Source organism: Desulfotomaculum sp. 1211_IL3151 (assembly GCF_036763075.1).
Classification (GTDB): domain Bacteria; phylum Bacillota; class Desulfotomaculia; order Desulfotomaculales; family Desulfotomaculaceae; genus Desulfotomaculum.
Map to the genome: position 1 here is coordinate 1 of NZ_JBAIYV010000025.1, position 115,343 is coordinate 115,343.

115 protein-coding genes, 1 tRNA gene, 1 other RNA gene, 2 pseudogenes, 1 riboswitch and 1 other annotated feature (1 of these 121 running past the window's edge) are annotated in these 115,343 nt (G+C 44.9%); of the genes and pseudogenes, 61 read left to right on the forward strand and 58 right to left on the reverse strand.

Annotated elements, in window-relative coordinates:
- Positions 1-446: 446 nt before the first annotated feature.
- Positions 447-572: a hypothetical protein gene (locus tag V6C11_RS04895; protein WP_333529970.1), complete on the forward strand. Its 126-nt coding sequence runs from the start codon at positions 447-449 to the stop codon at positions 570-572.
- A gap of 197 nt (positions 573-769) precedes the next feature.
- Here V6C11_RS04895 and V6C11_RS04900 read toward each other — a convergent pair whose 3' ends face one another.
- The 7 genes from V6C11_RS04900 to ispE all read right to left on the reverse strand — a co-directional run bounded on the left by V6C11_RS04900 (position 770) and on the right by ispE (position 7,312).
- Positions 770-1,720 carry a ribose-phosphate diphosphokinase gene (locus V6C11_RS04900; protein WP_333529971.1) on the reverse strand — a complete coding sequence of 317 codons (951 nt, stop codon included), beginning with the start codon at positions 1,718-1,720 and terminating at the stop codon, positions 770-772.
- Between the two features lie 26 nt (positions 1,721-1,746).
- On the reverse strand, positions 1,747-3,117 hold the full coding sequence (glmU, locus tag V6C11_RS04905; protein ID WP_333529972.1) for a bifunctional UDP-N-acetylglucosamine diphosphorylase/glucosamine-1-phosphate N-acetyltransferase GlmU: 1,371 nt from the start codon (positions 3,115-3,117) through the stop codon (positions 1,747-1,749).
- A 176-nt stretch (positions 3,118-3,293) separates the two neighbouring features.
- The gene (gene spoVG / locus V6C11_RS04910) at positions 3,294-3,548 is read right to left on the reverse strand and encodes a septation regulator SpoVG (protein WP_333529973.1); all 255 of its coding nucleotides are present in this window, start codon (positions 3,546-3,548) and stop codon (positions 3,294-3,296) included.
- 116 nt (positions 3,549-3,664) lie between these two features.
- Positions 3,665-4,882 carry a threonine ammonia-lyase gene (ilvA, locus tag V6C11_RS04915; RefSeq protein ID WP_333529974.1) on the reverse strand — a complete coding sequence of 406 codons (1,218 nt, stop codon included), beginning with the start codon at positions 4,880-4,882 and terminating at the stop codon, positions 3,665-3,667.
- 20 nt (positions 4,883-4,902) lie between these two features.
- Positions 4,903-5,661 (reverse strand): hypothetical protein, encoded by a 759-nt coding sequence (locus tag V6C11_RS04920; RefSeq protein WP_333529975.1) that lies wholly within the window; start codon positions 5,659-5,661, stop codon positions 4,903-4,905.
- Positions 5,654-6,346 (reverse strand): GntR family transcriptional regulator, encoded by a 693-nt coding sequence (locus tag V6C11_RS04925; RefSeq protein ID WP_333529976.1) that lies wholly within the window; start codon positions 6,344-6,346, stop codon positions 5,654-5,656. Before V6C11_RS04925 ends, V6C11_RS04920 begins: the two co-directional genes overlap by 8 nt.
- 117 nt (positions 6,347-6,463) lie before the next feature.
- Positions 6,464-7,312 (reverse strand): 4-(cytidine 5'-diphospho)-2-C-methyl-D-erythritol kinase, encoded by an 849-nt coding sequence (gene ispE / locus V6C11_RS04930; RefSeq protein ID WP_333529977.1) that lies wholly within the window; start codon positions 7,310-7,312, stop codon positions 6,464-6,466.
- Positions 7,313-7,532: 220 nt separating this feature from the next.
- On the opposite strand from ispE, the gene V6C11_RS04935 reads away from it, so the two are divergent.
- Complete coding sequence (locus V6C11_RS04935) at positions 7,533-8,093, forward strand: L,D-transpeptidase family protein (RefSeq protein ID WP_333529978.1); 561 nt, start codon at positions 7,533-7,535, stop codon at positions 8,091-8,093.
- A gap of 158 nt (positions 8,094-8,251) precedes the next feature.
- Here the strand turns inward: V6C11_RS04935 and V6C11_RS04940 are convergent, their stop codons facing one another.
- The 17 genes from V6C11_RS04940 to V6C11_RS05020 all read right to left on the reverse strand — a co-directional run bounded on the left by V6C11_RS04940 (position 8,252) and on the right by V6C11_RS05020 (position 23,060).
- On the reverse strand, positions 8,252-8,698 hold the full coding sequence (locus V6C11_RS04940; RefSeq protein ID WP_333529979.1) for a DMT family transporter: 447 nt from the start codon (positions 8,696-8,698) through the stop codon (positions 8,252-8,254).
- Positions 8,699-8,852: 154 nt separating this feature from the next.
- Positions 8,853-9,104 carry a heavy-metal-associated domain-containing protein gene (locus V6C11_RS04945; protein ID WP_333529980.1) on the reverse strand — a complete coding sequence of 84 codons (252 nt, stop codon included), beginning with the start codon at positions 9,102-9,104 and terminating at the stop codon, positions 8,853-8,855.
- Between the two features lie 109 nt (positions 9,105-9,213).
- Entirely contained in the window at positions 9,214-10,320 is a 1,107-nt protein-coding gene (locus V6C11_RS04950) for a S8 family peptidase (protein ID WP_333529981.1), read from the reverse strand.
- Between the two features lie 29 nt (positions 10,321-10,349).
- A complete protein-coding gene (locus V6C11_RS04955) occupies positions 10,350-10,898 on the reverse strand; it encodes a hypothetical protein (RefSeq protein WP_333529982.1) in 549 nt (182 codons plus the stop codon).
- Positions 10,899-11,013: 115 nt separating this feature from the next.
- Positions 11,014-11,214, reverse strand: a complete 201-nt coding sequence (locus V6C11_RS04960) for a hypothetical protein (protein WP_333529983.1) — start codon at positions 11,212-11,214, stop codon at positions 11,014-11,016.
- 185 nt (positions 11,215-11,399) lie between these two features.
- On the reverse strand, positions 11,400-11,699 hold the full coding sequence (locus V6C11_RS04965) for a YbaB/EbfC family nucleoid-associated protein (protein ID WP_333529984.1): 300 nt from the start codon (positions 11,697-11,699) through the stop codon (positions 11,400-11,402).
- A gap of 13 nt (positions 11,700-11,712) precedes the next feature.
- A complete protein-coding gene (locus tag V6C11_RS04970) occupies positions 11,713-12,015 on the reverse strand; it encodes a YbaB/EbfC family nucleoid-associated protein (protein ID WP_333529985.1) in 303 nt (100 codons plus the stop codon).
- A 14-nt stretch (positions 12,016-12,029) separates the two neighbouring features.
- Positions 12,030-12,701 carry a hypothetical protein gene (locus tag V6C11_RS04975; protein ID WP_333529986.1) on the reverse strand — a complete coding sequence of 224 codons (672 nt, stop codon included), beginning with the start codon at positions 12,699-12,701 and terminating at the stop codon, positions 12,030-12,032.
- A gap of 174 nt (positions 12,702-12,875) precedes the next feature.
- Positions 12,876-14,009, reverse strand: a complete 1,134-nt coding sequence (locus tag V6C11_RS04980; protein ID WP_333529987.1) for a DUF3794 domain-containing protein — start codon at positions 14,007-14,009, stop codon at positions 12,876-12,878.
- A gap of 35 nt (positions 14,010-14,044) precedes the next feature.
- On the reverse strand, positions 14,045-15,754 hold the full coding sequence (locus V6C11_RS04985; RefSeq protein ID WP_333529988.1) for a DUF3794 and LysM peptidoglycan-binding domain-containing protein: 1,710 nt from the start codon (positions 15,752-15,754) through the stop codon (positions 14,045-14,047).
- Between the two features lie 194 nt (positions 15,755-15,948).
- Positions 15,949-16,953 carry a CAP domain-containing protein gene (locus V6C11_RS04990; protein WP_333529989.1) on the reverse strand — a complete coding sequence of 335 codons (1,005 nt, stop codon included), beginning with the start codon at positions 16,951-16,953 and terminating at the stop codon, positions 15,949-15,951.
- A gap of 5 nt (positions 16,954-16,958) precedes the next feature.
- A riboswitch (cyclic di-AMP (ydaO/yuaA leader) is annotated at positions 16,959-17,084 on the reverse strand.
- A gap of 192 nt (positions 17,085-17,276) precedes the next feature.
- Positions 17,277-18,284 carry a hypothetical protein gene (locus tag V6C11_RS04995; RefSeq protein ID WP_333529991.1) on the reverse strand — a complete coding sequence of 336 codons (1,008 nt, stop codon included), beginning with the start codon at positions 18,282-18,284 and terminating at the stop codon, positions 17,277-17,279.
- A 67-nt stretch (positions 18,285-18,351) separates the two neighbouring features.
- Positions 18,352-19,263, reverse strand: coding sequence for a sporulation peptidase YabG (gene yabG / locus V6C11_RS05000; RefSeq protein WP_333529992.1), 912 nt, complete (start codon positions 19,261-19,263; stop codon positions 18,352-18,354).
- 201 nt (positions 19,264-19,464) lie between these two features.
- A complete protein-coding gene (locus tag V6C11_RS05005; protein ID WP_333529993.1) occupies positions 19,465-19,935 on the reverse strand; it encodes a ribonuclease H-like YkuK family protein in 471 nt (156 codons plus the stop codon).
- Positions 19,936-19,957: 22 nt separating this feature from the next.
- Positions 19,958-20,836, reverse strand: a complete 879-nt coding sequence (gene rsmA, locus V6C11_RS05010) for a 16S rRNA (adenine(1518)-N(6)/adenine(1519)-N(6))-dimethyltransferase RsmA (RefSeq protein ID WP_333529994.1) — start codon at positions 20,834-20,836, stop codon at positions 19,958-19,960.
- Positions 20,837-21,052: 216 nt separating this feature from the next.
- Positions 21,053-21,985, reverse strand: coding sequence for a 3D domain-containing protein (locus tag V6C11_RS05015; protein ID WP_333529995.1), 933 nt, complete (start codon positions 21,983-21,985; stop codon positions 21,053-21,055).
- Positions 21,986-22,166: 181 nt separating this feature from the next.
- A complete protein-coding gene (locus V6C11_RS05020; protein ID WP_333529997.1) occupies positions 22,167-23,060 on the reverse strand; it encodes a 3D domain-containing protein in 894 nt (297 codons plus the stop codon).
- Between the two features lie 209 nt (positions 23,061-23,269).
- On the opposite strand from V6C11_RS05020, the gene V6C11_RS05025 reads away from it, so the two are divergent.
- Complete coding sequence (locus V6C11_RS05025; protein WP_333529998.1) at positions 23,270-24,319, forward strand: hypothetical protein; 1,050 nt, start codon at positions 23,270-23,272, stop codon at positions 24,317-24,319.
- Between the two features lie 83 nt (positions 24,320-24,402).
- Here the strand turns inward: V6C11_RS05025 and V6C11_RS05030 are convergent, their stop codons facing one another.
- Together V6C11_RS05030 and metG are read right to left on the reverse strand one after the other, a co-directional pair.
- Positions 24,403-25,197 (reverse strand): TatD family hydrolase, encoded by a 795-nt coding sequence (locus tag V6C11_RS05030; RefSeq protein ID WP_333529999.1) that lies wholly within the window; start codon positions 25,195-25,197, stop codon positions 24,403-24,405.
- Between the two features lie 239 nt (positions 25,198-25,436).
- The gene (metG, locus tag V6C11_RS05035) at positions 25,437-26,981 is read right to left on the reverse strand and encodes a methionine--tRNA ligase (RefSeq protein WP_442886031.1); all 1,545 of its coding nucleotides are present in this window, start codon (positions 26,979-26,981) and stop codon (positions 25,437-25,439) included.
- Between the two features lie 49 nt (positions 26,982-27,030).
- Positions 27,031-27,271, reverse strand: a binding site (T-box leader).
- Positions 27,272-27,452: 181 nt separating this feature from the next.
- Between metG and V6C11_RS05040 the strand changes: the two genes are divergently transcribed.
- Entirely contained in the window at positions 27,453-27,713 is a 261-nt protein-coding gene (locus V6C11_RS05040; RefSeq protein WP_333530001.1) for an AbrB/MazE/SpoVT family DNA-binding domain-containing protein, read from the forward strand.
- Between the two features lie 58 nt (positions 27,714-27,771).
- Here V6C11_RS05040 and V6C11_RS05045 read toward each other — a convergent pair whose 3' ends face one another.
- The 7 genes from V6C11_RS05045 to V6C11_RS05075 all read right to left on the reverse strand — a co-directional run bounded on the left by V6C11_RS05045 (position 27,772) and on the right by V6C11_RS05075 (position 33,407).
- Positions 27,772-28,188 carry a hypothetical protein gene (locus V6C11_RS05045; protein ID WP_333530002.1) on the reverse strand — a complete coding sequence of 139 codons (417 nt, stop codon included), beginning with the start codon at positions 28,186-28,188 and terminating at the stop codon, positions 27,772-27,774.
- 143 nt (positions 28,189-28,331) lie between these two features.
- A complete protein-coding gene (gene rsmI / locus V6C11_RS05050) occupies positions 28,332-29,186 on the reverse strand; it encodes a 16S rRNA (cytidine(1402)-2'-O)-methyltransferase (protein WP_333530003.1) in 855 nt (284 codons plus the stop codon).
- On the reverse strand, positions 29,176-29,490 hold the full coding sequence (locus V6C11_RS05055; protein ID WP_333530005.1) for an initiation-control protein YabA: 315 nt from the start codon (positions 29,488-29,490) through the stop codon (positions 29,176-29,178). The genes rsmI and V6C11_RS05055 overlap by 11 nt, the downstream gene beginning before the upstream one ends.
- Positions 29,465-30,313, reverse strand: coding sequence for a PSP1 domain-containing protein (locus tag V6C11_RS05060; protein ID WP_333530006.1), 849 nt, complete (start codon positions 30,311-30,313; stop codon positions 29,465-29,467). The genes V6C11_RS05055 and V6C11_RS05060 overlap by 26 nt, the downstream gene beginning before the upstream one ends.
- Positions 30,303-31,310 (reverse strand): DNA polymerase III subunit delta', encoded by a 1,008-nt coding sequence (gene holB / locus V6C11_RS05065; RefSeq protein WP_333530007.1) that lies wholly within the window; start codon positions 31,308-31,310, stop codon positions 30,303-30,305. The genes V6C11_RS05060 and holB overlap by 11 nt, the downstream gene beginning before the upstream one ends.
- Positions 31,303-31,926 (reverse strand): dTMP kinase, encoded by a 624-nt coding sequence (tmk, locus tag V6C11_RS05070; RefSeq protein WP_333530008.1) that lies wholly within the window; start codon positions 31,924-31,926, stop codon positions 31,303-31,305. Before tmk ends, holB begins: the two co-directional genes overlap by 8 nt.
- Before the next feature lie 32 nt (positions 31,927-31,958).
- Positions 31,959-33,407 carry an aminotransferase class I/II-fold pyridoxal phosphate-dependent enzyme gene (locus V6C11_RS05075; protein WP_333530009.1) on the reverse strand — a complete coding sequence of 483 codons (1,449 nt, stop codon included), beginning with the start codon at positions 33,405-33,407 and terminating at the stop codon, positions 31,959-31,961.
- Between the two features lie 187 nt (positions 33,408-33,594).
- Here V6C11_RS05075 and V6C11_RS05080 point away from each other — a divergent pair, with 187 nt between their 5' ends.
- A complete protein-coding gene (locus V6C11_RS05080; RefSeq protein WP_333530010.1) occupies positions 33,595-33,864 on the forward strand; it encodes a hypothetical protein in 270 nt (89 codons plus the stop codon).
- Here the strand turns inward: V6C11_RS05080 and V6C11_RS05085 are convergent.
- Positions 33,819-34,007, reverse strand: coding sequence for a sigma factor G inhibitor Gin (locus V6C11_RS05085; RefSeq protein ID WP_333530011.1), 189 nt, complete (start codon positions 34,005-34,007; stop codon positions 33,819-33,821). The genes V6C11_RS05080 and V6C11_RS05085 overlap by 46 nt on opposite strands.
- A gap of 431 nt (positions 34,008-34,438) precedes the next feature.
- On the opposite strand from V6C11_RS05085, the gene V6C11_RS05090 reads away from it, so the two are divergent.
- From V6C11_RS05090 to V6C11_RS05110, 5 genes are read left to right on the forward strand one after another with little or no spacing between them, the layout of a single operon-like run.
- Positions 34,439-36,061, forward strand: coding sequence for a spore germination protein (locus tag V6C11_RS05090; protein ID WP_333530012.1), 1,623 nt, complete (start codon positions 34,439-34,441; stop codon positions 36,059-36,061).
- Between the two features lie 12 nt (positions 36,062-36,073).
- Positions 36,074-37,264 carry a Ger(x)C family spore germination protein gene (locus V6C11_RS05095; RefSeq protein WP_333530013.1) on the forward strand — a complete coding sequence of 397 codons (1,191 nt, stop codon included), beginning with the start codon at positions 36,074-36,076 and terminating at the stop codon, positions 37,262-37,264.
- Positions 37,265-37,280: 16 nt separating this feature from the next.
- Positions 37,281-37,526, forward strand: coding sequence for a hypothetical protein (locus tag V6C11_RS05100; RefSeq protein WP_333530015.1), 246 nt, complete (start codon positions 37,281-37,283; stop codon positions 37,524-37,526).
- A 16-nt stretch (positions 37,527-37,542) separates the two neighbouring features.
- Positions 37,543-38,622 carry a GerAB/ArcD/ProY family transporter gene (locus V6C11_RS05105; protein WP_333530016.1) on the forward strand — a complete coding sequence of 360 codons (1,080 nt, stop codon included), beginning with the start codon at positions 37,543-37,545 and terminating at the stop codon, positions 38,620-38,622.
- 46 nt (positions 38,623-38,668) lie between these two features.
- On the forward strand, positions 38,669-39,766 hold the full coding sequence (locus V6C11_RS05110) for a GerAB/ArcD/ProY family transporter (RefSeq protein ID WP_333530017.1): 1,098 nt from the start codon (positions 38,669-38,671) through the stop codon (positions 39,764-39,766).
- A 145-nt stretch (positions 39,767-39,911) separates the two neighbouring features.
- Here V6C11_RS05110 and V6C11_RS05115 read toward each other — a convergent pair whose 3' ends face one another.
- The 15 genes from V6C11_RS05115 to V6C11_RS05185 all read right to left on the reverse strand — a co-directional run bounded on the left by V6C11_RS05115 (position 39,912) and on the right by V6C11_RS05185 (position 52,275).
- Complete coding sequence (locus tag V6C11_RS05115) at positions 39,912-40,157, reverse strand: 4Fe-4S dicluster domain-containing protein (RefSeq protein WP_333530018.1); 246 nt, start codon at positions 40,155-40,157, stop codon at positions 39,912-39,914.
- 11 nt (positions 40,158-40,168) lie between these two features.
- Positions 40,169-40,732, reverse strand: a complete 564-nt coding sequence (locus tag V6C11_RS05120) for a 2-oxoacid:acceptor oxidoreductase family protein (protein ID WP_333530019.1) — start codon at positions 40,730-40,732, stop codon at positions 40,169-40,171.
- Positions 40,725-41,498 (reverse strand): thiamine pyrophosphate-dependent enzyme, encoded by a 774-nt coding sequence (locus V6C11_RS05125; RefSeq protein ID WP_333530020.1) that lies wholly within the window; start codon positions 41,496-41,498, stop codon positions 40,725-40,727. The genes V6C11_RS05120 and V6C11_RS05125 overlap by 8 nt, the downstream gene beginning before the upstream one ends.
- Positions 41,499-41,529: 31 nt before the next feature.
- Positions 41,530-42,615 (reverse strand): transketolase C-terminal domain-containing protein, encoded by a 1,086-nt coding sequence (locus tag V6C11_RS05130; protein ID WP_333530022.1) that lies wholly within the window; start codon positions 42,613-42,615, stop codon positions 41,530-41,532.
- Between the two features lie 71 nt (positions 42,616-42,686).
- Positions 42,687-43,397, reverse strand: a complete 711-nt coding sequence (locus V6C11_RS05135; protein ID WP_333530023.1) for a hypothetical protein — start codon at positions 43,395-43,397, stop codon at positions 42,687-42,689.
- A gap of 124 nt (positions 43,398-43,521) precedes the next feature.
- Positions 43,522-43,785: a pro-sigmaK processing inhibitor BofA family protein gene (locus V6C11_RS05140; RefSeq protein WP_333530024.1), complete on the reverse strand. Its 264-nt coding sequence runs from the start codon at positions 43,783-43,785 to the stop codon at positions 43,522-43,524.
- A gap of 142 nt (positions 43,786-43,927) precedes the next feature.
- Positions 43,928-44,530, reverse strand: coding sequence for a recombination mediator RecR (gene recR, locus V6C11_RS05145; protein ID WP_333530025.1), 603 nt, complete (start codon positions 44,528-44,530; stop codon positions 43,928-43,930).
- A gap of 22 nt (positions 44,531-44,552) precedes the next feature.
- Complete coding sequence (locus V6C11_RS05150; RefSeq protein ID WP_333530026.1) at positions 44,553-44,870, reverse strand: YbaB/EbfC family nucleoid-associated protein; 318 nt, start codon at positions 44,868-44,870, stop codon at positions 44,553-44,555.
- A gap of 39 nt (positions 44,871-44,909) precedes the next feature.
- The gene (gene dnaX, locus V6C11_RS05155) at positions 44,910-46,505 is read right to left on the reverse strand and encodes a DNA polymerase III subunit gamma/tau (protein WP_333530027.1); all 1,596 of its coding nucleotides are present in this window, start codon (positions 46,503-46,505) and stop codon (positions 44,910-44,912) included.
- Positions 46,506-46,639: 134 nt separating this feature from the next.
- The gene (locus tag V6C11_RS05160) at positions 46,640-48,313 is read right to left on the reverse strand and encodes a nucleoside kinase (protein WP_333530028.1); all 1,674 of its coding nucleotides are present in this window, start codon (positions 48,311-48,313) and stop codon (positions 46,640-46,642) included.
- Positions 48,314-48,546: 233 nt separating this feature from the next.
- An RNA gene (gene ffs, locus V6C11_RS05165) (signal recognition particle sRNA large type) lies at positions 48,547-48,810 on the reverse strand.
- A 19-nt stretch (positions 48,811-48,829) separates the two neighbouring features.
- Positions 48,830-48,921 (reverse strand) — tRNA-Ser (locus tag V6C11_RS05170).
- A gap of 272 nt (positions 48,922-49,193) precedes the next feature.
- Positions 49,194-50,285 carry a zf-HC2 domain-containing protein gene (locus tag V6C11_RS05175; RefSeq protein WP_333530029.1) on the reverse strand — a complete coding sequence of 364 codons (1,092 nt, stop codon included), beginning with the start codon at positions 50,283-50,285 and terminating at the stop codon, positions 49,194-49,196.
- A gap of 257 nt (positions 50,286-50,542) precedes the next feature.
- Entirely contained in the window at positions 50,543-50,743 is a 201-nt protein-coding gene (locus V6C11_RS05180) for a cold-shock protein (RefSeq protein ID WP_333530030.1), read from the reverse strand.
- A gap of 125 nt (positions 50,744-50,868) precedes the next feature.
- Positions 50,869-52,275, reverse strand: coding sequence for a DEAD/DEAH box helicase (locus V6C11_RS05185; RefSeq protein ID WP_333530031.1), 1,407 nt, complete (start codon positions 52,273-52,275; stop codon positions 50,869-50,871).
- Between the two features lie 193 nt (positions 52,276-52,468).
- Between V6C11_RS05185 and V6C11_RS05190 the strand changes: the two genes are divergently transcribed.
- Positions 52,469-53,548, forward strand: a complete 1,080-nt coding sequence (locus V6C11_RS05190) for an NAD(P)/FAD-dependent oxidoreductase (RefSeq protein WP_333530032.1) — start codon at positions 52,469-52,471, stop codon at positions 53,546-53,548.
- A gap of 131 nt (positions 53,549-53,679) precedes the next feature.
- Positions 53,680-54,741: an SIR2 family protein gene (locus V6C11_RS05195; RefSeq protein WP_333530127.1), complete on the forward strand. Its 1,062-nt coding sequence runs from the start codon at positions 53,680-53,682 to the stop codon at positions 54,739-54,741.
- Between the two features lie 210 nt (positions 54,742-54,951).
- Here V6C11_RS05195 and mutY read toward each other — a convergent pair whose 3' ends face one another.
- Both mutY and V6C11_RS05205 read right to left on the reverse strand, forming a co-directional pair.
- On the reverse strand, positions 54,952-56,049 hold the full coding sequence (gene mutY, locus V6C11_RS05200) for an A/G-specific adenine glycosylase (RefSeq protein ID WP_333530033.1): 1,098 nt from the start codon (positions 56,047-56,049) through the stop codon (positions 54,952-54,954).
- 386 nt (positions 56,050-56,435) lie between these two features.
- Positions 56,436-57,122, reverse strand: a complete 687-nt coding sequence (locus V6C11_RS05205) for a class I SAM-dependent methyltransferase (protein ID WP_333530034.1) — start codon at positions 57,120-57,122, stop codon at positions 56,436-56,438.
- Positions 57,123-57,235: 113 nt separating this feature from the next.
- Here V6C11_RS05205 and V6C11_RS05210 point away from each other — a divergent pair, with 113 nt between their 5' ends.
- Positions 57,236-57,379 carry a hypothetical protein gene (locus V6C11_RS05210; protein ID WP_333530035.1) on the forward strand — a complete coding sequence of 48 codons (144 nt, stop codon included), beginning with the start codon at positions 57,236-57,238 and terminating at the stop codon, positions 57,377-57,379.
- Positions 57,380-57,499: 120 nt separating this feature from the next.
- Here V6C11_RS05210 and V6C11_RS05215 read toward each other — a convergent pair whose 3' ends face one another.
- The 3 genes from V6C11_RS05215 to V6C11_RS05225 all read right to left on the reverse strand — a co-directional run bounded on the left by V6C11_RS05215 (position 57,500) and on the right by V6C11_RS05225 (position 62,905).
- The gene (locus V6C11_RS05215) at positions 57,500-59,062 is read right to left on the reverse strand and encodes a methyl-accepting chemotaxis protein (protein ID WP_333530036.1); all 1,563 of its coding nucleotides are present in this window, start codon (positions 59,060-59,062) and stop codon (positions 57,500-57,502) included.
- Positions 59,063-59,115: 53 nt separating this feature from the next.
- The gene (locus tag V6C11_RS05220) at positions 59,116-61,230 is read right to left on the reverse strand and encodes a putative bifunctional diguanylate cyclase/phosphodiesterase (RefSeq protein ID WP_333530037.1); all 2,115 of its coding nucleotides are present in this window, start codon (positions 61,228-61,230) and stop codon (positions 59,116-59,118) included.
- Between the two features lie 226 nt (positions 61,231-61,456).
- The gene (locus V6C11_RS05225) at positions 61,457-62,905 is read right to left on the reverse strand and encodes a sigma-54-dependent transcriptional regulator (RefSeq protein WP_333530038.1); all 1,449 of its coding nucleotides are present in this window, start codon (positions 62,903-62,905) and stop codon (positions 61,457-61,459) included.
- Positions 62,906-63,072: 167 nt separating this feature from the next.
- Here V6C11_RS05225 and V6C11_RS05230 point away from each other — a divergent pair.
- Positions 63,073-63,249, forward strand: a pseudogene (locus tag V6C11_RS05230) (helix-turn-helix domain-containing protein); the annotation flags it as partial.
- Here V6C11_RS05230 and V6C11_RS05235 read toward each other — a convergent pair.
- The gene (locus V6C11_RS05235; protein ID WP_333530040.1) at positions 63,188-63,613 is read right to left on the reverse strand and encodes a helix-turn-helix transcriptional regulator; all 426 of its coding nucleotides are present in this window, start codon (positions 63,611-63,613) and stop codon (positions 63,188-63,190) included. The pseudogene V6C11_RS05230 and the gene V6C11_RS05235 overlap by 62 nt on opposite strands.
- A gap of 379 nt (positions 63,614-63,992) precedes the next feature.
- Here V6C11_RS05235 and V6C11_RS18665 point away from each other — a divergent pair, with 379 nt between their 5' ends.
- The 3 genes and pseudogenes from V6C11_RS18665 (at position 63,993) to V6C11_RS05240 (ending at position 65,938) form a co-directional block, all read left to right on the forward strand.
- Positions 63,993-64,208 carry a hypothetical protein gene (locus tag V6C11_RS18665; RefSeq protein WP_442886039.1) on the forward strand — a complete coding sequence of 72 codons (216 nt, stop codon included), beginning with the start codon at positions 63,993-63,995 and terminating at the stop codon, positions 64,206-64,208.
- Positions 64,195-64,383 (forward strand): annotated as a pseudogene (locus V6C11_RS18670) (cytidylate kinase family protein); the annotation flags it as partial. The gene V6C11_RS18665 and the pseudogene V6C11_RS18670, both read left to right, overlap by 14 nt.
- A gap of 382 nt (positions 64,384-64,765) precedes the next feature.
- A complete protein-coding gene (locus tag V6C11_RS05240; protein ID WP_333530041.1) occupies positions 64,766-65,938 on the forward strand; it encodes a GGDEF domain-containing protein in 1,173 nt (390 codons plus the stop codon).
- A gap of 410 nt (positions 65,939-66,348) precedes the next feature.
- Here the strand turns inward: V6C11_RS05240 and V6C11_RS05245 are convergent, their stop codons facing one another.
- Positions 66,349-67,059, reverse strand: a complete 711-nt coding sequence (locus V6C11_RS05245) for an SDR family NAD(P)-dependent oxidoreductase (protein ID WP_333530042.1) — start codon at positions 67,057-67,059, stop codon at positions 66,349-66,351.
- Positions 67,060-67,086: 27 nt separating this feature from the next.
- On the opposite strand from V6C11_RS05245, the gene V6C11_RS05250 reads away from it, so the two are divergent.
- Entirely contained in the window at positions 67,087-67,356 is a 270-nt protein-coding gene (locus tag V6C11_RS05250; RefSeq protein ID WP_333530043.1) for a dihydrodipicolinate synthase family protein, read from the forward strand.
- Between the two features lie 739 nt (positions 67,357-68,095).
- On the opposite strand, the gene V6C11_RS05255 is transcribed toward V6C11_RS05250, so the two are convergent.
- Positions 68,096-68,608 carry a GNAT family N-acetyltransferase gene (locus V6C11_RS05255; RefSeq protein WP_333530044.1) on the reverse strand — a complete coding sequence of 171 codons (513 nt, stop codon included), beginning with the start codon at positions 68,606-68,608 and terminating at the stop codon, positions 68,096-68,098.
- Positions 68,609-69,108: 500 nt separating this feature from the next.
- Between V6C11_RS05255 and V6C11_RS05260 the strand changes: the two genes are divergently transcribed.
- From V6C11_RS05260 to V6C11_RS05455, 38 genes are all read left to right on the forward strand, one after another.
- A complete protein-coding gene (locus tag V6C11_RS05260; protein WP_333530045.1) occupies positions 69,109-69,699 on the forward strand; it encodes a hypothetical protein in 591 nt (196 codons plus the stop codon).
- Positions 69,686-70,234, forward strand: a complete 549-nt coding sequence (locus V6C11_RS05265) for a hypothetical protein (protein ID WP_333530046.1) — start codon at positions 69,686-69,688, stop codon at positions 70,232-70,234. The genes V6C11_RS05260 and V6C11_RS05265 overlap by 14 nt, the downstream gene beginning before the upstream one ends.
- 71 nt (positions 70,235-70,305) lie before the next feature.
- Complete coding sequence (locus tag V6C11_RS05270; protein WP_442886034.1) at positions 70,306-71,130, forward strand: ParA family protein; 825 nt, start codon at positions 70,306-70,308, stop codon at positions 71,128-71,130.
- A complete protein-coding gene (locus V6C11_RS05275) occupies positions 71,051-72,013 on the forward strand; it encodes a ParB/RepB/Spo0J family partition protein (RefSeq protein WP_333530048.1) in 963 nt (320 codons plus the stop codon). Before V6C11_RS05270 ends, V6C11_RS05275 begins: the two co-directional genes overlap by 80 nt.
- Before the next feature lie 73 nt (positions 72,014-72,086).
- Complete coding sequence (locus V6C11_RS05280; RefSeq protein ID WP_333530049.1) at positions 72,087-72,272, forward strand: hypothetical protein; 186 nt, start codon at positions 72,087-72,089, stop codon at positions 72,270-72,272.
- Positions 72,273-72,641: 369 nt separating this feature from the next.
- Positions 72,642-73,352, forward strand: coding sequence for a Flp pilus assembly protein CpaB (gene cpaB / locus V6C11_RS05285; RefSeq protein ID WP_333530050.1), 711 nt, complete (start codon positions 72,642-72,644; stop codon positions 73,350-73,352).
- Entirely contained in the window at positions 73,345-74,079 is a 735-nt protein-coding gene (locus V6C11_RS05290) for a cobalamin biosynthesis protein CobQ (protein ID WP_333530051.1), read from the forward strand. The genes cpaB and V6C11_RS05290 overlap by 8 nt, the downstream gene beginning before the upstream one ends.
- Complete coding sequence (locus V6C11_RS05295) at positions 74,076-75,464, forward strand: ATPase, T2SS/T4P/T4SS family (RefSeq protein WP_333530052.1); 1,389 nt, start codon at positions 74,076-74,078, stop codon at positions 75,462-75,464. The genes V6C11_RS05290 and V6C11_RS05295 overlap by 4 nt, the downstream gene beginning before the upstream one ends.
- Positions 75,461-76,375, forward strand: a complete 915-nt coding sequence (locus V6C11_RS05300; protein ID WP_333530053.1) for a hypothetical protein — start codon at positions 75,461-75,463, stop codon at positions 76,373-76,375. The genes V6C11_RS05295 and V6C11_RS05300 overlap by 4 nt, the downstream gene beginning before the upstream one ends.
- 15 nt (positions 76,376-76,390) lie before the next feature.
- Positions 76,391-77,296: a hypothetical protein gene (locus V6C11_RS05305; protein WP_333530054.1), complete on the forward strand. Its 906-nt coding sequence runs from the start codon at positions 76,391-76,393 to the stop codon at positions 77,294-77,296.
- A 54-nt stretch (positions 77,297-77,350) separates the two neighbouring features.
- Positions 77,351-77,605 (forward strand): hypothetical protein, encoded by a 255-nt coding sequence (locus tag V6C11_RS05310; protein WP_333530055.1) that lies wholly within the window; start codon positions 77,351-77,353, stop codon positions 77,603-77,605.
- Positions 77,606-77,677: 72 nt separating this feature from the next.
- Complete coding sequence (locus tag V6C11_RS05315; RefSeq protein WP_333530056.1) at positions 77,678-78,418, forward strand: DUF4320 family protein; 741 nt, start codon at positions 77,678-77,680, stop codon at positions 78,416-78,418.
- Positions 78,419-78,445: 27 nt separating this feature from the next.
- Positions 78,446-78,928, forward strand: coding sequence for a hypothetical protein (locus V6C11_RS05320; protein ID WP_333530058.1), 483 nt, complete (start codon positions 78,446-78,448; stop codon positions 78,926-78,928).
- The gene (locus V6C11_RS05325; protein WP_333530060.1) at positions 78,925-82,008 is read left to right on the forward strand and encodes a hypothetical protein; all 3,084 of its coding nucleotides are present in this window, start codon (positions 78,925-78,927) and stop codon (positions 82,006-82,008) included. The genes V6C11_RS05320 and V6C11_RS05325 overlap by 4 nt, the downstream gene beginning before the upstream one ends.
- Positions 82,008-82,421 (forward strand): A24 family peptidase, encoded by a 414-nt coding sequence (locus V6C11_RS05330; RefSeq protein ID WP_333530061.1) that lies wholly within the window; start codon positions 82,008-82,010, stop codon positions 82,419-82,421. Before V6C11_RS05325 ends, V6C11_RS05330 begins: the two co-directional genes overlap by 1 nt.
- A gap of 21 nt (positions 82,422-82,442) precedes the next feature.
- Positions 82,443-82,532 carry an LPXTG cell wall anchor domain-containing protein gene (locus V6C11_RS05335; protein WP_333530062.1) on the forward strand — a complete coding sequence of 30 codons (90 nt, stop codon included), beginning with the start codon at positions 82,443-82,445 and terminating at the stop codon, positions 82,530-82,532.
- Positions 82,533-82,601: 69 nt separating this feature from the next.
- Positions 82,602-83,210: a hypothetical protein gene (locus tag V6C11_RS05340; RefSeq protein WP_333530063.1), complete on the forward strand. Its 609-nt coding sequence runs from the start codon at positions 82,602-82,604 to the stop codon at positions 83,208-83,210.
- Positions 83,211-83,223: 13 nt separating this feature from the next.
- Positions 83,224-83,712 carry a hypothetical protein gene (locus tag V6C11_RS05345; protein WP_333530064.1) on the forward strand — a complete coding sequence of 163 codons (489 nt, stop codon included), beginning with the start codon at positions 83,224-83,226 and terminating at the stop codon, positions 83,710-83,712.
- Between the two features lie 23 nt (positions 83,713-83,735).
- Positions 83,736-84,002: a helix-turn-helix domain-containing protein gene (locus V6C11_RS05350; RefSeq protein WP_333530066.1), complete on the forward strand. Its 267-nt coding sequence runs from the start codon at positions 83,736-83,738 to the stop codon at positions 84,000-84,002.
- A 13-nt stretch (positions 84,003-84,015) separates the two neighbouring features.
- Entirely contained in the window at positions 84,016-91,428 is a 7,413-nt protein-coding gene (locus V6C11_RS05365) for a DEAD/DEAH box helicase family protein (RefSeq protein ID WP_442886035.1), read from the forward strand.
- A 65-nt stretch (positions 91,429-91,493) separates the two neighbouring features.
- The gene (locus V6C11_RS05370; protein WP_333530069.1) at positions 91,494-91,838 is read left to right on the forward strand and encodes a DUF6664 family protein; all 345 of its coding nucleotides are present in this window, start codon (positions 91,494-91,496) and stop codon (positions 91,836-91,838) included.
- A 74-nt stretch (positions 91,839-91,912) separates the two neighbouring features.
- Positions 91,913-92,875, forward strand: a complete 963-nt coding sequence (locus tag V6C11_RS05375) for a DUF3991 and TOPRIM domain-containing protein (protein ID WP_333530070.1) — start codon at positions 91,913-91,915, stop codon at positions 92,873-92,875.
- Between the two features lie 135 nt (positions 92,876-93,010).
- Positions 93,011-93,211 (forward strand): helix-turn-helix domain-containing protein, encoded by a 201-nt coding sequence (locus V6C11_RS05380; protein WP_333530071.1) that lies wholly within the window; start codon positions 93,011-93,013, stop codon positions 93,209-93,211.
- Positions 93,212-93,259: 48 nt separating this feature from the next.
- Positions 93,260-95,248, forward strand: a complete 1,989-nt coding sequence (locus tag V6C11_RS05385; protein ID WP_333530072.1) for a Druantia anti-phage system protein DruA — start codon at positions 93,260-93,262, stop codon at positions 95,246-95,248.
- Positions 95,249-95,252: 4 nt separating this feature from the next.
- Positions 95,253-96,818 (forward strand): hypothetical protein, encoded by a 1,566-nt coding sequence (locus V6C11_RS05390; protein ID WP_333530073.1) that lies wholly within the window; start codon positions 95,253-95,255, stop codon positions 96,816-96,818.
- Entirely contained in the window at positions 96,818-98,305 is a 1,488-nt protein-coding gene (locus tag V6C11_RS05395) for a hypothetical protein (protein WP_333530074.1), read from the forward strand. Before V6C11_RS05390 ends, V6C11_RS05395 begins: the two co-directional genes overlap by 1 nt.
- Position 98,306: 1 nt before the next feature.
- A complete protein-coding gene (locus V6C11_RS05400; protein WP_333530076.1) occupies positions 98,307-102,908 on the forward strand; it encodes an FtsK/SpoIIIE domain-containing protein in 4,602 nt (1,533 codons plus the stop codon).
- A gap of 14 nt (positions 102,909-102,922) precedes the next feature.
- Positions 102,923-103,603 carry a DNA/RNA nuclease SfsA gene (locus V6C11_RS05405; RefSeq protein WP_333530077.1) on the forward strand — a complete coding sequence of 227 codons (681 nt, stop codon included), beginning with the start codon at positions 102,923-102,925 and terminating at the stop codon, positions 103,601-103,603.
- Between the two features lie 296 nt (positions 103,604-103,899).
- Complete coding sequence (locus tag V6C11_RS05410; protein ID WP_333530078.1) at positions 103,900-104,238, forward strand: plasmid mobilization protein; 339 nt, start codon at positions 103,900-103,902, stop codon at positions 104,236-104,238.
- Positions 104,231-104,467 carry a hypothetical protein gene (locus tag V6C11_RS05415; protein WP_333530079.1) on the forward strand — a complete coding sequence of 79 codons (237 nt, stop codon included), beginning with the start codon at positions 104,231-104,233 and terminating at the stop codon, positions 104,465-104,467. Before V6C11_RS05410 ends, V6C11_RS05415 begins: the two co-directional genes overlap by 8 nt.
- 3 nt (positions 104,468-104,470) lie before the next feature.
- On the forward strand, positions 104,471-105,862 hold the full coding sequence (locus V6C11_RS05420) for a relaxase/mobilization nuclease domain-containing protein (protein WP_333530080.1): 1,392 nt from the start codon (positions 104,471-104,473) through the stop codon (positions 105,860-105,862).
- Positions 105,813-106,628: a DUF3801 domain-containing protein gene (locus tag V6C11_RS05425; RefSeq protein ID WP_333530081.1), complete on the forward strand. Its 816-nt coding sequence runs from the start codon at positions 105,813-105,815 to the stop codon at positions 106,626-106,628. Before V6C11_RS05420 ends, V6C11_RS05425 begins: the two co-directional genes overlap by 50 nt.
- A 5-nt stretch (positions 106,629-106,633) precedes the next feature.
- The gene (locus V6C11_RS05430) at positions 106,634-107,536 is read left to right on the forward strand and encodes an ArdC-like ssDNA-binding domain-containing protein (protein ID WP_333530082.1); all 903 of its coding nucleotides are present in this window, start codon (positions 106,634-106,636) and stop codon (positions 107,534-107,536) included.
- Positions 107,537-107,551: 15 nt separating this feature from the next.
- Complete coding sequence (locus V6C11_RS05435; protein ID WP_333530084.1) at positions 107,552-107,743, forward strand: hypothetical protein; 192 nt, start codon at positions 107,552-107,554, stop codon at positions 107,741-107,743.
- Positions 107,730-109,493, forward strand: a complete 1,764-nt coding sequence (locus V6C11_RS05440) for a VirD4-like conjugal transfer protein, CD1115 family (protein ID WP_333530085.1) — start codon at positions 107,730-107,732, stop codon at positions 109,491-109,493. The genes V6C11_RS05435 and V6C11_RS05440 overlap by 14 nt, the downstream gene beginning before the upstream one ends.
- A gap of 19 nt (positions 109,494-109,512) precedes the next feature.
- Positions 109,513-109,821, forward strand: a complete 309-nt coding sequence (locus tag V6C11_RS05445) for a TrbC/VirB2 family protein (RefSeq protein ID WP_442886037.1) — start codon at positions 109,513-109,515, stop codon at positions 109,819-109,821.
- Positions 109,822-109,856: 35 nt separating this feature from the next.
- Entirely contained in the window at positions 109,857-110,054 is a 198-nt protein-coding gene (locus V6C11_RS05450) for a hypothetical protein (protein WP_333530087.1), read from the forward strand.
- Between the two features lie 64 nt (positions 110,055-110,118).
- A complete protein-coding gene (locus tag V6C11_RS05455; protein WP_333530088.1) occupies positions 110,119-110,958 on the forward strand; it encodes a hypothetical protein in 840 nt (279 codons plus the stop codon).
- Positions 110,959-111,202: 244 nt separating this feature from the next.
- On the opposite strand, the gene V6C11_RS05460 is transcribed toward V6C11_RS05455, so the two are convergent.
- Entirely contained in the window at positions 111,203-111,619 is a 417-nt protein-coding gene (locus V6C11_RS05460) for a hypothetical protein (protein WP_333530089.1), read from the reverse strand.
- An 88-nt stretch (positions 111,620-111,707) separates the two neighbouring features.
- On the opposite strand from V6C11_RS05460, the gene V6C11_RS05465 reads away from it, so the two are divergent.
- From V6C11_RS05465 to V6C11_RS05485, 5 genes are all read left to right on the forward strand, one after another.
- Complete coding sequence (locus V6C11_RS05465) at positions 111,708-111,905, forward strand: hypothetical protein (RefSeq protein ID WP_333530091.1); 198 nt, start codon at positions 111,708-111,710, stop codon at positions 111,903-111,905.
- 61 nt (positions 111,906-111,966) lie between these two features.
- On the forward strand, positions 111,967-112,332 hold the full coding sequence (locus V6C11_RS05470) for a PrgI family protein (protein WP_333530092.1): 366 nt from the start codon (positions 111,967-111,969) through the stop codon (positions 112,330-112,332).
- Entirely contained in the window at positions 112,325-114,649 is a 2,325-nt protein-coding gene (locus V6C11_RS05475) for a VirB4-like conjugal transfer ATPase, CD1110 family (protein ID WP_333530093.1), read from the forward strand. The genes V6C11_RS05470 and V6C11_RS05475 overlap by 8 nt, the downstream gene beginning before the upstream one ends.
- An 87-nt stretch (positions 114,650-114,736) precedes the next feature.
- Entirely contained in the window at positions 114,737-115,144 is a 408-nt protein-coding gene (locus V6C11_RS05480; protein ID WP_333530094.1) for a DUF6075 family protein, read from the forward strand.
- Positions 115,145-115,177: 33 nt separating this feature from the next.
- On the forward strand, positions 115,178-115,343 hold the beginning of the coding sequence (locus tag V6C11_RS05485; RefSeq protein ID WP_333530095.1) for a peptidoglycan DD-metalloendopeptidase family protein. The gene runs 1,838 nt beyond the window's last position; only the first 166 of its 2,004 coding nucleotides appear in the window; it begins with the start codon at positions 115,178-115,180; the stop codon falls past the right edge of the window.

Consider the following 115,343-nt stretch of genomic DNA (forward strand, 5'->3'; position numbering starts at 1 on the left):
TGTTCCTGCTGAAGGTTATGTCCCAACATATACAAGAACTGATTTTACGGATACCTTACATGATGTATTTGGGTTTAGAACGGATTATCAAATTGTTAGTTTGAAAGAAATGAAAAATATTTTCAGGAACACGAAAAAGAACAAAACAGTACGCAGTTTTTAAACATTAAAAAAACTCTGGAATGCCCTATTTGCAAGGCTTCCCGGAGTTTTTCTTTGGTTTAAGTGTCAAATATAGGAGTAAGTATTAGTTTAGCAATGCCCGTTTACATTGTCAACAGATTTTTTGCCACCGGCCCCAGCTTTTTGCGTTTTTGGGGCTGCCTTGGGCCGTAAGCCATAGGCCTTTGTGCATGTTTTGCTTATGGGTCTTAAGCCTATGGTTCGTTTTGTATAGCCGCTGGCTAAGCAGCAAAGGATATTGATAAAACGAGGAGGTGAATCGTATGTATGACATGGATGACTCACGCCCAGACATGTTGGAAACGGGTATCCGCGGCTGGGTATCACCTGATGAATCAGAGGAAGAAATAGGCCTTGATTTTTACCAAAACTGGTCTGCACACTGGTAAAATTTATAAAAATGCGACAGGGAGAAGCGACCCCCTGTCGCATTTTTATAAGCACACCTCTAACCTACACAAACTACGGCTGAAAATACCGTGTACCATAAGCAAGGGACCCCTAAGCACAGCATACACAAAAAGCCCCAGACCCATGGCTCATGGCACACAACAAATCATCCTCTCCACCCTAAGCGGATGACTTATTATGAAAACAACTTGCTGACTGAAAGATCCTCATGAATACGAATAATTGCTTCACCCATCAGCGGTGCCACAGATAATACCTTGATTTTATCAATCATTTTTTCCGGAGGTAATGGAATCGTATTGGTAATAACAACTTCTTTAATCACAGATTCTTTTAAACGCTGAATAGATGGGCCGGAAAGCACTGCATGGGTGCAGCAGACATAAATTTCTTTAGCACCCCGATCCATTAAAGCAGCCGCTCCCTTTGTAATGGTGCCGGCGGTATCAATGATATCATCAATCATAATGACGGTCTTGCCCTTAATATTACCAATCACATTGGTAACCTCGGCCACATTGGGTTCGGGGCGGCGTTTGTCGATAATCGCTAAGGGGGATCCAATACGCTCAGCTAGATCCCTGGCCCGGGTCACCCCACCAATATCCGGGGAAACCACAACCACATTTTCCCTGTCCTGGGTTTGCTGAAAATATTCTGCCAGGATAGGTACCGCAGGCAGGTGATCCACAGGAATGTCAAAGAATCCTTGAATTTGTCCCGCATGCAAATCCATGGTTATTACCCGACGGCAGCCACTGGCCGTTAAAATATTGGCCACCAGCTTAGCGGTAATGGGGTCCCTGGCCCGGGTTTTACGATCCTGCCGTGCATAACCATAGTAAGGAATTACAGCGGTGATGCGCCGGGCAGAGGCCCGGCGCAGGGCATCGACCATAATCAGTAATTCCATTAGATTTTCATTTACCGGTGTCGATGTGGGTTGAATGATAAAGGCATCGGAACCCCTGACACTCTCATCCACCTTTACGCGGATTTCTCCATCACTAAAGTGAGTCACTTCGGATGACCCCTTGGTAACGCCAAGATACTGACAAATCTCCTGGGCTAATTCTGGGTTAGCGGTTCCCGCAAAAATCTTTAATCGTTTACTATTGGAAGACATCATTTACCTCCGAGAATTCGTATAATTTAACTTTTTTTCCTTTGTTTCTTAGCCCAATCCGTGTGATTGGTTTGGCGTCCCCTGGCCACTCCCAGTGCTTCTGTTGGTACATCTTTGGTAATGGTAGAACCAGCAGCAATGACAGCATCCCGACCTACCGTAACGGGTGCCACTAAATTTGTATTACTGCCTATAAAAGCTCCATCCTCGATCACCGTTTGATACTTGTTTTTTCCGTCATAGTTGCAAGTGATGGTCCCTGCACCTACGTTTACACTTTCCCCGATGGTTGAATCACCTACGTAACTTAAATGGGGAATCTTACTGCCGCGTCCGATATGCGACTTCTTAATTTCTACAAAATCCCCCACTTTAACTTTGTCTGCTAGAACCGTACCCGGTCTTACGTAAGCATAGGGTCCTATAACCGCATCATTTCCAATTTGGCTATCCAAAAGTACCGAATATTGAATTTCATTATTGTTTCCGATCATACAATTTGTTATTTTACAGCCTGGTCCAATAACACAATGATTACCTATTTCTGTGTCCCCCCTTAAAAACGTAAAGGGAAGAATAACGGTGTCTGCCCCAACCTTTACACCAAGCTCCACGTAAGTATTCCCTGGGTCCATAATGGTAACCCCTTGAACCATTAAACCTTCCAGAATCCTTTGACGCATAACAGCTTCGGCCTGAGCCAATTGAATTCGGTCATTGATACCCTGAACCTCTTGGGCATCCTCTAAGGTTACTGCCTTGACTTTCAGTCCCTTTTTTATAAAAATTTGTACTATATCCGTAAGATAAAACTCCCCTTGGGCGTTAGCCGGGGATATTTCCTTTAATGCGCTAAACAAACCCGGTACCTTAAAACAATACACCCCGGTATTGATTTCCTTCACCGTTAACTCTTCCGGAGATGCATCTTTCTGTTCCACAATACGGGATACGTCCCCCGTTTCGGTGCGTAGGACCCTGCCATAGCCAGTGGGATTGGCCATTTCGGTTGTCAACAAGGTCGCTGCGGCCCCAGATTCACTGTGCTCCTGGGCCAGTTTAGCTAAGGTTTCCCCCCTTAATAGCGGTGTATCCCCACAAACCACCAGTAAATTACCAGGGTACTCCCTTAATTCTTGTTCAGCCTGCAGTAAAGCATGGGCTGTTCCTAATTGTTCATTTTGTATGACTACCTTGGCCTCATTACCAACAAAATCAGCAACCTGGTCAGAGCCAAACCCGACCACTACCACCGTTTTGGTTACTCCGGCTTCCGCTACGGAACTTAACACGTGGCCCAGCATAGGCCTGCCGCATAATGGATGTATTACTTTAGGCAGATTTGATTTCATTCTCGTTCCTTTGCCAGCTGCCAAGATTACCGCTGCAGGTTCCATCCCGCAACCCCCTTTTTCTTTCTTCTATAGGATATCCTATTCAGGCATGTTTTTTTCTGCCAACCGTATTCTTTCAACAAAAAAATACATTTTCCTCTCCATCAATCTAATTACACAATAAAAAGAAGATTATGAAAATAAAAAGGGGGCCTTTGCCCCCTTGAATAATCATTAAACTATATCGCCTCTTGGTACGCTTGCAACACGGCGTTTTGAATAATTTCTCTGGCAGATGAATTGATCGGATGAGCAATATCTCTAAATTCACCATCCGGGGTTTTTCTACTTGGCATAGCTACAAACAATCCGTTTTGTCCTTCAACCACTTTTACATCATGGATAACAAAAGCGTCGTCCAGTGTAACTGAAACAATGGCCTTCATTTTGCCCTCCATGAGTACTTTGCGTACTCGCACGTCAGTCACATGCAAAATTCTTCACCACCTTCCGCTGCATCAACTGCTGTTGGGCTACTAAATTCTGCAGCGAAAGTCAAAATCCTTCTTTATTCATAACTTTATTCAATAATTTAGGTCATTTTTTTGTGTTATCTTAAAATATCTAGCTCATACCCCATTTTACCCAAGGATTCGACAATTTGCGATATATGACTGGCATTCCTCGTCTCCAGAGAAATCTCCACCTCAGCTTGTTTTAACGGTACATTGGGCTTTATTCGATCATGAACGATAGAGATTACGTTCGCTCCGAAGTTTGCCAGGGCAGATAGGAGTTTTTGTAAAGAACCAGGCTTATCGGTTAAGATGGTCTTAAATCTTAGGTAGCGCCCGGCCTTTACCAGACCTCTTTCAATGATGATGGAAATAACATTTACATCGATATTGCCACCACTAATGATTACAGCAACCTTTTTACCGCTAAGATCACACTTTTTATGGAGCAATGCAGCAATTCCCACTGCCCCCGCGCCCTCCACCATTAATTTTGAACTTTCTAAAAGCATCAAAATGGCCCAGGCAATTTCCTCATCATCCACTGTAACAATCTGATCCACATATTTGCGCGCCATGTTAAAGGTAAGGTCACCGGGACGACGCACGGCAATACCATCAGCAATGGTATTAGCGGATTTTAACTCATGGACTGCACCGCTTTTAAAGGCCTCCAGCATACAAGGAGCACCAGCGGCCTCGACCCCGATGACCTGTACCTCGGGCCGCTTTTCTTTAATTGCACAGGCTACCCCTGCGATCAAGCCGCCTCCACCAATGGGTACCACAACGGCATCTAAGTCTGGCAATTCCTCTAATATCTCCAGTCCGATGGTTCCCTGACCGGCAATAACCAGCGGGTCATCAAAGGCATGTACAAAAACTGCGCCATTTTCGTGTTGAATTTCCTGGGCTTTGCGGAAGGCATCATCATAACCCTGCCCCGAAAGAACCACATCGGCCCCAAGGGCCTTGGTACTCTCTATCTTGGTTATGGGTGCTCCCTCGGGCATCACAATGGTAGCTGAAATACCTACCTGACTGGAAGCAAAGGCTACCCCCTGGGCATGATTACCGGCAGAGGCTGCCACCACTCCTTGGGCTGCTTCCTGAGCCAAGACAGAAATTTTATTATAGGCACCCCTTAATTTAAAGGAACCGGTTTTTTGTAAGTTTTCCAGTTTAATAAAGACATGGGCTCCGGTTTTCTTACTAAGGATTTCAGAAGGTTCCAACGGTGTATAGCGACTAACCCCCTGAAGCCTTTCCTTTGCTTCCAAAATATTTTGCAAAGTAACAAAATCATTATCCATATCAATTGCTCCTTATTTTGCTATAAGCTTTGCCTTAAATCATACCCCATTGCCTGACAGATTATTTCCAAATCAGCGGGTTTATCAATATCCATGCCAACCTCCGGATAGGGACAAATAATTGCCCTGCCCTTGATGTTAAGCATCTGCGAAACCTTTTCCTGGGCTTCCTGCAAGGTAAGAAGCCGTAACAATAGCTTTATCAGAAGTGGTAACCCTACCCGTCGGGCCAGGGCAATGACCCTCTTGCGCAAGTCCACTAACTCCTGCCCTATGACAAGGCATTGTTCAACAACCTGAGGATTAACCAGGAAAAGGTTCCCTCCTGTAAAAACTCCTTCTCGAAAAGTAACGTAGGTCCTTTGGGCCCGGGGAAAAGTTTTTTCCACCACTTCCCTCGGAATTAGAGGAAAATAGACATCATCCTTTAGCTCCTTACAAAGTGCTAGGAACCCAGATACAGAACCAGCTGTTAAAAGGGGGATGTCGGACGAAGCCACTAAATAGTGGCTATCCATTAGGGCATTGCCCTTTTTTATATTTTCCATCATCGTCAGACCCGACTCCAGCCAAATTACATCGGCTGGCAATTCCCTTTTAATTCCGGGGGGCCCAACTACAACAATCCTACCCACCTCACGATTACTCCTTAGGGCACGGATAACGTACAGCACCATAGGAATTGAGCCAATTTTAATGAGGGCCTCATAGGGCTCTGGGCTGAGATTTTTTAATTGTCCATTATTCACACTGCCGGCCAAAACCAGCGCATCAATCATTTTTCCTTTGTGCCCCCTTAAGGGAATTAAGCATAATGTTTTCAGCACTGTAAATATGTTCCCTGGCCAAATTCTGTGCCAGTTCTACATTGCGGTCAGCAATGGCATCAACAATTTGGCGATGCTCCTCGATGGCATCTTTACTTCTGCCAGGCTGGGACAAAGACACCGTCCGTACCCTCTGAATGATTTCTCTCAAGTGAGTAATAATCGTTAGTAACCTTTCATTTCGGCCGGCCCTATACAATAATTCATGAAAATCAGTATCTGTTTCTACAATCTTGTTAATATCCTGTTTGTTCGTCTGCTCAGAGTAAGCCAATAAAGATCTTTCTAATTGCTCAATTTCTTCCTCACTGGCCCGCTCCGCAGCTAACCCTGCGGCCAGTGCTTCCAGCGATGCTCTCACCTCGAAGACATCGGTAATATCTTTGAGGGAAATCCCCGCCACATAAGCACCTTTACGGGGTATCATAACCACAAAGCCTTCCAATTCCAACTTGCGAATCGCTTCCCGCACAGGGGTCCGACTGACTCCCATCTCCTCAGCCAATTGAATCTCCATTAACCTTTCACCCGGCTCTAATTTGCCCGAGAGGATCGCTTCACGCAAGGTTTCAAATACAATTTCCCTTAATGGTTTATATGCATCAAGCTTTATCGGAGCTAATCTATTTTCACTCATTTCCCCTTCCCCCTTCTACAACCATACCCTAATCTAATATCGTGGTCATTCGTTTGAGCATAACCACTGTGTAGGCCTCGTTCGGATGGCTTTTAGCTATTAGCGATTGGCCTTTTTTCATCCCATACATGTAGCAATAACCGTACAGTCCGGCAAATGTACTTGGCCTGCAATCTCCTTCGCCTTGGCCAGGTTTTCTGTTAGACCAAAAACCGTAGGCCCGCTGCCAGACATTAATACCCCCTGGGAACCAGCTTCCCGCAGATAATTCTTAATCGTAATTAGTTCCGGGTGTAATTTTAACGTCATACTTTCTAAAACATTTGCTAACTCCCCAGCAACCTTTTCCAGGTTTCGCTCCTTGAGAGCCTCTAGCATCCTTGCCATATCCGGTCTTTTGCTCAGTTCATTCAAGCAAAGTCCTTGATATACTTCTGCTGTACTAACACCAAAGGCTGGCTTAACCAATACTACGCCAAAGGGCGGTGCCAAATCCAAGGGGGTAAGTTTTTCACCAATTCCCCGGGCAATAACCGTACCACCCATCAGGCAAAAGGGAACATCGGCACCCAACTGAGCAGCTAACTTCATTAGCTGCTCTTGACTTAGGCCCAAATCCCAAAGTGCATTAAGCCCCCTCAAGGCAGCCGCTGCATTGGTAGACCCACCAGCCAAACCAGCAGCCACTGGTATATTCTTATGCAGACGTATAATTGCCCCAGCCTCTGGGGGAGCCATTTGCTTTAGTAGATTTGCTGCCTTAAGCACCAGGTTATCTTCCTTGGTGGTTACGGAGATTCCCGACACAAAGAGGCTAATCTCTGAAGTTTGTTGCTCAATTTCTAAAACATCATGCAAAGCAATGCTTTGCATGATCATTTCAACCTCGTGATAACCATCGGGACGCCGGGCTAAAACATCCAATGTTAAATTTATTTTTCCATGTGCCTGTAGCCTTATGGCCATGTTATCTCCCCCCAAAGCAATTATACACTGCCATTCCCCAAATGAGGCGGAAATATTTTCTTCTGGCTTTGCTTTTTGGTCAGTAGACAGCCATTTTTTTATAGTATGATTTCTATTATTTGCTTTGATTAGATAAAAAATACTGAGGATATAACAGACCCTAAAACCAAAGGCCTCATATTATAGATTGATTAGAACATGAAAGGAGGTTATTAAGAAGATGTTTTATCGAGCCGGTATTGAATTGCAAATTGACCCTAAATCGCGGCGATTAAATGTCTACATTGGTGAAAAGTTATCAAACACCTACCCCGTTGGTGTGGGCAAGGCCGCCACCCCTACTCCAGCCGGAGATTATCAAGTCGTTAACAAAGTCACCAATCCTGGCGGTATATTGGGCACTCGCTGGATGGGTTTAAATATCCCCGGCGGCAATTACGGAATTCATGGTACCAGTATACCCTCTTCCATCGGTGGTTTTGTTTCTTTAGGCTGCATCCGAATGTATAATAAAAATGTAGAAGAGCTTTTTCCCTTGGTTCCCATCGGTACACCGGTTCGGATTGACGTTGTTCCAGGCTACAACCAAAAAACCCAGGCAACTACCTCATCTCCCGCCAGTGGCCCACCCCTGGATCATGCTGTCTATACCGTTCAACCAGGTGATACGCTATGGAAAATTGCTCAGCAATACCATACAACCTTAGCAGAACTAATGTCCATTAACACTATTCCTAACCCCAATATGCTGGAGATAGGACAAATAATCTTTATTCCATAAAATAGATGCTTTTGCGTTTGGGTTTTCAAGGAAGGACGAACGTAAAGGATTACGGGCATCATAAACAAAGAAGTGTCGCAAAACCACTTTCGTGGGCTAGCGACACTTCTTTGTTTTAAATTTTACATTAGGAAAGATTTTATTGACAATTGATCCGATTATTTTTTTAACAGCAAAAAGGCTCCTCCCGCCATTAAAAGGGTCCCCGCCAGGTGATACCAATTAAAGGGGATCCGCTCAAAACCAAAGATTCCTAGATGATCGATGGCTGCGGCAGTAAGAACCTGGCCAACAATAATCGCTGTGGTGGCAGAAGCAACCCCCACTACGGGCATGCTCCGGGCGACCATGTATATAATTAAGACACTCAATACTCCCCCCAGGTAGGTGTACCAGGGCGCACTTGCCCATTTACCTAAATCACAGTCCCCCAGGCGACAGACAAAAACCAAGATTCCTACAACTACCGTGCCAACGGCATGAACAATAAAGGTCGTTTCCCATAACCCCACAACCTTCCCTAAGGCCGAGTTCATCGTCCCTTGCAGGGCCATGGTAAGCCCTGATGTTGCAGCAATAATCAGTGCTATCAATTTTGCGTCCATTTGCACCTCCGGGTCGGATATTAATTAGAAAAGCTTGGCACGAGCCTTCGCTTCTCTTATACTATCATCCTTAAAATCGGATACTTTCGGATAGTATAACTGAAGCAGGCAAGTCGCCTGCTTCAGTTATTAATATACCCCCAGGGGGTTAAAATTACACTAAAATATCATGCCCTAAGGACCTTAGGGTTCCTCGCAAATAATCTGTATGAATTACCCCAGGATCAAAATCGACGGTTACGGAACCCTCCTCCAGGTTTACCTTAACTTGATCCACGCCATCAATCTGAGATAGATAGGTCTCAATCTCCTGTTTATCATGCTGGCCACCTTGTAAGCCTCCGATTTTAAAGGTTTTACTAGTATTCTGGTGATCACGAATATTTGGCCCGGTCAATGCTGTCACCTCCTGACTTATTCCTATTTTTTGCTGAAAATCGGGCCATTATTCAAAAAGTCAACCCCCGCCAGCATTTACACCGGACCGGGGGCGACAATTTAACCTTTTGCACTTTTTATGCCCCCGGGTAATAATTTATTGAAACATCAACCCTTACAACACCAGCACCGGTAGTTTTACTGCCCTTTCCTTTAAGCCCCTTGGCCCCAGCCAATAATCGTTGGGCAATCATTTGGATATTATCCTTAGGGTATTTCGCCTTTAGCAGAGCCATAGACCCGGTCACATGAGCTGCGGCCATGGAACTACCGCTTAGTCTTACATAGGTGCCCCAACGATACGTTGATAAAATGTTGCTGCCCGGGGCAAGCAAATCTACTTCCGGTCCACTGCTGCTAAAATCAGCTAATTTACCCTTCGTGTCCATGGCAGCAACACTAATGGTGTCCTTAAATGCCGCCGGATAATCAACCGTACCAGGACCCCCATCATTACCAGCCGCCGCCACAATTAAAAGACCCCGTCTACGGGCTTCCCGCGCCGCTTCCTCCAATGCCCGGCTGTACTTATCCGTACCAAAACTCATATTGGCAATATGAATATGATTCTTGATACACCAGTCAATGGCATTAATAGCATTCAGTATGGTACCGTCACCCAACTGATCCAGCACTTTCACTGCATATATTTCTGCCTCTGGTGCTACGCCGAGAATACCTTTCCCTATGTTTGATGCTGCTATGGTACCAGCCACATGCGTACCATGGCCATTATCATCATCGAAGGATGAACCGGGAGAAATAAGATTGATGCCCCCTCGGAGATTTTTTCTGAGGTTCGGATGGTTCGTATCAATCCCACTATCGATGACGGCAACCTTAACCCCTTGCCCTCTGGTCTCCTGCCAGCATACATCGGACCCAATATAATGAACGCCCCAGGGAATCACTTGCTCTGAAAATCCTTTAAAATTTATAGGTGCCCATGGTACTAAACTAATTTTAAAATTTTCTTCTACCGCCACCACTCCACCGGTGGAGAGAATTTCTTGATCCGTAACTTCTGATGGTAATGTACAAATCAGACCATTCACAGTCGGCAGAGTACGAACATTCTGTGCTCCCATCCAATTTATTAAACCCATATGGGGCTGGGTTAATTTCCCCCGGTGGAGGCGGTCTCTGAATAAGATGATTCTTACTCGGCTTGTTTTACCACCCATAACCTCATCCCCTCTTAACACCACACCCCTTACTCTTCTTTCTTCTCTTCTGGTTTGTTTTGTTTGTTGAGTCTGTTGTCTGCATTGCTCTCCGCCTGTTCAGTGCCTAGCAAGCCTTGCAGCAGACCCCCCAATGGTGCTAAAACACTGACCAAATCCACCTGATCCTTGGTAGATCTAGTAGCATTTTGACGTTCTGGTGTTTTTACGGTTGTTACGATGGAATCCAACATCACCCCAAGGCTGCCAGCAACAATATCCATTACTTTGCCTGTAACTTTAACACCTTTAATAATCTTTTTTACGGTATCCTCCACCGGCACTTCTCTTTTAGTAACCACTGGTTGGTCTGATAAACGTTCCAAAACCTGGCTCAATTTATCCAACTGATCATTTAGCTGTTGTTCAGCCTGTCGTTGCAATTCAACCCTAGAGAGAATACCGACCAGTTTATCCATGTTTCCCAGCACACCGGAAACCTGGTCCAGTTCACTGCTCCTCTGGAAATGAATATTTTCCATTCTAGAAACCAGTTCCTCTAGGTTATTAGTGAGCCGGTTGCTGGATCTTTCTCCCACTGTGATCAACTCCTTTATATACTCCCTTACGGTACCTTTATGCTGGGTGGAAAAGGGCTACACGAGGATGTAGCCCCTTCCCTCATAAAGGATACAAAACTTTTGATTTGGTAGTTTAGCACCAGCAAAAGCAGCAACAGAAGATAGCCAGAGCCAGAAACAGGTAGAGACCAAGCAAGTGGTAGGGCAAAATGCCGCAAAATACGAGTGCGATGCCAATAATGAACAGAGCCAGGAGCAGGCAGCAGCAAAGACCTAGATTTCCACCATAACCTCCACTTACCTTTTCCTTAATGCCTTCTAATACGTTGGACATCCAATATTCCTCCTTATGTTAAAATCTTTGAACGATATCCCGGGACCGTCCTTACATTAAATTATGAGAAAGGGAGACTTTGTGTTACAGAGTTTAGATACAAATTTTGCATTGCAAAGTAAAAAAGGGTAGCCCTAAGGCACCCTTTTTTGATAATATAATATCTTATTGCTTTTTTTGTCTGCTTAAAATAGTCCAGGTAAACTAGACAGATTTAATCCTGTGGCTTTGGTAACCTCTTCCTTGGCCTTTTCTTTACTTTCGTTTTGTGCTTGGTTATAGGCCTCCGTTAGCATTTGTCCGAGAACCTCCGGTTCTACAGATGAAATGCGATCTGGGTCAAACCGTACAGCAAGAATACTTTGTTGGCCATTAATTATTACCTTTACTAAACCATCCCCAGCCGTTCCTTCCACTGTCATATCTTTAAGCAGTTGTTGTAAATTTTGCAGTTGGCCAAAAACCTTGGTCATATTACCAAACACATACTCACCTCCGCTACCCTTTAAACATATTGATAAAGTTTCCTATATTAAGACCGGTCATTTTAGCCACTTCTTCCTGAACCTTATTTCTGCTGTCCTGTTGAGCTAATTTAATTCCTTCTACTACCAGGTCCTCTAACTTAGTGACATTTTCTTTCATGATTTCAGGCGAAATTTTAACACTAATTAACTGTTGACTGCCATTCATGACAACAGTAACATCGCCTTCCCCTACCATTGCTTCAACTTGTATTTGCTTTAAACCGTCCTGCATATTCTGGACTTGGGAAAGCATACCACCTAAGTTTCCAAACAACTAAAACCACCTCCCTAGAATGAAGACGATGGGGAACCAAAGCGGGAATCCCACTTTAACATGCCCCTTGGGTTCGGGCCAGTCTCTTTCCTCTGACCCTCCTTTGTTTGATTTGGTTTGTCCTCAGCCTTTTCTGGTTTGACTTTGACTCCCTGCTCCGGTTTTTTTTCCAAGGGTTTTTTGGGTCCTAACATATTGGCCAACATTCCCATTAGGGCGGCTGGGTTATTGCCACCCCCGCCAAAGCCACCTAACATGCCCGCCAGGGTTGCCAACATAGCCGGGTCTAGCCCCGGTCTACCGTTAGCCTCGCCACCCTCATCTGTTCTGCCAGGGCCCCCTAACATACCCGCTAGGGCCGCAATCATACCTGGATCAATTCCCCCCGGGGGTGCAGCTTCCCCCTGAGAATTTGCCGGCATACCGCCCAAGGCGCCGGCAATTTGATTTGCCAACTCCCCGGTACCCTTCACCCTTTGTCCTTCGGGCAAAATCTTATTCATGCAGTTAACAATACCCAGTAGGTTCATCAAGGCCAACATAATCATGGTACTGTTCTCATTTGCCCCTTGCTGGGCTTGAAAATTAAGCAGTTTAAACATCGAATCTTCTAACCCATGGCAAAGTGTTTCTGTGGCCGTCTTAAATGCAGGGCTACTTGCCACATCACTCATTTCATTATTCAAACTTCCCCCCCCTTTGTAAAAAATCAATGGCATTCCTATCCATGCCGAGCCAAACAAAAACTACCATTATAATATATGAGCCAAAAATAAAGAAGTGACTTCCTAAGCAACAATCACACCCTGGTATAAACAGGTAAGCCGCCCAAGGGTTGGGCGGCTTCTGCAATGTAGTATCTAAGCACCACGAATGGTTAAAGTAGCATCGTCGATTCTGACAAAGGATCCGGTGTCTCCTGGTTCCCTGGTAAATACGATGGATACGTTACCGGACACAGCACCTTCCGGCGCAGCATTGGAGGTAACACATTTCCTGGTCCAGGTTCCATTAATTTCAGTCTCCTGGAAGGTAGTAACCTGGGAAGAATTGATTTCTTGACCTGCTTCATTGTAGAAGGCAATTTTAGCATCGACCCTATAGTTTTCGATGATGCCATTGGGTACAACATCTTGGATGTAGAAGCAGAATTCATACCGTAAGCCGGGACGAATCACTTCATTGGGAATACTCTGTACTAAGGAAGCTGTTTCAGCCGTTGGATTGATACAGTCAGATGTGGCAGGACCTCCTAAACCAACAGAGAATGAACCGTTACCATTTCTGCCTGGTTCACCTGGTGCTACGTTGGAAGTTTGCCATACATCTAGGATACAACCAGAGAAAGCTTCAAAGCCGGTGTTTGCCAGTACTTGCTGACCTACTAAATCCTGATCAGGCAGACAGGTTTGGATGAAGATTTGTTGATCTTCGGTAATTTTCAGAATAAAGCTAACCGTAGCTGTTTGATTAACCCTGGTCGGACGTGGCATATTAAAGGCAACGTCAACATTTACATCCTTAAAATCAATGTCAATATTGCTGGGATTCATAATCGGCAGCGGTGGGTTAAGTTTTACCGTCTTGGTAAATGGTACATCCTCACCAACATGACGAACATCGTCCTCCCGATTGACATAGTAAACTTGCTTGTGAATCGTACCGTGAACCGTGATACTCCTTAATTCCCTCGGGCCGCACTCCTTTTCAAAGGCATGCACCGTGGCCTTGGGGCTGTGGCAGAAATTATTCATATAGCCAGGAAATTTGCTGGGGGGAATTACGTTTTGACGGAAGTTCTCCATGTCACGGGGCTGAATGATCCCACCGTAAACTGGATCTGCCTCTAAATCCCTTACCACCACATCAATATGGTCAATCTTTTTAGCCAATTCATCAAGGCAAAGAGTATTATCTACTGTTATAGAATCTGTGACATCCGCTATAACAATTGGCAGTTTAACTAAGACGCAACCGGTAAAACCGTTAGGCATTTTACTACCTCCTTATATTTAATAAAATTTTATATTTAACCCTTGGCTTCGCAAGGAATCCTAATAACCTCGCCCACAGTAAGGACATTGGGATTTGTCAGTTGTGGGTTCGCTGCTTGAATGGCCTGCACAGTAGTTCCATAACGCTGGGCCAATTTAGCTAAGGTATCTCCTCTGGCAATTGTATAGTTAAAGACTGTGCCGGGAACACAGGGTGTGGTTGGCGGTTCGGTCGTGGGTGCCACAGTCGGCCTGGGAGTAAAACCTATCACCACATCTTGTTCCACTGTTTCTGTAATTTTGACACACACTTTTAGTACTGCTTCAACAAGGATTTCACAGTCTTCATCCAGTTTTGCATTGGCCCATTCAACTTCGACATTTACGTCTGCTCTGTTACCAGGACGTGCCCCAGGTACATCAATAAAGGTCTTAAAGGTGACTTTTCGATGCAGCATATGCAAGGATTTATCCGCTTTCATTGCTGTATAAAGAACTTCAAACTCTACGGTGCCCTTAATTAATACCTTATCATGAATAATATCGATGTCCTTAATGGTGACATCCCCGACGGAAATTTCCCTTACTTTGTCAATATCAGGCTTACCATAGGGAGGTTCCTTGGAGTCCCGAACGATAACCTGCTTGCATTCCTCCGCAACCAAGCTTTCCATATCCAGTCTGGCGGTTTCTACATCTGCACCTTCAATCGCAGTAATTACATCTACTTCTCTGTCTTCCACCACACGTGCTCTTACTTTTATTACAATCATGGGAGAGAACTTACAGCCGTTTATATCGGCAAGGTCCATCTTACAAGATTCCACCATGGCATCCATGTAGACTTCCATACCCTGTTCAGCACCTTCAACCTCAATAAAGTTACTGAATTTAAAGGTCCTTTCAAAGGAGTGAACATGGTCCTTATAATACTTTTTATCTTGTTCAAAACCATGCCCGTGCTTATGTCCATGTTCATGTTTGCCGTGATCATGTTTGCCGTGATCTTTCTTTCTATCTGCTCGATATAGACATTCCATATCCACTTCGCCATCAAAGAGGATCTTGTTCCTAATAATTCTGGTATTGGTTATCTCCACATCACACATGCAGCGGATAACATCACTAATAATGAGATCCCTTTCATCGGGCAGTTCAAACTCATCATCAATTAGGATCTGCTTGGTATTGCTTCCCACCACTTGCTGCAGGTTCATTCTTTCTGTTTCACAGTTATAACCCTGGGGACATTCTGTTAAGGCGTTGACCTCCCGATCTTCAGTTACCCTAACGGTTATTTGAAGTACAGCAGCAACATCGTAGTCGCAATCCCGGGCCAGTTTTATGTTAATATCCTCGACCTCAAAGTCGATTTCAACATCCATGCCTGGCCGGGCACCCTCTACTTCAACAAAATCTGTAAAATCAAATTCTTCGGTAAAGCTATGCACAGACTGATCTTTTTTGAAAGCCGAATACATCACTTGCACCCGCAAGGTTCCCTCTACAATCACCTTATTAGGGATTACTTCAACTTTCCTTAACTTAACGATTGTGTCAATGGAAAGAATCTCTTCCATATCGGGTGTACCTGAGGGTAGCGTAAAGCTGTCTCGAATTATGGTTTGTTCTGTGTTTTCGCCAACAAGCTGTTTTACCCTAATTTGTTCTGTCCCGACGATCTGATTAGCCGGTTGGTTATTTATCTGCCGGAATTTTGGCTTGGGACTTTTCCTCATAACCATCAATCTTAGCCTCCTTTCAAGATATCTCCTTAATATATATATTGGATTGGCTGTAGAAATGTGCTGAAATTGTGGTCAATCCTTAAGAAAAAGCAAAAAAACGGGAGGAAATTTTTTCTCCCGTTTACATTTTATGGAATTGTCTGTTGTACAAGTTATTTAAGTTGTCCAATTAATTGGCTATTTTATGACCCTTAGCGCCGAGCAAATTGCTGAACCCAGATGTAGCCAGAGCCAGTATAACTTTGATATACGCCTACACCAATTTCATTGTAATTGGCATTTAAGATGTTCGCCCGGTGACCGGGGCTGTTCATCCAATCCTTCACGACCTGCTCAGGAGTTTTTTGACCCATGGCAATATTTTCCCCTGCTGCTTTGTAGCTGATACCAAATTTACGCATCATATCAAAGGGGGAGCCATAATTGGGAGATGTGTGAGAGAAATATCTGCTCTGATACATATCCTGCGCCTTTACCTGTGCAGCTTTGGTTAAATCCTCTTTGGCAACCACAGGCTTTAGACCATTTTTTGCTCTTTCAGCATTAACCAAATCCACTACCTTCGTTTGAGCTTCATTCATAAAGGTAGTAGGCTCCTGGGGCACAGGTGTTGGCTCTGGTTGGGGAGCCGGCTTTGGTTCAGGTTGTGGTGCCGGTTGCGGCTCTGGTTTTGGCTCTGGTTTTGGCTCCGGTTTTGGTGCCGGTGCTGGCTGTTCCGGTTGCTGAATAGGCTCTGTAATGGGTTTATATGCTAATAGTTGAATACAAAGCTTACCAGAGCTGGTATCCGCAAAGGCCAAACCAATTCGATTGTATTTACTATTTAGGATCGAACTGCTGCCATAGTATTGAAGTTGCTTTTGGACCATCGATGCCACATCATTGCCGCGTACAGTGGTTTGTCCAAGGGTGCTATAACCACCGTTTTTGGCAATCGTTAACAGCATTGCGGAACTGGGAATTTGACCGGTTCTTTGATAATATGCCAAATTCTTGGCAGCTTGCCCGGACAGCTCTTGATCCGCCATCAGCGTTGCCAGACCACCTTTGGCGCGGGCTTCATTAACCAGTCTAACCATCTCTTGGCTATCATCGGTAGCCGCCATAGCTGACTGCGCCGTCATAACGGACATCATCATGGTTAATAGGAACAAGGTAGCCAGGAACATAGGAACTTTCTTCAAACGATACTGCATTTCTTTTCTCCTTTCCTTTTTGCCTCCGGAGTTAGCTGACGGGTTCGGGCAAGGAAATCCCTACCTTTAAAAGGATTCACCCCATAAACGGTTCCTCCGTACCCACTAAAGGGATTCGGCATCTGTAACTGGCGCTTTGCCTGTCCTAAATATACATAAATTAACCTAAATTGACAAAACCCGTAATAGCTGTTAATAATTTATTTAGTTGGTTAAAACAGGTGCACAAACAATTTTATGTAAAATAACACACTCTCCCGTGCGTATACCATATTTTTACACGGAACAAAAGCCCCGCTCTTATCGTCACGGGGCTTTCTTTCCTAGAACTCTACGTTTAGTTTATCCAAGACCACTTGAATATGATTGAAAACGGTCACCCTATCGGATCCGGCAAACAGTAAGCCAACTGCCCTATTGCCCTCTGTAAGGACTAAGGAACCACTATCTCCACCCTGGGATTTCATATCACAAATTACCTGATTGGAGAAATACGCATTACTATTGTCATCCATTTTTACTTGCATGGTGGTGCCTATGGCAGTAACTACTCCGGAGGTAATGCCCGTTGTTCTACCACTTTTAACGACCCTCATGCCGGGTTTTGCCTCTACAATCCCCTGCACTTTACCAATACCAAGTATCTCATCGGTAATCAGCTCGGGCTTGAGGGGCCGGGCAACAGCACAATCCACATGGTTTACTGCCCCTTCCCTTTTAAAGAATTTCAAATCATAATTGGGTCTAATCGTATGAACCAGCATGTTGGCAATCCTTGCTGCCCCGTTGGCTATGGGGCAGGTAGCAGGGGCCTCTCCCTTTTGGATAGGAATATACCTTAATAGTATTGCAATGCGGTCGTCCTTGGTGCCGCCATCATACTCACCTGGCTGCAATATAAGGTCTCCTGGGGCAGACCGACCGTCTTTCCCATCGGTGGCATTGGCTAAAATGTGGTTATTTGAAAGAATAAGTGGCTCTCCCGTGGTACGATCGCGTACCATTGCCCCAAAGGTGCCAGCCGTTACCCGATAGTGTCCCAAACTAAATCCGGGTTGGGCGGGTCTGACATGTTTTTTTCTATCATCAGACAAAAAACGAATTTCACCAACTTCCACAACATCTGTTTCTAAACCATTAATCCTAAAGGGTACCTGTTCCTCCCTGCTTAAGCTTTCAGAACGTTCCTTTTTGGAGACAAAGATGATAATTGCCTTTTGCTCGGTTCTTTGCATGCCCACATGTTTATAGCCGACACCTACGCCTACAACATTTTTAATTCCAAGCAAACGCCATTTGGCTTTCTCCACAGTTTTCAAAAAATTTAACATAAAGGAAATCCCTCCTAAAATGTCCTAGATCATCATATGCTGGACTTTAGGAAGGGGTACTATGGTTTTAATATTCCGTTCTGGGTATACCTAAGCGATGTTTTCCTCTGGTTTCCACACCACCAATACCTTCAAAACCGGTAATGGTACTTTTAATAATTTCCCTTAAGGCAATGGGATCTTGAATGGAAGTATAGGCTATTTTTTCAACCACAAACACAGGATCATAGGCATGAATTAATACCCTTTTGGGGGAACTTGCAAAATTGGCACCGGCACTTAATACTACCTCATAGCAAGACTGGCAGGCACCGGCAAATATCACTAAATCATCCCGACTTTTTTCAAAGGTACGGGCAATTTTAACTGCTTCGACAAAGTATTTTGAGTTGTGGTAATTATTTACATTGCTTAAATCCTTGGCACCCTTTTTAATGCCGTCATGCCCGGTAAGTACTAAAATATCTGGGTAATGTTTTTCAAGAAGAGCCAGCACCCTTTTGGGTTGCTCCTCTTCATCAATAGCATACCCGAAGGCTGGTATAGAAAGGTTACGATAGGTGGTCATACATAAGTCTAAATAATCCTTATCTCCGTCCAGGTGGAGTACTGTACCGGGCACATCAAAACCCTCAATGTCACTGTCGTCTCCTTTTTCTGGTTGAGCAGTGCGGGTCATACATATTCCATCGGCACATCTTTTAAGTCGATCTTTTCGTTCATCCATGCGCCTTTTCATAACCCGTCCCATAACTTCTTCGTTTTTCCTTAAGGTCTGGGTCCAATATTTGGAAATGTCTTTTACATCTACTTTAATTAAGTCATCTACTAACGAACTAGCAAACAGTCGTATATCCAATCCCTTAAGGACTGCGTAATCTTTACCATCTTGCCCCTGGTAAACGCTGTTAACCTTAAAGAAAATATCATTGCCATAGGATTTACGGGCAACAATATCACCTTCTTTAATCTTTGGCACGGCCTTACCCCCTTTCTACATCATCTTATGTTGGGGGTAATAGGGTTGTTACACATCTACCAGCCGCTAACTGTGGGGTCTTTGTTAATGCATGTCACGGATTTACGACCCTTCGATGGGCCTGCACAAAAACCCATTTCCCAGGGCCAATACCAGTCCCTGGGAAATGGCCTAACAGTCCAAAAGACTGACGGCGGATGGCTATTTCGTATACCTATCCGCCACGCAGGAAGCGGCAAAGGAATCTGGTTTGATCTTGGCCGCAAAGCCGCTACCCGTTACCATTCCCACCACTTCCCGAATCAAATCCTTTGTTTCGCCCTGGGTTCCCACATCAATATGTATTTCGACAGCTAAATGTTCAAGCCCATCTTCAAGTAGGAAGTTTGTTATCTTTGCTCCCAATTCAAGGCTCCGGGTTGTTTCATAATAAATTTTTTGACGTAGGCTTTTTATTTTACTTTGTATGCTTTTATGGTAGTAATATCTGGCGCCCTTCCCTTTACGATGAACAATAACCGCAGTTACAAAACAAGTTTCATGACGAGTCTGCGAATCCGTTCCTACCACAATTTTATAAGAGGAGCAGGGAAGGTTCTTAATATAACTTAAGATATCCCCCATCATCTCACGGAAGCTCAATTTACCTTTGGAAGGGCTAGTAAAGTCCATATATTCCTCCACTGGCTACTACTTAATCGATGGCGCAAAAGGTATTTGCTAATAACGCAAAATCTTGAATCGTCAGTGTCTCTCCCCTTCTGGAGGGTTCTATTTCTATTTCACTTAGTATTTTGAGCCACGTTTCCTTATCCGCCAACCCTGATCCAGTCAGTGAATTTAGCAGGGTTTTTCTTCTTTGGCCAAAGGCTGCACGAACAATCTTAAAAAACATTTCCTCACTTTGCAGACTCACGGGCGGGACTTTTCTTCTGGTTAACCGGATAACCGCAGATTCAACTTCCGGTGCTGGGTAAAATACGGTCTTAGGAACTTTAGCAACGATCTCGGGTACGGTATAATACTGCACAGCTACACTAAGGCTTCCATAATCCTTACCCCCTGGAGAAGCTTGCAAACGGTCCGCCACTTCCTTCTGCATCATAACAACCATTCGGTTCAAATTAAAACCACTGGTAAGCAAATGCATCAATAGGGGTGTCGTAATATAATAGGGGAGATTCGCCACCAAATTAAAACTTTTGGCATTGGGTCCAAAGGCACCGGCCGTGTATTCTGAGGCAATTTGGTCAAAATTTACCTTTAATGCATCCGCATGAACAACTTGGATGTTATCAAAGTCCGCCAAAGTCTCCTGCAGTATCGGCAATAGGGTTTGGTCAATCTCCACGGCAATGACCTTCCCCGCTGAGCGAGCCAAACGCCTGGTTAATACCCCAAGTCCAGGCCCAATTTCAAACACTAGATCCTCTGGGGCTAAATCCGCAGCATTGACTATTTTATCAATAATGTTAGCGTCCATGAGAAAATTTTGTCCTAAAGCCTTCCTTACCCTAAAGCCATGAGACTTAATAATTTCTTTAACCACGGATGGTGATGTTAATTCTCGCAAGGTACATTTCCTTCCTCTGTTTAGTCTATAGCTATTATACCCGTTATTTGGCAATCACAATAGGCTGTTAACTTAGTCATCCGCCATCAGCCAATTACGGTTGACACAAGAACTGCCCTAAAGTCCAAAAAGCTGAAGGCTAAAAAGGTCTCTCCAGCAAATGTGAGAGACCCCTTACTCCTTCTACAAAAGTTATCCTATAACAAAAACCATTTGCTACTCCAAAACATACACCCTCGTATTCCGCTTCCCCCAAGCAAGGGCTTCATTTTCTGATTCATAAAATAGGTCAATGCGATTTCCTTTGATCGCTCCTCCCGTGTCTCGGGCAATGGCTTTGCCATAGCCCTCCACGTATAATCTAGTTCCCAGGGGAATAACTGCCGGGTCAACTGCCGCTATCCCAGAACTGGGTGGTATACCTGAAGCCGTATTTTTACCAGTGTAGGTATACCCTGTTGCTAACATTTCCACTGCCCTGTTAAAACGAAGATCCTGACCACCACGGTTAACCATACTTAAAGTCCCGTATTGGGTCATACTATTTATAGGCCAGGCAATGACTTCTTTCGATTCGCAGTTTCTGGCCACCTCTATACCATTTTCATATCGAACAGCCCAAATCTCCCTTTGCAGACCTTCTTTTCCTTCCTTTACCTTTTTAACAATTCCCCGGTCCATTTGAGGGTTAGCAAGGCGTTCAGCCTGAAAGGGTATGGCCCGGTTATTATATTCTTTTTTAACATCTACACGGATTACCTCTATGTAAATGTTTTTTTCTAATTTCGTAGTTAATGCTGGTAGAACGATATCCTCCGGCTTTAATTGAATACCCTGTTCTTTCAATAACTCCTTAACATCCCTACTGCTTGTACGAACAACCTCGCTTTTACCAGCTACTTGAAGATGTACCGGTATCCCCCCGGTTACCAACTCATTTACAAAACCTTTTACCTCAACCATCATTTTAGGTATGGTTATTTTTTCTGACCATAGGGCAAAACCTAAAACCACCAAAGTCATGACAATTAAAACGGAAATACCGATCAACGCTGCTTTAGCAGCCTTTTTACTTGATTGTTTTGCTTCCAGCCCCGCTAATGTGGGACGTGGCGTTTGGGTAGGCCATTCCACTGGGCACCAATTCATAGAATCCCTCCCTTAGTGGTGCCAACCGGAACCAGAGCTCCTGGCTGACCCCTAAGTCTTATTAGGAATCTTTATTCTCCCAGTGAATGATACTTACCTCCTCAAAAATTTTTACATATTCCACGGTCTAACAACAGATAATCGCATTTTTTTAGAAAAGTGTACCCTCCGGTTTAGGCTATTATTCTACTAGATGCACTTTAATCGTACACCTACCCCAATGAATGGCTTGATCGTAGCTGTTAAAAAAAACGTCGATCCGATTGCCTTTAATGTCGCTACCTGTATCCGCAGCAACGGCATAACCGTAGTTTTCGACATATAATTTTGTTCCCAGGGGAATTACCGTGGGGTCAACTGCCACAATGCCCTCAGAGGGATAAATGCCCGTTGCCGTGCGGTTTCCCGTATGGGTGTATGCCGTGGAAACAACCGTTATTGTTTTGTTATCCTCTAGCGGCATGGAATTACTAAGGTTTCTGACGGCTCCCCCTGCCACGGATCTGGAGGTTCCACGTGAAACCATAACTTGTGGTCCATAAGCAACCAACTGTGGTTCTGGTTTTTTGACAACTTCTGTTCTTAATTGCTCCCTTTTTACTTCTTTACCATCCTGGTAGGTTATTTGAATATACTCCCGGCTCAGTCCACATCGGCCTTGTTTTATTACCCTTTGTTCCCCCGCCGGAAGGTTATAGTCCGGTTTTTTGACCACTTTATACTGGATAAGCTCCTGGTTTGTTATTTCCTCTGTATCAACCCTGGTTACATGTATAGATGCCCCATCCTTAACGGTTGAGTTTAAGGGTACCTCAACAATATCAGCTCTTCTTAAAGTTACATGTGCTTTTTGCAATGCATCCGCTACAGTTCCCCGAAACTGTATGACGGGAATCTCTTGTTGATCCACAATAATTAGCAGGTGTTTGGCACAGCAGAAGCAATAAACCATAAAGGCTATCCCAATAATGAGTACCCCTAAGAGGAGCCGACAGGCTTCATCTTGCCATAGCTTCTTATTTATTATCCCGATAACGATACCCCCTTTAAACATTTTAGTGCCCTTAGAAATCAATATATTCCTCCGGGACCTAAAATATGTCAGTTAAAGGGAGTGTTTGGTAATTTATTCCATTCCGTTGGAAATATCCTAAACAAAAGACGGATGGCTTTTTTTCAAGGGGACACGCCCGTTTAGTCCATTTCACGAATATACTATATCAGCGGTCATGCTTGCCTATATATACCAAGCCCGGCCATAGAAATAGAAAGGAGGTTTTGATTATGCCAAACGGCACTATCTGTCAACTGGTTAAATTGCCAGTGGTAATCGGTGACATCGTGACATCTGTGACGGTAGATAATGTTACCTGTCTGGATGAACAGGCTAAAAAGATCGATCATATCGATGTGGTTGTTCGTGACTTAGAGGGTGAACCGATTTTTGGCGGTACCCCACCTGCCCATGCCAATAACCCAGAAAATTTCTACCCAGGTTATCACCCAGCCAATTGCAACAGCCCAAAGGCCACTTTCCATGTAGGTGAAGCCGTATGTGGGCCCAGAGAGCTAAAGGGTATTCGCATTCATGGCACTATTCACAAGCAAATCTATTATGTAGATAAACACGATGATGTGCGTCATTTGGGTGAGGATATATCTTTTACTAAAGTGATCGATGTTAGACCTGCCCTGATTGTTATGAACCCCAATAATATAGAAATTGATTTTCGCAATGTGGATCTCCAAGTAGACTTTGATCTGCATAAATCAAACCGCATTCAGCAAATTGCCACTATTTCTTTAGTCATTAAAGTGGTTGAGGAAACCCAACTGTTTATTTCTATTTTCCCCGATGGTTGCGACACCGCAACCCTGGGTATTCAAGATTCCTTTGAAGATTTTACCGGAAATATCCCCACTAATTGGCAGGGTGAAAATGTCGCACCAAACCCCAATGGCAGAACTGGTCAAGCGGTGGAATTAGGTTTTTGCCCAACCAGGCCCGCCAGTCTGGTCAGAAGTGTTCCTGATGTTGTTGGCGGCCAATCCTATGAGCTAGCTTTCTGGGCCAGGTCTTTGCAAAAAATGATGAACCCCTGTGCCTTTACTCTGATGGCCCAGATCATGTACTTAGATGCTTCAGGCAACCCTATTAATTCCGTTAACCAAACAATCCGATCCCAGGATCTGAGTGATACCTATCAACCATTCCGTATTTCTGGTGTGGCACCGGAGGGTACAACATCCGCTATGCTTAGCTTTGTATTTACACCGGAATCATCGAATACCTGCGCTGCTCTCATCGACGATTTAACCTTTAGCCCTGTTTAATGAATCCTTAGCCCATGGTAGTTTACCAAACAACCATAACTAAGCAGGCCATGAGCCATGGCTCATGGCCTGCCGGCGGATGACTATGACCGGTAGCTATTTCCCTTGGTTATTATAGGCAGATTAAACAATTGAATGGTATTTTCCGCCGCCTGTAGGGACAACTCGCTGGCACTCATGTTTCTTAGCTCTGCCACATGATCTACGGTGTGTTGAACATAGGTTGGTTCATTGCGCTTACCCCGGTGAGGTACCGGTGTTAGATAAGGGCAATCTGTTTCCACTAATAAGCGATCCAAGGGGGTCTTAACCGCTATATCCTTTAGTTTTCCGGCGTTGGCAAAGGTTACCGGACCAGCCAGAGAAATAAATAAGCCAAGTTTCATGCATTCCTGGGCAATCTCCCAACTGGCACTGAAACAATGCATGACTCCCCCCGCAGGGTATGGTGCTTCCTCTCGTAATATCTGCATAATATCCCCGTGAGCATCACGGTCATGAATAATAAAGGGTTTTTTTAATTCCTTTGCCAAGAGTAGTTGCCCTCGAAAAACCCTTTGTTGGATATCCCTGGGGGATAAGTCGTAATAATAATCCAGCCCCATTTCCCCAATGGCCACCACCCTGGGGTGCTCTGCCATTTCTCTAAGCTGTTCCAGATAGTTTTCCGGAGCTTCCTTGGCATCATGGGGATGAATACCCACCGCTGCAAAAATAAAAGGATAGGTCTCGGCCAATTTAATCGATCGTTTAGAAGATGCAAGATCATATCCCACATTAATTACCGCCGTTAACTTCTCCTCGCACCGGGCAATCACCTGGTCCAAATCCTCCTGAAAACGCGGGTTGTCAAGATGAGCGTGGGAATCTATGAGCATTTCGTTAACCTCCTTTTCAGCCCTCAGCCACTTGTCGGGTCCATCATAATTCCTGTCAAATCGTGAATTACCAATTACGCCTGCCTTTACTGGATAGGCTCCACAAAAGCCCCTGCCGACCCCTAAGAAATACCCCAAAGTCCGAAGGGCTGACGGCCAATGGCTAATAGTTAAAAATTACCATGGGAAGTGTTATTGATAACCAACAACACCACCCATGGTAGTAACATAACCCAGTCCTATTCCAGTGTCTTCAAATCAATCCGGGGAAACAGCACTTCCCCGCGTTTGACGGTGGTTGCCGCAGGGAGTTTACCCCAACGTAGGCTCTCCCAGGTATGAAGTTCTGGTTTATCCTCAATGCCTAATTGGGGCCAAACACGGGCTGGTAGGTTTGGCATAAAGGGAGTAACCATAACCGTGGCAAAGCGCATAATTTCGGCCACATTATATAATACCGTATTTAATCTTTCGTTCTGACCATTCTTAGCCAAGGTCCAGGGAGCTGTTTCCTCAAGGTACTTGTTAGCCCTGCCGACCATCTGCCAGATGGCCGCTAAGGCGTTGGATAGCTCACTTTTCTCCATGTATTCTTCTACCATTTTGGGTGTAGCTGCGGCCAAATCAATCAGTTCAGCATCTGGCCCCTCAGGGGTGCCGGGCATCGAAAGTACACCCTGTTGGTATTTTTCCATCATCGTAGCAGATCGGGATAATAGGTTACCATAATCATTGGCTAAATCTGTATTCATGCGTTTTACCATGGCTTCCTCCGAGTATAAACCATCGGAGCCGAAGGGAAGTTCCCTTAGGAGGAAATAGCGCACCGCATCAACCCCATATTTATCAATTAACAGGTGGGGATCCACTACATTTCCCTTGGATTTAGACATCTTTCCACTATCCAGCAACAGCCAGCCATGCCCAATAACTTTCTTTGGCAGGGGTAAATCCAAGGCCATTAACATCATGGGCCAAATAATGGTGTGGAACCGCACAATGTCCTTCCCTACCAGGTGAATATCAGCGGGCCAAAATTTTTGGTAAAGGCTATCATTTTCCGTATGATAGCCAAGGGCAGAAATGTAATTTGTTAGGGCATCCACCCAAACATAGACCACGTGTTTGGGATCAAAGGGTACTTGAATGCCCCAGTCAAAGGTCGTTCTGGAGACACAAAGATCCTCCAAACCTTGCTTCACAAAACTAACCATTTCGTTACGACGGGATACTGGTTGAATAAAATCTGGGTTTTCTTCGATGAACTTTAACCAGCGTTCGGCATACTTTGATTGACGGAAGAAATAGCTTTCCTCCCTAACCTTTTCTACTTCCCTTTGGCAATCGGGACACTTACCCTCGGCCAACTGGTATTCAGTAAAGAATGTTTCGCAGGGGGTACAGTACCACCCTTCATATTCAGATTTATAGATGTCCCCTTGTTCATAAAGTTGTTGGAAAAACTTTTGCACCACCTTGCGGTGACGTTCGTCGGTGGTACGGATAAAGTCATCATAACTTACATCCAGCCTTTGCCACAGCCTTTTAAAACCGTCCACAATATGATCCACATATTCCTTTGGGGTTTGGTCTTTGGCTTTGGCAGCTCGTTCAATTTTTTGCCCGTGTTCATCCGAACCGGTTAAAAACCATACATCGTAGCCAGTTAGCCTCTTATAGCGAGCCATGGCATCTGCTGCAACCGTGGTATAGGCATGACCGATATGCAGATTATCGCTGGGGTAATATATGGGTGTGGTAATGTAGAAATTGCCCATTTTCATAAACATCCCTTCTTATATTATAATTAGAAAATAAAAAACCTCGCTCCCTTACAGGGGCGAGGTTATTACCCGCGGTACCACCCTAATTCACTGTCATCTAAGATGACAGCCTCCGTTGTGCACATGCACCATAAGCATTAACGTTGCTTCTCCGGCTGGCCCTAATAGGCTATCCATTCGAACCAGCAGCTCCAAGGCCATGTTCAATCGCTCTTACCCTGCGGGCTTTCACCTTACCCCGCTCTCTTTAAGGGCAGCCTCAATTTACTCATCCCTATCATTGCTTTTATATTATACAACGATTTTATAAAACAAATTTTCACATGTCAAGTTTTCCCCAAAACTTTAAATTTTATACCATAAAATTACAAAAATAAAAGTAAAATATTGACTATTTCGGTTAGTACTGGTATGATTAGTTGTAGTAAAATCTGGTATCGTGTCGATTGCATAATAGGGAGGGATAGCGGAATGAAATCCACAGGTATTGTTCGTAAAGTGGACGAGCTAGGCAGGGTGGTTATTCCCATCGAATTGCGCCGTACACTGGGCATAGACGAAAAAGACGCCCTGGAAATTTATGTGGATAACGAGAAAATTATTTTACGCAAATACGAACCCGCTTGTGTATTCTGCGGTAATGCTTCGGATGTTACCCATTACAAAGGAAAAATGGTATGTCACGAGTGTATTGTCGCCATGGGAGAAAGCGTTAATAAAGAAGTTGTATAACATCCAATAAAAACGAGAGGCCGATGCAGCCTCTCGTTTTTATTGGATGTTATGAATTCTACATATCCTTTATTCTAAACACTTCTTTTTCTAGGGCCTTTATCTTTTTATCATAATAACAACTGTCAACTATGTCTTTATGCTTAATATCTTTTATATCTTTATTAATTTCTTGGAGTGCAACCTCCAACTGGTTAAACCTTCTCTCATTCTCCTGTTCCATATTATCCAATCGGTTATCAATGCCGCCCAGCCTACTATCTATGGCATCTAATCGATTATCCATTTGCTCTAACTGATTATCTACAGCATCCAGTCGGTTGTCTATTTGATCTAACCGATTATCTACAGCATCCAGTCGGTTATCTATTTGATCTAACCGATTATCTACAGCATTTAGTCGATTATCTATTTGATCTAACTTGCAGTCCATATTGCCAATTTTATTTAGGATTAATTTTAAAACTTCTTCCATCAAACCCACCCCTTGGGCTTATTATAAATTAACCCCTGAATAATTGCCAGAATATTTTTTCTTATCCATTATTTGGTGTTAACAGGTAAAAAAGCTCACGGCTAAGGACGGATGGCTAACAGCTAGACCCCCAAGAAATACCCTTAAGCCTTATGCACCACTGCATATACTTCCCTCTTGGGTAGACCTCGCAGCTTTGCCACCTGTTTAATCGCCTCTTTCTTATCATAGCCCTGCTGCAGCAGTGATTCTATATGCTCGGCAAGGGAAATTTCAGCCCATTGATTTGTCACCTCTCCACCGAGCTCTTCCTTTGCCGCCCCACCCACAATTAAACAAACCTCCCCACGGGGGTGGTTGTTATCATAGTGTACCAGCAACTGGGAAAGCAGCCCCCTTTTAAATTCCTCATGAACCTTTGTCAGTTCCCTTGCCACCACACCGGGACGGTCTCCCAGTTCCTGCAGCATATCCTTAAGGGTATCTGTTAGACGATGGGGTGATTCATAAAAAATCATGGTTCTCTGTTCGGATTTTAGGGCCTGCAGCTGTTTACGCCTTGTTTTTCGCTGATTGGAAAGGAAGCCCTCGAAGACAAATTTATTTGTAGGAAGACCGGAGGCAACCAATGCTGCAATTCCCGCTGAGGCCCCCGGCAGTGGCACCACGATAATTTCCTGTTCCAAGGCCAACCTCACCAAATCTGCCCCTGGGTCAGAAATGCCGGGCATGCCAGCATCTGAAACCAGGGCAATATTTTCACCCTGTTTTAATCGCATAATGAGTTGTTCTTCTTTTCCTTCGCTGCTATGGGAGTGATAGCTCAACAAGGGCGTGTGGATGTCAAAATGACTTAGGAGCTTCCGGGTATGGCGGGTATCCTCAGCCGCGATACAGTCCACCTCTTTGAGAATCCGCAATGCCCTCAGGGTGATATCCTCTAAATTACCAATGGGGGTTGCACAAAGATATAACGTTCCCGTTGTTTTATGTTCCATTCTGTGCATCTCCCCGGTTCATCAATGCATAACAAAAGATGCACTCTCCCTCACGGCCTTTACCAAAATACATATTGCAAATGTGAAAACCTTTATCATACAAATCCCAAAGATTCCTCGCCCCGGGTTTTTTCTGAGCATTAGCACCCTGTCCGTCTTCCAGATAGAGGCCTGCTACTTCCCGTCTTAACCGGGCGTTTTCATCTTCTAGTTCCTTCACCTCTTGTTTTAAGCGATCCACTTCGTCACATATTTGACGAAGGGACTGTTCCAGTCGATTAATCCTGCCGGGCAGGGCAGCCACAGTTGCATTCACCTCGGCCTTTTTTTATTTTCAAATCACTTAAAGGATATTCTCGAATGACCTTGCTTTCCTGTAATTCCACACTTACCGTCTTTCTAAAAATATTTACCGCAATAATCTTCCCTTCACCATCTGGGGCTAACACTTGGGTACCTATCTCAGGGTAATCTGCCTTGGCCTCTTCGTAAACATCATTTTCGTATTTTAAGCAGCACATCAGGCGACCACAGATGCCAGAAATCTTGGTGGGATTTAATGATAGGTTTTGTTCCTTGGCCATCCGAATGGATACCGGGGCAAAATCCGCCAGCCAGGAGGCACAACATAGTTCACGTCCACAACACCCCAAACCACCTACCATTTTAGCCTCATCACGGACGCCAATTTGGCGTAACTCGATGCGCGTACGGAAAACAGCGGCTAAGTCCTTTACCAACTCCCGAAAATCAATTCTACCGTCCGCGGTAAAGTAAAAAATTATTTTATTACCATCGAAGGTCTGTTCCACACTTATTAATTTCATGGGCAATTGATGCAGGGCTATCTTTTCTAAAGCAACTTCGTAAGCCTTCTGTTCTTTTTCCCTGTTTGCTGCTACCTGGTGGTCATCCTCCGGTGTAGCCTTGTGCAAAACTTGTTTTAAAGGTGCCACAACCTCTTCATCCGCCACATCCCTTGGGGCAACCACAACCTCTCCATACTCGATGCCCCTGGTGGTCTCCACCACGACATGTTCTCCCTTATTCAAGGAAATATCTACTGGATCAAAATAATATACTTTACCTGCTTTTTTAAAGCGTACTCCAACCACCCTAACTGACATAGTCATTTCCTCCATCGGAGTGTATTTTCAACAGCATTACCTCCAGGGTCATACGTGTATTGGCATTGGCCAGTATTTTTTCCTTGGCCAATTTTATTTCCTCAATTATTTGCACTAATTTCCCCGGCATATAACAATTGGCCTGGGACAAAAGATCATCCATTTTATCTTGATTATTAAGAACCTTTCTCTGACCTGTATAATGATAAACCAATAAATCCCGAAACCAAAAAAGCATAATCTCCAAGCATTCTACTGCTTCATTCCGATCCGTAGCTAATTCCTCGGCCGCCTGCAGGGCTTGATATTGACCCATTTGAGGCAGTCTCCTTAGCCACCCTAGGGCTTTGGCCCTTCGTGGCCATTGTTCCTCTCCCCCTGTAAGCTTCAGGGCACGGCCTAAACTTCCCCCTGCCAGAGGGGCCACTGCCTGGGCCTGTTCTACCGCTATCTTACCAAGGGTAACTAGCCCTTTACTAACTTCCTGATTACTCAAGGGACGAAATTGTAGTTGTTGACAGCGTGAAAGAATGGTCGGCAGTAAACCATAGGGTTGATCGCTCAGGAGAATAAAAACGGTTTGACTGCCCGGCTCTTCCAAGGTTTTTAAAAAACAGTTGGCTGCCTCCTGAGTCATGGCCTCCGCTTTCTCAATTATAAATACATGCCGGGGGGCTTGAAAGGGCTTATACTGCACCTGCCTTTGCAGTTCCCTTATTTGCTCAATTTTCAGGGTTGCCCCGGATGGCTCCAACAAATGTAAATCCGGGTGATTGCCGCTATCAATCTGGCGGCAGGCCCGGCAATTGCCACAGGCTTCCTCTTTATCTGGGACCTCACACAGCAATAACCGGGCAAAGCCCTGGGCAACGGTGTATTTGCCAATCCCAGCCGGCCCCATAAACAAATAGGCATGGGCCACACGTTCCCTTTGCACTGAATTTTTTAACATCCTAACAATTTGTTGGTGGCCTATTATACTACTCAAACTAGACATTGAGCAACCCACCTATACGGGTACAAATAATATGATGAATTTGCTCCATTTCCTGTCGTGCATCCACCACCAAATAAGCCTCTGGTTTGCGCTTGGCTAATTCCAGGTAACCCTCACGTACTTTATGATAAAAATTTAGGGATTGGCTCTCCAACCTATCGGCGGCCCGCTCCCTACGTGACCTGGCCAGTCCCTCCTCCGGGGCTAAATCAAGCAATACCGTTAAATTAGGCGCCAGGCCCCCACTGGCCAATTTATTAATACTCCTTAAAAAGTCTAAATCCATCCCCCTACCGTAGCCTTGATAGGCCAGGGTGGAATCGATATATCGATCACACAGAACCACGATGCCCTGCTTAAGTGTAGGTCGCATCACCTGAGCAACCAACTGGGCCCTCGCCGCAGCATACAACAAAGCTTCGGTGCGGTCCATTAGTTCTGGATAATTTGGATCTAGGAGCAGTTCACGTATTTTTTCCCCCACAGGAGTGCCCCCTGGTTCTCTGGTAACCAGGGTCTTTATTCCTTTTTGGTTAAGATATTTATTTAATAGGTTTAGCTGTGTGCTTTTACCTGAACCATCTACTCCCTCACATACAATAAATATTGAGCACACCTCCTGCTACCATTTTAACCGAAAGTAGATAACTAGATTAATATCTTCAAAGTCATTAAAGTTGGATCCTCAGGCCCCTGAATTTTATAGCCTTGTGCCCTAATCTCTAGTAAGTACGCTAAAACTGAGGCAGTAATTTTTTCACCGGGGCCAACTACCGGTATACCCGGTGGATAAACAGCCACTGTTTCACCGCTGATCTGCCCCAAGCACTGCTCCAAAGAAGTTCTTTGACCCAGTCTCTGCCAGGCTTCCCTGGGACTTAATACCACCTCCGGTGCCGGCATAACCACCGTTTGGGGAATTGCCCGGGGCTTCCCTGACGGAAGTACGGCAATTTTACCAATCCCCTCCACTAAGCGGTGGCAATCTTCCAAGCGGGAACCCACTGAAAGGATTGCCACAATACTGGCATAATCGGCCATCTCCACAATAACGCCATATCTTTCAGCAAGAAGTTCCGCCGTCTGATAGCCAGTAAGACCAAGCTCCAGTAAGGAAATGGTTAAGCGGGTAGGATCCAAATACATGGCACCGGGCAGCCCAAGCTCTTCAACACTTAACAAGCGAACCCCCGGTATACCTAGTAGTTTTTCTCTGCACCAATGGGACAGTTCCAGGGTATGACTAAGTAAGTCTTTGCCCTGCTGGGCCATTTGCCGTCTGGCCAAATCCAGGGAAGCCATTAATATATAAGAAGGACTGGTGCTTTGCAACATACGTAAAGCCTCCGCTACCAAGCCTGCTTCTATTTGCTCCCCCTTAAGATGAAGCAGCGATGACTGAGTTAGGGAGCCCCCTGTTTTATGAGTACTCTGTACGACAGCATCCGCCCCACTGCGGAGGGCATCCGGAGGGAACTCAGGATGAAATCTTAGGTGGGACCCGTGGGCCTCATCCACCAACAACGGAACACCGGCCATTTTACAAATCTTAGCAACCCCGGCAATATCACCAACTATACCATAATAAGTGGGGCTAACACCGATTACTGCTTTAACGTCCCTATGTTTTTGCAATAAATCCCGAATCTGAACTGGCTCTGGACCAACCAAACAGCCAAATCCCGGCAACACAGCCGGTTGATAGTAAATTGGCTCGGCCCCGGCTAAAACCAGACCTGATAATACGGAACGGTGGGCATTTCTGGGGATAATAATTTTACCCCCCTGTTTACAAAGAGACATAATCAGTGCAATTATGCCGCAACTTGTCCCATTAATTAAGAAATAGCTTTTATCTGCACCATATAGGTCCGCGGCCAATGCCTGAGCCTTGGCAATCACGTCCCCTGGATTGTGTAAATCATCTAGCCCCGGTATTTCTGTCAAATCCATTTGAAAAATGCCTCGGCCGGCTATGGTCTTAAATTCACTTGCTATCGCCTGCCCTCCATTATGGCCGGGTATATGCAGCTGCACAGACCTAGAGTTGACCTGTTTTTTTATTGCCTGCCAAAGAGGTGCATCCTTTTGATTCATAAACCACATACCTTTTAAAATTTCTTAACAATTCATTTTATCACATACAAATTTTATCTTCTATTTTAGTTTCTATTTAAATTACCATTTGTTTAATCTTATAGCTCGGCCAAGGCTGGGAAAAATAAAGATAATATCTTCTGGTGAAATTATATATCTTGGCACAAGCCATGGAAAGGAGACAATTATGCGGCAACAAATGTCCCCGCAGATTGACGAAAAGGCTCTGTCAAAGAAATACCGCACCAGTGTCAGTAAGTTGATCCGACTATGGAAAGTTGGTCAAAGTGATGTAGAAATTGCCACAGGTACCGGGATTGATCTTTTTACCCTGCGTGAAATAAAAAATGATATTGAATTAGCCTACCGAAAATACCGCTTAGAAAAAAAGAAAGAAGCCCTTGCTAAAAGTCAGGCCTCCTTAAAGCACCAAATTTTCTTAAGACCTCTTTTATAGGCATCGTAATTAGGATCATCCCAACTAAGGTTAGTAATCTCCTTTTCGCAATTGGTACAGATGCACCTTCCTAAAATTACAATGCCAAAATTGCTTGCTTCAATTTGAGTTTGGCACAATATACATTTTGGTGTATCTTTCATCACTAACCTCCTGCCCCTCTTTTAATCCTAGTTTAACCAAATTTTTCTATCCGAATAATAACTTTGTATTATCATTGTTCGGATAGTGCCGACCAGCAGCATAGAATTCTCTCTGATCGTGTACAAAGAAGTATTCTCTTAATCTATCGTATGCTCCTACAAAAAATTGGTGTGTTTGTAGAAAAAAATGGAGTTGCCATGAAGAGTGTCGCAAAACTGCTTTTGAGCAGTAAGCGACACTTCTCTTTTTAGTCAAACTGCAGCAAATTGCAGGGAACGACACGGGGGTCGTTCTCTGCATTGAATACATCCATCCCTTTGTGCGCCAACCCTTTTTGTGTTCTCTTTTAGAGGTTTTTTCTTTTTTTACATGATTTTTGTTTTAATGGAAAATACTATTCCATATCTACCAAATGCTAGGGGAGACGCAAATGGGTTGGCTAAAAAAATTTAAGTATTTTATTTCCTCAAAGAATGGAAATTTTAACCTGCCAAGAGAAAATAAAATACTGGATTTGAGTAACGTTTATACCAACGACGAACTAAGTAATATACCCGTTTCATCCTCTTTAAAGCAAAATGTGGCTTTTATGAATACCCTTTTGGCCAAAAATGGTGACTTTGTAGAAAGGCCTTTTCCGCTAGGTCAAGAACCGGCTTTACAAGTGGTATTAATTTACATGGATGGTATGATTAACAAGGATGAATTGGATCGGGGTGTTATGCAACCCTTACTAGAATCCAGCCGGAAAGAAAAAACCGGCCCCGAACTGTTAAAATTACTCAATCATGGCGGACTTATTACCAGGGCAGAAATGAGACAGGTTAGCAATTTCGCTGGAGTTATCAACGGGGTTCTTACCGGAAACATCGTATTATTTGTGGCCAATTGCCCTAAAGCCTTTATTGTAGAATGCAAGGGCTATAAGATGCGTTCCATCCCTGAACCAGTGGTTGAAAATGCAGTGAGGGGCCCTCGGGAAGCTTTCATTGAAACCCTTTCCGTCAATATCAGTCTGCTGCGTAAGCGGCTGATTACACCCAATTTAGTTGTAGAAACTACAACGGTTGGCAAAATAAGCAGTACAAACATAGCCATTGTATATTTAAAAGGTATCGTATCAGAGGATTTAGTGCAAGAAGTACAAAAAAGAATAAATAATATTGACATTGATATTGTTCTGGAAAGCAGCAACATCGAACAACTTATTCAAGATCAACCCTACTCACCTTTCCCTCAGGTAATCGTCACGGAAAGACCTGACAAAGTCATTGGCAGTCTGGCAGAGGGTCGGGTGGCCATTTTTACTGACAATACCCCCTTGGCACTAATCGTACCCGGGGAATTTATGAGTTTATTCCAATCAGCGGAGGACTATTATTACACATTTTACTTCCCTACCCTTCTCCGCTGGCTAAGGTACTTTACCTTTTTTATGGCACTGGTATTACCGGCCTTATATATTGCCATCACTAATTTTCATCAGGAGATGATTCCCACCACATTATTTATTGGTATTGCCGCAGCAAGGCAAGGGGTTCCCTTTCCTGCCTATTTTGAGGCCTTGCTGATGGAGATTGCCTTTGAAACCCTCCGGGAAGCGGGTATCCGTCTGCCAGCCCCGGTGGGGCAGGCGGTGAGTATTGTCGGTGCCCTGATTATTGGCCAGGCAGCGGTACAAGCCAATATTGTTTCACCCTTGATGGTCATCGTGGTTGCCTTTACCGGCATCGCCACCATGACCTTACCCCAGTTCAGCCTGGGTATTTCTGTACGCATGCTGCGTTTTCCTTTAATGATTAGCGCAGCCTTTCTTGGTCTTTTTGGAGTCATCATCGGACTATTGGCCATTCTGCTCCATCTATGCTCCCTCAGGAGTTTTGGTGTAGCCTATCTAAGTCCTTTGGCCCCCTTTAACCTTCAAGGGCTAATGGACACCCTGATCGTGGCCCCCCACTGGAGTAGAAGACTTCGTCCGGCCACACTGGTGCAAAATAACAGAATAGCCATGGGTACCAATCAAAAACCAAAACCACCAGATAACTCACAATAACGGGGTGGCATTTTGCGGAAAAGATTAATGTTGATTTTATCTCTCCTACTTATCGTTAGTTGCACAGGTTGCTGGGATTTACGGGAAGCGGAAGAAACCGGCATTGTTTTGGGGATGGGGTTGGATCGTAATAAGGAGGGCAACATTGTAGTAATTGCCCAAACAGTTGTCCCCCAGGCACCCGGTGTCGCCGGAAGCGGGGGAGCAGGGGAGCAGAAGACCTTTCATAACTGGTACAGCAACGGCAAAACCATCTTTGATGCTGTGCGTAATTTAACGCTGGCGTCCCCCAATACCCCCTTCTGGTCCCATAATAAGGTCTACATAATATCAGAGAACCTGGCCCGGCAAGGCCTTATGGATGTGATCGATTTTCTAGAACGGGACCCAGAATTTAAACAAAGTGCTTGGATCTTAATTGCCCAAGAAAACCTACAGGAGATCATGCAGTCTAGCGGCAACATGGGCCAAGCTCCGGCCCAGATACTAAATGATATCATCCAAAGAAGAGATCGCAATTCCAAATATGCCATTTCTAACCTTGGTGAATTTATTCAACAACTTATCAGCAACGAAACCCAGGCCTATACAGCGGGGGTTACCTTTTACCAGGGTCTGATGAAAGAACAAGACACCGTAAGCATAACAGGTCAAGAAGCTAAGCGGGCCAAGGAATTACGGGTAATGAATACGGCAATTTTCAAAGGAGACAAGCTGGTGGGTTGGTTTAACCTTGAAGAGAGCAGAGGCCTTTTATGGATTCAAAACAAAGTAGAACAAGGCTTAATTGTTCTGGAAATGCTACACCATAACATGAGTTTTGAGATTCTTAAAAGCAACAGCAAGCTAGAAGCCTTGATTAAAGAGGGACACTTAATCATGAAGGTACAAGTTAAGGTGGATGTCAATATTGGCGATATGACCCCTGGCAATAAATTGGATGAAAAACATATTAAAGAAGCAGAGGCTTTACTTGCCAATGAAATCAAAAAACAGGTCCTGTCAGCGGTATCCCGGGCACAAGGTCTAAATTCAGATGTGTTGGGTTTTGGCAAGGTCACCCACCGATCTTTCCCCAAATTATGGCAAGAAGAACTTTCCCAACAATGGTCCGAAATATTTAAGGATTTAGAGGTTGAGGTGGCCGTGGAAGCACACATCCGGGGCACAGGGTTAATCTCAAATCCATTGCAACCCAAATAATAAGCGAGGTGTTTTTATGTTTTTAACCTTAATTTTGGTGACCTTGGCCTATATAATCATTATTTTATTAGAAGTCCCTCGGCTGGTGGTACAAAAAAAATGGCGGGATTTAGCCGCCTTTTCTTTTTTGCTATTACCAGCCATGCTTTATAGTTATGGCATTACCTTGGACTTGAACCCGCCAAATCCCACGGATTTAATTATCAAGATATTTCATCCACTGTCCACGGGCCTGGGGCAGCTGCTTACCCCTGCTCAATAACTAAAGGGGGATTTCTTTGGATAAAGAGTATATTTCCGGCAAACAGTGTACATTCTTGCTAATTGGCTCTATCGTTGGCATTTCCCTAATGTTGGTTCCGTCCTTTGTCATTACTATCGCTAAACAGGATGCCTGGTTAGCCCCTTGGCTGGGTGCATTTCCCGGTCTGTTATTGATTGTCCTTTTAGTTTCCCTTAATAAGATGTACCCCGGCCAATCCCTGATACAATATAGCACCGCCATACTGGGATTGCCTGGATACTTCCTGGGTCTCATTATACTCTGGTTCCTTTTATTATTAGGCGCTCTCAATTTACGGGGTATTGTGGGGTTCGTTACGAACGTTATACTTTTTGAAACACCCCAACTGGTTATTTATTTTTTTACTACGCTTCTCTGTGCCTACGGTATCAAACTGGGTCTTGAGGTGATGGCCCGGGCATTTAATTTAATAATTTTTATCACCATCATCCTGACTCTTATTGTACAAGTATTTTCCATGTCCAATGCGGATTATAGCAATATATTACCGATTCTTAGTCATGGCCCATTACCGGTTATCCACAGCGGCTTAATTTTTACAGCCTTTCCGGTGGGAGAAGTGCTTATTATTTTTAGTATGATCATCTGCCAAGTCAAGCACAGCCAGGGGATGGTTGGAAAACTGTCCCTGGGGTTAATCTTTGCCCTATTCCTGTTGTTTTTAGTCATAACAAGGGCAATTATCCTTCTTGGACCGGACCGTGCTTCCGAAAATATCTACACCCTTGTGGCCGTCGCTAATACGATCCCTGGAACCAGTGTATTTTTACCCTTTTTTACTCTGAATTGGTTTGTCTTTTCCCTTTGCCAATTTATTTTTTGTTATTATGCCTTTGTTACCGGAGTTTCCCACTGGTTTAAGCTTTCTGACTACAGGCCACTGATTCTCCCTTCTGGTCCTCTTTTTATTGCACTTGGCATCTATATTTTTGATAACCCCGTACAGGCTGCCGCCTTTAGGTCCTCCATTTATCCGATCTATGCCCTACCGATTGTGTTTGGCATTCCTTTGCTGCTTTGGGTGGCGGCAGTAATTAAGCGTAAGCTGAGATGAAACAAGAATGATAAGGTCAAATAACTCTTAATACCAGGAGTTGACAATGGATAAGGAATATATATCCCCCCAACAATGCATGCTGTTGCTTGCTGGTTTTGGGGTTGGGACATCCGTACTATTAATACCGACCATCTTAATACAACACGCTCAACAGGCTGCTCTAATAAGCATAGCACTGGCATTTATTCCAGGTATCGTCTTAGTGTCGATGCTGTCATCCCTTAATAAATGGTATCCCGGTCAGTCCTTGGTGCAGTACAGTGTCTCCATTCTGGGTCTGCCGGGGAAACTGATCGGACTCCTTTTTATCTGGTATGCCCTCCATTCAAGTACTCTGGTATTGCGTGATATGGGTATCTTTATCAATATAACCATGCTTGCACAAACCCCTACGACAGTCATTTATTTATTAGTTGTTGGGGTAAGCGCCTTTGGCATCGTAATGGGCCTGGAAACCATTAGTAGATCTTTGGCTTTGTTGGTATTTTTAGCTTGTTTAATCAGCGGCTTGTTATTATTTTTTACCCTGCCCTACGGAGATTTTCAAAACATGCTGCCTATATTAGGAAATAATGATTGGAGCGGCATTGTGACAGCCTGTTTTATCCTGTCCTCCTTTCCTGTGGGAGAGTTTATACTTTTTGGTATGCTAATTTTTAATATTAAAGGTGCCAAGCAAGTTATTATTTCACTTATCCAGGGCCAAATTATTGCAGCCATTATCGGCATTACCGTTTTTATACAAGTAATAACTGTTTTAGGAGTAGCTCGGGCCTCCCATTCAATTATGGCTATTGTGTCTGTGCTAAATGCTATTCCCAGCAGCAATTTATTGTTAATTCCCTTTTCTCTAACTTGGTTTATCTTTACCATCGTAAAGTTTTTCATTTGCTATTATGCTTTTATCGTTGGCTTTGCCCATTGGACTGGTATAGATGATTACAGGCCCCTTGTCCTCCCTGGAGGTGCTTTGATTATAGGAATTACCATCGTCCTATTCGAGGGAGTCGGGGAGCATCAAAATTACAATCAACTCTATGGCCCGATATATTCTACTCCCATTGAATACGGCATACCATTACTACTATGGCTGGCGGCTGGGTTAAAAATATTGATCCCGGGCAGTGGCCGAAGGCCATGATCCGCCATCTGTGATGCATTTACATCCGCTCTCCTTTAGTCATACCCCAGCCAAAAGAGCGGATAGCTAAAAAAAGAGACACTCCCACCAAAATGGGCGTGTCTCTTTTACTTTATCTTCTTGAAGCTAGCTTAACAGCTGGCATTTACGCTTGTTTTTTCCTCTTATCCACACGGATAGCTGTATCGGGGCAAACCATCTGGCAGATGCCACAGGCAATGCATTCGTCACTGGACTCCACGGAGGGGGTACCATATACACCCAGCACCTTGGACCAGGAAATGCACTTCTTGGGGCACTTCTGGATGCACAGACCACAGCCCTTACACAGACCGGGGTAAAGGGTCCAGTCACCTTTGGTGAGTTCCAGGGTACGACCTTTGAATTCCATGATTTTCCCCCCTATTTCATCAGTTCCATGCCGCGATCGATGGCTGTAAAGTTCAACTCACGCAGCTTAGGATTCTGTTCAAATTTGTAACCCAGTTTCTTCTCAATGGCAGATTTGGCGGCTTCCACAGGGATAACGCCGGTGGCACCAATAACTGCACCCATGATCAAAATGTTAAATACCCTAGGATGTAGCTCGTTTTTAGAAATTTCTAAGGCGGGAATGGCTAATACCTTCTTAGCTTCTCCCTCCTTGGGCAGATCTTCTTCTACTCCCTCAATGCTGGTGTCATATACATAAACCGTATTGGCATCAACATATTGGTGGCAACGGCGCACAGCGCGATCACTCAGGGCAACTAAAATATCTGCCTTATCAAACTTAGGGGCACCAATGGCATTATCAGCAATTTGCAGATAGGCGATTGATACACCACCGCGCTGCTCTACACCAAAGTTGGGGATATAAAGGGCTTCACGACCCTCTGCGTTGGCAGCAGCAGCAAGAATTTCTGCCACAGATTGAACACCCTGGCCACCTTCACCGGCCAAGCAGATTTTTACAGCTTTAGCCATTCTGCTGAGCCTCCTTTTTAGCCTCAAAGGGGTTTTTCTTTTCCCCTACTTTGTAGTATTGAGGCATTTCTTTTTCAATAAAGGCCCAGGTCTTCTCCGCATTGGTGCGCCAGTTGGTGGGGCAGCCAGCCAAAGCTTCCACAAAGGAGAAACCGTTGCCTTCCATTTGGTTTTGCAGTGCTTTCTTAATGTAACCCTTTAACTGCCTCAGGTTAGAGGTGGTGCCACGGGCCACATAGGCACCGTCGCCAGTGATAGCAGCCAGCATTTCCGGACCTTGGGTTGGCATACCCGTTGCCTCGGGGTCACGACCGTAAGGAGCAGTTTCTACCTTTTGTCCAGGCATCGTACAGGGAGACATCTGACCACCGGTCATCGCATAAACGGTGTTGTTAGCCAGCAGTACCGTTACCTTCTCATTACGGGCAGCAGCATTGACAATACCGCCGATCCCAATGGCATAACCGCCACCGTCACCCATATAGGCGATGGTGATTAGGTCGGGGTTGGCACGCTTAATCCCAGTCATTACCGGTGTGGTACGACCATGGTGGGTTTGTACACTGTCACAGTTAAAGAAATCCCAGGACAGTAAGGAGCATCCGATATCACAACCAAATACTACTCTATCTTGAATACCCAGTTCATCAATGGCTTCGCCTAAGCACTTCAGTACCAGGCCGTGGCCGCAACCGGGGCAAAATTTATGGGGTTTCGTTTCTACACGCCAGCTTTTAGGCATGGCAGGTTGTGGAGACACAGACATGTTGGAACCTCCCTCCTTAGTTTCGAAAATCTTAGAGTACCTCTTTCGCTCTTGCCACGATTTGTTCTGTGGTGATACCTACACCGGGACGGAACATCGGTACAATTTCAGCAGTTGCACCATAAATGGCATCCTTAACCAGTTTCGCCAACTGACCTTGGGCTGATTCGGCAATTAATAGTTTTGGGGTTTTATTGGCCAGGGCTTTGAGTTCTTCCGCCGGGAAGGGACGGAGGGTTATGGGACGGAAAAATCCTACCTTGTAACCGGCATCCCGTAATTCTTTTACGGCATCACGTACACCACGGAAAACAACACCGTGAGCAACGATGACTAGATCGGCATCTTCTACATTCTCTTGAGCATATTCAACTACTTCTGGACTCATTTTTTCAAAATCGGCAAAGTGCTGTTGCAATACTTCATAGAGTTCTTCCTCGGTATTGTAGGTATTGCGGTAATGACCAGGATCACGGTCCACACCGGGAGTACCAGGTTTACCAACATATTTTTCAGAGGGTACCCTTTCGATGCCTCTTTCCGCAGGATCATACAGGGTTACGGATTCACGCAGTTTGGCTTGATAACCGTCGCCTAGCACGAAGGTGGGGAAGCGATATTTCCAGGCTGTATTAAAAGCTTTAATTGTATAGTCAAACAATTCTTGGTGGTTACTGGGGGAATATACAATACGCATTCCTTCGCCGTTACCACCCTGGGTTGTCAAAGTAACTTCTTGTTGGGAGTAAATAACGGTGGCAGTGGATGGGCCACCACGCTGCTGAACGATGGTTACGGTTGGGAGTCTCATCATTTCAGCCATGGAAAGTGGTTCCTGCATTAATGTGTTACCAGGTCCAGCGGTAGCTGTAAAGGCCTTGAGGCCAGCTAACACACCACCCACTGTGGTAAAACCGGCAGACAATTCGTCTTCGGTTTGCAGGAATTTGCGGCCATACTTGGGGATTTGACGGGTCCAGTAGTGCATAATTTCGTTCTGAGGGGTAATGGGATAGCCATACATAATATCGGCACCTGCGGCTAAACAAGCCCAGGCAACTACCTCGTTACCAGTCATAAACGCCCGCTTTTCTCCGGTAATGGGTTTTTCGGACATGAGAGATACCACACCTCCTGAATTAATTGAACTTATCTTACTAAAAAACATAGTATGATGGTCTGGTTGTCCTACCAGAAAGTTCGCGGCATATACCGCACCAGTGGACGCACAAAATTACCCATACCGTCCACAGGGCCGATTTTTTTCGCTACTTCCTGATCCGCGGTGGTAGCCACCACGGGGATTCCCAGAATTTTAGAAACTTCGCCAATGACCTGGGCTCCTTCTTGTACAACCTCTGCCGTTGTTTCATCGCCCAAGTGCGTGTTATTGATCAGACCATGCACAGGACCTAGCTCTTTTATGTAATCAATAATATCCTGTACCGTTGAGGTCATTGGTCTTTTGGTATTTAAGACCACATAAACTTGTAATTCCGGGGTTTGATCCACACCTTCCAACAGGTTGAGTGTCTTTGCTCCTTCAACACCATACCCGATATCCAGTATCACATCCCCTTCCCGATATAATGCCCATCTACTTTCAGGTTTAATAATATTTCCTGCTTCGCCTAGACCAATCGTATCTTTTGTTTCCCAGGCAACCACCGACAAGCCACTTTCTTCCAGCTCTTTTTTGATCGGCCTTAGCGTATAACATGGTTCCACAATATCGAGATCAATTAAATTAACCTTTCGACCGTCCCTGGCAATTTCCAATGCCCGGTTAACAGCCACTTCGCTTTTGCCACTGGCGTACTCGCCCACGTAAGCTTCAACAATTCTCGCTGAGATGGCAAATCCACCTCCATTCCTTGTTAATGGGCTTAGCTTACCCATTTCAGAAAATTCCTAATAGGTCCACAAATAACAAGAACCGGGATAATTCTTATCCCGATTACATATTTCAGTATAATCCCATGAAATTAATAAGTCAATGATTTGTTACACAATTTAACCTTAGCTATAACACAACATAATTAGCCAACACCAAGAGAACAATTCCCGGCACTTGCAAAATACCCGCCGTCAGAAGTGTAAAGGGGTTGATAGCAATATGAATCCCTAAACCACTGCAAACAAAGTTTACGAGAAAGAGTAATACCCCGCCAATGATCAATGATAAACTTAATCTGCCAACGATAACAAGTGGTCGGGCAAAGATTGTCCCAAACAAGTACAAGCCAAACAACCCGATCAGGCTAAGAAGTACAGTTTTCCATTCCATTACCAAACCCCTCCTTTATATTTAGCCATGGCCCATGGCTTGACTCAATAAAAATACCCATTCGCATAAGAAAACCCCCTAGCTATATATAGGGGGTTGAGACAAGTCTTATGACAATTTTTCTATATAAATAAGGAAACTTTTAGCCGAATTCAGCACGACCTTCCAAGGCCTTATTTAATGTCATGGCATCGGCATATTCAAGGTCTGAGCCCACAGGTATGCCATGGGCAATTCTTGTTACCTTAACGCCCAGAGGTTTTAAAATTCTGGCCAGGTATAGGGCTGTGGTTTCCCCCTCTATATCCGAGTTGGCAGCTAAAATAACCTCCTGCACGTCACCACCCTGGATACGTTTTAATAGTTCCTTGATGGTTAAATCCTCTGGACGAATACCTTCCATCGGAGAAATTGCCCCATGTAGGACATGATACTGTCCCCGATAACCCCGGGCCTTTTCCATGGCGATAACATCCCTGGGTTCTTCCACTACGCATAGTAGTTTATTGTTCCTTGTGGCATCCTTGCAGATGGAACAGGGATCTTCATCCGTAAGGTTGCAACAAATTTGACAGCGCTTGATGGACTGCCTGACTTCGACCAGTGCTTTTGCCAGCCCCTGTGCAAGCTCCGGCGATGCATTTAATACATGAAAGGCCAGTCTCTGGGCTGTCTTTGGCCCGATACCCGGAAGCTTGGTAAATTCATCTACCAACCTGGCCACTGGCCCAGAGTAATACAGCATGGGAAGCCCTCCTCGCTAAAACCTAGAACAAGCCGGGGATATTTAAGCCACCCGTCAATTTACCCATTTCCTTGGCTACCATTTCTTGGGACTGACGAAGGGCATCATTAACGGCTGTTATTAATAAATCCTGAAGCATTTCTACATCATCTGGGTCAACTACCTCTGGCTTTAAGGTAATGCTGACAATCTCTTGCTTGCCACTAACCACAACCTTAACAGCACCACCGCCGGCACTGGTTTCCACCGTACGGTTTCCCAATTCCTCCTGCATTTTGGCCATGTCCTGTTGCATTTTCTGTACTTGCTTCATCATTTTGTTCATATTTCCACCCATCATAATTATCAAGTTCCTCCTTTATGTTCTACCCCGAATGGTCTAACTGGGGTCATTTTCTAAGTATACAATATCCTTGCCAAAAATACGTACCGCCTCCGTATAGATCGGATCCTCCTCTGGTTTTAGATCCGTCTTAGCTGGAGACTTTTTTCCATGCACACAGCGTACCTCCCACTGTCCACCGAAATGCTTACCTAGCAACCACTCCAGATACTTTCTGTGTTCTGGCTTATCGGCAGTTCGCATGTCAAATTCGTCTAGGAAATACATAACTAAAGTATTCCCCTGAACATCCATGACCGGTTGGTTGCTGTTCAATAGAGACCAAAGGGGCATTTTTTTCCCTTCTTTAATTCCCTTGAGCAAAGCAGGCCAGGCCTTTTGAATTTTATCTGTATTTACATTAACCGCTTGCCCGGCATCCTTTGTCTTAGCTGGCAGGTCTGTAACTGTGCTATCTGCCGGTTCTACCCTCTGTACCGGTTCAGCCTTTATTGGCTTTACGGGTGTATCTACAGGGGCAGGAGGGATTGCGGCTACCACACCTTGTTCCAAGCGACGTTCCAATTCATTAATCCTGCGCGTTAGTCCCTCAACAGAGGCAACAATCTCTGGCCGGGAGGCTTTAACCAGGGCCAATTCCAAAACCAAACCTGGTTGCGAACTCCATTTCATCTCTTGCTCTGCCTGAACGAGAGTACTCAAAATACTAAAAATGGTTTCGTTACCGATGCTGTTGTTAATCTGACCCTCTATCAATAAACCCCTTAAGTAGGAAGTCATTTCACGGGCAAAAAGCCTCAGATCTTTACCCAGCTCGGATATTTCCGCCACTAATTCCAGTGCCTCAGCTGTATTTCCTGCTGCCAGACAGCCTGTCATCTTGACTAAAATATCCTGCCGCACCGTGCCCAGGATGCTATGGATGTCTTCGATGGTAACGGTTTTCTCAGCAAAGGCCGCCCCTTGATCAAGGATACTAAGGGCATCCCGCAATCCCCCTTCTGCAGCCTTAGCAATTAGCTGAAGTGCTGCTTCCTCTACATCAATGTGGGATCCCTGGGCAACCTCTTGTAATCTTTCTACCATCTCCTCCGGTTTAATGCGCCGAAAATCGAAACGCTGACAGCGGGACAGAATCGTTACCGGTACCTTGTGCGCTTCGGTGGTTGCCAGTACAAATACAACATGGGCTGGCGGTTCTTCTAAGGTCTTTAATAGGGCATTAAAGGCTTGATCTGTAAGCATATGAACTTCATCAATAATATATACTTTTTTAACCCCGGTTGAAGGTGCAAATTTAACCTTTTCTCTTAAATCTCGAATTTCATCAATACCCCTATTCGAAGCGGCATCAATTTCTACCACATCGACAGAATTCCCCTCATTGACAGCCAGACAATTGTCACAGTCATTACAGGGTTCCCCGCTGCTGGGATTTAGGCAGTTTAAAGCTTTAGCCAACACCTTTGCTGTTGTGGTTTTACCAGTTCCTCTGGGACCGCAAAAAAGATAAGCATGGGCTACTTTATCTTGCCGTAGGGCATTTTGTAAAGTTCGAGTGATATGTCTCTGCCCTACAATATCTCTAAAATATTGTGGTCGCCAGGTTCGGTATAATGCTTTATATGCCAAACTAAACACACCTCATTATATTCTTCCATATTGTTTCGCCCTTTAATACCTATTTCCTTTTTAAGCTGTTATTTCCATATCATATTATACCTAAAAAAATGACACACCCTCAAGCAGCTTGAGGGTGTGTCTATTTATCTTACTGTTCCAACAAAACAACTACCGCCAATAAATTCTCTCACAATGGAATTTAACGGAATTTCATCTATCCCCAGGGGAGCCAAATAGCCAATTAAATCAAGCAATCTTTGGGCCTCTGCATACTCCTGGTCTTCCTTGGTGATTTCTCTTAGGTGCGATTCCACTACATTTTTTAAAACGGCCAATTCGTAGGGTAAGGCAGAATTAAACATGACATCGGCACTCTCTTGGAAGGGGAAAATATTTTTTTCTTCACCCCGGTTTACCGAGAGCCACATGCCTATTGTCTCTCTGGCAGAACGCCCCCGGCAACGTTGGTCCCGGGTAATACGACGTAACAGGCGAACATCCGTGGTGGCGGTACGGTTTTCATTATCCAGATTAATCTGGGTTAGGGCACTGACATAAATCTTAAATTTCCGGCTCTTTGGAACAGAGCTGGTTAACATATCGTTTAAGCCGTGAATACCTTCAACTATCAGTAAATCACTCGGACTTAACCTTAGATGTTTACCATGATACTCCCGTTTGCCTGTTTTAAAGTTAAAGTATGGTAATTCTATTTCTTCTCCTTGAATAAGTTTTATTAAGTGATCATTGAATAAGGCAATATCAATGGCATAGATACTTTCCAAATCAAGATTGCCATCTTTATCCAGGGGTGTCATTTCCCTATCAACAAAATAATCATCCAAGGAAATAGCTACTGGTTCAATCCCGTTGACTTGTAATTGGGTAGATAACCTTTGGGCAAAGGATGTTTTGCCCGACGAGGATGGACCAGCAATTAACACGATGCGGATTCGGTCAATGTTGTCACTAATATTATCAGCAATTTCGGCAATCTTTTTCTCATGCAGAGCCTCTGATATCCTTATTAAGTTATTAATGTCACCCTTGGTGACTACATCATTTAAAGAAACCACATTGTTGACTTTAATTATATTTGCCCACTTTTTAGCTTCATAGTGAATATTTGCTAACTTACCCTGTTCAACATAGGGCGGTACCTCTATCGGGCTATCCAGACTTGGTAGTTCTAAGATAAACCCAGGCAAATAAAAGCGCAGCCTAAAACATTTCAAAAACCCGGTGGATGGCACCATAGGACCATGGGAAATGTCATAATATTCTTCCCCACAGGAGTAAAGCTCTATTTCTTCATTTGGAGCATAACTTAGCAACTTAATCTTTTCAGTTTGGCCCATTTCTGTAAAAAGACGCTCTGCTTGGTCCTTATTAAGTTTAATTAAGTGCATCGGTTCGTTTGCATCAATAATATAACGCATTTGCCGTTCAATTCTTGATATATCCTTTTCCTTTAGCGGTCTATGAAGATTAATTTCTCCATAGCGTCCATTCGCCAGGGTATGCTGAATTACCGCGCTGCTTCCTGGCAGCACTTCAGAAATGGCCCTCATTAATAACAATGTCACACTGCGCCGATAAACTCGTATACCCTCTCTCATTGTTAAATCAACAAATCTTACACTACAATCTTTCACGATTGGTGTTCTTAAATCCACAAATTCATTGTCAATATAGGCAGCCACAACCGGAACAGCCTCTTCCTTTGACCGCATCTCGAGTAGTTCACCCACCGGTGTACCCTGGGAAATTTCATAGGGCTGTTCTCCTTCTAGCATAACCTTAATTACATTTTCCATCTGTACACCCCCAAATATTCGCTTGTTAGTTAAATTACAAACTATTATATATAGAATCCTTAAATAAATCTACCACTAATCTAAAATTCCTGCCACTTGGGACAGGGGACCGGTTTTTTGTCCCAATTCCCCAGACAAGTTCTGAAGCAGTCATCAAAAGCAGGATTTCCTTGTCCCTTATAAAAATAAAAACTGCCCATATTTACAGGCAGTTACATGCTTAAATTTAGCGACCGTGCACCTACTGTCGAGTGATAACTTCCGAGCGTATCACCGCAGGTTACTCAGACCAGGTTGCCTTGCGGCACCCGTAGGGGTTCCCTTAGTGCTGCTTCCGTCAGGACCTGACACGGTTCGAGAGCCTACGCTGCGCAAGACCCGGTCGTCAACGCCCCTTACGATGACCAGACCTCACAAATCATACCCTCGAGTAGGAATTCAACCCAGCTACAGCGGATTGCTGGTGCAGGGCACCGCTACCTCCCCATCTAGCACGGTCAAAGCGATACAATTTAATGGCGGAGAGGGCGGGATTCGAACCCGCGAATGAGTTACCCCATTACATGATTTCCAGTCATGCGCCTTCGACCGGACTCGGCCACCTCTCCATTCGGTTTATTCAATTGTTGCCACATGTTAGATTATATTAATTTCTACTGCCCAAGTCAAGAGTCAAATGCAGACATGCAAATATTTTTTGTTCGACCCCCTGATCACTGTCACTTGCTTAGTATACATAACGAAAGGAAATATTACAACCGGTAAAAAACTCAATCTATAGCAATATTTATTACGTGTTAATATTAGCATGTATAGGCAAAGGTAAATTGAAATAACAAAACCATTCGAAAATAAAAAACCCACCAATTGGTGGGAAAAGTTATTCAATAGCAATGGTTATTATAGAATAATTACTCTGTTGCTCTAAATTTTGAATTAGTTTGATTTGTTGGCTAATGGCCGTGTTTATCATTGCCAATTGTTGTTCTGCTTCGGCATCAGCCTGTTCTTCCACTTGCTGCTGCAGACTTGCTTGTTCAGTCTGGAGCTGCTCCAGTGCGCTAACCGCCTGTTGATGCTGATTGCTTAAATCTCTCTCCGATGGCATATCCGTTATAACCTGACCCAGTGACTTTAATTGTTTTTCCACTTGCGTGGACGCTTGGGCCGGCACCTTAATTGCCAACTTGCCATTACTTTCATTATAGGGTACTATAATGGAGCTATTGTTGCTTTGCGTAATGCTATGGATTGATTTAAGTACCGCACTGCTGTCTTCCGCTGTCAATTTTAAAGCTACGGATCTTGCAGTCATTCCTGCACTTTGTTGAGGCTGATAATTTTCCGAGGCAAACTTTCTGTCCTTTTCACTTTCTACTACTTTGACCGGGTTTACCGTTACAGCCTGCTTAGGCGGTTCCTTCACTCCCTGGGTACGATTGCTGGTATCCCCCTCAACCTTAACAGGTGGATCAGTTTCATTACTAACCTTATCCACTTTGTCATTGGCCGGTTTAGTCGGCTGACCACCCTGGGGTTGCTGTACATCCTGTTTGTTTTGAATTTGTCCAACAATTCCCTGATTATCACTTGGTACTGGCATAAATTGGTTGCCTTCATTTTCCCATAACGTCGTTAATCCCAGGGTCATAGCCATAACTGCTGCCACAGCCATTGTTCTATACCATGATTTACGGGTAACGGCATTTACATGATCCGTCCAGCGTTTTTGTTTTGCTGGTTCAGCCAAAGGCAATCTATCAATTTTTTCCATTAAACCGGCTCGGAAACCAGCCGGTGGAGTTAATTCAGGAAGTTCCTGTAACAAATTCATACATGCCTCTAATTCAGCCAACTCATGGCTACATGTGGAACAGCTAACTAGGTGCTTTTGAACCAAGGCATGTTCATCAGGATCAAGGGCTCCGTCCAGGTACGGTGATAATAATTCTGATACAACCTGGCAATTCACGGATTATCCCCCCCTTCTATTTTGGTAGACGAGCCAGATGCCAAAAATGTTCCAGTTGCTAGATATTTTTTCCTAGAATGGTATCTCCTTTATTTAAACCGAAAATCCTTCTTACTTAGGACATTTGTCTGATTTTATTGTAAATCAACGGCGATTAAACGGAAAGGTGTAATATTGTGATGTTATGTAAAACAATGGTTCTGAGTAATAAAAAAGCTATAATAAAAAAACTGCCTTAGGGCAGTTTTTTTATTACATTATAGTTTAACAACATTTTCAGCTTGTGGACCCCGGTTTCCCTGAACCACTTCAAACTGAACCCGCTGTCCCTCTTCTAATGTTTTAAATCCATCTCCGGTGATGGCTGAAAAGTGGACAAATACATCCCCACCCTCTTGTGTTTCAATAAAACCATAACCTTTTTCTGCATTAAACCATTTTACTGTGCCAGTTTGCAACGATGTTACCTCCAAAATTATTAATCTTATTACATCTATAGTATACACCCTTATTGTCTTTTTTAACCGTTTCTTAGAAATATTTTAATTAATTCCTAGGCCAGTCCATGGAGCGGACCGTTCCCTTACACCTTACCCACTTTTCTTCCCCTGGCAGCGATCGTATGATTGCTCTGCTTGCCTAAATTGTTTTTGCTAGCTCGTGTTCCATTAGGAGAAACCCTTGTTTTTCCAGCTGTCTTACCCATGCTATTTCTCCCATTTTTTCCTTGACCGTCCCCCGTCAAAGAATTCTTTTTACCTTGGGGCCGCTTTCCCTTTTCATAAAGCCCCGGGGTCCTTTTTCCTCTGGTGGGTTCCTTTACCATCTTTTTCTCTTTACCTTCAGCATTATTACCAGAGAGCCGCTGTATCTTTTCCCCATTACTATCTCTTTTTTCAAGGGATTTCCCAATACCCTTTTCTATCAACTGCAAATACATACGTTCCCGGGGAGTAATTAATGTTACCGCCAGGCCGGTCCAACCCGCACGCCCAGTTCTACCTATGCGATGAATATAACTCTCCACATCGTGGGGGATATTGTAGTTAAAAACATGGCTAACTCCTTCAATATCCAATCCCCGTGCTGCCACATCCGTTGCCACTAGAAGCTGCAATGCCGCTTCCCTAAATCGTTTCATCACTTGCTGCCGTTTTGCTTGGGATAGGTCACCATGTAATTCATCTGAGCTAAAACCTTGCCCAATCAGGTATTCATTCAGGGCACTGGCAATTCGCTTGGTCCGGCAAAAAATGATGGCTAGATAGGGACGATAGACCTTTATTAAATTACTAAGGGTCTCTTGTTTTGTCCGGTCCGTTGTCTCCACAACAATTTGTTTAATCTCATCCAGAGTAATGTTCTTACCCTGTACACGAATATCCACCGGTTTTTTCATATAACGCAAAGATAATTCCCGTACCTGTTGAGGTATGGTGGCAGAAAAAAGCATGGTTTGCCTTTTCTCGTAGGTCTGTAAAATTATTCTTTCAACATCCTCCAAAAATCCCAGGTGCAGCATCTGATCTGCTTCATCCAATACCAACATAGACACCCCGGTAAGCCTAACCGTACCACGACGCAAGTGATCCAACAGGCGCCCAGGTGTAGCAACAACCAAATGAATATTTCCCTTGAGCTTCCTGACCTGTTGCTCCACATCTTGGCCACCATAGGCGGCCAGTACATTAATATCGCTACCTGTTATTATCTTTTTTATTTCGGTGGTTATTTGTAGTGCTAGTTCCCTGGTAGGAGTAATAATCAGAGCTTGAATATAAGGTTTTTTTACTTCTATTCTTTCTAAAATGGGTAATACAAAGGCCAGGGTCTTACCTGTACCAGTCTGGGCCTGAGCAATTACGTCCTTCCCAGTCAGCAGTACGGGTATCGTTTGTTCTTGAATTGCCGTGGGCCTGTGTATGCCATTGGCTTTTAATTTTGCATTTAGTTCATTACTAATACCAAGGGTTAAAAAATTGGCAGTCATCTTATCGCATCCTTTAAAAGTAATAATGCCTTATTGTATCAAACTAGATTCATTGTAGACAGTCTAAATATAGTCTTGCCAATTAAAAGGCACTTCATTGGTTTTCTTGTGCTTTTCGTAACGTGGGTAAAATACGATACCCTGGGGATATACTAGCCATACTTATAGAAAATTACCGTAAAGAGGGGTTTTTATGAAAGTTGCCATTATCGGAGCTGGACCAGCCGGACTTGCCTGTGCTGTTGAATGTGAAAGACTTGGTATCATCCCAGATGTTTTTGAAAGGGATAATACCGTTGGTTGGATATGGCCATCGGTTACCGTAAGTTTAAATATTTTTGATTTAGATATGGGAGATCAAAGCAATGTAACATACAAAAAATTTGGTATTGATCTTTTACCCCTTACAAAAACCAATAGTTTTACTTTAAAGTCACCAAACAGTGAAATTAAAGTTGAGGGTAATCTAGGCTATTACTACGTTCGAGGCAAGGATCCAAACTCAATTGAAAACCAGTTGCTAAGAAAATTAGAGAAAACACCCATACACTATAACAGTCCTGCAGATTATAAGGAGTTAGCCAAAAAATACGATTATGTAGTAGTTGCTACAGGTATTGAAACAACGGCCAAAGAACTTGGTATATGGGAACAAAAGGGATTGGTTCATATGCATGGGGGGATGGCTCTGGGTAAATTTAGCCCAGGCAATTCCTTTTTATACTTTAATACAGAATATGCTGGTACAGGCTATGCCCGGCTAACCCCTTATAATTCCACCCAAGCAATCGTGAAAATTTATAATTTTAATTGTGAGGAATCAAATATAGATAGCCTTTTTACTGATTTTTTAGAAAAGGAAAAACTAACCCATTTGCAGTTTTTTTATAAAATAACACCACCCATGTTCTCGATCGGAAAGGTTAAAAAATTTCAGGTGGACAACGTCTTACTGATCGGTCGTGCGGCTGGCTTTACAGATCGTTTAGTAGGAGTTGGTGCCTCCTTTGCCATTGCCAGTGGCGTGTATGCCGCCAGGGCCATCATCAAAGATAAGGATTACAATTCCTTGGTTAAACCACTACAGCAACATGTGGAGAATATATCCGCCTTTCGAGATGCCATGGCAAATATAGACAATGACGGATTTGATAAGGTTATTTCTATATTGGGTACCCCGGGAATAAAGCAGGTTATTTATAATACAGGCATTGATTTTACGGATATGGCCGGAGCGGTTTTAAAAAATATCAACAAGCTTTTGGGAAAGTAATAATCTCCGAAGCACTCGGTTGCTATTTGTTGCCACCAACAGTTACTAATTTATCAGGCAGGAATATTTGATACAATGTAAAATGTAGTTAATTTTAAAAGCTTTTTTGGCCAAGGTGGTGAACGGATTTGGTGGACAATGTTATTATTCTTGGCGCTGGTGCCTCTGCGGCGGAAGGTGCACCCGTTCAGGCTAAACTTTTTAAGGAATATTTCTTGCTTAAAAGAAAAAATGGGGAGCCCATCAATAAACACTTAATATCCTACTTTTATAACTTTTGGCATATCAACCTTAACACGGTTGATTTAGAGGAAGTCCTATTTCCTTCTTTCGAAGAAGCCCTGGGGATGTTAGAGCTAGCTAAACAACGTCAGGAATACTTTTTAAACCTATATAATACAACTAACTACCATCACATGGACCAGATTATTGAAGAACTAATATTTTTAATCGCTGAAGTGCTACAGAGAACCCTTGGGCAATTCAGTAAACTTCATACGTTACTGGTAGAAAAGATGGTTAATAATAATAAAATAAGAAACACTTCTTTTATTTCATTAAATTATGATATTCTCATTGATAACTCTTTAACAAAACTACATGACGTAATCGATCTTGATTATGGTATCGATTTTGTTAATTTTAATGAGCCAGGCAACTGGCACAGGCCTAATCCTGATAATTCCATTAAATTATTTAAAATACACGGCTCCTTAAACTGGCTGTATTGTCCTATTTGTAAAAAAATACGCATTACCCCTTTAGAAAAAAGCGTAACCCTACTAATTAGCAAAAATCTTAAAAACCGATTATTATGCCACAGTTGCAAAGCCCTTTTTGTACCTATTCTTGTCCCACCAACCTTTTTTAAAATTATGTCCAACCCTTATTTAGTTCAAATCTGGGATAAAGCTGAGAATGCCCTTAGGGAATGTAAAAATATTGTCTTTTGCGGCTACTCCATACCGGAAGCAGACATTCATATCAAATATCTATTAAAACGAGGCACCTTAAACCGCTCAACACCTCATCCAAATATCGTTGTAGTAAATAATTACCCTGGTAAACCCATGCAAACCAAAGAAGATGAGAAAATACGCTTCATCCGCCTCTTTGGCAAAGAACGGGTTCATTATTCCACCATAACAACCTTTAAGTCCTTCTGCACGCGCCCGGGCCTGTATTTGGTGTAACGAAAAGGGATCCTCACTTTCAACAGCGAGAATCCCTTGATACCTGGCATTTTTTAACGCGAAACCGGGTCACGGAACCCGGGGGCTAAAGACTTCAATGGGGCGGGCTACCGATTTATCGGAAGTCGCTCGAATGACTTCCATTCTATATTCATTCCGGACCGGAAGGATACCTAAACGGTTGAAAGATCCGTGTGGTATATCCAGCCGTTATTCCAGGGAGATTTCAAGCTGCTCCCATCCATTGTCCGAATGCAGCAGCTTCAGAACACGCTGGAAGGCAGTGGGGACGGCATAGCGCTCCAGTTCCTCTTCCTCCACCCAATGCAGGACATCGCTGTGAGGCATGGGTTCTGCCAGTGCGAAGGTAAAAACGTCCATTTTCCAGATTTGATGGGAAAAGACATGGGAAGCTGAACCGAGCTTCCTTGCATTTTTCAGCCGCAGCCCATATTTTTCCTCCAGCAATTGTGCAGGGGAGCGAGAATCCTTCTTTTCAACGATGGGCAATCCCCATAGCTGTCCCAGCAGGCGATCATTTTTCCGGAATTCCAGAAATATTTTTCCGTTTTCCCGCAAGACGGCTACCCAGCAAGGAACGATCCGGGGAGCCTCCTTCTTTTTCTTGACCGGCAGCTCGTTTTGCCGTCCGGTCCTGTAAGCAGCACAGAAGGATTGCACGGGGCAATGCCCACAAAGGGGCGCTAACGGGATGCATACAAGGGCGCCCAACTCCATCATTGCTTGCGTGAATTCTCCCGCATGGTCTTTGGGGATGATCGGACAGACAATGTCGGCGACTCTTTTCTTCGTCCGGCTCTGGGAAATATCATCCTCGCTTCCCTCCAACCGGCAAATAACCCGAAGCACATTGCCGTCCACGGCAGGATAAGGCTGGTTGAAGGCAATACTGGCAATGGCCCCGGCAGTATAATCCCCGATGCCGGGCAACTGCCGAAGGACTTCGTAGTCCCGGGGGAATACCCCGTCATATCGTTCCACCACCTGTTGAGCCGCCTTTTGAAGATTCAGCGCACGGGAATAGTAACCCAGCCCTTTCCACACAGCCAGCACGTCCTGTGCGGAGGCTCCGGCCAACTCCCGGAGGGTGCCGAACCGTTCCAGAAAGCGACGGTAATACTGAATGACCGTATCCACCCGCGTTTGCTGCAGCATGATCTCGGAGATCCATATTTTATAAGGATCGGTCGTATGCCGCCAGGGCAAATCCCGCTGGTTCTTCCTATACCATTCTAACAAAGGCCCGACTGAGGCTTTTGCGCCTTCCCCCGTCTGTAAGTTTTCCATCGTTTGCTCCATTTTTCGTTTTTTTTATTATAGTGCGTTCACCGGATAAATTTCAACCGGGGTGTTTAGACCTTCCCTGGCAGTCAATAGGCCATCGCTCAAATTCTATTTCGTAATTTGGATTAAAAGCCGGGTATGTCATTAATAAAAAATGCCTAGGGTAAATTGATTTAATGAATCATACCTTCATTTTAATTGCTTTACGCAAATGGCTATGTATACAATTAGGATACATTTCATCCTCTTGAAAGGAGTTGGCTTATGATTAAAATCCTAATTGTTGAAGATCAAGTTGCAATACGTGAGTTCAATTATAGAAAAACTTCAACAGAAAACTACTCCCTAGACCAGTATATAATAACAGGTTTGGAGGATTTTAAATTAAACTAATTTCTTCTTCCAAACAGTACTACAAAATTAAAATATTTGTAAATGCAATCAACATCTGAAAAACCAATTTCCCTTAACCATTTCAATTGGTCTTCTAATGTAGACATTTTATCCAAGTTAGTCCTTTCAAAAGCCGAGGACAACTCCTCTTTTGATAAGCCACTACGTTTAACCTTGTCTTTCCAATCTCCTTTATACAAGGTTTCAAGATATGGCGTGCTTCCAAGGACTTGGTCAGCGTTAACAAAGACGCCATTTTGATTTAGAGCTAAATAAATACTTTTATATAACTGCTTTTTCTCATCTTCCGTTAAATGATGAATGGATAACGCTGAGATAATCACATCATATTTCTTATCAAATTTATACTTGGAATAGTCACCAATTATATAATTTACCTTAGGTTTACCCTTAAACCTCTCTTTCGCTTGTTCTAGCATTTTTTCCGAAATATCAATTAAAGTTAAATTGGCATTGGGGTATTTTTCTAAGGCAAAGAAGGATAATAATCCTGTTCCTGCACCAATATCCAAGATATTCGGTTTTTCATTACTTGTTTTAGCAACAGAAACTGCTATCGAATAAAAATCGTCAAAGCACGGAATAATCTTTTTCCTTTGACTATCGTACTGGCTTGCATTATTATTAAATTTTTCCCTTACATCACGGAATTCAGAATCCATAAAGCACCCCTTTTTGGTTTTCCTAATCATACCAACATTCATTTTCATATTCAATATTTTCGGTTATTTGCTGATGGCTGTCCTGAAAAATTTCGCCCCAAGGTACGTCCCCATTGCTTAACTCAAATAATGACAACAGACACGCCTTTTGCAGCCAAGCCCTTTATGATGCTAAGCAACGAAACCGTGATGTAATTGGGGAAAGCATGACCGGTAGAATCCTAGCTGCAGAACGCCAACGCAGTACAGTTGGTTAATGAATAAGCTCCCATTGTCTACAAGAAGATAGCATGGGGGTTTTCCCTATTATCCACAGTATTAACAGTGGTTGGCTTTGACATTGACAGTGAGAAATTTTCCGTCAAATTAGGTGATTGCTACACTATTTTAAAGCGTTTGGTGAAACGCTCGAGCTCCTCAGCCATCCTAGCGAGATTCTGGCTTGTGGTTGATACTTCCTCTACCGTTGTCGTTTGTTCTTCGGTGTTTGCAGCAACGTTTTGTACCCCCGCAGACATCTGTTCTGCGGCAGATGCTACAGACTGTATCTCTTCTGAAAGGTTTTGCACCGCCGCAATAATTTTTTCAAAGGTTGTTCCAACCTCCAAGACCACAGTGGACCCTTTCTTTACCTGAATAACACTGTCTGCCATACTTTGCACCGCTTTATTTGTTTCCTGCTGTATGGATGTAATAAGCTGATGTATTTCCTTGGCAGCATTTGCTGACTGTTCTGCAAGTTTTCTTACTTCTTCAGCCACTACGGCAAAGCCACGCCCTAGGTCCCCGGCCCTAGCTGCCTCTATGGCAGCGTTTAAAGCTAACAAATTGGTTTGGTCAGCAATTTGTGTAATCAATTCGACAATTTGCGATATTTGAGCTGCAGATTTGTTAAGCATATTAATGTCTTCTCCGCTACTTGTAGTAGACTTTTCAATCAACTCCATCTGTTTACTAATCTGACTTAAACCCTCCGTCCCTTGATGGGCGTAGTTGGTAGCGTGGTCGGAATTCACTGCTATTTTCTGTGTATTTAAAGTAACCTGTTCCACTGTACTGGCCACCTCCGTAACGGTCGCTGCCGTTTCCTGTGCACCAGCAGCAACATTTTGGGAACTTGCTGAAAGTTGCATCGAGGATGAGGACACCAATTGAGATTTTTCTTGAACCTCTATTACCAACTCCCTTAAATTATGCAACATTTTATTAAAAGCCATTGCTAGCTGGCTGACCTCATCCTTTGTTTTAATATCAATTTGTTCACCGGTTAAGTCGCCCTCTGCAATCTTAATTGATTCTGTTGCAACCCTTTGAATCGGTCGTGTAATGGACCGGGCCAGAAAAAAGGCTAGCGATAAACCCACTAACAAAGCCAAAACGGTGGAAATCAGGGACATTCTTTGCATGGAAGTTATTTCTAAATCGGTTTTTTGAACAATTTCTAAAAGGCTGTTGTTTCGTTCTTCAGCATAAGCGGTGCTAGCTTTATTAAAACTGCTGGCCAATGGCACCCCTTGATTTAAAATTATTTCGTTGGCTTCTTTTTCTTTACCCTCTTTAATGAGTGGAATAATCTCGTCCAGGACCAGCGTATTATAGTTATCCTGGTACTCCATCAGCTTTATAAATTTTTCTTTATTGGCCTTCTGCCTGGCTGTATCGATCATATTTTGTATGATCAATTTGTTTTCCTCACCCAGTTGTCTAAACTGTTCCGCATAGTTGTCCTGCTTATAATAAAAGAAACCCCGTATGGCGGATGTTTGAGCAACAGCATGATGATTAATCGTATTTAACTGATTATTTCTTTCAACCTCATGGGGGATATAATTAACTTGTTCCTGCATTTTTCCAATATTATAAGAAACAATACCAGCGGCAACTGTAAAAATAACCATAACAAAAACAAAACCGCCGAGAATTTTTAACCGCAATGACATATTTTTGCCTCCTTAATGTTTAACCTTTATAAATATCAACTAATTAAAAAATACTAAGCGATATAAGGAACCGGTTTGCCAAGATGATAGCCCTGCCCATAACTTATGCCTAGATTAGCTAATATCTTTAGAATGCTTTCATTTTCTACAAACTCTGCAATGGTTTCTTTGCCCAGGCTATTGGCAACACTGCTGATGGCCTGTACCAATGACCGAAGGACATGATCTTTTTCTAAATTTCTGACAAAGGAGCCATCAATTTTTAGGTAATCCACAGGAAGAAATCGCAAATAAGAAAATGAGGAAAACCCGCTGCCAAAATCATCTAAGGCAAAGGAACACCCAACATCTTTGAGTTGATTTATCCAGCATTCGGCTTGTACTAAATCCTTTACCGCGGCTGTCTCTGTAATCTCAAAGCCAATCCTTGCGGGATTCATACCGCTTTCTAAAATACCCCTGGTTATATCTAACAATAGGTCTTTATCCCCTAAACTTTGCCCGGATATATTCATAAATAGTTTTATATGAGGGTTAGCCTGCAAAAATTGGAGAGCTGCTCCAAAAACCCAGCGATCAATTTGTGGCATCAAGCCAAACTGCTCAGCCACCGGAATGAATGTATGTGGCAACATCAATTCTCCGTTATGATCTTGTAAACGAATCAATGATTCGTAATGATTTACACTCCCGTTAGCAATTCTAATAATTGGCTGGAAAAAGAGTATAAATCGATTCTCCCTTAGGGCATTTTTAATTAAAGAAACGATTTGGTTTTTCTCAGTATAAGATGCAATGATCCCTTCATCCGATTCAACAAAAACAACTTTGTTGCGTCCCGTATTTTTGGCAGTATTTAGGCCAATCCCTGCAAGAGAAAGAACTTTTTGATAACTTAATTTACCATCTATTAACACCGCACCAATACTTACGGTAAGATTGATAGCAATTTCTTTGTCTAGGTAAAACTCTTGATCATAAATATCCCCACGTATTTTTTCGGCAATCTGTTTAGCTTCTTCAAGACTACTTCCCTCAAGCAGCAAAGCAAACTCGTCTCCACTTAGCCTAGCCAAAAGATCCTCTTCCCGCATATAATTTTTCAATAGACTAACCAAAAAAACTAGTACGCGATCGCCGAAAGCATGAGCAAATGTGTCATTAACAAGCTTAAAGTTATCCACATCGATCACCAATAATGCACTTTTGTTTCCCCTCTTTGCCTTGGCTACCGTTCTTTTTAATGCTTTTTCCATAAAGCTTCGATTATATATACCGGTTAAAGAATCATTGGTAGAAAGAAATTGTAATTGTTCTTCAATAAGTAGATGGTCGGTAATATCCCTGGCAATAATTATGCATTTGAACCCCCTCCCCGTTTCATTAATGATAGGCATGATTACGGAGTCTAACCATAGGTAATGCCCATTGGCGTGTTGATAGCGATAACTCTCCTTTGTGACAGAATTTAGTTTTACCCTCTCGGAGATCCTTAACTTGCTATCATCCCTGCTTATAAAACGATAAAGAGATTTACCAATCATTTCCCTGGGACTAAAACCAAGAATGTCTTGTACAACCGGGTTTACATATTGAATAATCCCTTCCGCACTAATTTTAAAAATTATATCCGGCATATTATCCGTTATTTGACGTAGGCTTGCTTCTTTTTCCCTTAATGCTTCTTCCGTCTGTTGATACTTATTTTGCAGGTTGCTTGTATGAATAGCTATTTCCAGGCATTTCGCCACGATGTGCAGAAATACTAAGTCATCATTTGACCAGGTTCTACGTTGGGATATCTGATAGAGTGTTAAAAGATAAAAACCACCCATATTCTTATATAATGGATACCAGAGAAAACTTTTAACCTTAAACCAGCCATGAAAAAGCTTGGCCCATTTATCACTGGGAATATCCAGGTGACTTTCGATCCAAAGATTTTTGTGCAATTTATTTCTTATAATGTTAGCCAGAGGACGTTTAAAGTCTATAAAAACAATTCGTACACTGTCTACCCCAAGTGTATCTTTGATAAGATTTGTTATATTTTCGAAAAGTTTTTTCTGGTTATCACCATGCATAATCGTATCAACCAAACGGTTTATGGCATACAGACAAGCAAGCTGTGATTCTATAATTTGATTATTAAAATGTTCTGAACTCACCTAAGTCACCTCAAAATCATTTTTTCAACATCAACAATCTAAATAATAGTTTTTCGTCTTATCCATTGCAATAAGCAAAAAACCTGCCAACATTGACAGGCTTCCCTTTTCTCATGATCTTTGCCCTAATTTTCCGCATTTACTGCACATGTTTTTCAAATTCCGTTTAACTTTTCAATTATTATTTACGTATACGTTAACATACGTGAACAAAATCGTTCAGCATTCACTTTCCTTCAACTCTATACTGTAAGGAACGCCTAGTCATACCTAAAAATTGGGCGGCTTTAGTTTTGTTGCCACCATGAATTTCGAGTGCCTGATCAATAATTCTATTAATAAGAAGATTAAGATTCAATCCCTCAGCAGGCAAAGAGAAGCCTTCCGGATTAATAATTGGCCTTAAACTATCGGTGGCCCTCTCATCTCTTTGCTCATATTGAAGGGTTTCCAGATGTCCAGGCGTTAACTTATAATCATCATGTAAAAAGGTAACTCTATCCATAACGTTTTTTAATTCCCTTACATTCCCCGGCCAGTTGTATGAAATTAATACCTTTGCCGCTTGATCAGTAATCCCCATAAATTTCCTTCCCCTCTTATGGGAAAAAGTCCTTAAAAATGTTTTGGCTAAGGGCAGTATTTCATTCTTACGTTCCCTTAAGGGAGGAAGAACAAACATACCTACACTTAAACGGTAATACAAATCTTGACGAAAGGTTCCTTCTTTTACCTTCTTGTCTATATCAACATTGGTGGCACAAATAATTCTGGCATCACATTTAATCTTTTTTAGGCCACCCATACGGTAAAAACACCTCTCCTGGATCACCCTCAATAATTTTGCCTGCAAATCCGCCGTTATCTCCCCAATTTCATCTAAAAATAGTGTACCGCCAGAGGCAAGATCAAATTTTCCTTTCTTTCCTGTTGGCAGTCCACCTGTAAAGGAACCGCCTTCATAACCAAATAATTCACTTTCAAAGGTACTGGAAGATAGCGTGGCGCAATTTATATCAATGAAAGGTTCTCCCATATCAAATTTACCGTAGTGTATAATCTTCGCAATTAATTCCTTGCCTGTTCCGGTTTCCCCCTGAATTAAAATTGGTATCGAACGATCCGCATGATATTTTAAAGCCAGCATGTAAATCTCTTTCATAGAATCTGAGTAAAAGTTGAATGTGTCCATACCAACTACCCTGGCAAAAGCCATTCTAAGGTGAGCTAGTTCCAACCTGGGTTCCTCAGTTGCAGTTCTAACATTTTCTTCAAATCTTTGGCAGAGAAATCTGTTTTCTTTTATTAAGGCCCGACGTGCAGCCACTCTTTCGATAACAATGGTTAATTCTTCGAAATTTATCGGCTTAACCAGATAATCGTATGCCCCCAATCGTAAAGCTTTAATCACTGAATTCATGTTACCTTTACCCGTAAAGAGAACAACATCCACATCCCTTGCTTCTGTCATTGATGAGATTTCTTGCAACAACTCCATACCAGTCATCTTAGGCATATTTATGTCTGAAAGCACCATGTGAAATTTAGCCGGCCTAAACAGTTCTAAAGCTTCCTGCCCATTTGCACAGTCTAATACATGATGACCTAGTCTTGATAAGAATTTTTTAAGATTGTTACGGCATATGTAGTCATCTTCAACCAGTAGAATATTCACATCCCCACTCCCCAAACAAAAAGTAGATGAATTAAATGACAAGCTATTATTACTTAAAATAAATAAAAAAACCGCCTTACTTTCGTTTAGTAAAACGGTCTTCGTGGCGGAAAGTTAGGGATTCGAACCCTAGAGACCGCTGGCGTGAAACGCCTAAAACCCCGCTTATGAGAAATCACCACTTGTGAAACTGTGACTTTACCCTAAAAGCAAAAGGGCTGTTGTCGCAAATGCTGTCCTTGCCGGAGGATTGGGCCTATACCCTAAAAGGCTTATCCCTTATCAACCGTGAGAAAATCGACGCAATCCGGAAAGCGGTGCAGGAGTTGAACCGCGCAGGGCATTCCTGTTTAGTTGTGCGTCCTCTGTTTCGATCTCCTTTACCTTTTTCGCCGTGGCGGTGACGATCCGCAATCCCTTTTCGCTTATATCATCAAGCAGACTTTCAAGCTGTCTGCGCTGCGTGGATTTGTCTGTTTCCATGTTCGGAAAAAAAAATTGGTCTACCGAAATGTCTAAAATAGTGACAAGCTCATAAAGGATTTGTAGGCTTGGGTGTTGTCCGCTGTTCTCAATAGAAGCAATATACCGAGGGGCAATGTGCATTTGGTCTGCTAATTGATTTCTCGATATTCCCTTTGCCTTTCTTGCAGTTTTTATGGCTTGACCGAAAGCCTTAAAATCGTACTTCTCAACTTCTCGCTTCATAAATATTTCACCCTATTACATTTTACTGTTCACCTTTCTTTTGGATATGATTACACATATCATAATACTGATAGCAATAGAGCATATTAGATAAATGCACCTATACAACTACTTTTCAGATAGTAGCATGACAATAATTGCCACGATTCTTTGCTTGGTTGCGCTCGGCAAGTTATCCAGCGTCCGCCAGGGTACTGTAATTGCCGCACTGATTGTCGGCAATATGATAGGTCTTTTCACTTTAAAATTTTAAAAACTCACTTTCTTGTTTCTGCCCGAAACCAGTAAAAATGAAGAACCGAATATTTCTATTTCAAAGCAAAACCTTGTTATTACAACCTTAAGATAATTTGGAAATGATGGGGGAATTGGAAAAAGGATTGCTAATAAATTAGGAATTGCGTATTACAATTCAGAATTGATTACCATGACCGCTAAGGAAAGCGGTTATGCAGAAGAATATGTTGCAGACAGCGAGGAAGAAATAACCAATGGCTTATTGCATGACTTCTATATCTTGGGTACACAACAACAGTTTCTGAAAGTGATATGCCGAAACTGGAACACCCTTTTTAGCCGAAGAAAAAGCAATTAAAAAAATTGCGACAAAAGAACCGTGTGTTATTGTTGATCGGTTAGCAAATTATATATTGGGCGACCATCAAAAAGCACTTCATGTGTTTGTGTATACGCCGGCTGCAAAACATTTTTGTCAAAAGCACCGGATATCTTCCGGAGCAGAGCGAACGGGCTACAAATGGATCCGCTGACCTATTCATAAAATAAAGTTTTATTTTAATCCTTGTATAGTTTATTTTTCAGCAACATCATACTAAAATTAAAATAACGGAGGTAGCGAAACCACGAAATACTATGAACAGCTACTGGAAAAAGGTTATTTTACATGGGATCATGTTTCTGAAATGGTCGGTTAATAAACCAGTGCAGCGACCTGATACAGAACTACCTGAAAAGAGGCTATATCCAAATTATGAAAATAAATCTGTATGTTGCCATAGATGGTCAAATAACCCACAAAGAAAGAATATGTAAACATTCTGAATAAGTCCTGTTGTTACAATGAATACATTTATAAATGATGTACACTAAACTGGCTGGATCGATCTTAAAAATTGAAAGTGAGAAATGCAGATGAATGTTTTTAATATAGATATGGGGACTCTCTTAATGGTTCTCGTATTAGGGCATATTCTAACCGGTATACTTATTATTTCATATACGATTCCACATAACAAAGAGAAGTCGGTTAATATATTTTTACTATCTAAACTATTTCAATCGATTGCCTGGATCATGCTTGGATTTAAAAGCACCATACCTTATATAATTTGGATATCCATATCGAATTCTATACTATTTATTGGTGCAACATTGGAACTGATTGCTTTTTTAATTTTGGTTGATGGTTATAATAAAGTTATTAAAAGAAATTATAATTTATTAGTTTTCATCTGCTTACTTACTTTTAACACCATAACCATACATGGTACTACGGAAAGTATTCGGATTGTATTTGCCTCTTCAATTACAGCTATATTAATTGCCTTTCCCGTATATAAGCTTTTTAGACATAAAAATTCATCTATTTTACAAAAAGTAATCGCTTCTTTTTATAGCATTACCATGGTTTCCTTTCTTTTCAGGGCATATACAGCATTAACCTTGGCGCACGATATGACGCTATGGTCAACCAGCATTTCCAATACCGGCTCTTTTCTTTTGTTATATCTTGTAATGCTTGTGGGAAGTATCGGGTTTATTCTTTTGGCAAAAGAAAAATTGGATATTGAACTGGTTAAAGCCGCGTCATTCGATTACCTAACGAATATATTTAATCGCAGAACCTTTTTATTGCGCGCGAAAGAACTTATTTCCCTATTCGCAAGAAAAAAGGAACAAATCTCATACTTGCTTATAGATATTGATAAATTTAAAAGGATTAATGATATATATGGGCATTATACCGGAGATATTGTCTTGCAGGAGTTTGCCGCTGCTATCAAGACACAATTACGAGATTATGATTTATTTGGCAGGTACGGCGGTGAAGAATTCGCCATTTTGCTTCCATGCACAAATGAAAAGGATTCACAAGAAGTTGCAGAGAGATTAAGAAGAACAATCGAAAATACATCAGTCAGCATTAACCCTGAAATAAAATATACCATAAGCATCGGAATAGTCACTCTCACTCCAGATTCGGAAACTAACGTTGATACGCTCTATAAACTAAGTGACAATGCTCTTTATATGGCAAAAATGCAAGGAAGGAATTGTGTTGTACGGTTTCAAAATGCAGGATAAAAACGCATATATACAATGGTAACCTTTCCGTTTATTTCATTAACTTTAATTTTATAATCTGGAAACCAATCAAAGTATTCTTGCCATCCCGTTTTCATTTGTTCTCCGTTTGCTTTCCCAGCATAAGTGTCAATAAAACAAAAATCTTCCGCCATCCTTTCAATAATTAAAGGTAAGTTCGGATTATTAATAGCCTCAACAAACGGTCATACAATATCTTTATCCACTTCCCTTTCCTAATTGCTGTTTGGCCATATGTTTATTGAAGTAATTTGCCCCTATCATCAATTGTTAGAGAGTAAAAATAAACAGACAAATTCCTCGACGAAATTTGTCTGTTTATTTGGAATAATAGTGGGGGAAAATTTTATGGGTCGGCGGGTATTCCCATCTCACCAATAAATTGCAATTTATTTTGAATATATACTTGAAGATGATACACCGCCATCAACAGGGAACGCGCCGCCTGTTATGTATCTGGCTTCCTCACCTACAAGAAATGCTACCATATTGGCAATATCCTCTGATTCTCCAATCCGCTTTAACGGTATGCGTTCCGCACAGCGGACAGCGGCTGCTTCATCCGTAAAGCTTTTCTGGAGAAGAGGGGTATTGATTGGCCCCGGCAATACGCAGTTGACCCGTATCCCGCAATCAGCATATTGCTGCGCAAGGCACTTTGTCAGCATAATAAGTCCCGCTTTCGTTGTGCAATACAAAGGAGACGTTAATTCTGGCACAAGCCCTAGACAGGAAGCAATCATAACGACCGTGCCTTTCGTTTCTTTGATTTTTAAAAAAGTATTTCGTGTCATAAGATAAGTGCCTTTAATGTTAATATCCACCATCTTGTCTATCTCTTCATTTGTCGTATTTTCTAAATATTTTTCAAAATAGATGCCCGCGTTATTAACTAAAATATCCACTTTTGGGATATTCGATAGTGCTGATTTGATTTGTTCATCATCACGGATGTCAACATGGTAAAACTGAAAATCCTCTGGTGGCGTTTGAATGTCAAAAATAATAACATTCATCCCTTCCTTTTTAAGTTTCTTTGAAATGGCAAGTCCCATTCCAGAACTGCCGCCTGTTACAATCGCCACTTTTTTATCTTCCACAATGATCACCTGTCATCAAGTAAATTTTTGTTTGTCCATTATGATGTAATCGCCGTTAAAACCATCATACTATGTTTCCCCAATGATCACCAAAACGCCTTAGCCGATTGGAAACGGTTAGCCGCCATAATCCCACTATTATTCGCCGCCCCTAATCCTACTCCTATTAAACATCTCCTATTTAAATTAGGGCTCATTGATTCCAGTGAAGTTCGCCTGCCTTTAACACCCATACCTGCCGATCTGCAAGAGAGACTGGACCGGTTAGTTAGTGTGCCAGCTTGCGCTGCTCCTTAATTATGTTGTTGCCCCTTGAAACCGAGGGGCTTCTTTGTTTTTTCAAAGAGTTTATGCCTCTTAACATACACGATAAAATTCTTCTCAAGCGCTTTTTATGCAATGACTCCTTGGTTATATCCTGATTATCCAGCAATAGAACTCTCTTTAATACTTTAGCATTTACTATATAAATAATAAAAAAGGACAAAGGCGGATGGTGTTGCCAGTCCGAATATAGGCGCTTATAATAACCATGTCATGGTAAGAAAGGAAAAAACGCCTCCATTGTAGATAGCTACTGCTGTAACAATAGTAATAGAGGCGTCTGAAGAACTTAATATGATTATTGTAGCAAATTATAAATTAATTGAAAACCTTAAATTAGGTATTTTTTGTAAATTGAACTGATTGACCGCATAGATGTCTCGGAAACCTACGATGTGAACGGAGAGAAATTTCTGGACATAAATATTTCCTATAAATTTAGTCTGAAAGATTCAAACCGTGAGCCGCAAAAAATAAATAGAGCCGTTTGAAGTCATCCCGTCAAAGATAAACCTTCAAACAAGCTCTATGTGTAATACGTTACCAATACTCATAAAAAATATATTTAAAAAAAGACATTAGTGAATTGAGAAGTTAGGTAAATATAGATGCGCCCCAATTTCCCATTATGCTCATTATAGAAAATGGCTTGCTCACTAAACCGGAATTTGTAGCTTCACATTGTTGATATAAACTACGACAAAGACAATGCTTATCTTGTACGGCTATAAAGAAGATGAGGTATGTCTTTGTTTTTATAACGTCTAATAAACTGCTTCTTTATAGACATGCCAAGTCTTTCAGCCACTTTTCTTGAAGCTGTATTCTCCGGTCGAATTTGCGCCGTAATTTCATTTAGATGCAAAATATTAAAAGCATAATCAACACAAGCAGAAACGGCTTCAAAGGCATACCCGTTTCCCCAATATGATTTTTTATAAATATAGCCAACTCCGACATAGTTTTCATCATCTGCTTGTTCAGAAATTAACCCGGTGACTCCAATTAACTTATCAGACGCTTTTTCTATCACTGCCCAGTAACTATAACCGTCCCTATTATACCTCATAACATTTTCGTCAATCCACTGCACTACTTCCTCATCAGAAAAGGCATGTTCCCAAGCATACATGACATCAATGTCCTGCAAAATTGAGCAGACAGAACGATAATCATCTGTTTGTATTTTCCGCAGGAACAAACGTTGTGTTTGCAAAATAATCATGCCAAAATTTCTCCTATCAAATTCAAATATATTTGATGCACTTTTGCACGAATTATAAACATTGATAAATTCCAATTTGTCTATTTATAATGTAATCGCCTTTGAATTGATCGTGCCATATTTCCATAGAAAAAGACATACCTTCCCTTGGCGGAAAGTATGTCTTTTCTGGCGGAGAGTTAGGGATTCGAACCCTAGAGACAGCTCAGCACCGTCTACTCGATTTCGAGTGTTGCCTGTAAATTATATTTTACTATACTTTAGCGGGAAATGAAAGTCAATAAAAGCCCACGGAAGTCTTGTAAAATCAGGGGTTTCGGGGACTTTTCCCGTGTATATAAGGAAAGTTGAGCACGTCAAAAAGCTAACAAAAAAATTGCATCCAAACCTGTTTTGGATAGAACTCGGATAGAACCCGAAAAAATCTATCATTATTTAACCCTAAAACCCCGCTTTCACTCACTTGCCATTGATAAATTTTAAGAAAGTGAGTGAAGCAAATGAAAATAAATTTTGATGAATATTATCATTCGCAAATTGGTCACTATCCTGAATTTGTTACGCAGAAAGAAATGTGTGCTATCCTGGGCATTTGTAAATCAACAGCTTACTCCATCTTGAGCAAGGGCTCAATTCCTTTTGAATATGTAAGCACATCAGAAGGCAGAAGGCAAAAGATACAGATTGCTGACATTTTGCGGTATCAATACGAAAAGATGTGCTTTAACGAATTAGAAAATGAGTATGTGGAAGTCCTGCGCCAATATTATCAAAAGCAATTGAGCGGCTTTCCGCAATTACTTTTGGTTTCTGATGTAATGCAGTTTACCGGATACTCAAAGACAACGATCAATAACTGGCTACAACGGAATGTTCTAAAAACACTCCAGTACAAAAATAAGCGGATACAATCATTTCGTCGCGGTAAAGGTCTGCTTATACCAAAGGACGCATTCCTTGATTTTCTCACAGGACTATATTATCGAAACATAACAAGAAAATCAGAAATCCATAAAGCACAAGCTGAACAGTATGAACAGCTCTTTAATGCCTTTATGTCAAAGCGAGGTGTTCTGAATGTCCAGTTATAGCTTCTTAATAAATAAGTATCCTGAGCATGTGACAAAGGATCAGTTTTATAGAATATGCCATATAAGCAAAAAAACAGCGTTGTATTATTTGGAGAAAGGCTTTATTCCTTGCATTGATTCTGGAAAAAAGACACGCAGGTTCAAAATTGCAATAAAAGATATTATTTTCTTCTTAGAAGACAGAGACAAAAATCCTGAAAAATATTATTTACCTAATCACTATAACAATCCTTTTTTACCAAGCGAAATTAGACAGTATAAGGCCAAACCACGGTCTGTTACTTATAAATACGTTTACAAGCTAAAAAGCATAAAAGAGGTCAAAGATTATCAAAAATATCTTGAACAGCAATTTGCAGATTATCCAGATATGATGACCAGTATGCAAATACAACAAGTCACTGGACACTCAATAAGTACAATAAAGTCATGGTGCAAATCCGGAAAGGTAAGATTTATCAGGTATCATTGTGCTTACCTCCTACAAAAAAAGAGTGTTATCAGCTATTTGTTCAATCGTGAACTACAACAATAATAGACCAAAAAGGCCGTTTGCTTTATTCCATATAAAGCAGACGGCCTTTTTGCATGAAAGGAGGAATTTTGATGTCAAAAGTAATCGCCCTTGCCAATCAAAAAGGCGGCGTGGGTAAAACCACCACAGCGGTCAACCTGGGTATCGGTCTTGCGGCACGGGGTGAGAGGGTACTGCTTGTGGACGCAGATGCGCAAGGGAACCTGACAGATTCGTTGGGCTTCAATGAGCCGGACAATCTGCCTGTTTCACTGGCCACCATTTTATCCAAAGTCATGTTGGAGGAACCGTATAAGCCTAACGAGGGCCTCCTTCATCATGTGGAAGGCATTGACCTCATGCCGGGCAACATTGAATTGTCAGCTATTGAGGTTTCCCTCGTCAACACCATGAGCCGGGAAACAATATTGCGCCGCTATATCAACACCGTGAAAAATGCTTATGATTATGTGCTGATCGACTGTATGCCCTCCCTGGGCATGATGACCATCAACGCCCTTGCCGCCGCGGACAGCGTAATCGTTCCCGTTCAAGCTCACTATCTCCCCGCCAAAGGAATGACACAGCTTTTACAAACTACCGCCAGAGTAAGGAGGCAAATCAACCCCAAGCTGACCATTGACGGCGTTCTTCTCACAATGGTAGATACCCGTACCAATTTTGCAAAGGATATCTCCTTTATTCTGCGCCGGGATTATGGCGATAAGCTATGTGTATTTAACACGGAAATCCCTTTGTCTATACGGGCGGCTGAAACCAGCGCCAAAGGGAAAAGTATCTATCTCCACGATCCCAACGGTTTAGCGGCAAAAGCCTATGAAGCCTTTACGAAGGAGGTGCAGGACATTGGCGAAAAACGACGTACGAAACAACATAAAGCTGACTTCAGTAGATGATTTATTCACCACCGAAGAAGGCCGTGCTGAACAGCAGTTGGAAAAGGTAATAGATGTTCCCTTAACAGAAATCAGTGATTTTCCTAATCACCCGTTTAAAGTGAAAGCTGATGAAGCCATGTTGGAAATGGCGGAAAGTATTAAGCAGTATGGCGTTTTAGTACCTGGCCTTTTACGTCCCAAAGCGGAAGGCGGCTATGAAATGGTTGCCGGACACCGCCGTAAAATGGCAAGCAAACTTGCGCAAAGGAAAACAATGCCCTGTATTGTCCGGGAGCTGGACGACGATCAAGCAACCATTATTATGGTTGACAGCAATCTGCAAAGGGAAAATATCCTGCCCAGTGAAAAAGCCTTCGCATATAAAATGAAGCTGGAAGTAAAAAAGCGACAGGCTGGAAGGCCAAGTAATAATTCGCCGCAAGTTGCGGCGAATTATAGAAGCGATGATGACGTAGCAAAAGAGATGGGTATTAGTGGAGATACTTTGAGAAGGTATATCCGTTTAACTGAACTGATTCCGCCTATTTTGGAAATGGTGGATGAAAAGAAAATAGCTGTCAGCCCGGCTGTGGAGCTTTCCCACTTGGCCGAAAAGGAACAACAGGAGCTTTACGAAACTATGCAATCCGAGGATTGCACTCCGTCCTTGCCGCAGGCGCAGCGTATGAAAAAACTCAGCCAGGACGGACGTCTAAGCGTGGATGTCATATTTTCCATTCTCACCGAGGAAAAACCAAACCAAAAGGAAAAATTCAATATTCAGCGGGAACGCATAGACCGTTTTTTTCCAAAGAGCTTTTCGGAGAAGCAAAAAGAGGACTTGATCATCCAGCTACTGGAAAGCTGGTACAAAAAGCGGCGACACGAACAGGAACGATAAACGAAGCACTGTGTATTCGCCCTCAAATAAATGAGAGCGTTTTTTTGTGCCCTTTTTGAAAGGAGGTGCTGCTATGTATTTTACAGAAGGGCCACTACGCAAATTCGAGCGCATGATGCAGGAAAAACCGAAGCGTGAGCGTGAGCCTGTGAAAACGGCGAAAACACGGGATTGCAAACACTGTCTGCACTTTGACGAGCATAGCAGTAAGTGCAGCAAGGAAAAGTGCGCTCTATTCGGTGATGAACAAGTCCGGTAATATTTTACACCAAGGGGGTAGTGCGATTGTTTGTGAAAAGTGCAGACTGTATCGTTCTCCGGTTTCCCCCTCTCCACACCTCTCCCCTCTGAAACCTTACCCGCCGAAAAAGAAATAGTCTTGCCTTTCGAAGGGTAATATTCAATTCTTAACAGAAAGGAGCCTTTTATGAAACAGACGGCACAGAAGAAAACAAAAATATTCCGCACCCTGATACGGCGTATCCATATCGGGGACAAACCAGCACAGAGGGCCAACAATGGGCAGGCCAACGGGAGGAAAAATAAACGGCAGCAAGATCGGCCGCCCTTTTTTCTCGGCAAGTAAACCCCTTTGGGCTAAAAATCTCTGAAAGGAGACCGAACAAAATTGAAACTACTAAAAAACCGAATATTATTAAGCGCCTTTTGCCTTATCCTGGCAGCGGGCGTTTCTTTTTTTCTCCTGCCACGCTTCTACGAAGACAAAAGCGCAACGATCACAGTACTACGAGCAGCGGAGGACATCCCGGCTGGAACGAAGCTTATAGAGCATCACCTTGTATCTGTGGAGGTAGGTGGTTATGGCTTGCCGGAGGGTGTGTTGAACGATAAAGCCTCGATTGTTGGCAAGGTAGCGCAGACCGCCATCGCCAAGGGGGATTACTTCTTTCCTCAAAAGCTCGGAAACTTTGCTGTGAACGAGCTGCTTGATCGCATTGCGAAGAATAACCAGTGTCTTGTCACCATCAGTGTTCCAAGTATCGCGGCAGGGCTTTCCTCTCATCTGCTGGCAGGAGATATTGTCACTGTGGCCGTGTTTATGGAGAAAGCGTCCGACGGGCAGAATTCCTCCCCGCAGGTCATCATTTACCCCGAATTGCACAGCCTGGAAGTTTACAGCGTTGAAAATGCCCGGACACAGGACACCGCTGAAATGCGAGAGCAGCAAAAAAACAGTCAGGCGGGAAACAGCGATCCAGTGCCCAAAGCCGTGACCCTCGTTACCAGCGAAACGCAGGCAGAAAAGCTCATCCATGCTGAGTATGTGGGTAAATTGCACCTTATCTTTGAGAAACGGGGTGGTGCAGGCCATGAGTAAGCTCATTACTGTATGGGGTGCCAACAACAGCGGCAAAACCACCTTTTCCGTCAGCTTGGCCTGTGCTTTGTCAAGACGTGATATATTGGTGGGCCTTATTTCCTCCAACCTCACTTATGGGGAACTACAAACCTTTTTCGGGCAGGAGGTGCGCCCTGAAAAGGGGCTGTTTGAAGCACTCAACGCTGAAAATCCCAACATCGGTGAGAAATTCACGGACTACGTTGAGAGCAAAAATCTATTTTTCTTGTCCGCGCCTACCCGTTATTCCGGCCTGCTTTGCGATACCGTGACCACGGAGGATGTTGAAGGAATGATAAACGCCGCATCCGTAGTATTCGACGTTCTCCTTATAGATGGGGCTGCAGAGATAGACAATCCTATTTCCGGCGTGGGCTTGTGGCTTTCCGACACCATTATCACACTGCACAGGCCATCCATCGCGGCGCAAATGTGGCTTAGGGGCGTTTCGGATTTTGTGCGGGAGCTGCACCTTGCCGAAAAGCAGACCCATGTCCTGCTGACCGCCAACGGCAAATTTGATGACAGGACCTACCGAAGCATGACAGAACTGCTCTTCACCTTTGAGCTGCCTCATATCAAACGTGCCGGTGAGCTGGAGAACGCCGGAACGCCCCTGTACTTCTTCTCTGACCGGTCCTGCAAACGCTATAGCAAGGTACTGGAGAAAATCGTCGGAATGATCCGCGGGGGGGAGAAGCCATGAGCACCAAATTTTCAGTCAATGACCTCATCTACCGCGCCAACAAACGGCGCTCCGACATAGGGGAAAGTGTCAAAGCCCAGGACTACGGGGAAATCCTCGACCGATTGCAACGGTTGATTGCTAAACACCACTCCGCAGAGCTTGCAGAGGTACTATATTCAGCAGAGGCCGAGGGAAAACTCAAAGACCTCATTATGCGCTACCTGAACCAGGAGCAGTTAGTAGCAAAAGACCTGCGCAACATTTCTGAATTGGTGGACGCTATCTACTACGACATGGCCGGTATGGGCCTGCTGTCTCCCTACTTGCAGCATGAAGATACGGAGGAAATCAACGTCAACGGCTCCAGCGTTTGGGTATTGTATAAGGATAGAAAAATACGCCTAAATGAAACCTTCAGCAGCGTAGAAGCCTGCGCCAATATCGTGCGAAAAATGAGCCGGTTTGGAAATGTCGTTCTGGACGGCTCTAAACCCATCGGGGACAGCTTCATCGCCCGCGGCATCCGTATGTCGGGAGCCATTGAACCCTGTGTTGACACGGACACGGGGGCGATTGCCTCCATAAGAAAGCAAAAGCCCTCAATTATCACACGAGAAAACCTCATAGCCTGGGACACAGCCACAGCCGAGGAACTGGACTTCTTAACCCTTTGCATCAATAACGGCATATCGGTCGCTATTGCCGGAGCCACCGGTAGCGGAAAAACAGCCGACATGGGCTACATTCTAAGCTGTGTCCCCCATGAAAAGCGCATCGTCACGATTGAGGATACCCGTGAATTGTCGCTGGCGCAGTATGATGAAAAGGGTGTGATGATAAACGATGTGATTCACCTTCTTACCAAGGAAGCCCCCAATTCTATTTCTATGCTGGATTTATTGAAGTTGTCCCTGCGACTGCACCCGGAAATTCTTGTACCTGCGGAAATGCGTGGTCAGGAAGCACTCACGGTGCAGGAGGCGGGCAGGACCGGCCACACGATTGTCAGCACTTTACACGCAAATAGTGCACGGACAGCCTACGACCGTATCCTGACCATGTGCCTGGAGGCCGGAACCTCACTTTCCGAAGAACGCCTTATGAAAAACATAGTGGAGGCTTTCCCGATCATGCTGTTCAAGATGCAGCTTCCGGACAAATCACGGCGATATATGGAAATCTTTGAAGCCCTCGGCGTACAAAACGGCGAAGTCACCGGCAGCACTTTGTATAAGTATGTGGTCGACCATTACGAGAGGGACAAGGAAGGCAGGATTACGAAGGTAATAGGCAATCACCGGCGCATGGGGAAAATCTCTCCAGTCCTTGCCGAACGCCTGCTGATCGGCGGCGTTCCACAAAAGGAGATCCTCCGCTTTTCGGAGGGAGGTACAATAGCATGAGCCCGATTACTTGTACCCTTACCACCGTATTTATCCTTACAAGCCTTACCCTATTTCTTCTGCTGGGGCTCAGTCCTTTTTCTATGGAGCAAAACCCTTTGAAAAAACGCCGCTTGATTTTAGTGGGGACAAAGTTAAGAATCACCGAACGGATTACCATACACTTTGCTACTCTGTTTCGGCAAACCCGATGCACATTAAAGAAATTCCTTATAATGATTCTCTTATCGGCGGCAGGCAGTTTTATAGCCGGAATCCTGCTTTTGGGCAGCACTGGATTGGCGGCAGTCATGTCGGCCTGCGTCCTTCCTGCTCCATACTTTTACTTGGTAGTAAAAAGCTCGTCGGCAGACAGAGAGGAAATCGAGGGACTTGAAAACGCCATGTCCATCATTACCAACGCCTACGCAGGCAACGATGATATTATCAAAGCGGTTGAACTGTATGTTGAAGAAAAGAACCGCTATATTCCCTTGAATTTGCGAATCCCATCACCCTTTGATGAGTTTGTTTCGGAAATCAGGCTTATCAACCCTAACGTGGAGCATGGGCTTTACCGTCTGTCAGCTAAAATCAAAAACCAATATTTTTCGGAATGGGTAAAAGCCCTAATCCTATGTCATAACGACAGACGGCTGAAATTTGCCTTGTTCCCGATCATCAAGGCTATGAACGATGCGAAGGCTATGCAAATTGAATCCGACGGCATGATGGTTAAGGTATGGCGGGACTATTTAATGACGGCTGGATTGATGTTTGCTGTTATTCCCATGATGCGTTTTGCCAACAAGGAGTGGTTCTTTTTGCTGACCCAAACCGCCATCGGAAAACTGCTGATTATTCTCATGATGGTGATTGCCCTTACCACCGCCTGTTATGTCATGAAGGCAACAAAACCATCCAACCGCTAAGAAGGAGGAACGCCAGTGTTTTACCAGATAATTATCTTTATCCTGCTGACTACGGCAGGCTTTTTGTTGTGCAAAGAAATTTTGAAAATCCCGAAACTGAGTATGAGAAAGAATATCAAGAATTTGCAAACTGAAAAGAAAAAACCGGGCAAACGGCTGTTAAACCACTTTATCATGCCCCTTGTAAGACCTGTTTCCCGGTTCATCCCTTTTGATCCCGTTAAGGAGGCGCGCATGGCCGCTATGCTACAGCGCGGAGGGCTGGAGCTTACTCCGAAGGAGTATCATGCCAGAGCTATCATGTACGCCCTTTTTACGCTGCCCCTTGCGCTGCTGTTTTTGGTCATCGGAGCGCCCAATCTTGCCCCTCTCATCCTGCTCTTTGCGCTACTTATATACCGTCATTTCACAACTGATTTGAAAGATGCAATGAAAGAGAAAAAGCGCCGCATCGAAGCTGAACTGCCGGGCTTTATCAGATCTATCCTTTATCGTTTGGAGGACAACAAGCATGATGGCAGTCGGGTTACCGTGCAGGCAGATTTAATTCAGATATTTGAAGATTATTTGCGCGTCGCAAGTGAAGCATTCTACGGGGATGTCGCAATCCTGATTGTAGAGATGAAAGCAAAGGACATCGAAACTGCCCTACGAAACTTTAACGAGCGTCTTGGCTTACCAGATGTTTCATATCTGGTAAATGCCCTGATTGGCCTACACCGCGGAGAGCATCAAGGCGAGGCGCTTGCCTATCTCGCAAGGGACATGGATGTAAAGGCAAAGGAAGCACTAAAGAAAAAGCTGAACGGCCTGCCCCGCAGAGTAAAAATCGCATCCATCCCCCTTGTAGGCGCGACCCTTGCCAGCCTGCTATATGTCATCGGCTCCCACTTGATTCTATCAATGGGGGGCCTTTTTTAATGTGAAAACGGGGCAACGCCCCTTTTCAAAGATAAATTTCGGGAGGTATGACCCATGCTGAACAACAGCAAAACCGCAATCACAAATTTTGTGGAAAGGAGAATCCATACCATGAGAAAACGTATGTCAAACGCCCTTTTGAAGGCCAAAACCACGCTGATGAATCCGAGCGGCGATCAGATGACCGGTTGGCTCATCGTCGTGCTCATTGTCGTGGTGGTGGGCGCGGTATTTATGACCTTGTATCAAGGCTCAATCACTTCGGTTTGGAACAGCATCGTCAGCAAGATAACCAATTTGCTCAATTAGCATCATCGGTCCTTGTTTTATGGAAGAGGCAACGCCCCCCTTCCCTCAATTCAAATTCAAATTAATGGAGGTATGTGTCATGTTGAAAACAGTAAAAAACAAAATGCAGATGGCGGCTTTCAAAGCCAGAAATGTTCTGACGAATCCGAGCGGCGATCAGATGACCGGCTGGCTTATCGTCGTGCTCATTGTCGTGGTGGTGGGCGCGGTGTTCATGACCTTGTATCAAGACTCAATTACTACGGTTTGGAACAACATCGTCAGCAAGATAACCAGCTTGCTGAGCTGATGAAAGCCACAGGCATATCCACGGACACAGGAGATGCAAAAGCCATGAACAGCACGCACCGGGGCATAAGGGGGAGATTTTCTCCCCCTTTGCCTTTTCAAAAGCTGCTTTTAGATAAAAAAGGCAGCACCTATTTTGAGTTAATGCTTAAAACGCTGGTGGTCATCACACTGATGCTTACCGTAATTTCTTTTCTCAGCGTTTTTACCACCTATCTCAATCTGAACCATATCTGCCGACGTGTTGTCCGGGTGGTGGAACTGGAGGGGCAGGTTTCCGACCGGGCCTATGATGTCTTTTACCGGCTCAAGCAACAGACCGGCCTATCGCCAGAAATGGAAATTGATGATGTTGAGTATTGTGACGGCCAGAAAATCCAGCTACGAGACACCTTTACCATCACGATGAAATACCGTTATCCGTTTACTATCTTCACTCCGAGCTTTGCCCCGCCATTAAAGGTTGAAATACCGATGAAAGTCCGCATCGGGGGCATGTCGGAGCATTACTGGAAGCTCCCGTAATGAGATCCCCGGAAAGGAGACGATGCTGTGGGCTCAACACGGATACTGCAAAGTCGCAGAGGCGACACCTTTATATTTATTATCATTCTCGTCTTTTTCATTCTGACCCTGGCTGCTGTCCTAATCGAGTATTTCCGCATAGAAAGCTTGTATCAACAGGTGGAATATGTCCTTCAGCGTGGGGTTAATAGCGCAGTAGAATACGCAATGCAAGATGAATACCGCAGGGACGGCCACGCACTGCTGGATACAGAGATTGCGGAAGAAAGGCTGTACGAATACCTGCACGAAAGCATGGCGCTGGATTCAGGGCTAAACAAATATTCCAATGGCGAGTGGGTATATGAGTTGGAAATCGAGGATATTCACGCTACGGAAAGCCCGCCCCGGCTGACGTTGGACGGAACACTCAGAACCCACAGCATTTTCAGCTTTCTGACCGGAGAAGTGCGGCTTCCCTTCAGCATATCCAGCGTTAATATTCGAATTACGGAAGGAGGTTCCGAATGAAACGAAAATTTATTTTTACCCTGCCGCTTGTTTGCTTATGCTGCCTGCTTTTTTCCGTCAAAGCGTTTGCTGCAACAGCCAGCGATATTGAAATCCTTGTAGCATCCCCCATAGACAGCTTAAATACGGAAAGCGGTGTAGTGGCCGTGGAGCATTTTCCGGCAGAAATCCCTATCCATGTTACGGCGAAAACTGGGGCACTCGAAGATATTCAAATGAAATACGGCGACGAGAGCCGAGCTATACCACCTGACTATACCTTGACAGTGGAAAGCAAGGAACAATGCGGCCCCTATACCATTACGGCAAAGACCGATCAGGGCGCGGCTCTGACCGTTACGGCTAATGTGGTGTTCCAAGTAAAGGCTACCTATGACACCCGATACCGCACTATCGGTATGAACATCGAGGAAATCTATGAAGGCAGCACTCTGTTAAAAGCCTTCCCAGAGCCGCAGCGCATCCGGCTAGAAAACGCCAATACCGTTGCGGATGACGAAAAGGAACGAATTTCCTCCTGGATCAGCAAATACGACGGTAGTACTTACACGCTAAAAGGCAGTTTGGTGGTTGAAATACACAGCTTTGCCACAGGTAAGCTCTATGGAACCTATGATATCAAAACAGACTTTGAGCCGCTTACCACCCATTACGGATGGACGAAAAAGGCGCTGATTGCTTTTGAAACTATGCGGAATACGGAAATCAGCTATCAGGCTCCAGTCAGAATTGATATAGAGGCAACCTGGTGCGATGAAAGCAAACAGGAGGTTTACGGGAATCTCACCGCGCAGGACAAAGGAGCACCGGAATTGCTTTATCCTTATCAGACCACTTCCATCTCCTTCCACAAAAATGACATCAAGCTATCCCGAAACTTCCTATATAAAGGACTTGAGTGGGATTACACTCCCGAAACAAAGGAGTTTACTGACGGCGAAAGCAAAACAATGGTAGAGATCACGCAAAATATTCACTATCAAATCCCTGCCGCCGACTTTTATTTCAAGTTTCAGCCACAGACCGGCAACGACCTATCGGCTATCATCCACGCTCCTGCAACCGTTAATCGCGGCGCAGACTATTCTTTCACGATTATCTATATGAACAGCGGAAGCAGCCCGGCCTATGATGTTCCCCTGAAAGGCACGGTAGACGGGATTGCTGTTGAGGAAATTCCACCCGTTCAGGATTTTTCACCGAATCAAAGCAAGACCTACACTGTCAAACGCACAGCAGATACTGCCGCCGATGAAATCCGCCTTTGGGCGCAAATCGGCGTGCCGGAGGGCTTTATCGACGGAAACCTTGCCAACAACACCACAACGGTCATCATCAAGGTGGTTGACCCCGCACCGGAGCCAACGCCCGGCAGCAACGATACGCCCGATGAGCCGGACACGCCGGATAATCCCGACGATCCCGGCACTCCCCCGGAGCAGCCGCCCGAAACAAAGGAGCTTTGTGACCTGTCCGCAGGTATTATGGCCTCTTCTACAGTTTTTGAGCATGAGGAATACAGCTTTACCGTGAGCTTCACCAACCAATCCTCTGCGGTGCTCAAAGATGTCCCCTTACTGGGCAAGAACAATGAAAACCTGTTGTCGCAGATTCCAAAAGTGGCGAACTTCGCCCCGCAGGAAACCAAAACCTACACCATTAACGGCGTAGCAGGCAGCGCGGGCGAGATTTACCGCCTGTGGGCCAATGTGGAAACGCCGGAGGGCTTTACGGATGATAACCCCATTAACAATACTGCCGTTTCAAGCATTACTGTAGTGGCCAAACCAAATAATCCCGACAACCCCGATGAACCGGATAAACCGGATAACCCTGATGAACCGGAACCCCCGGGTTACAGGCCTTGCGATGTATGGGTAAATCTGTCCTCACCGCCCACGGTGTATGAACGGGAAAGCTACAGTTTTACGGTGTACTTTGCCAATTCCACAGACAAAGCTTTGTCCGATGTACGTCTGAATGTCACCATCAACAGCAAGACGGTTCCCGTTGTGCCAGCGACAACCAATTTTAAACCGTATGAGAAAAAATACTACCTTGTAACCAGCACCGCAGGCGAGAAAGGCACCCCTATCCAGCTTATGGCACAGATATTGCCGCCTAACGGGTATGCGGATACAAACCTAAGTAACAATCAGGTTTCCGCTGAAATCATGGTTCTGGAAAAACCCTACGACCTTGACGTGCAACGTATAACGCCGGACGAGTACAAGGAAAATCAGTCGGTTGTTACCACTGTTAAGGTTGGCAATTGCGGAAGCCTGGACTTTACGCCGGGGGAAAATGTCACTGTCCTGTTTCAAATCCCTGAATTGTCCTACCAAAAGCGCATTGATGCTGTCGTGATGGCGAAAAACACTTGGAATGTGATATCCCTGCGATGGGATACGCCCAATGTTCAGGTAGACAAGGACATTACACTGATTGCCATTATAAATCCCGACCAATCTTTAGGCAATGAAGGCACTGCTGACAATAACATCTATACCCAAAAGGCGGTTATCAAGAACGTGACTTACGGAGAGCCGCAGGAAAGCCGGGCGCTGCCCGACCCGCCGAAAAGAGAAGAACAGCCACGGGTAACGTGGTGGGAACAGCGTTATGAGAACAGTCAATTTGTATGGCGTGAGTTTTATGCCGAACTGCATGTCAGCGCCGTGCTGGATTATGATACCAAATCAAAAGGCTATCTCAAATCCGGCTACGGTTATTCCATCAAGGTCAATACAACCGTAAACACCAATTATGACAAAGCGGAACTGATAACTACCCCGCAGACGGCAGAGGTATATTTGCCAGAATACCGCTACGAAACCGCCATCCCTTTAATCAGAGAAGGCGGTCAATTCGTTTTCCGGGAAAACCCCGCATCTCCCTTTCGATACAAAAAACAGTACATCCCCGTCTGGTTCCCGGATTTCAGGGATTACGTCGTGCAGCTTATCGTCACTGACGTGCATACCCCCGGAGGAACCCTGTCCAAATGGATTACCGGAGGAGAGTTAAAAATTTATGTGGTGGACAGCATGTACGACGATGATGTCACCACGGGAAATTGATGCTTGTGCTACTGTGTGCCGTTCCCTTGCTCTGGGCGGCAGCTACGGATTACCAAAAGCGGATCATCCCCGATTGGACATGGATTTCTGTGTTTCTGATCGGACTTGTATCCACTTTTCTGCTGCCCGCCCCGGCCCTGTATGAGCGAATCGCGGGATTGCTCCTGCCGGGTATCTGCCTGCTGCTTCTTGCCATGAAATACGGGGGTGTGGGCGGCGGCGACATCAAACTGACGGCGGCGGCAGGATTTTGCTTTGGCCTAAACGCACTTGCGTTTATCCTCTTTTTTGCCTTGGTTCCCGCCTGCATCTATGCTGTGGCAACACGGCAAAAGAGCGTACCTCTCGCCGTATTCTTGTGCATCGGCTTTTTTGTCTATGCCGGTGTACTTCTGATAGCTGGACTAATCTGACGATTGAAGGAGGTGTTTTTTGTGGAACTGAAAGCCATTTTAGCTATCGTGCTTTGTCTGGCGATAGTGGGTGGTGCGGTATACCTGCACATCAAGAAGAAAAAGAAATAACGATATTGCAGGAAAAGGGACGGCAAGACCGTCCCTTTTTTCTACCCATAGACAGGAGTGAGTTGGAAAATGAATGAAGCAAAACGCCTGGTGGATACCTTTAAGGTGAAGCATGCCATCCATGTCGGAGATAAAGAAGTCCTTTTCTGTGAGGACGGCAAGAAACCCGATACCCCCTACATGGTGTGCTATTGCTCCTGGGATAACCCTTTGGGCATCGAGCAATTCTTTAAAGCTGTCGGAAGTAACGACTACCTGGAAATGATGACCGAGTTTACCAAGCGGGTACAGGCGCAGCTTGAAGCGGTTAAAGCGGAACGGGATAAAATCACCGTTCCCTTGCCGCCGTTTACTGCAGAGCACTGCATCCCCAATGATTACGGAGAGAGCATTGAAAACAAAGTGGTGGTCATACGGGCCAACTCCCTGCGGCCCGAATATCAAACCGCCGACAAGCAGCTTGTGCTGGCTACGGGGGGGTTCGGCTCTTATGCCAATTCCAGAGGACGGGCGGTGTATACCATCAACCTCTATTCCGGCAAAGAATCCCGCTGGAATCGTGAAAGCATCTTGGGGATCATCAAGCCGGAGCATATGCCCGATTGGGCCAAAAAACGCCTAAAGCAGATAGATGCTGAACGGCAGGCAAAGCACAAAAAACATGAACCGGAGCGATAAGGAGGAATTACGGATGGAGCTTACGATTAGGTCCTTGGCCCCGGAGGAAAGCGTCCTATTCTATTCCAACTCGGAAAAGGATAAGGAGATTGGCTGTATCGGCCATTTGCGCGGCGACTTTGGCAGCAGCGGGAAAGAATTTTGGAGTACCTGGTGGGAGCATCAAGGCGAACTGAAAACACAGGAATTCAAGGATGAATTTGATGATTTCATCAATTCCCTGCGCAAGCAGGGCTTATTGAAAGACCGCCTCAGTATGACGGATTACTGCTATCAGCACCCCGAAGCCAAAATACCGGGCGCATGGCATTCCGATGTTTACGGATTCTGCGTAAATACAGACCGGCATCACTATTTTGTACGCTGCTTCCCTCACCCGGGGGACTATAACTTTTATGTGTACTGCTATCAAAAGCAGCCGGACCGTTTACAGAAAGAACCGGAGTCAAGGCAGAGCGCCTCGCATGCCCCTAAGAAGAAAAAGTACGAGCCGGAACGATAAGGTGTGTTTTGAAGGGAGAGAGCATGAACGATCTGACAAGATACAAGCTGTGCGCTGGGCTTCATGTCCCTGCCGCCGCAAAGCTGCTGTATTGCTATCTGCTGGATATGTCGGGAGGCCGCCATAGCAGCGCGACTATATCCATAAAAAAGCTGGCGAAGGATATGGGCATGTCCCGGTCGACTACAAGCCGCAATCTGCACCGCTTGGAAAAATTGAATATGATCGGCATTGTTCCCCGATATTCCGAGGACGGCGGCAGGCTTTCCAACCAGTATGTTTTGAAATAAGGAGGGATAAGCGTTGGCAACAAAACTGCAACTGATTACAGCACTTTCGGAGAGTACAACCCGCGCCGCGGTAAAAAATCCGGCCAACTGGACTGCCTTCCTGGTAACGGCGGCGCACAATTATAAATACCCATTTCAAGACCAGCTTTTGATTTATGCACAGCGCCCGGACGCCACGGCCTGCGCGGAAATTGAATTGTGGAACAAACTGGGCAGGTGGGTAAACCGGGGCGCAAATGGCATCGCCCTCATTGATGACCGCGGGAGCCGCCTTACCCTGCGCCATGTATTTGATCTATCCGACACCAACAGCCGACAGAACCGCCCTATTTATCTTTGGGCCATGCAGGGCAGATATGCCGAGGCTGTGACGGAAACGCTGGAAAATACCTTTGGCAATCTGGACGACAAGGCTGATCTGCCTGCCGCGCTCATTTCCGCAGCGAAGAACGCCGTGGACGATAATTTCCCCGACTATCTCTCCGACTTGATGGACTGCCGCGAAAACAGCTTTCTGGAGGAACTGGACGGTTTTAATGTCGAGGTTATCTTTAAAAATGTGCTAAAGTCCTCCGTAGCGTATATGGCCTTAACCCGCTGCGGCTATCCTGCCGACGAATACTTTACCTTTGAGGATTTTCAGGATATCGTCAGCTTCAATACGCTGGATACCGTTTCCCACCTGGGAGCCGCCACCAGCGACATTTCCGAAATGCTTTTGCGGGAAATCAGCGCAACGGTCAGGGAACTGCAAATTGCCGAGAAAAAACAAAGCACCTTTGCAAAAAATCAGAATGTGCGCCACAATGATAGCGTAAATCGAAACAATAATTCTGAAAGGAATGGAGAATATGGAACTGACTTACACGCGGCAGGGCGATTACCTGCTTCCCGACCTGACGCTGCCGGAGGAAGAAGCGCACATCGGCAAATATGGGATGTTGCGCAAGACATACCTGAAAGACAACAGGAAAGGGATATACACCAGCCTGATGCTGTCGGGCAAGCTGAACAGCCACCTGTCGGAGATCGGCCAAACCGCGAGGGAGCGCATCGAACTGATGACAGCGCAGCTTTTGGAGAACGACCCCGCGCCGGACAAAGCGACCGACCCGATGGGCTGGACGGGACATATGAACAGCCTGAAACATCTGGCGGAGGAAGCGGTGCTGACGGAACTGATTTACAATTAGCATGGCATGACCGAAAAACGGAGGACAGAAGTCTTCCGTTTTTTCATGCCGATTCATTGATTAAGGAAATTCTGCGCTCCACCCCTCACCTGAAAGCCACAAAGCAGGAAATCGCGGAGTTTTATGCCGCCCATGAGGACCGGGACGAGCGTATCGCATATATCAAAAGCATTTTCAACAAGGACTATACCGAGCTGCTGATTAACAATGACCACCGCGTCGGGTACAAAACCTATGCGAATGTCCTGCATCTGTGGGAAGGCAGCTATGCCGCCAGAACCTCGCAGGGCTACTACGATTGGGGCGTTATTGCCGGTTATTATGACAGCATGCTCCTGCTGGGCGAACTTCTGGATAAACCGCCGCTTCCTTCGGAACAACAAATGACCTTGATTGAGCAAGCGGAGGCCGAAAAAGCCTCCGCTTTTTCTATGCCCCAGGAAGCTATCGACGCGATCCTGCAGCAAGGAAGCGGCGTTCAGGGCGGCAAATACCGGATTTATCTTCAATTTCAAAAGAACGCTTCCGCAAAGGAAAACGCCGACTTTCTGAAAAATGAATACGGTACCGGCGGGCGCGGGCCTACCCTGACCGGCACGGACATTGACGAATGGCACGATAGCAAGGGCATCAAGCTCACCAGCGGGAAGTACATCGGTCCTAACACAAACATCCTGCTGTCCTGGGCAAAGGTGCAAAAGAGCATTAGTGAGCTGATTGCCGCTGACCGCTACCTGAACCGCAGGGAAAAGGAGCGGTTACCTGCTTATGAAAGAGAACTGGAGGAACGCCGCCAGCAGCTTGCTGAGCAAGCCTACGCCCGGGAAATCCTGAAAAGGGAACCTGCTCCCCCTGCTCCTGAGCCGCCGTCACGGGAAAACGCGCATTATGTGTTTTCCCTAGGCGACACGGTATATCTTGGCAGAAATGAATACGAGGTCTTTTCCTTTGACGCCAGCACGGTATATCTCCGCGATGCGCAATTTCCCTTGTTCAATAAAGAGCTTACGCGAAACGACTTTGACCGGATGCTGCGGGAAAATCCTCTCAATGACCATCTGATTGCTGCCAAACAGGAAATCCCTGCAACACAGGCGGGAGCTCCTGCGGAGCAACCAGCCGAAAAAGAAATGGCCGTGGGTACGGAGCTTTCCATCGACGGCCGGCACTTCTCCATTGACAGCATCAACGAGGATGCCGGTACGGTCAGCTTGCGGGATATTACCTTCCCGCAAGGCACAAGCTTTGCGATTTTCCGCAAAGAAAGCATCGGCTCTGTATGCCGCGCCCTGGAGAAGCAGACGGAACCTGTCTGGCAGAAGGTACAGGGCGGTGAGGTGTCCAAAGTCCGCATTCACCTTGTACAGGAAGCCCCCAAGCAGCCCCACGTCAATTTTCATATTACCGACGATAACCTGGGTGTAGGCGGCGCAAAAACCAAATACGGCTGGAATGTTGCGGCCATCCGGTTACTGAGCCGACTGGAGGAAGAAAACCGCCTTGCCATACCGGAGGAACAGGAGATCCTTTCAAAGTATGTCGGCTGGGGCGGCTTACCCCAAGCGTTTGATAAAAAAAATTCTCAATGGGTAAAGGAATACGCCGAACTAAAGAGCCTGCTTGACCCGGACGAGTACGAATCCGCAAGGGCTTCCACCCTAAACGCCCATTACACGTCACCCACCGTCATCAAGGCCATTTATACCTGTTTGGCGAACATGGGCTTTCAAACCGGCAACATCTTGGAACCCGCCTGTGGCATCGGCAACTTTTTCGGTTTGGTGCCGGAGAGCATGGCAAATTCCAAGCTGTACGGTATTGAACTGGACAGCATCACGGGCCGGATCGCCAAGCAAATTTATCAGCAGGCCAATATCGCCGTGCAGGGCTTTGAGGAAACCAACCTGCCCGACAGCTTTTTCGACCTGGCCATCGGCAACGTGCCCTTCGGCAGCTACTGCGTCGCGGATAAGAAGTACGATAAGCACAAGTTTTTTATTCACGACTACTTTTTCGCTAAGACCTTAGACAAGGTACGACCCGGGGGCATCATCGCCTTTGTGACCTCCAAGGGTACAATGGATAAGCAAAGCCCTGAAGTGCGCAGGTATATCGCGCAGCGGGCGGAGCTTTTGGGGGCCGTCCGGCTTCCCAACAATGCGTTTCTTGCCAATGCGGGAACCGAGGTCACAACGGACATCATTTTTTTGCAAAAGCGCGACCGGGTAATCGACATTGAGCCGGATTGGGTATATATTACCGCCACAAAGGAAGGCGTGCCCATCAACCACTACTTTGCCGACAACCCCGATATGGTGTTGGGCACGATGGCCTTTGACGATCGCATGTACGGCAACCAAAATGAAACCACCTGCAACCCTCATGAGGATACCGCCCTTGCCGAACTGCTCCACGAGGCTCTGGAGAACATCCACGCGGAAATCACGGAATATGAGCTGGATAAGCTTTCCGATGACGCAGATGCCTCCATCCCGGCAGATCCGTCTGTTCGCAATTTCAGCTACACCGTGGTGGAAGGGAAGCTCTACTACCGGGAAAACAGCCGAATGAACCCCGTAGAAACCTCCATTACGGCAGCAGGCCGCATCAAGGGCATGATTGCCCTCCGGGACTGCGTCCGAGAACTGATCGAATACCAGACCGAGGATTACAGCGATGAGGTCATCAGGGAGCAGCAGCACAAGCTCAACCGCCTATACGACGCCTTTACCGCCAAGTATGGGCTTATAAACAGCCGCGGCAACAGCATGGCCTTTGAGGATGACAGCTCCTACTACCTGCTTTGCTCTCTGGAGGTATTGGATGAGGACGGCGAGTTGGAACGCAAGGCTGATATGTTTACCAAGCGAACCATCCGCCAGCGCACCACCGTGACCCATGTGGACACCGCCACCGAAGCCCTGGCCATTTCTATCGCGGAAAAAGCCTGCGTGGATATGGGCTTTATGCAAAGCCTGACCGGACTTTCCGAGGAACAGCTTGCCGCCGACCTGCAGGGTGTCATCTTCCGCAGTCTCGGGGAACAAGACCCTGCAAATGTTCCGAAAGCCTTTTTTGACATCACCCGCTACCCCTATGTCACCACCGACGAATATCTTTCCGGCAATGTGAGGAATAAGCTGCGGCTTGCCAAAGGGCTTGCGGAAATGCGTCCCGACCTTGCGGAGCAGATTGCCCCAAATATCAGGGCTCTGGAGGCGGTAAAGCCGAAGGATTTGGACGCCTCCGAAATTGATGTGCGTTTAGGCGCGACCTGGCTTCCTCCGGATGTGGTCAAGGACTTTATTTTTGAACTGCTGGAAACACCCTATATGTACCGCCGTTATATCGATGTTTTATATTCAAACTATACGGCCAGCTGGAACATCAAAGGTAAAAGTGACGACCGCAGCGACAACATCAAGGCCAACGTAACCTATGGAACCCAACGCATCAATGCCTACAAGATCATTGAGGATACCCTTAACCTGCGGGACGTGCGTATTTTCGACACTGTTTATGAGGACGGAAACGAAAAGCGCGTCCTGAATAAAAGAGAAACCGCTATCGCGCAGCAAAAGCAGGAGGCCATCAAGGAAGCCTTTCAGAGCTGGATATGGAAAGACTCAAAGCGCCGGGAACGGCTCACGCGGATTTACAACGACCTGTATAACTCCAACCGTCCCCGTGAATATGACGGCAGCCATATCAAATTTACCGGCATGAACCCGGAAATCACCCTGCGCAAGCATCAGGTGGATGCTGTTGCACACGGTATCTATGGTGGAAACACCCTCCTGGCTCATTGCGTGGGCGCGGGCAAAACCTATGAAATGACTGCTATCGCGATGGAAAGCAAGCATTTGGGCCTGTGCAACAAAAGCATGTTTGTGGTGCCGAACCACCTGACCGAGCAATGGGCCGGGGAGTTTTTGCAGCTTTATCCAAGCGCCAACATCCTTGTGGCCACCAAAAAGGACTTTGAAACCAAGAACCGTAAAAAGTTTTGTGCCCGTATCGCCACAGGCGACTATGACGCGGTGATTATCGGGCATAGCCAGTTTGAGAAAATCCCCATCTCCATAGAACGTCAAAGAAGTCTGCTGCAGGAGCAAATATCAGAGATCACCAACGGCATACAGGAATTAAAGGAGGCCAAAGGAGAACGGTATGCCGTCAAGCAGCTTGAAAAGACAAAGAAATCACTGAAATTGAAGCTGGATAAGCTCAACGATACCAGCCGAAAAGACGATGTGGTGACATTCGAGGAATTAGGCGTTGACCGGCTCTTTGTAGATGAGGCGGATTTTTATAAAAACCTGTTCCTCTACACTAAGATGCGCAATGTAGCCGGACTGTCTCAAACCGAAGCACAAAAATCCTCCGATATGTTTATGAAGTGTCGCTACCTGGACGAACTCACCGAGGGACGCGGCATTATTTTTGCGACCGGCACTCCCATTTCCAATTCCATCACCGAAATGTACACCATGCAACGATATCTGCAATACAAGCTGCTGCAAGAAAAAGGCTTGCAGCATTTTGACTGCTGGGCTTCGACCTTTGGGGAAACTGTGACCGCCATCGAGCTTGCGCCGGAGGGCACAGGCTACCGCGCCAAAACGCGGTTTGCCCGGTTCTACAATCTCCCGGAACTCATGTCCATGTTCAAAGAAGTTGCAGACATCAAGACAGCTGACATGCTGAACCTCCCTGTGCCAAAAGCGAATTACCACAATGTTGCTGTCAAGCCGAGCGGATTTCAGCGGGACATGGTGAGAGAGCTTGCGGAGCGCGCTGAACGGGTACGCAACAAGGAGGTTGAACCATACGAGGATAACATGCTCAAAATCACAAACGATGGGCGCAAGCTGGCCCTTGACCAGCGCCTTGCCAATCCCATGCTGCCCGATGATCCTGACAGCAAGGTAAACGCTTGTGTGGAAAATATCTTCCGCCTCTGGCAGGAAAACCGCGATAAAAGGTTGACACAGCTTGTATTCTGCGACCTTTCCACCCCCAAAGGTGACGGAAATTTCAACGTGTATGACGATGTGCGCCATAAGCTCATTGTCCGCGATGTTCCCGCCGATGAGGTGGCATTCATCCACGACGCTAATACTGAAACCCGCAAAAAGGAGCTGTTTGCAAAAGTCCGCAAGGGGCAGGTCCGCACCTTATTAGGTTCCACCTTTAAGATGGGAGCAGGAACCAATGTGCAGGATAAGCTAATTGCCCTCCATGATCTGGATTGCCCGTGGCGGCCCCGCGACCTGGAGCAGCGATCAGGGCGTATTGTCCGGCAAGGCAATAAAAACCCCGAAGTGCATATTTTTCGGTATGTAACTGAAAACACCTTTGACGCTTACCTCTATCAGATACTTGAAAACAAGCAGCGGTTTATATCACAAATTATGACCTCCAAATCCCCTGTACGCTCTGCCGAGGACATTGACGAAACGGCTTTGAGCTATGCCGAGGTGAAGTCGCTTGCAACGGGGAATCCCCACATCAAAGAAAAGATGGATTTGGACATTCAGGTTTCCAGGCTGAAACTCCTGAAGGCTAACCATCTTAGCCAGCGGTATGCTTTGGAGGACAGACTGCTCAAGCATTTCCCACAGCAAATTAAATTCACCGAGGAACGTATTGCCGGGTATGAAAAAGACCTTGCCCTGTTCGAGCGGTACGGCACATCGGAACCCGCTTCAGAAAATGCTGAGGACAGCAAATTTGCGGGCATGACCATTAAAGACGTGACCTATCCCGAAAAGGCGCAGGCGGGCGCGGCCATTCTGGAAGCCTGCAAACTGATGACCTCACCGGAGCCGCAGGAATTGGGCAGCTATATGGGCTTTCCCATGATGTTTTCCTTTGACAGTTTTGGCAAGCAGTACGAAATTACCCTGCGCGGTGCTCTGAGCCATAAGGTGACGTTGGGCACAGACATTTTTGGCAATATCACCCGATTGAACAATACGCTGGCTGAAATGACAAAGAAACTGGAATATTGCCGGGAACAGCTAAAAACACTCAATCAGCAGATGGAAACGGCCAAAGAGCAGGTTGACATTCCCTTTGAAAAGGAGCAGGAGCTTCAAGCCAAATCCGCGCGGCTATCCGAACTGAATATTCTGCTCAACATGGATAAACGGGAAAATGAGATTGTTGACAATGAGCCGGACGAGGACAGAGATTTTCCTGAAAAGAAAGTCGTAGGCTTCGAAAGATAACCATTGCCCATACCTTTGCCTTAGAAGCCTCCCTTATTTATATTAAAGGCAAAGGGAGGTGTGCAATGAGCTATTCAAAGGATTCCCAGGATTTTGTTCTGAACAATTTAGTCAAACGAGTGGAAGAATTATTCGGCGAAATCGACAGTGATATTGCCACCAATCTGCTTCACAGCAACGAGGAGTATAGCAAGCTCTATTACAGACTAATAGAAATACAACAGCAATATCCAGCCGTACAAAAAGCTGTGGACGGTGAGGGCGGCGTATCATTGAACAAAGACGAACATAAGGCACTGATTGAATATTTACGGGTGTATGAAGAGACAGACTCTATGGAACGTTTGGAAGCTTATTTTCAAGGACATGCGGACTGTATGGCCTATCTGAAAAGAATTAGTGCATTATGAACCTGCAACAAAATAACCTATCAAACAGCATCGGTAAATATCCGGTGCTATTTCATTTTCAGAGGTGATAAATAATGCCCTATGTTACACAGGAGCAGATCGAGCGCGCGAAGCAAATGGACCTGCTGACTTATCTGCAATATTATGAACCCCATGAGCTGGTACGCTTTTCCGGCAATGTCTATACCACGCGCACCCATGACAGCCTGAAAATCAGCAATGGGAAATGGAACTGGTGGTCACGCGGCATCGGTGGACGCTCTGCCCTGGACTATCTCATTAAGGTGAGAGGCATGACACTCCCCGAAGCAGTGCTTCAGATAGACGGACAGGCGGCCCTTGCGCCGCCTGTTTCGCTTAAAAAAACAGAAACGGAAGGACCAAGAAAGCTTCTTTTACCGGAGAAATATGAGAACAACGACCGCGTAGTGAATTACCTCTTAGAACGAGGTATACAAATTACGCTGATAGACTATTGTCTGGATACCAGGCGACTTTATGAAAGCCGCCCTTATCACAATGCCGTCTTTATCGGTTTTGACAAAAATGGTACGCCGAAATACGCAACTCTCCGTGGAACTACAAAGCGGCGTTATATAGGTGAAGCCAACGGCAGCGACAAGCATTTCTCCTTCTCTATCCCTTCCCTGCAGAAAAGCTCAAAGCTGCACCTGTTTGAAAGCGCCATTGACCTTTTATCCTATGGAACATTGGAACTACTTTCATGCCGGGATTGGCGGGGGGATAATTGCTTGTCCCTTGCGGGGATTTATAAGCCAAAGAAAAATATCGAGGAAAGTACGCCACCTGCCGCACTTATGCAGTATCTCAAAGATTTTCCGCACATCAGCGAAATTGTCCTGCATTTGGATAACGATACACCGGGGCGGCTGGCTGCAAGAACCATTATGACCCTTCTTTCACCGTCATATGCAGTGTCCAACGAACCTCCGAAACGCGGAAAGGACATGAACAATTACTTAAAAATTGTATTAGGCATAAAACTGCAGAAGGAACCCGATCATTGTAGCCATTAATGCATCTAATTGATCTAATTGTCTCAATTATATTGTGAGAACAGAAAAAAAATCGCGACATCTCATAAGATTTTACCGAATTTTGTGATACAATAAAAAATGATTTATATCCTTGATGTGTATGAGGTGTACGATATGGGAGTCAGTTATAAAAAGCTATGGATGCTAATTATTGAGAAGGACCTGAAAAAAACGCAGGTCCGTCAAATGGCTAACGTCAGTGCAAGTACCTTTTCAAAAATGAGTAAAAACGAATATGTAGCTCTGGATGTCTTGGTTCGCTTATGTATTGCCCTTGATTGTGAATTAAGTGACATCGTCGAGATTATTCGATAATTAATCCTAACATGCAATTTAATTATTCGATCCTGGAGGTCACTTTTTATGGCAATTGAGGCAAGCGAAATATCAGAAATATTTTCTCCTGCACTGAATGAGGAATACGCAGGTAGATTTCAGTGCTTAGTTAAGAGACTCGGAGAGGTCTTCCCTAATTATAGGGATTTATTAATAAAGCAAGAGATAATTGCTACCGAAGACAGTATCCCTGACAACGATTTTGAAGGGTTAAGATACATAGCAGCCCTTAGGGTTCTGTATGATTTAACTCAGCAGGGCTGGGGCCTTGAGGTACAAAACAATATAGAGCTTTACTTGACGATGCTTACTGAGAATTCTAACAACAAAGACTATATCCGGAATCGCTTGAGCACCGAAAGAAAGGCGCAATTTAAGGTCAAATCAACGCTACGCTTTATTGAGCATATGGAGCGTGTAAAGGTATATCATGGTCGTAAGATATCCATTAAAAACCTGATCGGCAGCAAAGAGGCTCTGATCCAGGCTATTAATAATAAGCAGCGTGTCGTTGATCCCTATATTCAACTAGTAACTCATTCAATTGATGAGCATACGGGCTATCGTGATACAGACATATGGAGATATTTCAGGTATACCTGGTCTATCCCGTATAAATCCATGCCGGGACGAAATCTGTTCTACCTTGTAAGGGATCGCGCACAGGAATTTCATCCGGTCATTGGTATCTTCGCATTAGGAAATTCCGTGTTAAATTTGAAGGTTCGTGATAATGAAATTGGCTGGACAGTAGATGCCATTCGCTCTGCATTAAAGCGCAAAGCCTCTAAGGAAATCAGCACTCAGGAGGTAAGTCAGACTAACGGTAAAACAGTAACCTCTAAGCGAATACAAAATTTAGAAACTGAAAAGGAGCATATAGCCAGGATTACAGCTTATTCTCCTCAAATCATGGATGTTCTGCTTAGGAATTTGAAAAATGCGATCAATGATATATATGTACAGGATCTTGGCTATCATAGGGGAACCAAATATCCATCAGAGAAAACAATTAACGAGCTAAAAAGCCTATATGAGGAGTTGCGCAAGCAAGCAATAGATAATAAAAAAACAGCCAGGGTTACGGACTGGGAGAGTGAAACAAAGGAGATTCTTTTCAAAAAAAAGCGGACCTTCGAGCTGGCAAAGCTGCTTGACGCAATGCGCTGGTTCAATCACTTTAAGTGCGACAGCTATACAAAATGGCTTGATGCTATGATAAAAAGTGAGCAAGGTCGTAAAGCCATAAACGTCGCTCTTGTTGCGAATAGAAAAACAAAAATCGGCTCCAATATGATGGAGATCATCGTATGTGGTGCTATACCACCCTACAATGAGTTACTGGGCGGTAAGCTAGTGAGCATTTTAGCCTGCAGCCCTATTGTAATCCGCGATTATACTGAGAAATATGCAAACCAAGTTAGTGAAATTGCATCTCGAATGAAAGGTAAAAGAGTAATTCGCGACAGTCGGCTTGCCTTTTTAGGTACGACCAGCCTCTATTCCTTGGGAAGCAGCCAATATAATCGAATCAAGGTTCCGATAAATGATGACTTTACTCTCCAGTTTAAGAAAATGGGAATTACTGAGGGCTACGGAACCGTTTATTTCTCCAAGGAAACCACCGATGCAATGATGCACCTTTTAGAGCTTCAGGATGGCGGGCGCAGAATAAACCATGTTTTTGGCGAGGGTACAAGCCCCCGCTTTCGCTTAATCAGCAGAGGGCTCAGCACAATAGGCATTAAAGCTGACGCTTTTCTGAAGCACTATTCTCCAAGGATTGTATATTCGATGGAGTTGGCATCAAATACAAATGAATTTCTCCTTGGCTATACAGATGAGCTGAATTACCCTTTTGACATCACCAACGATGAGGATATTAGAGCAAAAACGCAGGACATGATCGAATATTGGTATAAGCGATGGATGAGTAAAAGGCTTCAAACCGTTGATATTATTCAGCGGCTCCAGGACTTTACTCCCGAAAGCATCATACTGAGCTATACGAGGTGAGGTTATGAACAGCCTACAATTTATCAAAAAGCTCTATAACGGGAAGAATTGTTATTCTGACTCTCTTACTGAGGACGAAATAGCCCTGCTCCATATTCCCTCCGGCGTTGAGCGAATCGTTGAGGAAATGGTGGATGCCAATCGCATCGTGTTTCTCACCGGAAATCCAGGTGACGGTAAAACGTATATTATTCGTGCCATGGAAGCAAAGCTGGCACAAAAGGGTGTTTATATCGAAAAGGATATGAACAGTGTCACTGATGAGAAAATGAACGATGTCATCAGAAAAATTGTTGAATGCTACCACAATAATAAAAGCTGCATAATTGCAGCAAATGAATTCCCGTTCTTTAAGCTTATAAGAGCCTCAAGAGAGCTTGCTCCAGAGCTACATAATGAGCTGATAAATGTGAAAAAAAACGTTATTATTTATGACTATTCTATCTTTCAGCTGCGCCGTATTTGCATCATAGACTTAAACGAGAGAAATTTGCTTGATAAGGATCGTAGCATGGTTCCATCCATTGTAAGCAAATTTGTGGAGCTATTAAAGGACAGCGCTGGTGTTAATCCTGTGCTTGACTATAATGTAACGGCACTGCAAAACAAGCTTGTAATTGATCAACTTCTGCGGCTTTTTAATCTGGTTGCAATGAGCGGAGAGCATTTTGCTATTCGAGATGTCCTTGGTACGCTTGCCTATGCCATGACTACCTGCACAGTAGATGACGAGGATATTAATAGCTATTACTATGATGCATTGTTCTCTGGCGAAAACGAGCTAATGTCCTTTATTGCTCAGTTTGATCCCGTTCTCCTTTCTAAACCCAGCCTGGACGAGCAGCTATGGAACGGGGAAAAAACAGACGGCTGGCTTATGGGTGCCCCTCCAAAATGGCCAAAAGAGCTTACTGATGAAAGCGTCGAGGAGGCAACAAAGCTATTTAAATCTATAAAGCGTAAATTCTATTTTGAAAACATATACTCCAAGGGGCTAAGCGAACTTCAGCCTGTTGATTACACTTACTGTGAAAGCATTTTTGTAAGCCTAGGCAGTACACGCAGTAAAAGAGGCATCCTTAACATGCTTATTAACTCAATGAATCGTTTGTTTCTGTCAACAGACGATGAAAAGGAGCGGTTAAGAATTTGGACCTCGCACAGCTATGATCTTAGCCGTGAAACTGGCGCTGCCGTCTCAACAAAATATGTCGATGCCTTAGATCTTGATTTGGTCTATCCTGAGCCAATCTCCTGGCTGAAGGATATGGAATTTACACCAGACAGCCTTGTTATAAAGCTAAAAAGGGACAATAACTCACCGAAGCTCGAAATAGACGTGACGTTATTGCGTGGTCTTATAAGCATTAAAAATGGATATCCTGCCAGTCTGCTTTCGAGGCAATATGAGCAGGCTATCTCCCAGTTTACACAGGCCTTAGCCGCAACCTCCGCCGCAAGAGACTATGGTGATGGAGAGCTCTTGATAGCCAACCGACGAGAGGGCTCAAGGAAAAAGATATTTATTGAGGACAATAAATATAGCTTTCATGACGGGGGTGAATTCTAATGGCGCGTGAAGTAGATATATTAGATGAATATGGTGCAGAAATTGGGGCTGCACTTGGCTTCAATACAACCTCGAATTCTACAAAGCCTCTTTCCATTGCAAACGCCTTATTCCGGTCCTGCTTGAGGACAATTTGTGACACTAAGGACATTCATGAATGGATTGTAAGTGAACGAAGAAATAGCGATAGAATTTTAAAGTCATCAGAAATACGAGATAAATATCAGCATATTCTGGTACGTGGTGCGAATGAGTCAATTGACGACATTAAGGAGGCTCGGTTCGTCCTTGAGCAAGTTTTCAATCCTGATTCAACAGTTTATCCAAGCTATCAAGATTCTGTAATGAATATACCTTCACGTTGGCTTGTACGCCCTTCCTTTAAGGCTGAAGCAAGGATAGGGGATTTCATTTATGAAATCCTTAGCTGTCCCATTAATGGAAAGGCTTCTCCTGCGATTGAGCTTATAAAAGCTGCTCTTAAGGATGACGACGACGATATCTCTCGCCTCATAAAACCAATATTAACAAGCGCTTATAAGGATAAGGAGCGCATATTGGATGTTGAAATCAACATCCAAAGCATTAGCTTAAATAGTAGCAAACAGGCCATAAGAAAGGGCTTTGATAATCTGACCGCAAATATGCATTATACTGGTCAAGCCCGCAACTCACTTCTTGTGCTGAAACGTATGGTAAATTACGCCGCTTTTGCGTCGTATTATTATTTGGTTGACGTAAATAACGCAGAATACAAAGGCGATAGGATTCCGCTTTTACTTGATTCCTTCTCTGATTTAGATGCCATTGAGCGTGCAAGTGAGCTGTGCTACATTGCATGTAAAAAGTCTGTTGAAGCGTATGCCGTTAACCTGCTTGAGGATATCATACGTAGGGAAAGGCTTGTAGCGGACATTACGAGTGTGGACGCATGCAGAGCTTTCATTAAAGGCATGCCGTTAAAGTCTGCTAAGGAGAGGAAGAATGCCCGTGATGCCTTATTACAATACTTTGAAACCTTTTATGCTGGCGGAGATGAACCATTAAGAGCCTTGTCGCGGGCACTTCAGTTTGCTATCTATACGTTTACATACCCAAACAATACTCCCTCCGATTTCTGCCGCGTACTGGGAACAAGAGCGGGATTGGTAGGACCCGGTGGCGGAGCTAAGTTTAAGAGATTGCTTATTCATCGCTTTCTGCTTGAAACCATTGTTTTAAGCACTGTAAACCTGAAGGGCATGCCCGATGGCATTGAGCTACGTGAGCTTGGAGAGCTTTTGAGATCGCAATACTACATACTAATTGGTACCGATACTGATAAGGATTATTCCTTATTGGATCAAGCTAAAATTGCGCAAGACGCACCTGAGGATTTACGCGGTGAATTAGCAAGCAATGCCCGCTCCATTGCCGATATGCTTATTACCATGGGCTTGGCAAAAAGATATGCCGATGGTGTTACTATAATAGGATGGGGGCTGTAAAATGCAAACGCTTCTAACTAAGGTAATTATTCAAGCTGTAATGGCCAAAGAAAATGCAGATGGCTTTGGCGTTTCCATAATAAATTTGCCAGAGCTGGACTACAGCCTGCTAGTCCAAGGCATTAAGCAGCGCAAGCGCTTAGAAATCTATTTTCTCGGCTTTCAAAGAGAGCAGCTTGCGCATTTGCAAAGCAGCCTTCCTCAAATTAATGATGTTTGCTATTTCTTTACTGTAGAGGAGGCTGAGGACTCCAGAAACAGTGGTGCCGAGGATGTATTTCGAGTGCATATCGTAAAAAATCAGGAGCTTGAAAAAGTATCCTCGTTGCGCTGGTACGACACTATAGGCATGGATCAGGTATATAAAAGAAGCTGCGAATATGTGAGGAAAACTCTCTCGCCCTCAAATGATACCATTGCAAACCTGCTTAAAGCCCTGGGGCGTCAAGATATCAGAAGCATACTGAATTTTGAAAGGGTGCTTTGCTACCTTGAGGCATTGCTTAACACCCCATCAGAGCAATTACCACAGGCCATATCAGACAATCTGTATATGCTGGGCCTGCTTGCGCATAAGGGCTTTGGAATAGGTGCGCCGACAATAGATGACTTCCGCTCAAAAATAAAACGTAATCACGAGCTGACCCGAAAAATCAGCAGCCTTGAGCAAAAGGAGCGTCAGAATATCACAAGCTACGCCTCCGTTAACCCTGACAATGAGCTAACAAGGCTAATCCTAAACTATTATCGAACAAGGGATATTGAGCTATTAAGGCAGATGGATGTTGACGAGGTTGAAAAATGCCTGAAAAGTGCCGCAACATCGACAGGCTCTAATCCAAAGAAAAATTCTAAGGCTTCAACAGTAAACGCAACCACTGCTGCGGCACAATTAGTATTTGATAATGATCTCGATCAAATTGATGAGGTTATTGATAAGGTACAGCAGGCCGTCGATGAGCGCTCGGACACTGACAAGGCTGATAAGGTGGAAATATCCGTAGGCAGCGCAAAAATGAAGATCTATGTTGAACCTACAACTGAAGCCATTGCACAGACTGTATCAACAGAGGAATATTGGGGTGGCAGGATCTATGCAGAGGTAAAAAACCCCAAGGACGTTCTTGACGCACTGAAAAAATATGAGCTCGACCCTTTTGATGCCAGCTACACCAACAAACGTATCAGAGAGTATTTAAGCAGAGCAAAACGATACATCACTGATTCTGAGGCCGCCGAGGAAATTTTCTCATCCTTTGAGGCGTTTGCTTTATGCAGGGAAAAAATACTTCCTTATAGCAAGCGTCTGCAGGATATCCCTATGCTTCAGGTGATTAACAAATATAAGGACTTTGCAGAATACCTTTCCTCCTATGAACGGCTGCTGATCTCAATTAAAAATCATTTTGCGGTCCTGTGGAGCGTGGATTCAGTTGGAGCAAAGGATATTGTCAACACCATTATCTCTCTGGACTTTTTATATGTGCTTGGTACAGACAGTAGCCATGTGATCCCTACACCACTCCATCCCCTTTACCTGTGGAAATACATTAAGCTGGCACAGGAGATGCTGGAGTCGGGTAGGCTTGAGGATGGTCAGGACTGCTATCTCTCGGAGGATGACAAGACCTTCATTATTCGTAAGGCTGAGGATATCCCAGATCCTCTGACATTGGTGCTTGTGCCGAACAGCATTGCTGAAAGCTCTGAATGCCTGCCAATTGCAGGCAGAATTGGTTGCTTGCCAGTATATTCCACCAAGCCTCAAATCAACGAGGGTGAAACGGGGATGGAGGCTGTGCAGCAGGGCATTATCCGGTATATGTGCCTTTATCCGCATTCAAGCATGATGCTACGCATTACCCTTATAAATCCTCCCACAGTAGAGGCTGTCGTCGATATGCTCAAAAGGCTTGATAAGGATAAGGAATTTGCAGCCTTTGGTTCGGTCGGCATTGATCTGTCCATATATCGAACCAAGGAGGCTTCCTCTGATTGGATGGAGATTCAAGACAAGTCCTTGAATGAGGGAATGCTTGGCAAGATTAAGGGCAAAAAGTCCGGACGCTTTAACCTTTCAATTGTAAACCAAAAGCTCTCATACACAGAAATTATTTGCAGGCTAAATCGTGAGCAACATCTACTTGTCGTTTTTGATCCCAATGAGAAGCAAATTGATTTGGCACGTAATAGCCGACATATCCATATCCATCCCCTATGCGTACCCAAGGTCTATGAATACAACCGTATTCAGGGGAGTGTAAGAATTCGACCTGCTAACGAGGGCGGAATATTTGCTGATTATGCAGGAATCCTGGAAAAGCTTCGTGAGCAGCCCTCATCCTTTGGACATCGAAGCGTATTTATGAATTCTCCCCTGCAGGAGGATACCTACAAGCAACTGCTTGGTCTTGCAGACTGGCTGATGATCCTTGACCAGAATCTAAAAAGCTGGGATATATCTCTGCGGTCAGCAAGCGAAAAGCTGTTTTATAAGGGCTATGATTACCGTTCCATCGGGATATATTCAAAAAACAGCGGTAAGTTCGTCCTCGGCTACAATCAGCTTATTGCGTCCTTGGGTAACTATATCCCAAATGATGACGGCGTTAAAAATGTTATAAGGGCAATAAGAGACATTAATGATGATGGACTGCTGAGCATTGCCTCACACTCCACAAATAGCATTTTTGATCAAAATCATGGCAAGGGCAGCCTTGGACTTGCACTTGCCGCAATACACTACAAGCAAAGGCACCCGGCATCACTTTTGGTAGGCCTTGATACTCAGCTTGCCCGTGAATGGTTGTCGGATCGCGAGGATGGTAAACTTCCAGATTTAATCGGACTTCGGTTTTCTTCGCAGGATACTGCACCACAGATTGATATTATTGAGGTCAAAACTCATGCCGACTACACCATTACACAGGGTACTATCTCTGGACATGCTGTGGAGCAGACCTTAATACTTGAGGGATTATTGAGTGAAATGTTTGGCTATAGCGAGAAAATCACCACTGTATCACGAAAGGAAATTCTCCGAGAACAAGTCTTTGAGTGCCTGTTCCATTCAGAGCTATCGTCTGATGAAAAATATGAGCATACTCAATGGCTTAATGGGCTGTTTGCTGGTAAGTACGCCTTTGGCCTTACAAAGACAATATGTCATGTCGATTTTGAAAGTGCTACGACCTCTGAGGAGATATATCCTGGCGAGGGCGATGCATCACATGAAAGCTTTAGGCTACTTAGGCTTGGCAGCTCGGATATACAGGCTTTACTTACTAACACAGAAACTACTCATCTGGAAAGTACCCCTGATCCGGTACCCTCAAATATGCAGGAGACACCGGTGGAGCAGGCTACCCCTGCTACTCAGGAGCAGTCTGCTGAACAGCCAGGAGCGCATGCTGCTGTAGAGGAACACTCACAGAATGCTGATGACACTGCATCGACGGCAAAAGCACAAGCTGACGAAGGACAGACTCTCTCAGCATCTGTCAACGAGCCTGTGATTAGCCCTGAGATCAAGGAGAAATGCATTCGCCTGAATATTATCCTCAAGGGGTATGGAATTAAGGCTAACCCTGTGGATGAAAGCCTTGTACAGCAGGCCGCACGCTTTACACGTTTCAAAATTGAGTTGAAGCCTGGCGAGACTATTAAAAAGCTGATGGATAAGAGCCAGGATATTGCACGTGAGCTTGAAGCCTTTGGTGAAATCTTCATTGATAATATTAAGGGTACCCGATATGTTGGCATGGATGTTCCCCTTGCAGACATTGGAAAGCCCTTGATACTGCTCGAAAATCTGCATAGGCTAAATAATGGCGCAGGCTCACTTAATGTCTTAGCTGGACAGACACCAGATGGCTCATATCAGCTTATTGATTTGGCAAGAGCTCCTCACATGCTTATTGCAGGAACTACCGGCTCAGGCAAAACAGTATTTTTATACTCAATAATCGTCAGCCTGTTACAGAAGCTTGGTCCAGAGGATTTGGAGCTTCTTATTGTAGATCCAAAGCAGACAGACTTTCATTTCTTCGAGGGTATTCCGCATCTTCGAGGGCAAAGGGTTCTGACTGATGCCAATGAAGCACTGGATGCGTTAGAGCTTATTAATAGTAAGGAAAAAGAGATACGTACCCAGCTTATTCGTTCAGTTAATAGTCGAGATATTGATTCCTATAACGGAAAAAATCCAGATAAGCGCATGAAGCGATTGGTTGTAATAATTGATGAGTATGCAGATTTAGTGCAGGCCGCAGAGCTACAGGGTAAGGATGTGCGAAGGAGTTTTGAAACCAATCTCTGCATGCTTGCTCAGCGAGTACGTAATTTAGGTATCCATTTAGTCATTGCTACTCAGCAGCCCAGAGCAACAATTGTAACCTCATCATTAAAGGCCGTGTTACCATATCGTGCATCCTTCAGGCTGCCCTCTCATGTCGATTCTCAGACGATTCTGGATCGCGCTGGTGCCGAGGATTTGCTAGGCAAAGGCGATATGCTGCTGATGACCGATAGTGATATCATTAGAATGCAAGGCTTTTATATTTCTGAGGAGCAGCTATTAAGCTTCATCGAGTCCAAAAAATAAGGAGCATAACACGTGTGATTTCATCAGAGAAGCCCATAGAGGGCATATTCATAAAAGAGCGGAAAAACCGCTTTATATGCGAGGTTATGGTGGAGGATGAGGCCATAGAATGCTATGTCCCATCCTCCTGCCGTCTTGATAATTTCATCGACCTACATGGAAAGCGAGTGCTTCTGCTCCCGACAGAAGCACCGAGCGCAAGGACAAAGTTTTCATTGTTTGCCGTTCCCTATAAGCGCAATCATATCTTTCTAAACATTGGAAAAGTCAACAGTGTGATTGAGCGAGATATTAAAAAAAGATGCTTTTCCACTCTCGGCAAACGGTCTGAAATTTATAGGGAATATAAAATCGGCTCTTATAAAAGCGATCTATTCATCGCAAATAGCAGCACTCTTCTGGAGGTTAAGAGTATACTTTCTTTAAGGAAGGGCGCGGTGTTTCCAACCGTTTTTTCTCAGCGAACCCTCAAGCAACTTAAAGAGATATCCTCATTGATGGATAGAGGATATAATGCAGCCCTTGTCATTGCTTCCTTGAGTCCGTATGTGGAGCAGATCCAAATTGATCGTGTTTCACCATTTTACGAAGTATTAATGCCCTGCATTGAAAAGGGTATGCAGCTACTTGCTGTATCCTTACATATTATCCAAGGCGAGGCACGAATCAAGAGGAAAATCAAAATAGAGTGGTAAGCTCAAATACAAAGACCACCTATAAAAATAATCTAATTAAATATTAAGATGAGCAGGGCGATGACCTCCTGCTCTTTCTTTTTCGGCTGGTTATCCTTGAGAACAAGCGTAACCACTCTTTCAACACAAGACCCTGTCTTGTGTTGCAGCAAGCACTGAATTTGGCTATCCAAATTCACTTGTTAGGGGCTTCTGCCCCTAATACCCCTTACGCTTCTCTCTATTTTAATTACAAAATCAATGTTAATTATGAAGGACGCCGCGCTTTTGCACCCTGCACGAAAGGAGCCTGAACGATGAGAAAACGGGGAATTCCAGTCCTTATCCGGCTCAATGTCCAGGAACAACAGAACCTTGCCAAGCAGGTAAAAAAATCAGGACTTTCACAGGAAGCATTTATTCGTTCCCTTATCAACGGCTATGTACCCAAGGAACTGCCCCCTCCCGATTACTTTTCCATGACGAGAGAGCTTCATGCCATCGGCAGCAACCTGAACCAGATCGCGGCAAAGGCCAATGCCACCGGGCATATTGACACGACGGTATTTCAGTATGAAGCCAACCGGCTCAGAAAGGCGGTTCAGGATATTATACAGGCGGTCACAGCCCCGGAAAGGAGGAATACCGATGGATGAGAAAATGCGGCTAATCAACCGCATTGCTCAAAATTTTGCGGACTACAAGACAAGGATGCTCAAGCCGGACAGCCAAGCCGTCTTCGAAGAAGCAGAAGAAATCTCCGCTTATACGCAGGCTTATCAATATATGACGAAAAATCACCGCAGTAAGCCGGGAGAATGTGATAGGCAAGACAGTCTTGCGGATTACCCTATGGTAAAAAAACATGGAGAACCGGAGCGATGATCTATGGCAACCACAGCAATATGGGATATAACCGACCGCCTTGACCGAGTGATCGACTACGCCACCAATCCTCAAAAGACAGAGAACCTTGATTTTTCCAGCCCCGACTTTCGGGGCATGCGAAATGTGTTGGACTATACTCAGCAGGATGCTAAGACCGAAAAGCAATTCTATGTAACCGGAATCAACTGTGATATTGATACCGCCTGTGAGCAAATGAGCCGGACTAAGCTCCAATTTCAAAAGACGGACGGCATTCTGGCCTTTCACGGCTACCAAGCCTTTGCACCGGGAGAGGCCACCCCTGAAACCGCTCATGCTATCGGCGTAAAGCTGGCAAAAGGGCTATGGGGCGACCGCTTTGAAGTAGTAGTCTCCACTCATCTTGACAAGGAGCATCTTCATAATCATTTTGTCCTGAACTCCGTATCCTTCATTGACGGCAAGCGGTATTACGACAACAATGCCACCTATGCCCTCATGCGGCAGACCTCCGACCGGCTGTGCCGTGAATACTCCCTGTCCATCATTGAAAACCCAAAGCCGGGCAATTCCAAGCACTATGCCGAATGGAAGGCCGAACAGGAAGGTACACCCACCTGGCGGGGCTTAATCCGTGAGGATGTGGATAAAGCCATTGCTGCCTCCATGACCTTTACTCAGCTTATTGCTTCCCTCCGGGGACAGGGCTATGAGGTGAAAACCGGCGTGAAATATATAGCGGTTCGACCCCCGGGAAAGGAGCGTTTTGTCCGGCTCAAGACTTTGGGGAATGATTATACCGAGGAGGCCATCAAGCAGCGCATCCTGCAAAATCGGAGTCCCAAACGCCCTCCGCCTCTACCGGAGCCGAAACAAAAACGCTATACCATGAAGAGCCCTGTAAAAACCAATAAAAGGATAACCGGCCTGCGAGCCCTGTATTTTCACTATTTATATAAGATGGGGATTCTCCCCCGGAAACGTGCGTCCAGCAAACGGACGCATTTTTTATTGCGCGAAGATCTCCGGCATCTGGCGGAAATCACCGCGCAAACCAAGCTGCTCTGCGCTCACCTTATTTCGAGCAAGGAACAGCTTTTAACATATCAAAAAAGCGTGGAGCAGGAAATGAGCGCCCTGTACACCGACCGTAAATCTTTATACAACCGAATACGCCGCTGTAAAAACGAGGAACAGATATCGGCATATAAGGCGCAAATCAAAGAGCTTTCCAAAAAGCTCTCCCTGCTTCGCAAGGAGGTGAAGCTCTGTACGGGTATCCTCTCCCGTTCCGGGGAGATGCAGGAAAAGCTGTCCCGGATTAGGCAGGAGGAAATTGAGCAGCGAAAGGAGGAAAAGACCTATGAACAGCGGGGCCGACGCAGCGGATCAAATCGTCAATATGAGTCTTAAAGGGATTGAGGTGGTTGCCAAAATCTCCGGCGAGGGTGCAAAAAACCTTGTCACCTATCTGTATGCCGTGCTGAAGGACCAGAAAAAAAACAGGGGCAAAACCCGCCTGGAAAGCCTTTTACGCAGCGGCAAGGAGCTAAAAGTCTTTGCGGTCAGAAACGAGGACTTAAAGCAATTTACCTATGAAGCCAAACGCTATGGCGTTCTGTACTGTGCGTTGCGTGACAAAAAGAGCCTGGACGGGATGTGTGACATTATGGTGCGGGCCGAGGACGCTTCTAAAATCAACCGTATTGTGGAACGCTTCAAGCTGGCGACAGTAGATACCGCAAGCATCAAGAGCGAAATCCAGAAATCCAGAGCCGCTAAACAAGCGGAGAAAACACCGGATGAAAAAGCCTCTGCCGAAAAAGGAACACCCACCGAAAAAAGCACGGACGATTTTCTGGATGAGCTTATGGCAAAGCCCGACCCGCCGGAGCCGGTCAAGGAGCAAATCGACAACCCAAACCCCACGACGGCGAAGACGGAGAAACCCCTTCCGTCCGAGCCTACCTCCGAATACAGCGGGAAATCCGCCGAGGGTACGAGTGAGCCGGAACGGAAATCCGTCCGTCAGGAGCTGAAGGGAATCCGGGAGGCGCAAAAGGAGCAAGCGGAACCCAAGCGTGAACCGGCCAAAGAGAAATCTAAAGCCGACAAAATGCCATCTAAATCCAACGGGCCGAAAACAAAGGCCAAATCTAAAAAACCGAAAGCGAGGTAAACCCTATGAGTAATTTTGATGATCTTTTCCGGCGTGAAAATGAGCAGCCCGCCCTTCAAAACGGCCTTCCCTTTGACAAGGAGGCATGGGCTCAGAAAAAGCAGGAGCAGCGGGAAATGGTCTATGGCATGATCGACGACACGGCAGCAGCCGTATCCCAGGACGGCACAAAGTTTCAGGGCTATCTGGATATGCAGAGCCGTTTTGACCGCTACAGCGTATCCAACGCTCTTTTAATCCTTGCACAAAAACCCAATGCCACCCGCATTGCGGACTTTGACACTTGGAAGGAGCAAGGCGCGTACATTCGCAAAAAGGAATCCGGATTCTACATCCTGGAGCCAGGCGAGGAATACCAGCGTGAGGACGGAACCACCGGCATCAGCTACAACCCCAAAAAGATGTTCGACATCTCTCAGACCGGGAATAGCCGCAAGCGGGAAACACCCTCCTATTCCGATGAGCGTACCCGCCTCAAGGCACTGATGGATCACGCGCCCACCCCCATCCGTATCAGTGAAACCCTACCGAGCGGCGTGAACGCCCTGTACCGGCCGGACACGCGGGAAATCCAAATCCGGCGGGGCATGGACGCGGGCAGCATCTTCCGCGCTCTTTCCCAGGAGCTTGCCCACGCGGAAATGGACAAAGGCGACGGAAGCTACAACCGCACCAAGCATGGTTTTCATGCTTATTGTGCGTCGTATATGTTATGCAAACAATACGGCGTGGAAACAGGCGGCTTTTATCATTTTGACGGCGCTCCCCAAGAGTTGGCCGCACTGGAACCACAGGAGATCCGCGCCGAACTGTCCGTCATCAGGGAGGCTGCGGGAGAAATCTCCGGCCGGATGTACCGGATGCTTAACCAGCAGCGGCAGCAAAAGCGGCAGGAGCCGGAACGATAATGGGAGGAATCAGCCATGAAGGAGGAAAAACGGGTGTTGACCCTTGACCAGTATGAGCATGGTGTCATGGTCAACGCCCTCAATGAACTGCGAAACGACCTGATCGAAGAAAAACGCCCCACCGATGCCGTGGACGACCTGCTTTTGAAAACCATAGACGCCCCGACCAGAAAGCAAAAGCGCAGGAGCAATGATGAAACGCGATGAAACCGCAAGGAGTAACCTGATACTCTTTGCGGTTTTTTTAATTCCCGTGGTGTGGGCAGCCTTGCTGACCGCCCCTTTCCTTGCTGGGGGACTTCCCGAAATCCTTGCAAACCTCACGGCGGCGATGAACGACCCGTTTCACATCCAATGGGTGGACAATACAACCAAGTGCATCCTGCTCTTTGTCGCCGCCTACGGCATGGGCATCGGGATTTATTTTTCCACCAAACGTAATTACCGGCGCAGGGAGGAACACGGCAGCGCCCGCTGGGGCGGCGCGGCGGCTGTTAATAAAAAATACCGCGATAAAGACCCGCGGAAAAACAAGCTCCTGACACAGAGCGTCCGCATCGGTCTAGACGGCAGGAAGCACAAACGGAATCTGAATGTCATGGTGGTGGGCGGCTCCGGTTCAGGCAAAACGAGGTTTTACGCCAAGCCCAACGTCATGCAGGCCAATACCTCTTTTGTCATTCTTGACCCCAAAGGAGAAATTTTAAGAGATACCGGAAACCTGCTCAAAGCAAAGGGCTACGAAATTAAGGTGCTGGATTTAATCAATATGCCCCTGTCCCACTGCTACAATCCTTTCGCCTATCTCAAAGATGACAAGGACGTACTGAAGCTCGTTACCAACCTGATCCGCAATACCACACCGAAAGGAAGCAATACCAACGACCCCTTTTGGGAGCGTTCCGAAACGGCACTTTTGGAGGCGCTTATCCTCTATCTGCTGTACGAAGCGCCAAAGAATGAGCAGAATTTCCCGATGGTCATGGAAATGATCGCCGCCGCTGAGGTGCGGGAGGATGACGAAACCTACCAAAGCCCCCTTGACGAGCTGTTTGAGCGCCTTGCCATGCGGGAGCCGGAGCATCTGGCGGTGAAGCAGTACAACATCTTCAAGCTGGCGGCGGGCAAGACCGCCAAATCTATTTTAATCAGCCTGGGCGTCCGTTTGGAGAAGTTCAACCTGTCCACCATCGCCGGAATTACCACGGCGGATGAAATGGAACTGCCCTCTATCGGGGAGAAAAAGACCGCGCTGTTTGCCGTAATTCCTGACAATGACAGCAGCTTCAACTTTATTGTCGGAATGCTCTACACCCAGCTTTTCCAAAGCCTCATGTACCTTGCAGACTATAAGTACGGAGGCCGTCTGCCCGTCCATGTCCATTTTGTCATGGACGAGTTTGCGAATGTGGCCCTGCCGGATGAGTTTGACAAGCTCCTTTCTACCATGCGTTCAAGAGAAATATCCGTATCCATCATCCTGCAAAATCTGGCGCAGTTAAAAGCCCTGTTCAAAGACACCTGGGAATCCATTGTGGGCAACTGCGACGAATTTCTTTACCTGGGCGGCAATGAGCAAAGCACCCATAAGTATGTTTCCGAGCTTTTAGGCAAGGAAACCATCGACATGAACACCTACGGACAGAGCAAAGGGCGAAGCGGCAGCTATTCCATCAATTATCAGCTTTCGGGGCGGGAGCTTTTGACCCCGGACGAGGTGCGGATGCTGGATAACCGTTACGCCCTTTTGTTTATCCGTGGGGAACGTCCTATCCAAGACGAAAAATTTGATATTCTCAAACATCCCAACGTAAAGCTGACCGTTGACGGCAGTGGCAAGCCGTTCCAGCACGGCGGCACGGAATATGCGCTGGATTGGCAAGCCGTGACCTTAAACGAGGAAAGCGACTATGAGCTTCTTTCTGAGGAAGAACTCGAAACCCTATTCCAATCTTAAAAACAGGAGGAATACTTTTATGAAGCTATCCAAGAAAATCAAAAGAGGGTTTTTCATCTACTGCGTACTGGTATTGATACTGACCCTTTTTATTACTCCCGCTTATGCGGCAAACGACCCTCTGCAGGTAATCAATAACCTGTCCGACTTTATCTTCGGACTAATTCGCGCCATCGGGCTAATCCTGCTGGGCTTCGGCATTGTGCAGATCGGCCTTTCCCTCAAATCGCACGACCCTTCCCAAAGAGCCAACGGTTTCCTTACCCTTGCGGGTGGTGTCATCATTACCTTTGCGAAAGAAATTCTGAATCTAATCACAGGAGGTTAATTGCCATCTTTAATACATTTCCGATCACTGAAAAAATGCACATTCATTCGCTGAACGGCGAGTTGCGGGAAGCGACCATCGTCAAAAGGCTGGGCGACAACGATTATCTCGCCGAATATAACGGTATCAAGTGCCATGCGATCTACAACCCGTTCGTCAATCATTTCTATGTGGATGACAAATACGGCGTTATCAGGGACAAAGTGCCCGGCAGGGATGACTCATGCCGGTAACGATCAATAAAGGCAGACCCGCGCTTCATGCGCGGGCTTTGCCTTGGAAACGAGGTGAGTTTATTTGGAAAACGGCAACTGGGTGATTGATAATCTCAACAATGCCCTGCAAACCTGGAACAATAAACTGGCGGAAATCTGGCAGATCGTCACCCAATCTCCCACAGAATTTAAGGGCGGTGGCATCTGGAACGTCATTGTAAATATTCACGGTGCATTGCAGGCCATCGGCCTTGCCCTGCTGGTATTGTTCTTCGTCATTGGTGTAGTCAAGACCTGCGGCAGCTTTGCCGAGGTAAAAAAACCGGAACACGCTCTGAAGCTATTTATACGCTTTGCTCTGGCAAAGGGCGTTGTCACCTACGGACTGGAGCTGATGATGGCACTGTTCAATATCGTGCAGGGAATCATCTCCACTATCATGAACAGCGCAGGCTTCGGTACGACAACGAACACTATTTTGCCGAATGAAATTGTGAGGGCTGTTGAGGAATGTGGTTTTTTAGACAGCATCCCTTTGTGGGCGGTGACACTCATCGGGGGCCTGTTCATCACGGTGCTGTCTTTCATCATGATTCTGTCGGTCTATGGCCGGTTCTTTAAGCTCTACCTTTACACGGCAATCGCCCCCGTTCCTCTGGCCTCCTTTGCGGGAGAACCGAGCCAGAGCGTCGGCAAAGCCTTTCTAAAAGGCTACGCCGCCGTATGCCTGGAGGGAGCGATCATTGTTTTGGCCTGTATTATCTTCTCTGTCTTTGCGTCCTCCCCGCCGATGGTGGATACCAGCGCCAGCGCCGTGACAATGGTATGGGCGTATATAGGGGAGTTGATTTTTAACATGCTGGTGCTGGTGGGCGCTGTCAAAATGGCCGACCGGGTAGTACGGGAAATGATGGGACTATAATGTTCAAAAATGCACCGTTTTGAAGCGCAAGGGATTTCATTGGTCCCCGCGGGAGGGCGCATGGCAACGTCGGCTTAACGGCAATGCCATCTATGCCGTGAACTATGTTAATTTTGTCAAGCCGTTTGACGGCAAAAGGCCAACAGATTTGCAGCCGAAAGCTCCGAGCCGGAATACCGAGGCTCGGTGATAAAGACGAATGACAGGGTTATGAAAAGATAACGGAAATGAAAATCCGGTATCTTTATATATCCTTGAACTGAACGCCTTCGCCATAAACGACAGGTTTTCCTGTTCTTGGATCAAGCAAATCTCCCTGCTCGTTAAACTGAACTTTTTCAAGAGGTAGGCCCATCTCCCTTGCCCGCCGAATCTGCCATGCGACATCATCCTCAAAGTATTTCTCGTCCCGTCTGCGCTGTATCGCCTTTATCAGTGACACAATCCAGCTTAACGCGGTCAGGCCAATGATGATATACAACCCCATTAGAACCAACGACTCATGTTCTGTCGTCCATCGTGTAAAAAAGGTGCTGACAACAGCGACGAGCACATAAATAAGCGAAATACCAAGACGGAGCTTTCCGGCCACTCTAAATATAAAGGAGAGAATGAGCAACGCCGCCGTAAGGCAGAGGGAAACGATTGCTGCGGTTGGCATAATGGACACTCCTTCTTATGCAGTTTATTATTTCCATTATATCACGCGGCGCAAGTGTAAAAAATTATTGCCACGAAAGAGGTTCAACATGAAAAAGCCCAATTTAGATGAAAAGCTGAAAACAGAGAAGGAAAAACTCAACAGACTTGCTGACAAAGCCTGGGAAAAAGGCATCCCCCTCAATCAGGATGAGGCGTTTATGGTGCAAAATCGCAAGGTTGATGAATTGGTTGTCAAGATACTAAAAGAGCAGGAACGACAAAGGAAAAACCAACAGGAACGATAAAACAAACAGTCCAACCGCGCTTTATTACAAGGCGCTTTTTTTATTTGGAGGTGATTGAATTTTGGAAGTCAAGATCAACCGGGAAATCCGGGATTATACCGAAAGTATGTTTTTTGGACTGTCCCTGCGGCAGTTCCTTTTTTCTGTCCTGGCCGTGGGTATCGCTGTGGGCATCTATTTCGGTCTGCGGGATTACTTCGGTACGGAAACCGTAAGCTGGATGTGCATTATAGGAGCCGCCCCCTTTGCGGCGCTGGGCTTTATCAAGTATCACGGCATGACGGCGGAGCAGTTTTTATGGGCGTACATCAAATCGGAGTTTCTTATGCCTAAAAAGCTAACCTTCTATCCCGCTAACAGCTACTATGAAGCCCTGAAATCCGCAATTGAAAATCACAAGAAGGAGGAATACAAGCGCCATGATTAAGACCCTTCAAAAAATTATGAAGCAGGACAAGGAGAAGTTTGTCATTCCCAAGGGCGTACAGCAGGCAATCCCAATCCGTGCCATCTGGCCGGACGGGATTTTTCGTGTGGGCAACAAATTTTCCAAATCCTTTCGCTTTGAGGACATCAATTATGCGGTGGCTTCCAAGGAAGATAAGGAAGCGATGTTCCTGTCTTATTCTGAACTGCTTAATTCCTTTGACAGCGGAGCCACCACCAAAATCACCATCAACAACCGACGCCTGAACAGGACGGACTTTGAAAACTCCATCTTAATACCCCTCTGTGACAATCCTTTGGATGAATACCGCAAGGAGTACAACGAGATGCTGATTGACAAGGCCACAGGCGCTAACAGTATCGTGCAGGACAAATATGTCACCGTGTCAGTGGCAAAAAAGAACGTTGAAGAAGCCCGCAATTACTTTTCCCGCATCGGCACCGACCTGATTACCCACTTTTCCCACCTGGGTTCCAAATGCGTGGAGCTGGATACCACCGACCGCCTCAGAATCTTTCATGACTTTTTCCGCTCTGGCGAGGAAACGGATTTCCATTTCGACCTGTCAGACACCATGAGAAAAGGGCATGACTTTAAGGATTATATCTGCCCCGATACCTTTGAATTTGAAAAAGATTACTTCCGCATGGGCGGCAGATTCGGGCGCGTCATCTTTCTGCGAGAATATGCCAGCTATATCAAGGACAGTATGGTATCCGAGCTTTGCGACCTGAACCGGAATATGCTAATGTCACTCGACATCATTCCCATCCCAACGGACGAAGCCGTGCGGGAGGTGGAAAACCGTTTACTGGGCGTTGAAACCAACATCACCAACTGGCAGCGCCGCCAGAATTCCAACAACAATTTTTCTGCTGTCGTACCCTACGACATGGAGCAACAGCGGAAGGAAAGCAAGGAATTTTTGGATGACCTAACCACCCGCGACCAGCGGATGATGTTCGCCGTTCTCACAATAGTTCATATCGCAGAAACCAAGGAACAGCTTGACAGCGACACAGAAACCCTGCTGACCACAGCGCGGAAACACCTGTGCCAGCTCTCCACCCTGACCTACCAGCAGATGGACGGACTGAACACAGCGCTGCCTTACGGCCTGCGGAAAATTGATGCAATACGGACGCTGACCACCGAAAGTACAGCCGTGTTTATTCCCTTCCGTGCGCAGGAAATCGCCCACGGCGGCGGCATTTACTACGGTCAGAACGTCATTTCCAAAAATATGATTATCGCCAACCGTAAACACCTGTTAAACGGCAATAGTTTTATCCTGGGGGTATCAGGCTCCGGCAAGAGCTTTACAGCCAAACGTGAGGTCATCAATCAGATTCTTTCCAGCGACGACGACATTATCCTGATCGACCCGGAAAGGGAGTATTCCTCCCTTGTCAAAGCAATGGGCGGCGAGATTATCCACATCTCCGCGACCTCTCCAAACCATATCAATGCAATGGATATGAGCAAGGATTACGGCGACGGCGCAAATCCGGTTATCCTCAAATCGGAATTTGTCCTGTCCTTGTGTGAGCAGCTTATTGGCGGTCAGAACCTGGGCGCAAAGCAGAAATCCCTTATTGACCGCTGCACAGCCAGCGTGTACCGGAGGTATCTGCAAAGCAACTACCGAGATAACCCTCCCACCTTACAGGACTTCCACGGAGAGCTTTTGAATCAGACGGAGCCGGAAGCCCAGGAAATCGCCCTGGCCATTGAGCTTTTTACTTCCGGCAGCCTGAATACCTTTGCCAAACCCACCAACGTGGACGTGAACAACCGCCTGATCTGTTACGACATTCTTGACTTGGGCAAGCAGCTTCTCCCTATCGGAATGCTGGTTGTATTGGACAGCATCTTAAACCGCATTACGCAGAACCGAGCCAAGGGCAAAAACACCTTCATTATCATTGATGAAATCTATCTCCTGTTCCAGCATGAGTACAGCGCCAATTTTCTGTTCACCCTCTGGAAACGCGTCCGCAAGTATGGTGCTTTTTGCACAGGCATTACTCAGAATGTGGACGATCTTTTGCAGAGCCATACCGCCCGCACCATGCTGGCCAACAGCGAATTTATCGTTATGCTCAACCAGGCCAGCACCGACCGGATCGAACTTGCCAAGCTCTTAAGCATTTCCGACCTTCAGCTTTCCTACATCACCAACGTGGACGCGGGGAATGGCCTTATCAAGGTGGGCAGTTCCCTTGTGCCTTTTACCGATCAATTCCCGCGCAACACCAAACTCTACCACCTCATGACGACGAAACCGGGCGAATAGGCACAAATCTGACAGAACCTTATATATGCAAACGGCTGGCCGTATTCCGGTCAGCCGTTTATTTTTACTATAAAGGAGGAACACACAATGGAAACCATCCGCTTTGCAAGCAAGGAACACAAAAGCTTTTATACTCAAATGCTTCTCAAAACCCGTAATAACGATTCCTATCACCAGGCGTTTTTCTATGCGATGGGAATCTGTGAGGAAACAAGGCGCAATATTCGTACCCTCTTTGATTTTAAAAACGGTGGGATTGAACCGGACGGCCTTTTGGCTCCCTGGCAAACGGGCGGTACGCGCCGCCTTTGCCGTCTGGCCTTTAACCTCTGGAACGGCTGGACGGAAGAAGGAAAAGAACAGTATTCCGCACCTTATAAACTGTTTGACTGTGGTTTTGCGCCCTACTTTTTTGAAGCCATTCGGCTGCGTTATCCTGAATATTGCCGGAGTATGGAGCTCTCCGCGCCCCGGCTTTCCAAAAAAGCCCGATAATGAGCGGTACTATTCTGAAGGGAGGTGCGCGTATTGAGGGAAATCAAAATCAAATCTACCATTAAGGACATTAAGGTGTTGGATAAAGCCGCCGATGTGTCCCACAGGGCAAAAAACGCCTATATCCGTACCAAGGAGCAGATGGGACAGAAGCAGCAGCCGGAGCATAATAGTTTTACAGAATATGCGGAGGATAGGA

Excerpts from the sequence above, each read along its gene's own strand:
- V6C11_RS05030 (WP_333529999.1), bottom strand. The coding sequence starts at position 25,197 with ATGCTCATAGATTCCCACGCTCATCTTGACAACCCGCGTTTTCAGGAG.
- V6C11_RS04960 (WP_333529983.1), bottom strand. The coding sequence starts at position 11,214 with ATGTCCAACGTATTAGAAGGCATTAAGGAAAAGGTAAGTGGAGGTTAT.
- V6C11_RS05215 (WP_333530036.1), bottom strand. The coding sequence starts at position 59,062 with ATGTCATTGCGGTTAAAAATTCTCGGCGGTTTTGTTTTTGTTATGGTT.
- V6C11_RS04935 (WP_333529978.1), top strand. The coding sequence starts at position 7,533 with ATGTTTTATCGAGCCGGTATTGAATTGCAAATTGACCCTAAATCGCGG.
- V6C11_RS05410 (WP_333530078.1), top strand. The coding sequence starts at position 103,900 with ATGAGAAAACGGGGAATTCCAGTCCTTATCCGGCTCAATGTCCAGGAA.
- V6C11_RS05295 (WP_333530052.1), top strand. The coding sequence starts at position 74,076 with ATGAGCACCAAATTTTCAGTCAATGACCTCATCTACCGCGCCAACAAA.
- V6C11_RS04980 (WP_333529987.1), bottom strand. The coding sequence starts at position 14,009 with ATGCCTAACGGTTTTACCGGTTGCGTCTTAGTTAAACTGCCAATTGTT.
- V6C11_RS05090 (WP_333530012.1), top strand. The coding sequence starts at position 34,439 with ATGGGTTGGCTAAAAAAATTTAAGTATTTTATTTCCTCAAAGAATGGA.
- V6C11_RS05380 (WP_333530071.1), top strand. The coding sequence starts at position 93,011 with ATGGGAGTCAGTTATAAAAAGCTATGGATGCTAATTATTGAGAAGGAC.
- V6C11_RS05240 (WP_333530041.1), top strand. The coding sequence starts at position 64,766 with ATGAATGTTTTTAATATAGATATGGGGACTCTCTTAATGGTTCTCGTA.
- V6C11_RS05370 (WP_333530069.1), top strand. The coding sequence starts at position 91,494 with ATGAGCTATTCAAAGGATTCCCAGGATTTTGTTCTGAACAATTTAGTC.
- V6C11_RS04900 (WP_333529971.1), bottom strand. The coding sequence starts at position 1,720 with ATGTCTTCCAATAGTAAACGATTAAAGATTTTTGCGGGAACCGCTAAC.
- V6C11_RS05385 (WP_333530072.1), top strand. The coding sequence starts at position 93,260 with ATGGCAATTGAGGCAAGCGAAATATCAGAAATATTTTCTCCTGCACTG.
- V6C11_RS05160 (WP_333530028.1), bottom strand. The coding sequence starts at position 48,313 with ATGGAAAATGTAATTAAGGTTATGCTAGAAGGAGAACAGCCCTATGAA.
- V6C11_RS05290 (WP_333530051.1), top strand. The coding sequence starts at position 73,345 with ATGAGTAAGCTCATTACTGTATGGGGTGCCAACAACAGCGGCAAAACC.
- V6C11_RS05265 (WP_333530046.1), top strand. The coding sequence starts at position 69,686 with ATGTCCAGTTATAGCTTCTTAATAAATAAGTATCCTGAGCATGTGACA.
- V6C11_RS05310 (WP_333530055.1), top strand. The coding sequence starts at position 77,351 with ATGCTGAACAACAGCAAAACCGCAATCACAAATTTTGTGGAAAGGAGA.
- V6C11_RS05430 (WP_333530082.1), top strand. The coding sequence starts at position 106,634 with ATGAGTAATTTTGATGATCTTTTCCGGCGTGAAAATGAGCAGCCCGCC.
- V6C11_RS05420 (WP_333530080.1), top strand. The coding sequence starts at position 104,471 with ATGGCAACCACAGCAATATGGGATATAACCGACCGCCTTGACCGAGTG.
- holB (WP_333530007.1), bottom strand. The coding sequence starts at position 31,310 with ATGTCTAGTTTGAGTAGTATAATAGGCCACCAACAAATTGTTAGGATG.
- V6C11_RS05300 (WP_333530053.1), top strand. The coding sequence starts at position 75,461 with ATGAGCCCGATTACTTGTACCCTTACCACCGTATTTATCCTTACAAGC.
- recR (WP_333530025.1), bottom strand. The coding sequence starts at position 44,530 with ATGCTGTATTACTCTGGGCCAGTGGCCAGGTTGGTAGATGAATTTACC.
- V6C11_RS04990 (WP_333529989.1), bottom strand. The coding sequence starts at position 16,953 with ATGCAGTATCGTTTGAAGAAAGTTCCTATGTTCCTGGCTACCTTGTTC.
- V6C11_RS05445 (WP_442886037.1), top strand. The coding sequence starts at position 109,513 with ATGAAGCTATCCAAGAAAATCAAAAGAGGGTTTTTCATCTACTGCGTA.
- V6C11_RS04895 (WP_333529970.1), top strand. The coding sequence starts at position 447 with ATGTATGACATGGATGACTCACGCCCAGACATGTTGGAAACGGGTATC.
- V6C11_RS05115 (WP_333530018.1), bottom strand. The coding sequence starts at position 40,157 with ATGGAATTCAAAGGTCGTACCCTGGAACTCACCAAAGGTGACTGGACC.
- V6C11_RS05045 (WP_333530002.1), bottom strand. The coding sequence starts at position 28,188 with ATGGAAGAAGTTTTAAAATTAATCCTAAATAAAATTGGCAATATGGAC.
- metG (WP_442886031.1), bottom strand. The coding sequence starts at position 26,981 with ATGAAAATGGGCAATTTCTACATTACCACACCCATATATTACCCCAGC.
- V6C11_RS05390 (WP_333530073.1), top strand. The coding sequence starts at position 95,253 with ATGAACAGCCTACAATTTATCAAAAAGCTCTATAACGGGAAGAATTGT.
- V6C11_RS05480 (WP_333530094.1), top strand. The coding sequence starts at position 114,737 with ATGGAAACCATCCGCTTTGCAAGCAAGGAACACAAAAGCTTTTATACT.
- glmU (WP_333529972.1), bottom strand. The coding sequence starts at position 3,117 with ATGGAACCTGCAGCGGTAATCTTGGCAGCTGGCAAAGGAACGAGAATG.
- V6C11_RS05025 (WP_333529998.1), top strand. The coding sequence starts at position 23,270 with ATGCCAAACGGCACTATCTGTCAACTGGTTAAATTGCCAGTGGTAATC.
- V6C11_RS05340 (WP_333530063.1), top strand. The coding sequence starts at position 82,602 with ATGAATGAAGCAAAACGCCTGGTGGATACCTTTAAGGTGAAGCATGCC.
- V6C11_RS05005 (WP_333529993.1), bottom strand. The coding sequence starts at position 19,935 with ATGGACTTTACTAGCCCTTCCAAAGGTAAATTGAGCTTCCGTGAGATG.
- V6C11_RS05395 (WP_333530074.1), top strand. The coding sequence starts at position 96,818 with ATGGCGCGTGAAGTAGATATATTAGATGAATATGGTGCAGAAATTGGG.
- V6C11_RS05460 (WP_333530089.1), bottom strand. The coding sequence starts at position 111,619 with ATGCCAACCGCAGCAATCGTTTCCCTCTGCCTTACGGCGGCGTTGCTC.
- V6C11_RS04995 (WP_333529991.1), bottom strand. The coding sequence starts at position 18,284 with ATGTTAAATTTTTTGAAAACTGTGGAGAAAGCCAAATGGCGTTTGCTT.
- V6C11_RS05185 (WP_333530031.1), bottom strand. The coding sequence starts at position 52,275 with ATGACTGCCAATTTTTTAACCCTTGGTATTAGTAATGAACTAAATGCA.
- rsmI (WP_333530003.1), bottom strand. The coding sequence starts at position 29,186 with ATGGAACATAAAACAACGGGAACGTTATATCTTTGTGCAACCCCCATT.
- V6C11_RS05125 (WP_333530020.1), bottom strand. The coding sequence starts at position 41,498 with ATGTCTGTGTCTCCACAACCTGCCATGCCTAAAAGCTGGCGTGTAGAA.
- V6C11_RS05400 (WP_333530076.1), top strand. The coding sequence starts at position 98,307 with ATGCAAACGCTTCTAACTAAGGTAATTATTCAAGCTGTAATGGCCAAA.
- V6C11_RS05040 (WP_333530001.1), top strand. The coding sequence starts at position 27,453 with ATGAAATCCACAGGTATTGTTCGTAAAGTGGACGAGCTAGGCAGGGTG.
- V6C11_RS05205 (WP_333530034.1), bottom strand. The coding sequence starts at position 57,122 with ATGGATTCTGAATTCCGTGATGTAAGGGAAAAATTTAATAATAATGCA.
- V6C11_RS05100 (WP_333530015.1), top strand. The coding sequence starts at position 37,281 with ATGTTTTTAACCTTAATTTTGGTGACCTTGGCCTATATAATCATTATT.
- ispE (WP_333529977.1), bottom strand. The coding sequence starts at position 7,312 with ATGGCCATAAGGCTACAGGCACATGGAAAAATAAATTTAACATTGGAT.
- V6C11_RS05120 (WP_333530019.1), bottom strand. The coding sequence starts at position 40,732 with ATGGCTAAAGCTGTAAAAATCTGCTTGGCCGGTGAAGGTGGCCAGGGT.
- V6C11_RS04925 (WP_333529976.1), bottom strand. The coding sequence starts at position 6,346 with ATGAGTGAAAATAGATTAGCTCCGATAAAGCTTGATGCATATAAACCA.
- V6C11_RS05085 (WP_333530011.1), bottom strand. The coding sequence starts at position 34,007 with ATGAAAGATACACCAAAATGTATATTGTGCCAAACTCAAATTGAAGCA.
- V6C11_RS05450 (WP_333530087.1), top strand. The coding sequence starts at position 109,857 with ATGCACATTCATTCGCTGAACGGCGAGTTGCGGGAAGCGACCATCGTC.
- V6C11_RS05015 (WP_333529995.1), bottom strand. The coding sequence starts at position 21,985 with ATGAATTGGTGCCCAGTGGAATGGCCTACCCAAACGCCACGTCCCACA.
- V6C11_RS05350 (WP_333530066.1), top strand. The coding sequence starts at position 83,736 with ATGAACGATCTGACAAGATACAAGCTGTGCGCTGGGCTTCATGTCCCT.
- V6C11_RS05325 (WP_333530060.1), top strand. The coding sequence starts at position 78,925 with ATGAAACGAAAATTTATTTTTACCCTGCCGCTTGTTTGCTTATGCTGC.
- V6C11_RS05275 (WP_333530048.1), top strand. The coding sequence starts at position 71,051 with ATGAAGCCTTTACGAAGGAGGTGCAGGACATTGGCGAAAAACGACGTA.
- V6C11_RS04950 (WP_333529981.1), bottom strand. The coding sequence starts at position 10,320 with ATGGGTGGTAAAACAAGCCGAGTAAGAATCATCTTATTCAGAGACCGC.
- V6C11_RS05110 (WP_333530017.1), top strand. The coding sequence starts at position 38,669 with ATGGATAAGGAATATATATCCCCCCAACAATGCATGCTGTTGCTTGCT.
- V6C11_RS05140 (WP_333530024.1), bottom strand. The coding sequence starts at position 43,785 with ATGGAATGGAAAACTGTACTTCTTAGCCTGATCGGGTTGTTTGGCTTG.
- V6C11_RS05435 (WP_333530084.1), top strand. The coding sequence starts at position 107,552 with ATGAAGGAGGAAAAACGGGTGTTGACCCTTGACCAGTATGAGCATGGT.
- ilvA (WP_333529974.1), bottom strand. The coding sequence starts at position 4,882 with ATGGATAATGATTTTGTTACTTTGCAAAATATTTTGGAAGCAAAGGAA.
- V6C11_RS05080 (WP_333530010.1), top strand. The coding sequence starts at position 33,595 with ATGCGGCAACAAATGTCCCCGCAGATTGACGAAAAGGCTCTGTCAAAG.
- V6C11_RS05375 (WP_333530070.1), top strand. The coding sequence starts at position 91,913 with ATGCCCTATGTTACACAGGAGCAGATCGAGCGCGCGAAGCAAATGGAC.
- V6C11_RS05440 (WP_333530085.1), top strand. The coding sequence starts at position 107,730 with ATGAAACGCGATGAAACCGCAAGGAGTAACCTGATACTCTTTGCGGTT.
- V6C11_RS05415 (WP_333530079.1), top strand. The coding sequence starts at position 104,231 with ATGGATGAGAAAATGCGGCTAATCAACCGCATTGCTCAAAATTTTGCG.
- V6C11_RS05235 (WP_333530040.1), bottom strand. The coding sequence starts at position 63,613 with ATGAAGCGAGAAGTTGAGAAGTACGATTTTAAGGCTTTCGGTCAAGCC.
- V6C11_RS05465 (WP_333530091.1), top strand. The coding sequence starts at position 111,708 with ATGAAAAAGCCCAATTTAGATGAAAAGCTGAAAACAGAGAAGGAAAAA.
- V6C11_RS05075 (WP_333530009.1), bottom strand. The coding sequence starts at position 33,407 with ATGAATCAAAAGGATGCACCTCTTTGGCAGGCAATAAAAAAACAGGTC.
- V6C11_RS05330 (WP_333530061.1), top strand. The coding sequence starts at position 82,008 with ATGCTTGTGCTACTGTGTGCCGTTCCCTTGCTCTGGGCGGCAGCTACG.
- mutY (WP_333530033.1), bottom strand. The coding sequence starts at position 56,049 with ATGGAAAACTTACAGACGGGGGAAGGCGCAAAAGCCTCAGTCGGGCCT.
- V6C11_RS05280 (WP_333530049.1), top strand. The coding sequence starts at position 72,087 with ATGTATTTTACAGAAGGGCCACTACGCAAATTCGAGCGCATGATGCAG.
- V6C11_RS05475 (WP_333530093.1), top strand. The coding sequence starts at position 112,325 with ATGATTAAGACCCTTCAAAAAATTATGAAGCAGGACAAGGAGAAGTTT.
- V6C11_RS05060 (WP_333530006.1), bottom strand. The coding sequence starts at position 30,313 with ATGTCAGTTAGGGTGGTTGGAGTACGCTTTAAAAAAGCAGGTAAAGTA.
- V6C11_RS05150 (WP_333530026.1), bottom strand. The coding sequence starts at position 44,870 with ATGATGGGTGGAAATATGAACAAAATGATGAAGCAAGTACAGAAAATG.
- V6C11_RS05130 (WP_333530022.1), bottom strand. The coding sequence starts at position 42,615 with ATGTCCGAAAAACCCATTACCGGAGAAAAGCGGGCGTTTATGACTGGT.
- V6C11_RS05425 (WP_333530081.1), top strand. The coding sequence starts at position 105,813 with ATGAACAGCGGGGCCGACGCAGCGGATCAAATCGTCAATATGAGTCTT.
- V6C11_RS05345 (WP_333530064.1), top strand. The coding sequence starts at position 83,224 with ATGGAGCTTACGATTAGGTCCTTGGCCCCGGAGGAAAGCGTCCTATTC.
- V6C11_RS04940 (WP_333529979.1), bottom strand. The coding sequence starts at position 8,698 with ATGGACGCAAAATTGATAGCACTGATTATTGCTGCAACATCAGGGCTT.
- V6C11_RS04985 (WP_333529988.1), bottom strand. The coding sequence starts at position 15,754 with ATGGTTATGAGGAAAAGTCCCAAGCCAAAATTCCGGCAGATAAATAAC.
- V6C11_RS05260 (WP_333530045.1), top strand. The coding sequence starts at position 69,109 with ATGAAAATAAATTTTGATGAATATTATCATTCGCAAATTGGTCACTAT.
- V6C11_RS05315 (WP_333530056.1), top strand. The coding sequence starts at position 77,678 with ATGTGTCATGTTGAAAACAGTAAAAAACAAAATGCAGATGGCGGCTTT.
- V6C11_RS05255 (WP_333530044.1), bottom strand. The coding sequence starts at position 68,608 with ATGATTATTTTGCAAACACAACGTTTGTTCCTGCGGAAAATACAAACA.
- V6C11_RS04920 (WP_333529975.1), bottom strand. The coding sequence starts at position 5,661 with ATGATTGATGCGCTGGTTTTGGCCGGCAGTGTGAATAATGGACAATTA.
- V6C11_RS05270 (WP_442886034.1), top strand. The coding sequence starts at position 70,306 with ATGTCAAAAGTAATCGCCCTTGCCAATCAAAAAGGCGGCGTGGGTAAA.
- V6C11_RS05135 (WP_333530023.1), bottom strand. The coding sequence starts at position 43,397 with ATGGGTAAGCTAAGCCCATTAACAAGGAATGGAGGTGGATTTGCCATC.
- V6C11_RS05190 (WP_333530032.1), top strand. The coding sequence starts at position 52,469 with ATGAAAGTTGCCATTATCGGAGCTGGACCAGCCGGACTTGCCTGTGCT.